Genomic DNA, 112,162 nt, shown 5'->3' on the forward strand with positions numbered 1-112,162 from the left:
CCATTGTGCGTGGAGCGGACCGCGCACGCCGCTCACGCTGGTCGTTGGGAGGAGGGGGTAATGAGCAGCATCTTGAAACAAGGGCACTTGGATGGCTTATGCTTGGTTTATGCCGTGGCTAACGCTTTTAAGGCATTGAAGTATCCAAGGCGCTCGGCGAGTTGGTTCGTTGACCACCAAAGCCATGTCTGGCGCAAGTTGGTCTCCGTTACACCGTCGCTTCATAACTTCGTGTCAGGAGAAGGAAGTGCATTCGAGTTGTCGACTGATTCCGCTGATGTCCTAGTAAAGGAAAGGCTGCTGGAGCTTTATGCGGCAGTGATTGGGGAGAGAAAGCGGGAGGAGTATGAAGCGCGACGCGTTCCCCTAGAAGAGCTGAGCTCAGCGATTGGAGAGTCATCTGCCGGGCTGGTATGCCTGAGGACCTCCGTGGAAACAGGCAGTTGCACCATTGGCGAACACTGGGTTTGCGTTGTCGATGCTGATCAAGAACAGTATTACCTCGCGTGCTCGTACACCGATCATCTTGTCAAGGGGGGCGAACCCGAGCATACCCGGCTAAGTCCACTTCTGAATCGGCCGTTCAACAACACGCTTCCTAAGCGATCAGTCAACAAAACATCCGTCTACGAGAACTCCGTTTATCACTTCAGGGTAGCCTACTAGCTAGGCAGTCCACATGGCCCAACCAAGGCATAGAGCCGACGCGGCTCATGCCTGTCGTTAGTTTTCTAGTAAATATCGTTACTTACCGTCAGGAAAAGAAATGGAAAATATCATCGAATTAATAAAGTCCGATATAGGTGTCACATTGGCTTGGCTGTGTACTGTAGGAAGTACAGTATTTTCTGTGATCACATCAAAGAAAAATAAGAAGCTGAAAGTAAAAATTGGTGAAATAACAAGCAACTCAGAAATGGATAACAGCCAAGACAGCATTATGCAAAACGGTCAGAAAAATGTATATACTAAGAACAATTCTGGCGGCATGAAAATAGACATGTAAAGGAATAAATTTTGACCATAGGAAATGAAGAGGTTGGCTCTCTGTGAACAAGACAGTAAATGTTACGCGTAATGCTGGTAATATTATCATCGGAGATTCTCCCGAGTATGAAATCAGTTCAGCCATAAATGAATTGCTAAAGTCATTAGCTAGCAAGCCGTTTACATTTAATACGAACAGAAGACGTCCGTCTTCTGAAACTGTTGTAAAGATAAATCACAACAATCTTAAATCTAAAAGTCATATCATAAAGCAATATCTGGATCACTCTTCAAAAATAGAGGAAGCGTATTCTGATATTGACTCACTAATAACCTTCGGAAAAGATACAATAATTCAAAATTTAAACGATTTATATTATCTCGCATTAGACTCTGTTGGTATAGATTATTTAAGTTGCGATGTAGATATAGAAAAGGTCAGAGAAAATTCAGAATTCATTTTGGATTTCATCATTCAAAAATTAAAAAATAGTGCATTTGAGTCGAAAAACACACCTGCTTTCAAGGAGCATGTTGAATTAGGGGTGAACGTTGTTGTAGCCCATGCTTTTATTGAGTGCGTAATCATGGAAAATCCAAATTATGATTCCTAGAAGTGGTTGTGACCCTGAGATAAATGTTGTAAGCATTGGGGCAAAGATTTTAAAGAAAATTGCAGAAGAAAATTCATCCTTAGATGTTATACTAAGTGACTGCTCATCAGAACTTAAAGTTTCGATAGATCACATTATATTATCTTTAGACTGGCTATTCTCAATTAAGGCTATTGAATATAACGGAGTAGAGGTATTTATAAATGAAGCTTGATAGCCTTGAAGTTCAGATAAATTACGAAGTAAAGAGGTTCGTTAAATTCGAGCCAGGTCTGAACCTCATTACAAATAAGCCAAATTCAGGTCGAACAGGTAATAGCGTAGGAAAATCAACATTGTCAAGAGTTGTAGATTTTCTTATGCTGGGAAGTATAGACAGTATTTACATTGATGAAGAATTTAAAAAGCCAAACCTTGAGATAGAGGCTCTTTTTAAGAACAATTTTGTGACGGCTACGCTCAGTTTCCTTGACTACTCAAATAGAATAAATCAAGTTTCTCGAAATTTATCTATAGGTGACAGTTCAGAATCTAAATTCTGGATTAATGGTGATGCTGTTGAAGAAAAGAGGTATGAAGAATTTCTTCAAGACAAAATGTTTAATATATCAACCAGAAGGCCATCTGTTAGAGCTTTAGCTCCTAAGTTTATTAGGAATAATAGTCACAGAATGTTGAGTACAACCAAGTTTCTTGATAAACGACAAGGTCCAAAAGATTACAGCGAGCTTTTTCTATACCTTTTTGGCTTCAATAATACGTCTCTGCTTACTGAAAAAAGAGATGCAACAAACTTAGTTAGCAGGCGGAAAAGGAACTCCACATCCATTAATGCTTTAGTGAAAGAACAAAACCCAAAAAGTGAGATTAAAAAATATAAAGCCGATGCTAAGGAACTAGAGAGCAGTCTTTTGACATTTGAATATTCATCAGAGTATTCCAATCCAATAGAGAGGCTTTCAGAGCTGCAAGTTAAAGAAAATAGATATACTGAAGAGCTTCTATCCATACAGAGAAAACTAGATAACATCAACCATACCATCGAACTATTGTCTAAAGACAAAGATGGTTATTTGATCAATGAGCTTAAGGCTATATACAGTTTCTCAGGTGTGGCAATTGATGGAGCTTTACGTGAACTTGAAGATGTTATTTTATTCCATAAAAACCTCGTTGAGAAAAAGAAACGCTTTCTTACAATTGATATACCTAAATTAAACGAAGAATCTGATGGTCTTCAGGCAGAGCTTGTTTCAATAAGAAATGATAAGCTACAGGTTTTTTCCGACATGAGATCTAAGGAAAGCTTAGATAATGTTACTAAAAATTTGAAACGACTTGGTGAGCTTAAGGTTGAGCTTGGGAAGTTGGAAGGGCTAATGGAACAACAGTCCAAAGCAAAATCGGATCTAGCTGAAGCAGAAACTAAATTACAAAAAATTCTTGATGCGGTTTCTAAAGAGGTTGACAACGTTTATTTGTTTGAGAAAATTTTCAATTCGCACTTAAAATCTCTTACAAAAAGTCTTCATGATGAAGAATATAGCATAGATCTATATTTTAATAAGGATAGTGGTGCTTGCTCTATAGAGCTAAATAACTCAGCAACTAATCCTGAGGGAGGGAAAAAGAAAGCCGAAGTTATTGCATTTGATTTCGCTTATATACATGCCGTTGATGAGTTTAAGCTGAAACGCCCAAGGTTTATTTTCCATGACAGCATTGAGGATATCGACAAAAAACAGATCGAAGAAATATTCAAAGAAGCAAGCAAGCTTCCAGGTCAACAGATACTCTCAATGTTATCAGATAAAATATCAGAGGAGGCTTATAAAAAGATATCTAAACATATAATCTTGTCTCTTGATGAGAATGAAAAATTCTTTTGTGTTTAAACAAAAACTAACAAATAAATTCATGTGACACCTGCGGTGAACCAGATTTAGGCGCTAGACTCATTTGACAAACTGACCCCCTCTCGGTTGCTCTGCAACAATATTTCATTTGTAATGTGGTGCCGCCAAGGAACCCACCGGTGTTCATCCCCCAAGACGGGCGCTTGCGGCTGGATCGTGAGCGCTTGAAGCAGCATCGCAAGCGGCTGGGCCTGAGTCAGGAGGCGCTGGCCGAGTACTGTTTTGATCGTCGCTTGTGTGTCTCCATCGCTTCCATCAAGCGGGCCGAGAGTGGCAAGGCGGTGCTGTATCGTACCGCGCGCCATCTGGCCGAGATCTACGAGGTCGAGGTCGAGGAGCTGTCGGCGGAGGTCGAGGAGGCTGCCGTTGTCGCCTCCGATATCGAGGAGATGGAGAGCGCTCGCGTACTGATCCAGCTGCACGCCGTGGCGTCCGATCAGTCGGCGCTGGCGAGCTGGGTTCAGCATTTCGGCGGCAGCCTGGAGGAAGGGGGCACGGCACTGTTCGGGCTGCCCCGGGCTTACCGCAGCGATGCCCAGCGCGGCCTGTTGTGTGCTGCCACCCTGGTGGAGCAGGGGGTGGCCCGCGGCGTTTATCTTCAGGCCGGCCATTGGCCCACGGCTGTGCCGCTTTCCATGTCGGGTGAGCAGAGCGGCGTTTGGGTCGAGCGTGGCGTGGCGGTGCAGTTGGCGGAGCGTTTCGTTTTCGATGACGAAGTCGGCGAGTGGCGGCGCTATCGCCAACCCCGGGACGAGGCGCATGACGCTCGCTTCGAGCTGGTGGGGCGCCGGGTGCAGTTGGGCCAGCTGCAAGCCATCCTGGAGAACACCTAGGCCTATCAGGCCGGCCATCTGATCTATATCCGCGGTGTGGCCGGCATCGGCAAGACGCGCCTCAGCGCCGAGTTTGCCGAAATGGCCGCGGCCCATGCCGATCATCACCAGGCTGAGGTGCTGGACTTCGGTACCCGCGCCGACGAAGGCCCGCTGATGCAGCTCACGCGTTCGTTGCTGCAAACGTCCGCCGAGGCGAAAGCGGAAATTCTGGACGAGGCTCTCCTGCTGGCCCGTCTCTCGGCGCTGCGCCTGCCCAGGGAGCACGCCATGCTGCTGCGTCCGCTGTTGGGCTTGCCTCAGCCGGAGGAGGCGCAGTCGCTCTATGCCGCCATGACCCCCGCGACCCGCAGCCAGCGCCTGGTGCTGGCTCTGCGCGATCTGCTCCTGGCGCGCTCGATTCATCGCCCTCAGCTGGTGGTGGTGGAGGACCTGCACTGGGCCGACGAGGCGCTGCTGGCCACGCTCACCGGGCTGCTGCAGGGCACCCAGGAAGCGCCGGTGATCTGGCTGTTCACCTCGCGCCTGGAGCAGGACCCGCTGGAGAGCCGCCTGCGCCCGCAGTTGCCGGAGCTGCCGCTCACTCTGATCGAGCTGCCGCCGCTGCGCCCGCAGGAGGCCGAGGCCCTGGTGGCCAGCTACGGCACGGTACCCGCCGAGCACGCCGCCCGCTGCGTGACCCAGGCCCAGGGCAACCCGCTGTTCCTGACCCAACTGCTGCTGTTCCATCCTCATCGCAGCCTGCCGGCCAGCCTCGCCAATCTGGTACAGAGCAAGCTGGATCAGCTCACCGATCTGGATCGTCGGGCCATGTGCATCGCCGCGGTGATGGGACAGCGCTTCTCCCTGGCCTCGCTGCAGGAGGTGCTGAGGCAGGCCGATTATCAGCCCGAACTGCCCCAGCGCTACAGCCTGGTGCGCCCGCTGGAAGAGGGCAGCTACCGCTTCGTGCACGACCTGATCCTGCAAGGCATCTACGAGGGGATTCCCAAGATTCAGCGCGACCGCCTGCATCTTCGCCTGGCCGCGCTCTACGGCGAGGCGGAACCTGGCTTGCGGGCGCGCCACCTGCATCGGGCGCGCTCGCTGGAGGCGCCGAATGCCTTCCTGCAAGCGGTGGCGGCGGAAATGGCCCGCTATCGCCATGAGGAGGCCATGGTGCTGCTGCGGGACTGCCGCGCCATCGACTACGCGCCGAAGGATGAGTACCGCCTGATGCTGCTGCAGGGCCAGGTGGCGATGGCTACCGGGCAGATCCAGGCGGCGCGGGAGCACTTCGAGGCGGCTCGCAGCTTCGCCCGGGAGGAGTGTCAGCGCATCACGGCCGATCTGTGGCTGGCCCGGGTGCTGAACATGCTCGATGCACTGGCGGCGGAGGAGGCGATACTCGACGGCCTGCTGCCCCTGGCCGAGGCGCTGGAGGACCCCTTGCCCCTGGCCGAGGCGCTCTATCTCAAGGGCAATCTCTATTTCCCCCGGGGCGACTTTGCCACCAGCCGCGCCTATCACACCCGCGCCCTGGAGCAGGCCCGCCGTGGCGGGGACGTGCGCACCGAGATCCAGGCCCTGAGCGGGCTGGGCGATGCCCACTATGCCGAGGGGCAGATGCTCAGCACCCTCGAGCTGTTCGACCACTGCGTCACGCTGTGCCGAACCCATGGCCACGCCGACTTGGAGGCCTCCAACCTGTTCATGCTGGGTACCGCCCGCATTTACGCCAACCAGACCGACGCGGCGCTGGCCGACTGCTTCGATGCCGCCGAGCTGGGCAAGCGGGTCGGCAACCGGCGTGCCGAGGTGGTGGCGCGGCTCACGGCGGGGTGGATTCTGCTCTCCCAGGGCGAGCCGTATGCGGCGGACGAGCAGATCGAGCAGGCGCTGACGGTGGCGCGTGGCCTGGGCTCCGGTCGCTTCGAGGCGTTTTTGCTGGAGAGCCAGGCCCGGGTTGAGCTGATCACCGGGCGGCTGGCCGAGGCGCGAGCCAGCATCGAGCGTGCCTGGCAGCTGGTCGAGCAGCACGGCCTTAAGGCCTTCATCGGCCCCTGGGTGCTGGGCACCCGTGCGTTGCTGGAAGAGGAGCCCGAGACGCGCCTGGCGACGCTACAAGAGGGCGAAGCGCTGCTGGATGCCGGCTGCGTGGGGCACAACGGCTATCGCTTCCTGGTCACCGCGGCGGAGGTCAGTCTGCTCGACCGACGCCCCGAGGCGGCCCGCCACTATGCCCAGCGCCTGACCCAACTGATGGGGGCGGAGCCCTGTGCCTGGGGCGAGCACCACTGCGCCTTGATCGAGGCCTATGCCGATTGGCTGGAGAACGGCCAAGCGGAGGGCGAGAAGGGCGGCGAGGAGAGCACCCTGAAAGCCCTACGGGCGTGCTGGCACCGTGGCGAAGCCGCTGGCCTGGTGATGACGCTGCCCCGCCTGGCTGCCAGTCGGCACTAGCCGCAGGACTTTCTCATCCCGGCGCTCCGCCGTGCCCAGCAGCAGCTCGACGAGATGCGCCGACTGCTCCAGGCACTGCTCCTGCAGGCCGGCGCCGCGGGTCCAGCCGCCGGCGAACAGCAGCGGGCAACCCTCTTGGCCCTCGGCGCTCCGTCGGGCGGTGGCCTGGTTGTAGCGCTCGATCTCCGCCTGCGCCTCCAGGCAATTGGCATCCAGCACGTTGTGCTTGAACAGGGTCCAGGCCTTGGATTCCAGGGCGCTGTCCAGCGGCGGCAGCCGGTCCCGATAGCCGCCCTCGCCGGGAGCGGCGGTCATCGGTACGGACTCGTCCAGGGGAGGGGACTGCCGCTCGAGCATCTCGCTGCGGGGAATCCGGTTCAGATCATCCACCAGGGAGACGAAGTACTGCGGCAGGCCCGCCTGGTTGTACGCGGGGTTCTCGGCATCGTTCTGGTGGCGATTGGCCACGTAGTCGATGCGGTAGGGGAAGAAGGTGTCCTCGGGATTGCGCACCTCGATGTTGTAGGTGCGCCACAGGTTGCGATCGGGCGGCAGGCGCGCGGCGGCGGTGTGGCAGACGCCGAAGCTGCGGGTGTAGCGCACCTTGCCGAGGATGTGCCGCAGCTCCCGCTGGGTGTCGCTCAGGCCGTCGCCGAAGGTCAGCAGCGGCAGGGCGTCTTCGGCGTGGGTGGCCATGATCAGCAGGTCGGCCTCCCAGCGGCGTTCGCCGGGGGCACGCTCCGTCAGCGTCACGCCCCGGGGCGAGAGGCTGGCTTCCACCTCGATGCCGCGCAGGATCTGAACGCGGGGGCCCGGCGTATTCGGATTGACGATGTGCGCGGCCAGGGCCTCCAGCCAGTGCTGGGCGCCGTGCTCGAAGTAGCGGCGGTCCGGCGGCGAGCCGCCCTCCTGAATGCGGTAGTACTCGAAGGGGGCCTGGAGCGGCATGCCGCCCGGGCCGCGATCGTCGGCGAAGTACATGGCCGAGATGCGGGGGTAGTAGATGGTGCGACGGATGCGCTCCAGCCGGGCCGGCAGCTCGGGGTCGTGCCAGTCGATGGTGACGTGCAGTTGATCCGCCGCGGCGGCCAGCATCTCGGCGGGTGTGGCCACGCAGGTATCGAAGAAGTCGTCCACCGTATAGCGCGGCGTAACGCGGCGATTCTCCACCAGGGCGATGGCACTTTGGTGAACCACGGGGATCAGCAGTGCCAGCCGGCCTCCATCGACCTTGCACAACTCGTGGGCCGGGTCGCTGACGCCACGAAACAGCTCCTTGTCGTCGGTCAGGGCAATGCTTCCGTCACGGCTGAAATAGCTCTCGGTATTCTCCAGCGGCTTCATGCGCTCCAGCTCGCCGATCTCGCCGAGTATCGTGCGCAGGCGGTGGTAGGTCGCCAGGTTGACGTCATTGACGCCCAGGTCGGCCCAGCGGCGATAGGGCGTCTCGGGCTTGCCAGGGTATCGCCGCACGCCCAGGTCGACCCACACCGTCTCGGCGTTGCCGCCCAGGCTGGCCTTGCGCTCGAAGATCGTGACCTCGATCTGCCGGGCCGTCTCGTGCCCCAGCTTCTGGCAGCCGAGTTTTTGCAGATAGTAGGCCAGCGACAGGCCGGAAACCCCGCCGCCGATGATGGCAACCCGTAGCGGTGCATGGTCCATGGTGGCGCCCCCCAGTCGTTGTTTTCATAAGAATCCGCCAGGAGGATGTCGCGTCCAAGAGGCTCAGATGAGGTGATACCGAAGTGATCCGTTGCGCTTGGCAGGGCTGATACCGGCGTTCGTGGTGATACCGAGGTGATGCGGTCAGCCACTTCCAGTCGGGGGCCGTCTCCATCGTCAGCGGTGTCGGTGGGGGCAAGTGGCACTGAGTCGGGAACTTTGAGCTGGTCACATCCGGGGGCGCTACGGCGCCCCTGTTCATTTGAGCGGCTATACTTGCTCCATGCCTGCGTTGGCTTTGCCGTCACCGTTGGTGCTAGTTGCGGTTGGTGAGAGCGCAGAAAATGTGCTTGAGATGCGGTCCATGTCTTCCATGAAAGCATGAAGGCAATCCAATGCATTTATATGAAGAGCAATTTTCAGAGCGCCATGACTATCCGAGAGTAAAAGCTCCCGCCAAGGTGTTGGTCATCGCATCTACGGGAAGAAGCGGCAGCCATATGCTGGGCCATGCCCTACATGCAACCAATCGATTTGGCTTTCCATTGGAATATGCGAATCCTTTAAATTTGCAGGAATGGCAAAGGCGACTGAAAATCGACGATTTTCAAGAGGTGATGGAGGAAATCAAGCAGCGAAGAACATCGCCTAATGGCGTGTTTGGAATAAAGCTTCATTACCCGCACATCAAGCAGTTTGGTGGTTTCGGTAATGTGGTCAAGTGTTTTCCAGATGCCTATTACATTCTATTGTCGAGAAAGGATCTGTTGAAACAGGCCGTGTCACTGTCGATAGCTATCCAGACAGGGGTGTGGATTTCCGGCCAACAGGCAGTAAGCGATGACCCACAGTATGATTTTGGCCATATTGACAAATGCCTTCGTGAAACTATTTTAAATAATTCATCATGGAGATACACTTTGTCGGCTAACGGCTGTAACTACATCGAGATGGACTTTGATCATGTCCGTCACAACCTGGTTCAGTCGATAAATGATATAGCAGGCTTTATGGGCGTTGAGATCGAGTCGGTTGAAATACCCCGCGAGCCAGTCACGAAAAAGCAGAGTGACATTAGAAACGCAGAGTGGGAGAAGAGGTTCATCTCCGACTTCAATGCATCGAGCGAGCTTTTGAGCAATTCGGCGTCTGGCCTCATGAAAAGTATTGAACGAAAAGTCAAGCGAATGCTACATGCATAGCAGAGCGCACCCCCTCCTCATGGCCCCCGAGCCGGATTCCTGGCTCGGGGGTTTTTCGTTTACCCCCCACGACTTCGCCACCAGCGCCATGCCCACCTCCGGCCGGTTCGGTCGTTGAGCAGGTAAGCGACGCCTCTACTGATCGCTTGGCCGAGGTCGCCTTTGCCACCGGTGCAACCACCAAGAGGATAGGCGGATCCGACTTTTTTGTAAGCCTTTTCCTACATGTTTATCGGCGAAGTGCCACAGATACCCGCCGCTTCGATTGGTATGCTCTCTGCGCGAAGAATTGCGATTCCCCTAATTAACCAATAAGAGCGGCATCTTTCGGATGCAGGGAGGCACCATGGCCGATGCAAGCGGATGGCAATTCACCCTGGCCCTGGCCGGGGCCGACGACCTGGCGGTGGTCGAGTTCACTCACAAGGAAGCGCTCTCCCAGCCCTTCGAACTGACGGTGCGCTTCGCCAGCCGCGATGGCAGCCTCTCCGCCACCGATATCCTCGACCGCGAGGCCACCCTGACCATCTGGCAGGAGGGCGAGGCGCTGCGCCACGTGCACGGCATCGTCACGGAATTCGCCCGTGGCGACCGCGGCCACCGCCGCACCTTCTACCGGGTCGAGATTCGCCCCGCGCTGTGGCGCCTTTCGCTGCGCCACAACTCGCGCATCTTCCAGGAGGTCTCGCCGCTCACCGTGCTCAACACCCTGTGCGACGAGCATGGCCTGACCGATCTCGCCTTCGCCGCGACTCTCGAACCCGAGACGCGCGAGTACTGCGTGCAGTACCGCGAGACCGACCTCGCCTTCGTCCAGCGCCTGGCCGCCGAAGAGGGCCTGTTCTACTTCCACGAGTTTTTTGAGGTAGGTTTCGAAACGGGCGGCGAGGCCAGTGGTGGAGAGAGCGCCCGCGCCGCCCACCGCCTGGTCTTCGCCGACGCGCCCCAGGTGCTCACCCACCTGGGCAGCCGCACCTACCACGGCCGCGCCGGCGGCACGCCGCCGCAGCGCCACGTGCGCAAGCTCGAGCAGTTCGCCCGGGTCGCCCCGGCCTCGGCCACGCTCAAGGACTACTCGTTCAAGCGCCCGGCCTACGGTCAGCTGCATGACCACCTCGCCGACGGGCTGGAGGAACACGCCCAGCGCGTCGACTATGAACACTACGACTACCCCGGCCGCTACAAGCGCGACGCCTCCGGCCAGGCCTTCACCCGCATCCGCCTCGAATCCCTGCGCCGCAGCGCCAACACCGCCGACGCCGAAAGCGACCTGCCCGAGCTGGCCCCGGGCGTGCGCTTCACACTCACCGATCACGACCTCGATGAACTCAACCAGGACTGGCAAGTGCTCGGCGTGGTCCACTACGGCAAGCAGCCCCAGGCCCTGGAAGAGGACGGCATCGTTCAAGACCAGGCCGGGGGCAACACTAGCGGCGGCATGACCCGCTACTACAACGACCTCGTGCTCATGCCCGCCGACCAGGCCTGGCGCCCCGAACCCAACCCCAAGCCCCGGGTCGACGGCCCCCAGGTCGCCTTCGTCGTCGGGCCCGAAGGCGAGGAGATCTACTGCGACGAACACAGCCGGGTCAAGGTGCAGTTCCCCTGGGATCGCTACGCCGAACCCAACGAAACCGCCAGTGCCTGGCTCCGGGTCAGCCAGGACTGGGCCGGCGGCGGCTACGGCAGCCTCGCCATCCCGCGGATCGGCCACGAGGTGATCGTCAGCTACCTGGAGGGCGATCCCGACCAGCCGCTGATCACCGGACGGGTCTACAACGCCGTCAACACGCCGCCCTATGCGTTGCCCGAGAACAAGGCCCGCACCGTCATCCGCACCCAGAGCCACCAGGGCGAAGGGTTCAACGAACTGCGCCTGGAAGACCAGGCCGGCCAGGAGCAGATCTGGCTCCACGCCCAGAAGGACCTGGAGCTGCTGACCCTCAACGACCGCACCGAAGAGATCGGCAACGACAGCCACCTCACCGTGCATCATCACCGCATCAGCGAGATTCACGCCGACGACCACCTCACCGTGCGCGGCCAGCGCCACCTCCAGGTCGACGGCGACGACCACCTCATCGTCGGCGCCACCCGCCACGAAAAGACCGCCCGCGCCCAGCTCGTCGAAGCGGGGCAGGAAGTGCACCACAAGGCCGGCAGCAAGACCGTAATCGACGCGGGCGCCGAGATCACCCTCAAGGCTGGCGGCAGCTTCCTCAAGCTCGACCCCAGCGGCATCACCATCGTCGGCGCCCAGGTCAAGATCAACTCCGGCGGCAGCCCCGGCTCGGGGAGCGGGCAGGGGGCGCAGCCCCCGGAACTTCCCCAGCGCGCTGAGCGAGAGGAACACACCCAAGTCGCCTTCTCAGGCCATGGACCCAGCCAGCAGGCACAGCTGGTCGAGGCGGAAGGGCTGGGTGAGCGCGAGTTTCTCGTCGACGTCACCAGCGGTAGCCAGGACGGTCAGCAGGTTCGTCTGCGCAAGGGGCGGGCTCGGACGAATGGAGGACAGAACGGATGAGCGAAGGTGATCTCAAGGAACTGCAAGACGAGGATGTCGACCTGGGCGTGCGGCGCCGTGTCGAATATGAGGACGACGAAGACGGTACTCTGGCGCTGGTCATTCCCAAGCGTGAAGGCGGCGGTGAAATCGAGATACCGCTGCAGGAGCATGCCAGAACCGTTTTCGAGCGCACCGATGGCAGCCTGCAGGACAACACCATGCTGGCCGTTCGCCCCTTGGCGGAAGTCGGGCGCAATCGCCCCGTTCAGCGGAGTGGGGTAACGACCAATACCGGTATCGCCACTGCCATGCTGCGTCCGGGATACCTGTACGTCTTCTTAGACAACCGCCTGTGGCGTGAACTCGAGGTTGGCACCGACGGCAAGCTCAGTGATGTGGACCTGGAACACTATCGTGAGCTGGCCGAAGGGGGCGACACCCCCAATGAGCGGGACAGCGCAGGCGAATGGCTCGATAACATCTTGCTTCCGGCGATGTTACAGGGGCAGGCCACCCTGCATCGGGTGCGCCTCGCCTACAGCGAGATTGCCTGGAGCTGGCCCTACATCACCTGGCTCGAAGCCAATCCTGGCCGGCTCGAAACGCGCACCACCGCCGTCGGTCACGCCCATGCCGTCGTCCTCGATATGGAAGGCTGGCTCTCCATGCAGACCGGCTTTCCTGCCGGGCGCGTGGCTGACCAGCCGGAACTGCGCGAGCGTGATCTCGGTGTCGAACTGATGCTACAGGCGCCGGAGTCCTTCACTCCCGCCTTTACCGCGCCGCCAGGAAGCGAACTGTGCGCCAAGCTCAAGACCTTGTGGGAGCAGGCCGGGGAAACCGATCGCGCTGCCACCCTGGCGCTGGAGTGCGAGGCCGGTGAAGACCTCTTGGCTGCCATACGGAATAACGCTGGTATCGTTGCCGTGGCACTGCCGGACCCCCTGTTTACGCTGCGCCATGCCCTGGCACAGATCCACCTCGCCGAACACTACCTGGATGGCCTCGACAGCCGGCTGGCCGACAATCCCTTGGGGCATTCGGCCAAGCTCATTCGCCAGGCTCTCTTCACTGCGCCGAGCAGTGGCGAGGCGAATCCACTTGCCGAGTTTCGAGGTGCCATCGACCCGACAAAGCTCGATGCCACCTTGGAGCAGGCCGAACGCAACGCCGCGCTTGCGGTAGTGCGCACACAGCTAGAGGCCCTCGAGCGACTGGCCAGCCAGGGCCAGCTCACCGCCATGCTGCGTGATTTCACCAGCCACCATGAACTGGGCATCTGCGAAGGCTACGCCCTGTGTGGTGATCTCTATGGTGTGCTGCAACAGCTTCCCGGTGTGCTCCACGACCAGGGCGATACCCGCCAGGAGGCTCGTACTCGGCAACTGCTCAAGACGCTGCTGACTGACCGGGAGTTGCAAGCGCTTTGGAGTGCCGACGAGAACGAGGCCACCGATGAACCGGCTGATGACGCCACCAATGATGGCAGCGGCAACTTCCGGCCTGCCTTCCTGCGCCGGCTTGCCCAGGATGACCGCGACATCGACGAAGCCCTAGCCGCGAGCCTGGGACTGGAGACCCTGGGGCTAGTCGCTCAAAACCTGGCTGAGCAGGAACAAGCCCAGCAGGCCGGTGTGCTCAGCGTGGCCAACGCCATCAAGGTTGGCGGCTTGGTCAACACGGTAGTGGGGCAATGGAGCCAGGCCGTGCTGCGGGTAGCGGAAAGAGTAGGCGATGACTTGGAAGTGATACAGCTGCATCGCACATTCGCCTCGGTTGGCACCCACGCCAACTTGATCGATGGCAACCTGGGCGGTGAGTTGCAGGTCATGAGGCGTGGAGATGTTGACCTGAGCCGCTATACCATCATCGGCGTCCATGGCGATGGCATTGAATGGGGGCTGACCGACCGCGACCGCACCAGTGGAATCTTCCAAACACAGCGGGACTACCTCTACGCCGAGCAAGTGGATCCCAGGGGCGACGTGCAAGCCTCGACCAGCCCGAAGCGCATGTCCGCGGCCGCAGACGATGCCATCCGCCAAGTGGCGGGATACACCTTGGTGTTCGTATTACCTGCCGGACACCCCGAGGCCGCGAAAGTCGCTCATCTGCGCCTGGCCAAGGTCGCCGGTCAGGTTAAAGTGGTGGTAGATGGCCCTGCGGTGTCGCGATTGTTGGTGGGGTTTGCAATATATAACCTGGGTTCTGAAATTTTAAATGCTAACAAAGCAGAGCGTGAGGGGTATCTCGCTTTACACCGTGTGAAGCTCGGTAGTGCAATTGCTGATTTAGGCGCTGCGACAATGAAATTACATGCGGTACTAAAACCTCACTCTATTTCAATGACAGGGCGGTTTATTCAGCGGCCATGGTTTGATATGAAGAGTTGGCCACTCATCGGGCCTCGGTTAGCCAAGGTAGGCGCTAGTACCATCGTTCGGACATTGGGTTTGGCTAATTTCTTGGCTGGTGCAATAGCCGTGGGTATTAGCAGCTGGGAGTTGCGCAATAGTTTGCAGCAAGGAGATCGTGATGCGGGTATCGGTCACGGTGTGGCGATTGCCGGTGGAGTATTGTTTCTTACTGCCCCCTTGATGGCGGGGCTAGTAATGATTCCAGGTTGGGGCTGGGCGTTGCTGGGCTTGGGGTTGGCCATTGGCGGTAGCAGCTATGCCGCCATGAATCAGGATACCCCCTTTGAGCAGTTGCTCAAGCAGGGCCCCTTGGGTACCCATCCCGATAGCGCCACAACATCGACTGATGATACCGCCTACTACCCCCAGCTATTGACGCAGTTGAGCCCGGCCCAGATCGAGGTGTCGCGCTACGGCAGCCTTGGTGCCGAAGAGCGGCAGGCATTGCTGGAAAGTGTCTGGGAATCCTCGTCAGATACCCCAAGCAGCCGCGACTATGTTGTAACGATCAGCACGCCACTGATCAGCCGCTACAAGATTGGCGAGACTTTGAACCTGGCCGTGCAGGAGCTGGAACAGACCGATACCGGTACCATCACCCCGCTTGGCACCTATGAACAGCTATCTCATATCACTCGGGCGCCGGAGCCGTTCGAGATTGGTAAGCGCCAGTTGCTACCGCAGCAAAGTGCGGTACGCTTTCTGGTCAAGCGCAAGGTGGCTGAGGAGAGCTTCCAGATGGGTGGCACCAGCGTGACCTCCACGGCTCGCCTGCGTGTCGCCCTGCAGGCGAGAATCGAATGGGAGTTGGGCGAGATGGTGCTGCCTACCCCGATGCTCAAGGAGTACGAGCCCTTTATGGAAGGCCAGCATGATGCATTGCCGGCTCGGTCGTACCGTACGGTAAACAACCCGATCGCCGACTTCATCAGCTCCTTGACGGGGCGCTCCCAGGATCCACATTACTGGTACATCAAGGAATTTCAGGTATGAAAGAGGCAAGCTCCTCCCATTATGACGCCGGTGCTTATCGTGCCGGGGCCATTCCTTCCTTGCCTGCGTCGCCTAAGAAGCGGGAGCGTATCGGTGAGGAGCTGCTACCTTTTGGCGACTATGCCGGTGTCGATCCCTACCAGCAGCTCTGTGAGGATGCTGAGTTCGTTCAGCATCAGGATCGTCAGGATAAGGCGTTCTACGAAACGGATGATTGGTGGTGGGATCATCAGCGGATCCGATTTCTTGGTAGTAACTCAGGGGTGTTAGCCAGTTTTGCAGTGATTCCATATCTTGTGGTTTTGGCTCTAGGAGGGCTTTGGCTTTATATAATTATAAGCCTTCCAGGGTTTGAGGGAAGGGTTTTTTTGAAAGGTATTTATACCCTAATTGTCGCTATTTTGGGGTATGTTGGAATTTTTTTAGTAGGGCCTTACCTTACACGGATAGTAATGAGTGGAGTGGCTTGGATTTCAAGTCCCATTCATGGATGGATTGCCGACAAAACCGATAATTACATGGAAATACGATGCAGCGAATTCAACCGCCAAACCGGAATGGTGAGCTTCGCCCAAGGCAAGAAGAAACCGCCGCTGAAGGCGCCTTTCGTGGAGTTCGATGGCTATGTGGAGCGCGTGGTACAGCGGGGCGGTATCTTCTATCGGCTGATGTTCGTTCATCGCTATACCGGCAAGCAGTTCAGCCAGACCTCGCTCAGCGCCATCGTCGATCACAAGCACGAGGTGCACGCCACGTGGGACATGCTGCAGCGCTACATGGACGTGAGCCAGCCCATGCCCGACGTGCCGCGCCTGGAACCCTTCCGCCATCTTGACCCCACCACTGCCGAGCATGATCGGCAATCAGGGCGGAACCCACGCTACTGGCGCGACTTGGATCTGGAAGCGTGGAAAGCGGGAGAGGGTGCGGCTCACCTCAAGGCGCAGATCGACTACCCCTGGTCCCGCCAGCGCTGCCAGCTCACCCCGCAGCTAGGCAAGGTGGAGATGGCTGTTTACCGGGAGCAGCGGGAGGCCGCAGTGGCATGATCGAGGCAGGCGCCTCCCACTATGGCCCCGGTGCCTACCGTGCCGATGGCCAGGCCTGCGCAAGCCAGATGAACTAAAGGATCCCTGCCATCTGCGAGTCTGGCCCAGGCGCGTTCGATTGGGCCGAAGAAGATTCTGTGGAACTCCACCACTTCAGGAACTGAAAACGGATACTGGAAGATGACAGTAACCGGTTTGGTGTTCAGCTCGCTGATGCCCTCACTCAGGCGCTGGCGTACCGTGGCGGGGTCTCCCCAGAGGGCGGGCGATGGCACCCCTTCCGGCGGTGGCGCGTGGCGACCGATGAGCTTGAACATATCGCCGATGAAGGTCTCCGGCATCCAGTTGGCCATGGCGATGGTACCGCCGGGGCGGCATACCCGCACCATTTCAGCGGCCGCACGCTCGGGTCGTGGAGCGAACATGGCCCCATACATGCTCACCACAACGTCGAACGCAGCATCGGGTTGGGCGAGACTCTCGGCATCGTCAACCTCGAAGTGAATGTCCAGGCCTTCGGTGCGCGCTCGAGTACGGGCCTGTTCGATCAGATTGTCTGCGATATCGATTCCCGTGACCGATGCGCCGGCACGGGCCGCTGGAATCGCCAGGTTCCCTGTACCGCAGGCGACATCGAGCAGTCGGATCCCGGGCTTGATGTTCAAATCGGAAATGAAGTCGTCGGCATGGTGCTGGATGAATTTGGCGATTTCACCGAAATCACCGGCCATCCAAGTCTTGCGCATGCGTTCCTTGATGGTCTGGATATCAGGAGCATTGCCGGCCATATGGCCCCCTCGCATGGGTTGCCCATGCATTGTCATTGTGGGTTCGGAATGCTCTAACCAGTGTAGATGCCGCCACAGCAAAACATAGCGTAATAATCCAAAGCCCCTGAGCCAGTCGCCTGACTCAGGGGCTTTCCGTTTCTAACGCTTAATCACTTCGCTGCCAGCGCCACACCTACCTTCGAACGGTTCGGCCGGCCGATGGTTTGGGTGATCCAGGTGCCGGTTTCGGCGAGCTTGTCGAGATCGATGCCGGTTTCGATGCCCAGGCCGTTCAGCAGGTAGACGACGTCCTCGCTGGCGACGTTACCGGAGGCACCCTTGGCGTAGGGGCAGCCGCCGAGGCCGGCGACGGAGCTGTCCACCACGCTGATGCCTTCTTCCAGCACGGCGTAGAGGTTGGCCAGCGCCTGGCCGTAGGTGTCGTGGAAGTGGGCGGCGAGCTTTTCCATGGGGATGTCGCGGCTCACGGCTTCGATCATGCGCTTGGCGGCGAGCGGGGTGCCGACGCCGATGGTGTCGCCGAGCGAGACTTCGTAGCAGCCCATGTCATATAGCGCCTTCGAAACTTCGGCGACTTTGGCCGGGGCGACTTCGCCTTCGTAGGGGCAGCCGAGCACGCAGGAGACGTAGCCGCGCACGCGCACGTTGGCCTCTTTGGCTCGCTCCAGTACCGGGGCGAAGCGTTCCAGGGATTCGGCGACGGAGCAGTTGATGTTCTTCTGCGAGAAGGCCTCGCTGGCCGCGCCGAATACCGCCACTTCCTCCACGCCGCACTCCAATGCCGCTTCCAGCCCCTTGAGGTTGGGGGTGAGGGCGGCGTAGGTCACGCCCTGGCGGCGCTTGAGGCCGGTCATCACTTCGCGATGGTCGGCCATCTGCGGTACCCACTTGGGCGAGACGAAGCTGGCCGCTTCGATGTAGCCGATACCGGCGGCGCCCAGGCGGTCGATCAGTTCCAGCTTGGTGGCCGTGTCGATCGGGTTGGGCTCGTTCTGCAGCCCGTCGCGTGGGCCGACCTCGACCAGGCGCACTCGTTTCGGAAATGCCATTTATCGTTCTCCTATTCCGCCGGCGCGAATTCCAGCAGCACATCCCCCTGGCCTACCGTATCGCCGGCGTTGAAGTGGAAGCTCTCCACGTGGCCGTCGGCGGGGGCGGTCATGGTGTGTTCCATCTTCATGGCTTCCATGACCATCAGTGGCATGCCTTTCTCCACCTTCTGGCCGGCTTCCACCAGCAGCGCGACCACGGTGCCGTGCATCGGCGCGGTGAGGGTCGATTCGGCTTCGTGGTGGCCGTGGTCGATGGCGTCGATGCGGCGCCAGAACAGGCGGGTTTCGCCGCGCGGGTCGACCATCACCACGACGTTGCCGTCGCGGCGTGCCTGCAGGCGGCGGCGGTGGCCGTTGAGGGTGACGGCCACGGCGTCCCCTTCCAGGTGCTGCAGGCGGGCGGTAAGGGTCTCGCCGCCAATGGTCAGGTCCCATGGATCGGCGCCGCTGGCCCGGGTGCCTTCCACGACCACCACGCTCTCTTCGTCCTGCACATGGGCCGGGTCGCAAAGCGAGATGCGGATGGTGTGCGGGGCGTTGAGGCGGAAGCCGTCGTGGCGGTCCCAGGGCGAGTCGCTTTCGCACTCGCGGGCGAGCTGGTTCAGGCCGATCAGCGCGGCGCCGGCGTACTCTTCGGTGGTGTATTGCTTGGGGGCGAAGAGGGTGGCTTCGTTCTTCTCGATGAAGCGGGTATCCAGCTCCGCGTTGCGGAAGGCAGGATGAGTGGCCAGCCGCTGCAGGAAGGCGCGGTTGGTCACCACACCCTGCACGTCCAGCGCGGCGAGTGCGCGGTTGAGGGTGGAGAGTGCTTGGTCGCGGTCATCGCCGTGAACGATCAGCTTGGCCAACATGGGGTCGTAGTGCATGGAGACCACGTCGCCGGTTTCCACGCCGCTGTCCAGGCGCACCTGGCGCGGGTCGAGTCCGGCGCCCTTGAGGTCCATGGCGAAGCGAGTCAGCTTGCCGGTGGCAGGCAGGAAGTCCTGCTCCGGGTCTTCGGCGTAGAGGCGCGCCTCGAAGCTGTGGCCGGTGATGGTCAGCTCCTCCTGCTGGAGCGGCAGCGCTTCGCCCATGGCCACGCGCAGCTGCCACTCGACCAGGTCCTGGCCGGTGATCATCTCGGTGACGGGGTGCTCCACCTGCAGGCGGGTGTTCATCTCCATGAAGTAGAACGAACTATCTTTGTCGAGCAGGAACTCGACGGTGCCGGCGCCCACGTAGCCGATCTCCTTGGCGGCGCGCACGGCGGCTTCGCCCATCTCGCGGCGCAGTTCGGCGGTCATGCCGGGGGCGGGGGCTTCCTCGAGCACCTTCTGGTGGCGGCGCTGCACGGAGCAGTCGCGCTCGAACAGGTAGACACCGTTGCCGTGGCTGTCGCAGAACACCTGCACCTCGACGTGACGCGGCTGGGTCAGGTACTTCTCGATCAGCATGCGGGTGTCGCCGAAGGCGGCCTGGGACTCGCGGCGGCAGCCGTCCAGCGCGGCCTGGAACTGCTCGGGGGCTTCCACCACGCGCATGCCTTTGCCGCCACCGCCGGCGCTGGCCTTGAGCAGCACCGGGTAGCCGATCTTGTCGGCTTCGGACTTGAGCAGTGCGTCGTCCTGGTCGTCGCCGTGGTAGCCCGGCACTAGCGGCACGCCGGCGTTGGCCATGCGCGCCTTGGCGGCGGACTTGTCGCCCATGGCGGCAATCGCCGAGGCGGGCGGGCCGACGAAGGTGATACCGGCGGCATCCAGCGCTTCGACGAAGGCGCCGTTCTCGGAGAGGAAGCCGTAGCCGGGGTGAATGGCGCCGGCTCCGGTGCGCTTGGCGGCTTCCACGACCGCTTCGATTTTCAGGTAGCTTTCGCGGGCGGCGGCCGGGCCCAGGCGTATGGCCTCGTCGGCCTCGCGCACATGACGTGCGTTGGCGTCGGCGTCGGAGTACACCGCCACGGTGCGCAGGCCCATGGCGCGGGCGGTGCGCATCACGCGGCAGGCGATCTCGCCGCGGTTGGCCACCAGCAGGGTGTCGAAGGGTGTGTTGCGGGTATCGTGGGTCTGACTCATGAGCGGCGCTCCGAGGAATTCGTGTTGTCGTCGGCCCAGGCGGGGCGGCGCTTCTCGAAGAAGCTGGTCAGGCCTTCCTGACCTTCGGCGCTCACGCGTAGCTCGCTGATCACGCGGCAGGTGTGCTCGCGGGTGGCCTTGCTGTCGGAGTCGCGCGCCACTTCGGCCAGCAGCGCCTTGGTGGCGCGTTGGGCCTGGGGCGAGCCGGCCAGCAGGGTGGCGATCATCTCCTCGACTGCCTCGTCGATGTGGTCGTGGCCGACGATCTGGTGGGCCAGGCCCAGTTCCAGCGCCTGGTCGGCGTCGATCACCTCGGCGGTGAGCGCGTAGCGGCGCATCTGGCGCGACCCCAGGGCGCGCTGCACGTAGGGGCTGATCACCGCCGGGGAGAGGCCGATCTTGACCTCGGAAAGACAGAACTTGGCCTTCTCGCTGGCGATCACCACGTCGCAGCACGCGGCCAGGCCCACGGCACCGCCGAAGGCGGCGCCCTGCACGCGACATACGGTGGGGCAGGGCAGGGTATCCAGGCCGTGCATCAGCTGCGAGAGCTTGCGCGAGTCGGCCAGGTTGCCCTCGAAGTCATACTCCACCATGCGCTTCATCCAGTTCAGGTCGGCACCGGCGGAGAAGTTCTTGCCCTCGGAGCCCAGCACCACCACGCGCACCTCGCCGTGGCGGGCGGCGTCATGCAGCTTGGTGAGATGCTCGTTGAGCTCGGCGATCAGGCTGTCGTCGAAGGCGTTGTGCACTTCGGGGCGGTTCAGCGTCAGCCGGGCGACGCCACGGTCATCGATGTTCAAGTTCGAATATGTCTGTGTCATAACGGCCTCACATCCGGAATACGCCGAACTTGGTTTCCTGGACCTCCGCGTTCATCGCCGCGGCGAGCGACAGCCCCAGCACGTCGCGGGTCTGGGCCGGGTCGATCACGCCGTCGTCCCACAGTCGGGCGCTGGCGTAGTAGGGGTGGCCCTGGCGCTCGTACTGTTCGCGGGTGGGCTGCTTGAAGGCTTCCTCCTCCTCCTTGCTCCACTCGCGGCCTTCGCGCTCGTACTGCTCGCGCTTGACCTGGGCCAGCACGCCGGCGGCCTGTTCGCCACCCATTACCGAAATACGCGCGTTGGGCCACATGAACAGCAGGTTGGGGTCGTAGGCGCGGCCGCACATGCCGTAGTTGCCGGCGCCGAAGCTGCCGCCGATCAATACGGTGAACTTGGGCACTTTGGCGCAGGCCACGGCGGTGACGAGCTTGGCGCCGTGCTTGGCGATGCCTTCGTGCTCGTACCTGGAGCCGACCATGAAGCCGGTGATGTTCTGCAGGAACACCAGCGGGATCTTGCGCTGGGCGCACAGCTCGATGAAGTGGGCACCCTTCACCGCGGATTCGGAGAACAGCACGCCGTTGTTGGCGACGATGCCCACCGGGTAGCCGTGGATGTGGGCAAAGCCGGTGACCAGGGTGTCGCCGTAGTAGCGCTTGAATTCGTCGAAGTCGGAGTCGTCGACGATGCGGCCGATCACTTCGCGCACGTCGAACGGCTTCTTGAGGTCGGTGCCGACGATGCCGTAGAGCTCGCTGGGGTCGAGGCGCGGGGGCCTCGGCTCCTGCATCTTGAGCTGGCCGCGCTTCTGCCAGTTCAGCCGCGACACGCAGGCGCGGGCGAGCTGCAGGGCGTGGGCATCGTTCTCGGCGTAGTGGTCGGCCACGCCGCTCTTCTTGGCGTGCACGTCGGCACCGCCCAGGTCCTCGGCGCTGATGCTCTCGCCGGTGGCGGCCTTCACCAGCGGCGGGCCGCCGAGGAAGATGGTGCCCTGTTGCTTGACGATGATCGACTCATCGGCCATGGCCGGCACGTAGGCGCCGCCGGCGGTGCACGAGCCCATCACCACGGCGATCTGCGGGATGCCCTCGGCGGAGAGGGTGGCCTGGTTGTAGAAGATGCGCCCGAAGTGGTCGCGGTCGGGGAACACTTCGTCCTGGCGGGGCAGGAAGGCGCCGCCGGAGTCGACCAGGTAGATGCACGGCAGGCGGTGCTTGCGGGCGATCTCCTGGGCGCGGATATGCTTCTTCACCGTCAGCGGGTAGTAGGTGCCGCCCTTGACGGTGGCGTCGTTGGCGACGATCACGCATTCGACGCCGGAAACGCGGCCGATACCGGTGACCACGCCGGCGGCGGGCACCTCGCTCTCGTAGACCTCATGGGCGGCCAGTGCCGAGAACTCGAGAAAGGGCGAGCCCTCGTCGATCAGGTGGTCGATGCGGTCGCGCACGAACAGCTTGCCGCGGCTCTCGTGGCGGGTGCGGGCCTTCTCGCCGCCGCCCTGGCTGATCGCCGCGGTCAGCTCGCGCAGCTTCATCACCTCGTGGCGCATGGCCTTGTCGTTGGCCTGGAAGCCGTCGCTGCGCGGATTGACCTGAGTGTTCAGAATCGCCATCGGGGCTCCCCTTACTTCGATTCAGTAAAAATTTCGCGGCCGATCAGCATGCGGCGAATCTCGCTGGTGCCGGCGCCGATCTCGTAGAGCTTGGCGTCGCGCAGCAGGCGCCCGGTGGGGTACTCGTTGATGTAGCCGTTGCCGCCGAGCAGCTGAATGGCGTCCAGCGCCACCTGGGTGGCCTTTTCGGCGCAGTAGAGGATCACGCCGGCGGCGTCCTTCCGGGAGGTCTGGCCGCGGTCGCAGGCCGCCGCCACGGCGTAGAGGTAGGCGCGGCAGGCGTTGAGCGTGGTGTACATGTCGGCGATCTTGCCCTGCACCAGCTGGAACTCGCCGATCGACTGGTCGAATTGCTTGCGCTCGTGGATGTAGGGCACGACGACGTCCATGGCCGCCTGCATGATGCCGATGGGGCCGGCGGCGAGCACGGTGCGCTCGTAGTCCAGGCCGCTCATCAGTACGCGCACGCCCTTGCCTTCGTCACCCAGCACGTTCTCGACCGGCACTTCGCAGTCCTGGAACACCAGCTCGCAGGTGTTGGAGCCGCGCATGCCCAGCTTGTCGAGCTTCTGGGCGGTGGAGAAACCGGGCATGCCTTTCTCGATGATGAAGGCGGTGATGCCCTTGGAGCCCGCTTCCGGGTCGGTCTTGGCGTAGACCACCAGCACGTCGGCGTCGGGGCCGTTGGTGATCCACATCTTGTTGCCGTTGAGCACGTAGTGGTCGCCTTCGCGCCGTGCGCGCAGTTTCATCGAGACCACGTCGGAGCCGGCGCCCGGCTCGGACATGGCCAGCGCGCCGACGTGCTCGCCGCTGATCAGCTTGGGTAGGTACTTGGCCTTTTGCTCGGCATTGGCGTTGATCTTGAGCTGGTTCACGCACAGGTTGGAGTGGGCGCCGTAGGAGAGGCCTACCGAGGCGCTGGCCCGGGAGATCTCCTCCATGGCGATACAGTGGGCGAGATACCCCATGCCAGTGCCGCCATCCTCCTCCGGCACGGTGATGCCGAGCAGGCCCATGTCGCCGAATTTCCGCCACAGGTCGTTGGGGAACTCGTTCTTCTCGTCGATCTCGGCGGCGCGCGGGGCGATCTCGTCGCGGGCGAAGGCGTTGACCTGATCGCGCAGCATGTTGAGTTCGTCATCGAGGCCGAAGTCGAGGGGCTTGTAGGACGTGAACATGGCGGCGGAACTCCCTAGTGACGGTCGTAGACCAGCTATCGGTTGGTGCGAGCGCACAGCGCAGCCCGCAGTGTAAATCAGGATGCTACAAGACTAGGCGAGGTTGACGTTAACGTAAAGTGCAGCCTTGGGGCGTGCTACGAATGTCGAAGGGTGTCGTGGCGAGATGACGCCACCGAGCCCATCGGCTCGATGGCGTCATGCCGGTTCAGCTTAGCAGCAGGGTGAGCTGATAGTAGAGGGGGATGCCCACGATCACGTTGAGCGGGAAGGTGAAGCCCAGCGAGGCCAGCATGGCCAGGCCGATGTTGGCCTGGGGAATGGCGGTGCGCATGGCGGCCGGTGCGGCGATGTAGGAAGCGCTGGCGGTGAGCGCCGTGAGGATCAGCACCGAGCCGGCCGGCAAGCCCAGCGCCAGGCCGGCCAACATTCCCACCAGCGACAGCAGGGGCGGGGCCACCAGGGCGAAAGTGAGCAGGCGCCAGTGGTACCAGGGGATGGGGCGAAGGGTCTCCGCCGCGGTCAGACCCATCTGCAGCAGGAACAGGGCGAGTACCGCATGGAAGGCACCCATCAGCAGGTCGGTGACGTTGGCGCCGTCCGCCGGGCCATACATCGCGCCGATCACCGCACCGCCGGCCAGCAGGATCACGCCGCGGTTGGTCAGCGTCTCGTGCCAGATCCCCTGCAGCGCCTCGCTGGAAGCCTTGCCGGAATGGCGGCGGTACAGCGCGATGGCGACCATGATCGCCGGCAGCTCCATCATCACCAGGTAGAGGGTGACCTCGGCGCCGATGGGTAGGGCGCGGCTCTCGGCGAAGGCCAGCGCCACGGCGAATGTGCCGGCGCTCACAGAGCCATAGTGGGCCGCGATGCTGGCGCTGTCGGCCGCCGAGAGACGTACCAGGCGGCGCAGAACCGGCATCAGCGCCAGCGGGATCAGGGCGCCAAGCGCCGCCACTGCGAGCAGCTCCGGCACGATCGACCAGCCCAGGTTGCCATAGAGCGCCATCCCGCCCTTGAGGCCGATGGTCAGCATCAGCAGCAGGCTCAGGGTGTCGTAGGCAGCCTTGGGTATGGTCAGGTCGGACTTCACCACACCGGCGAGCAGGCCGAGCAGGAAGAACATCACCACGATATCGGGCATGGGTGGACTCTCTTATCGTGTCGCAACGCACGTGCCATGTTGCGACGCAGTGGCTGGGTGTCGCGGATTGTGAAGAGTACACTATATTGATTCCAATAAATTGTTTCAGGGAATAGCATTGGTGATCATCTATAGCACTATCTTCGGGACCCACGAATGAACGTTCGCCACCTGACGTTTCGGCTTCTGCAGGTGTACACCGCCGTGGTACGGGCGGGCTCGGTCAGTGAAGCGGCACGTCAACTGCATCTGACCCAGCCAACCGTTTCCCAGCAGCTCAAGCGACTGGGCGAGGCGGTGGGCGAGCCACTATTGAACGTGCGCCAGGGTCGGCTGGTGCCCACGGAGGCGGGGCGGGAGCTGTACCGCGCCAGCCGCGAGGTGCTGGGCCGCTTCGATGACTTCCAGGACTACCTCACCGCACTGCGTGGGGGCGAGCGGGGGCGCTTCAGCATCGCCCTGGTCAATACCGCCCAGTACGTGCTGCCGCGCCTGCTCGGCCCCTACAGCCACGCCTTCCCCGATGTCGACGTGACCCTGCATATCGGCAACCGCCGCCAGATGCTGACGCGCTTCGAGCGCCAGGACGACGATCTCTACGTGTTCAGCCACCCACCGTCGTTGACCCATGCCCTGGCCGGGCGTTTCCTGCGCAACCCGCTGGTGGTGGTGGCACCACAGGGGCACCCTATGGCGAAGCACGAGCGCATCGCCATGGGCGAATTGCTGGAGGAGCGCTTCCTGCTGCGCGAACCGGGTTCGGCCACGCGCATGATGTTCGAGAGCTGGCTGCAGGAGCACGGCCTGTCGCTGGGGCCCACGCTGCAGATGGCCAGTAACGAGGCGATTCGCGTCGGCGTCGCGGCCGGCATGGGCCTGGCCGTGCTTTCCGAGCATGTATTGCCGCCGGAGCATCCGGATATCGTCATCCTGCCGGTGGCAGGCTTCCCTATCGAGAGCCACTGGCAGTTCATCGTGCGCCGCGACCGCCGCCTGCCTCACGCCGCGCTGGGCTTCCTGCGCTTCGCCGCGGGGCATCTCGACGAGTGTGTCGAGCCGCGCTTCGTGGCTAACGAGCTGGAGGCGATGCTAGGGCGGTTGGAGGACCCCTTATGAAGGTCTCAGGCAGCTTGATCCTGCGACTGGCGACGATGGCGCAGCGTCTTCCACAGCTGCGAGAGCAGCACCACGGCCAGCAGGGCGACGATGCCCAGCGAGATGGGACGGGTGAACAGCACCGTCCAGTCGTTCTGGGCGATCAGCATGGTCAGGCGAAAGTTCTGCTCCGCCATGGGGCCCAGCAGCACGCCCAGCACCACGGGCGCCAGCGGGAAGCCGAGCCGGTTCAGCAGGTAGCCGGCCAGGCCGAAGGCCAGCATGACATAGAGATCCGTCACGTTGCCGTTCACGGTGTAGACCCCCACCGCCATCAGCACCAGCGTGGTGGGTACCAGCAGCGCGGAAGGCATGCGTAGCACCTGGGCGAACAGGCGCGTGGCGACCATGCCGCCGAGCAGCAACAGCAGCATGGCCGTCAGCAGCATCTGCCACATGAAGCCGAACACCACGTCGGGGGAGCGGGTGAACAGCTGCGGGCCGGGCTGCAGCCCATGGATCATCAGTGCGCCCAGTACCAGTGCCGCCACCAGGTTGCCGGGGATGCCCAAGGTCAGCGAGGGGATCATGGCCGCCGCGTTATCGGCGCTGTTGCCGGACTCCGCCGCGGCGACGCCGACCGGATTGCCGCTGCCGAAGGTCTCGGGGTCCGGCGCCTTGCGCTTGGCCTCGTTGTAGCTGAGCAGGGCGGCCAGGTTGCCGCCGGCGCCCGGCAGGATGCCCACGGCCACACCGATCAGCGAAGAGCGGCTCCAGGTGCGCCAGTGGCGGCGCAGCAGGCCCAGGCTGCCGCCGCTCGGCTTGGCGCGGAAACTGTCGCTGTTGAAGTAGGATTCGTTGCGCTTTTCTGCCATCTCGAGCACTGGCGGCACGGCATACAGCCCGATCAGCACGATGAGTAGCTCGAAGCCGCCTGACAGGTAGAGTGAATCGAAGGTGAAGCGCTCTTCCCCGCTGATGGCATCGATGCCCACCAGGCCGATGATGACGCCGAGCAGAGCGCTGAGCATGCCCTTGCTGACATCCTTGCCCACCAGCACGGCAATGCTGACGAGGCCGAACACGGCCACCCAGAAGTACTCCGCGGGGCCGAACGCCAGGGTCACCTTGGCCAGCATGGGGGCCAGTGTCATCAGGGCCAGGGCGCTGACGATACCGCCGATGGCGGACGACCAGCAGGCCGTCTTCAGGGCCAGCCCGCCTTCGCCCTGGCGCGTCATCGGATAGCCGTCGAAGGTGGTGGCGATGGCGGCGGGCGTGCCCGGGATGTTGAGCAGGATGGCGGGAATGGCACCGCCGTACATGGAGCCGTTGTAGATCCCCGCGACCAGCCCCAGGGCAATGATGGGGTCGAAGCCGTAGGTCAGCGGCAGCATCAGGGCAATGGCCATGACCGGGTTCAAGCCGGGCAGCGCGCCGATCAGGATGCCGATCAGCGTGCCGACGAACAGGCTGATCAGCGAGCCGAGCTGCAGGGCCACCGGCAGCGCATTCAGGAGCGATTCGAACATGAGCGGGACCCTATTCTAGGAGGCGAGGAAGAACTCGACGGGCAAGGGGCGCTTGAGCACCACGGCGAAAAGGGCGTACAGCAGCGTGATGAAGCCCAGGGTGATGCCCGCTATCGGGGCGGGTCGCCGCTCTCCCAGCAGCACCGCCAGCAGCGTGATGAACAGGGCGCTGGTGGTATAGAAGCCGACGATCGGCAGGGCCGTGTAGTACACCAGACAGCAGCCCAGGGTCGTGGTGAAGCGCGCCGGGTGATCGACCAGGGCGGGAGCTGGGTGGGGTGTCGTGTGGCGGCCGGCGGCGGTCGTGGTGCGCGCGGCCAGCACGCTCTTCATGCCTCGCCAGAGCAGGGGCAGGGAGAACGCGCCCATCAGGGTGCCTACCCCGATGGGAACGTAGGCGGCATCGGCAAAGAAGTCCTTCCCCATCCAGACAGTGGTGACGCCCAGGATGAGGAAGGCAATGCCAGAGAAGAGATCTCTGTAGTTCATGGTCTTATCGATGCCTTTGCGGGTCACTGTTGCTTGAGGCCGAGGTTTTCCAGGGTCTCGCCGATGGCCTGGGTCTCCTGCTCCAGGCGCTCGCGCAGGGCTTCGCCACGCACCAGGTTGAGGGTTTCGCCCTGGGCGGCGAGGAATTCCTGGAACTCCGGGTGCTCCACGGCGCGGGCCACGGCATCGGCGACCGCTTCGGCGCGCTCTTCGTCCATGCCTTCGGGGCCCAGCATCATGCGCCAGAGCACGGTCTCGAGCTCGGGATGGCCCAGGGCGGCGAGGCCGGATGCCTGGGGCAGGGCTTCGTTGTCATCGGCGGAGGTCACCAGCAGGCACTTGGCCTGGCCTTCCTCGACATAGGGCAGCACCGGTGTGATGGAGCCGCCGTAGATGTCGACGTGGCCACCGAGGAAGTTCTGCAGGGTCTCGCCGGCACCGCCGAAGGGAATCGGGCGGGCGGTGATGTCGTAGGCTTCGAAGATCCGCTCCGCCGCCAGGCGCATGGTGCCGCCGACGCCATCGTTGCCATAGGTGTACTTGCCGGGGTTGGCTTGCAGTTCGGCAAGGAACTCCTCGCCGCTCTCGGCGGGGAAGTCGGGCGCGACGCAGAGGGTGTAGGCGCTCTGCGAGGTACTGGTGATGGGGGTCAGCGTCTCGTAGGAGTACTGCACGCGCTGCATGTGCGGCACCGTGGTGATGGGGCTGTTCCAGGTGGAAAGCAGGGTATAGCCATCGGGCCGCGCCCGGGAGAACTGGTTGACGCCGATGGCGCCGCCGCCGCCTGCCACGTTGAGCACGGCGACGGGCTGGCCCAGCTCCTCCTCGAGGTACTGGTTGAGCATGCGCGCCACGTTGTCGGTGCCGCCGCCCGCCGGTGCCGGCACGATGAGCTCGATGGGGCGGTCGGGATAGTCGGCCATGGCCGGGGTGAAGGCAAGGGCCGATACGGTAGCGGTGGTGAGGAGCAGCGTGGTTTTCATCTGTCGAACCTGTCGTTGGAGTCGTTGGGACATGGGGGCGGGCATCGAGGCCCGCTTCAGGCGTTTTGTTCGCCGAGGGTGACGCGATAGCGGAAACGCTCGGGTCGGCCATGCACGAGTCGATACTCGATGACGCGGCCCATGGGGTTGCGCGCGATGCGCTCGATGACGGCAACCGGCGAATTGGCAGGCAGCTCCAGGTGCCTGGCGCTTGCCTGGGTGGCGGTGCCGAACGAAAGCTCATCCGTCGCCGACGTGATGAGAATCCCGAATTCCTGAAGGAAGACGGGGTAGAGCAGCGGTCCCATGTCCTTGGGATCGAGCGCCAGCAGCCCTTCGAAATCGGGCAGGCGCAGGTAAACCTCCTCGAACAGCATCGGTTCGCCGGACCACAGGCGAACGCGCTCGAGCTTGATGCAGCGCGTCGCCTCCGGCTCGCCGAAGGCCAGCCGGACCTCGGCAGGCGTTTCAACCTCCTCACGGCTGAGAATGCGGCTCTCCGGAATCATGGAGCCGTCGGGATCGTCGGCATCGTGCACATGGAAGAAGCGGAACAGGTCGGCGCGAAACGCCGGCTGCTTGACGAAGGTGCCGGTGCCGCGGCGCCGCTCCAGCAGGCCTTCGTCCACGAGCTGCTTCAGCGCCATGCGCATGGTGGCCAGCGCCACGCCGTACTCCTCGGCCAGGCGGTTCTCCGAGGGGATCGTGTCGCCCGGCGACCACTCCCCATTGGCGATCCGCGACGCCAACTGGTCGCGCAGCCGGGCATAGAGGGGAAGGCGCCCGTCGGCTTGGGGCATGCGCAGTGCACACATGGCTTCGATCTCCTGGATTCGCTGTCTTGTTGCTGTCACTAAAGACCAGTGTATACTTCTAGTCAACCGATTCTCTAGAGAACTAGACTTAAGTCTAGGTGAGACGCCCTTGAGTATTCGGCCACGGGCCTGGCGGGTGGGAAAGCTGGGGGTGAGGACGTCGGTGAGGAAAGTCGGTGAGAAAAGCGGGTGAGGAAACCAGAGTGAAGCAAGGGTTCGACTGTCACGCCCACGTCTATCCGCAGGTGGATGAGGTCAAGGGCTCCAACTATCGTCCGTCGCGGCCGGCGCCGCTGCATGAGTGGCAGGCACATCTGGAGGCATGCGAGCTTCGCGGTGGCGTGCTGGTGCAGCCGAGCTTTCTCGGCCACGACAACCGTGAGCTGTTGCGGATCCTCGGCGAACTGGGGGGGAACTACCGCGGAGTGGTGCAGCTTCCCAAGGAGGCCAGCCTGACCGAGATGCGCCAGCTCGATGCGGCCGGCATCGTCGGCGTGCGCTGGAACCTGATCGAACGGCGCCACGAACTTCCCGACCTGGAGGATCCGCAATGGATCGATTTCCTCGACCGGCTGAAGGCGCTGGACTGGCACCTGGAGCTGCACCTCGAGGGGGATCGCCTGCCCGAACTCTTCCCCGCGCTGCACGAGCACGGCGTCACCCTGGTGATCGATCACCTGGGGCTGCCCGTCGAGGCCGCCCCCGCCGACGATGCCGGTTTCCGCCTGTTGCTGGAAGCCGGCCGGTACGGCCGCACCTGGGTCAAGCTGTCGGGGCCTTATCGTTCCCCGGTGCGCGACCTGCGACCCCATGTGGGCGAGCTGCTGAACGAGCTGGGGCGCGAGCGGCTGGTGTGGGGCAGCGACTGGCCCTGGACCCGTCATGAAGGCAAGCATAGCTATCGCGATACCGTCGACTGGCTGGCCGACTGGGTCGGCGACGATGACCGGCGCGTGATCCTGAACGATTCCCCGCGAGAGCTGTTTCGCCTCGATTGACGCAAACCCGATGGTCAAGCCCGGCAGGCAGAGGCCCGGACCACTGTCGCAAGCGTCTGGGCCTCTGCGCTTCGTCGAAGTTCAGGCGAAGCTGCCGTGGCGATGGCCGGCCCTGGCCAGCCATCCGGCCAGGTGAAGGCTGAGATCGCGGGCGTCGTCGTCGGCGCCGTGGATGGCGCCCGACTTGCGCCGCCGCATGAAGGGCAGGCCCATGGCGTAGAGGCCCGGCGCCACCACGCCGCCGTCGTGCCGCAGGCGTCCGCGGGCATCGAATACCGGTGCGTCCAGCCAGCTGAAGTCAGGCTTGAAGCCGGTGGCCCACAGCACCGTGCGGATTTCGCCGCCGGCCAGGTCGAGCCCGAGGCAGGGTCGCTGCGGCACGCGGGTGGGCGGCAGGGGTTCCGGGGCGGGCAGGGCATCGTGCCAGTCGTGGGCAATGGCCCAGGCATCCAGGTTCTCGAGCAGCCGCACCAGCTTGAGGTCTGCCGCCGTGGCGTGCATGGCCAGCGAGCCCGAGAACTGCAGCCGGGTGCCGGCCAGGCCCGCCAGACGGCCGACCAGACGAACGCCACGCTCGCTCAGGGCGTTGAGGTCCAGGTCCTGCGGCTCGACGCTGCCCAGCAGCTGCGGTGAGGGCTGGCGCCGGGCGCGGGCCAGGTCGTCCACCTCGTCAAAGCGCTGGTCGAGCATCCCGGCGTGCTCCAGCCACCACTGGATGTCGCGGCCGCGGTAGCACCGTGGCATGCGCAGGTGCTCGCCCACGGCCAGCGTCACGGGTCGCCCGCTGCGCTGGATCTCGTCGGCCAGCTGCACGCCGGTGGCCGAGGCGCCCACCACCAGCACGCCGCCCGGCGGCAACTGCTCCGGGCGACGATACGCATGGGGCGTGAGGCTTTCGACCCAGGGCGGCAGGGCTGCGGCCATGGCGGGCACGGCGGGAAGCTGGCAGGCGCCGGTGGCGATCACCACCGCCCGGCAGCGCCAGTCGCCCCGGTCGGTCACTACCCGGTAGCCGCCGTCCGCCGGCCAGACCGTTTTCACTACGGTGCCGGTATGCAGCGGGGCCGAGAGGCCCCGTGCATAGTCGTCGAGAAAGGCGATCAGCTCCGCCATGCCCATGAAGCCTTCCGGCTCCGGCCCGGCATAGGCCTGGCCGGGCAGCCGGCATTGCCAGTTGGGCGTGAGCAGGCGCAGCGACTCCCAGCGTTCGTTGCGCCAGGCGTTGGCCACCTCGCCGCGCTCCAGGAGAACGTGGTCGATGCCGCGCTGCGCCAGGTGGTGGCTCATGGCAAGCCCCGCGTGTCCCGCGCCGATGACCACGGAGGTCACGACGCGGGCCGGGCGATGCAGCGGGCGTTGATGCCCTGCGCTCATTTCACCGCCACCTTCACGTGGGTCGGGTTGGTGAGCAGGTCGTAGACCGCCGAGCGCTTCTGCGACTGGGCCACCAGCGCCTCGATATCGGCGCGACTGGCATCGGCGTCGATCTCGAACATCACGCGGATGTCGTCGAAGCCGTTGCGCACGTCGGGGTCCATGCCGAGGATGCCCTGGATGTCCATGTCGCCTTCCACCGTGGCCTTGACCGAGCGCAGCTGGATGCCGCGATGCTGGGCCACGGCGGCCACGCCGGCGGTGAGGCAGGCGGCCAGGCCGACCAGCACGTACTCCACCGGGGTGGGGCCGTGATCCTCGGCGGCGAACACCTCGGGGTGATCCGCCTCGAAGGTGGAGCGTGAGCGGTGCCGCTGGGTTTCGCCCAGGCCATGGAAGTCCTCGACGGCGATGCGGCTATGGGTGCCACGGACCCAGTCGCAGTGGGCGCGCCAGGTGAAACGGGCGGCGGCGGGGGCCTGGGACAGCGCCTCGCGGGCGCCCAGCAGGGCGGTGACGTTGACGCCGTTGTCGATCGGTTGGGTGGCGGTGTGCATCTAGACTCTCCTCGTATTGTTTTGTCTCGTCATGGATTGACCGTCAGCGGTCAATGGCGAGATTCGACGCGCTTGGTGTGAGTCAGCGTGGGAGAGGGCGTGGTTTTTCAGGCCGCCGGCGTGGAATCCACCTCGGGTGCGATGCGCCGGAAGGCCCAGATGCGGGTGACCGGCATGCCGGCCTGATGCTGGGCCAGGCGTACCGATTCGGCATCCGGGGCGTGGTAGAGACAGAGCATGCGCTGCCGGTCGAGCGAGAAGAAGGTGCGCAGGAAGCGCACCTGGTGATTGTTCAGGCACGCCGCCCCGGCATCCTCCAGGGCCTGGATCGCCTCGAAGGTCACCGGGGCCGCGAAGTGGCGCTCCACCATCACGCTGGCGGCCGCCAGCGCTGCGGGTCTCAAGGCGGGGGCATCGTACACCCTGCCGGCCCACAGTGAGCTGACGTCGGCGCCGGCCTGGCGCAGGCCGATGCGCGCCGATTCCACGTCGGGCGCCCGGAAGTGACAGACCAGGCGGCGTCCGTCCCGTGCCAGCAGGCTCTCTTCCCAGCGAATCCGATGCAGGTCGAAACAGGGCAGGGCCGCTTCGCTCAGCGAGCGCACGCGCTGCGGTTCGAGGGGGCGGTCGAAGCCGCGCTCGAGGATGACGTCGGTCATGCCTCGTCCTCGGCTTCGGGTTGTGCCAGCAGTGCCAGCCAGCGTCGCCGGGCCCAGCCGGCAACGGGGCCCCGTGCCAGCGTTTCGGCGGCCTGGGCATGCTGTCGCCAGGCCGGTGTGTCGCCAAGGCGTCGGGCACATTCGGCCAGCAGGGCATGGGCCAGCAGTTGCTCGCTGCGCCGCTCCAGCACCCTGGCGTGTTCGAGGGCCTCGCCGGCCCGCTGCCTGGCGCTGTCGGCTCGTCCCCTGATCAGGTCGAGCCGCGCCGCCTGGAGCAGCAGCACGGCCAGGCGATGGCGGGCATCGGCATGACGCAGGGTGACGAGTGCCACGCCGAAGGAGTCGGGATCATCTGCCAGCGCGTAGTGGCACAGGGCCTCGGCGGCGACGGCATAGGGCGCCTCGCTGCCGTCGCGCAGGCGCCCGCCGAGTTCGCGTAGCTGGTGACAGCGCTCCCGGGCCTGTGCGTAGTCGTCCCGCTCGAAATCCATCAGCAGCAGCATCTCCTGGGCCTGGAACTCGCCCAGCCGGTCGCCCATGGCCTTGCACAGGGTGCGGGCCTCCTTGAAGTAGCTCTCTGCCTTGTCGAGACGATCCTCATGCAGGCTGAGCAGGCCCTGGGCCAGGGGAATGGCCGGGTGGCCGATATGCTGCTGGATGGCCAGCTTGCGCGCCTGGGCGAGCAGCTCGCCCGCCTGGTTCAGGTCGCGCTCCAGCATGGCCAGGCAGCGGGCGGTCTCGGCCATGGCGATGACCTGCTCGCGGCCTTCGCCGCAGCGGGTCGCGCGTTCCGCCTGCAGGGTCTGCTCATGGGCGTCGCGCCACTGGCCGTGGGCCCAGCGAATATGGCTGGCCAACTGGAAGCCGAGGCGCGCGTGGGCCAGAGCACCGTGCTCCAGGGCCTGCTCGGCCAGGGCCACGACCTCGCCGGCCCCGGCCTCCCAGTCCGCCATGGGGGCGGCGCTGTAGAGAAGGTCGTGGAGCTCCAGGGCCAGGCAGACGCGTCGGGTGCCGGTCATGTCGTCGGTCAAGACCAGGCCCCGCTGGGCATAATGCTGGGCCTCTTGATTGGCGAAAATGCGCAGACAGTAGCGGCCGGCTTCGATCATGGCCCGGACGGCCAATTCGAGGTCGCCGCTGGCATGGGCGTGGTGCGCCAGGCTAGCGGCCTGGCGCATGTCGTTGAGTGGCCTTTCGGCCAGCCATTCGGCAATGCGCCGATGCATGGCCTGGCGACGTGCCGGCGTGATCGCCTGGTAGAGCTCGCTCGCCAATTCGCCGTGCGTGAAGCGCAGCCCCTGGCTGCCGCTGGTGAGCCAGTGGTGCCGTTCGGCCACTTCCAGCGCCATGCCGACACGGTTGGTGTCGAACCCCGAGACCTGGCCCAGGGTGGCGGGATCGGGTTCCGGGGCGAGCAGCGCGGCCCAGCGCATCACCTCCAGGGTGTCGCCCTTGAGGGCCGAAGAGGGCGTCTGGGCGGCGGGGGGCGTTGCCGCCACGAAAGGGTCGGCGCCTCTCGTCGACGGGGTCGGGGGAAGCCTGGTCTCGCGCCAGGCGCGCAGCAGCTGGCCGTTGAGCGGCAGACCCGCCTCGCGGATGAGCCTCACCCCAAGCTGCAGCTGATGCTCGGCCTCGCGAGGGCGGTGCAGCGCCAGCAGCAGGTGCACCAGCCGTGCGCGAGCCGTTTCGTCGAAGGGGGTGAGGCGCACCCAGGCGTGGGCGTGAGGCAGGGCGCGTTCGGGCGTGTCGGCGAGCCGCTCGACCAGGGTCGTGAGCAAGGCCGTCTGGGCACGCATGGCGGCTTCCCGCTCGGCCAGGCACCAGCCGTGGAAATCGGGGAACCGATCCAGCTCCAGGCCCTCCAGGAACGGGCCGCGGTAGCGAGCCGCAGCGCGTTCGAGCGCGGCGATGTCGGCCTGTGCCAAGCCGGCGCTGCACAGCGCATGCAGGCCAACCGCGTCGATGTCGATGTCGGCGGTGTCCAGGCCCACGCCGAGCCGATCGGCCCTGAGCCGGGTTCGGCCGGGGGAGTCCACCAGGCGGCGCAGCTTCGACAGGCTCCAGCGCAGCGAGCCGCGTGGGTCGTCGGGCAGCTCCCAGAGCAGGTCGCACAGGTGTTCGCGGCTCAGGGAGCGGGTATGAAGCGCCAGGTAGGCGAGCAGGGCTCGGGTCTTGCGGGAGGGCGGCAGCGCCAAGACCTGCCCGTCCCGAAGCACTTCGAGATCGCCGAGCAGGTTGAGGGTCAGCGCGTTCATGTCAGGACCCGGTGGGATAACGCTAGCAGTATAGTCTGCGACCCCGTCGGGCTGGCCGCCCATTTTTCTACGCCCCCGACAGCAAAAAACCACGCTGGCTTCCACGCCCGCTTCCTCGCCGGGAGGCGACCCTTGCGGCATACCCAACCGAGGAGCCACCCATGTCCCGCCATGCCAGTATCCTGGAAACCATTGGCCGCACCCCGCTGGTGCGGCTTGCCCGGCTCGCGCCGCCGGACGTCAACCTGTACGTGAAGGTGGAGGCTTTCAATCCCATGGGCTCGGTGAAGGATCGCATGGCCCTGGCCGTGATCGAGGCGGCCGAGCGCAGCGGTGCCCTGCGACCGGGACAGACGGTGATCGAGGCCACCAGCGGCAATACCGGGATCGGCCTGGCCATGGTGTGCGCGCGCAAGGGCTACCCGCTGGTCGTGACCATGGCCGAGAGCTTCAGCCTGGAGCGCCGGCGTCTGCTGCGCTTCCTCGGCGCCCGTGTCGTGCTCACGCCGGCCTCGGAGAAGGGCAGCGGCATGCTGGCCAAGGCGATCGAGCTGGCCGAGGCCCACGGCTACTTCCTGTGCCGCCAGTTCGAGAACGAGGCCAACGCCGAGGTGCACAGCCGCACCACGGCGCGGGAGATCCTCGATGACATGCAGGGCGAGTCGATTCACGCCTGGGTGACCGGCTTCGGCACCGGCGGCACGCTCAAGGGGGTCTCCCGGGTGCTGAAGGCCGCCGATCCGACGACCCGGGTGGTCGTTGCCGAACCCGACAATGCCCCGCTGCTGGGCAGCGGCGAAGTCCAGCCGCAAGGCGCCAGCCATCCGCGCTTCCGCCCGCACCTGATGCAGGGCTGGAGCCCGGACTTCATCTCGCCGTTGACCCAGCAGGCGGTGGCCGCCGGGATGGTGGACGAGGTGGTGCCGGTGGCGGGAGAGGAGGCGCTGCGCCTGGCTCGCGAGCTGGCGCGCAAGGAGGGCATCTTCGTCGGCATCTCGGCCGGTGCGACCCTGGCCGCGGCGCTGCAGGTGGCGCGGCGGGCACCGGCCGGCAGCCATGTCGTCTGCATGCTGCCCGATACCGGCGAGCGCTATCAGTCCACCCCACTGTTCGAGGGCATCGCGGATGAGATGAACGAGGAGGAGCTGGCGCTGTCGCGCTCCACGCCCGGTTACCGTTTCGACGCGCCCGCGCCCGTCGCCCAGCCGCCTGCCATAGCGCGCCTTGATACCGCCCAGCAGGCAGCGAGCGATGTCGAGGCCGAGCGACGGCTCGACGCCTGCCTGGCCCAGGCGCCGGTGGTGATGTTCTCCCTGGCCTGGTGCGAATTCTGCTGGGCGGCGCGCAAGCTGTTCGAGCGCCTGGGCGTCGACGTACTGAGCGTGGATCTCGACTCACCGGCCTGCCAGGCCGACGACATGGGCGTGCGCCTGCGCCCGGTGCTGGCGCGGCGCACGGGGGCGCCGACCATTCCGCAGATCTTCATCGGCGGCAAGCCGCTCGGCGGCTGTGGCGAACTGTTCGAGGCATGGGCCGACGGTAGCCTCGGCGAACGCCTCGCAGCGTGCGGGGTGGCTTACGATGGTGAGGCGAGAATCGCCCCCGACCTCCTGCTGCCGGCCTGGCTACACCCACGCTCCACCACCGCCTGACGGAGAGACGCACATGAGCTATATCGAGACGATTGACCCGGAGCGGGCCGAAGGCGAGGTCAGGGAGATGTACCAGCGCCAGCAGGCGCATTTCGGCTACCTGCCCAACTATGCCCGGGTGTTCTGCCATCGCCCCGAGGTGATGAACCGCTGGGCGGCGCTGATTGCGGCCATCCGTCGCCCGATGGATGCGCGCCGCTACGAGCTGGCGACCCTCGCCGCCGCCCGCGCGCTGGGCAACACCTACTGCTCGCTGGCGCATGCCAAGGCGCTTTCCGAGCTGCTCGGCATGGACGAGACGCAGGCCATGGTGGCGGGTGGGGCGGGGCCTCTCGACGAGGCCGAGCGCAGCATGATGGCCTTTGCCGCCAAGGTGGCCTGCCGCGCCCAGGAGGTCGGCGCCGAGGATATCGATGCGCTGCGGGCGCACGGTTTCGGCGACGATGAGATCTTCGACATCGTCGCGGTGGTGGCGGGCCGCGCCTTCTTCACGCGCATCCTCGACGGCCTTGGCACCGAGGCCGATGCCGCCTTCCGCGAGCTTCCGCCTGGGCTGGTGGCGCCGCTCAGCGTGGGCAGGCCGATCGCCTCGACCTGACGCCGCCTCGCTATTTCTCGGACAGGTCGGGCATGTTGCGCGTGCGCGCCACGCCCGGCAGGCGCCGGCGCAAGGCGGCCTTGCCCATCATGTGGGCGCTGACCGGGGCGGTGGCGAACAGGAATATCGTCACCAGCGCCTCCTGGACCGAGACGCCATGATGCTGGTGGCTGAAGTAGATCAGCGAGCCGATCAGGATGCAGCCGACCCCCAGGGTACTGGCCTTGGTCGGGCCGTGGAGGCGGGTGTAGAAGTCGGGCAACTTGGCCAGCCCCCAGGAGCCGATCAGTGCCACCAGCGCACCGAACAGCAGAAAGGTGGCGACGACGACCTGCAGGTATCCCGGCATGTCGATGACGATCATTCGATGACATCCCCTCGTAGCAGGTACTTGCTCATGGCCACGGTGCTGACGAAGCCCATCAGTGCGATCAGCAGGGCCAGCTCGAACAGCACGCCGAGCCCCATCCGCATGTCCGCCAGCACGATCAGCGCGATGCTGTTGATCATCAGCGTGTCCAGCGCCAGGATGCGGTCGACGATGTCCGGCCCGACGGCCAGGCGGTAGAGGTTGAGCAGGGCGGCGATGGCGAAGAGGGTCATGGCGATGGTGATGACGGTAATCATCGGAAGATCTCCTCGAGTGGCCGTTCGTAGCGCTCACGAATGGTGGCGATGGCCTCGGCCTCGTCCTCCAGGTGCAGGGCATGCACCAGCAGGGTACGGGCCTTGGCATCGTGATGGATCGAGACGGTGCCGGGCGTCAGCGAGATGGTGCTGGCCAGGATGGTGATGGCGAAGTCGTCATCCAGCGCCAGCGGATAGACGAAGAACCCCGGCTGCAGGTACCGGGTGGGGCGCAGGATGCGCAGCGCCACCACCAGGTTGGAGCGCAGGATGTCCACCAGCAGCACCAGCAGGTAGCGCAGCAGCGGCAGGGGGCGCTTGATTTTCGCCTCCTCGGGCCAGAAGGCGTGGGTGACGAAGGGGATCGCCACGCCCAGGGCCACCCCCAGCAGGGCGTGGGCCACGCTGAAGTCGTTGACCATCAGCAGCCACAGCAGCGCCAGGAACAGCGAGAACAGCGGGTGCGGCAGCCAGAACTGCCAGGAGCGGAACGACGAGGGCGTCATGGTGCCACCTCCCGAGTCGCTGCGCCGGCTTCCGGCAACACGGCGGCGATGTAGGCCTGCGGGTCGAGCAGCTGTAGCGCGGTCAGTTCAAGATAGCCCATCACCGGCTCGCCGAACGCCGCCAGCAAGCCGTTGAGGCCGACCATGCCGGTCACCAGCGCCAGCGGGCCGCGTTCGAGCGGGTATGGCCTGGCCATGTCGCCGGGGCGCCAGAACCAGCTGCTGCCGGTGCGACTGACGGCGATCAGGGTCAGCAGCGCGGCGCCCAGCAGTACCCACCACAGCCACAGTCCGCGGGGCTCCTGTGCACTGGCCTGCAGAATCCATGCCTTGCTGACGAAACCGCCGAACGGCGGCAGGCCGACCATGGCGATACCCGCGATGAAGAACAGGCTCCCCAGCAGCCAGCGATGGCCGATGGGGCCGATCGCCGAGAAGCGGTCGTAGCCCGTTTCACGCTGGCGGCCCAGCAGGTCGGCCAGCAGGAAGAAGACGGCGGTCATGCCGGTACTGTGGATCAGGTAGAAGAGGGCGGCGCCGAGGGTTGCCGGGGTGACGAAGCTGATGGTGGCCAGCAGGGTGCCCACCGACAGGATCACCAGGTACGCCGTCAGCGTGCGCAGGCTGTTCGAACCCAGCACGCCGACGCCGCCGAGTGCCAGGGTCAGCAGCGCCAGCGGCCACAGCCAGCGCCAGGCGGTCGCGTTGACCGGCGCCTCGCCCAGCGCGAAGACCAGCAAGAAGACCCGCAGGATGGCATATACCCCGACCTTGGTCATGATGGCGAAGAGCGCGGCGACCGGCGCGCTGGAAGCCGAGTAGGCACGGGGCAGCCAGAACAGCAGCGGCAGGATGGCGGCCTTGATGCCGAACACCACCAGCAGGATCAGGCTGGCGGCGGCGAGCAGCGGGGCATCCTCCGCCGGCGCCTCGGCCACGCGCAGGGCCAGGTCGGCCATGTTGAGCGTGCCGGTGAGGCCATAGAGCGTGCCCAGGGCGATCAGGAACAGCGCGGAGCCTGCCAGGTTGATGACCACGTAGTGCAGACCCGCGCGGCTGCGGGCGCGGCCGCCGCCGTGGAGCAGCAGGGCGTAGGAGGCGATCAGCAGGATCTCGAAGAACACGAAGAGGTTGAACAGATCGCCGGTCAGGAAGGCACCGTTGAGCCCGGCCAGCTGGAACTGGAAGAGCGCGTGGAAGTGCGGCCCGCGCTTGTCGGTGCCGCTGCTGGCGTAGAGCAGGCAGCAGAACCCCAGCACGGCGGTCAGCGCCAGCATGATGGCCGAGAGCCGGTCGAGGACCAGTACGATGCCGAAGGGCGCGGGCCAGTCGCCGGCGTGGTAGAGGTAGTGCTCCCCGGAACCGGCCATGGCCAGGCCCCACACGCCCAGCATCACCAGGCCCAGGGTGCTGGCGATGCCCACCCGGCGCTGCACGCCGAAGGGCAGCCGGTAGAGCAGCAGCTGGCCCGCCCCGGTGATCAGCGGCAGCAGGATCGGCAGGATCAGGGTGTGGTTCATGCGCGGTCCTCGTCCGGGTTCTCGCCGTCGACGTGGTCGTTGCGCAGCTCCACCGCCGCCTTGAGCGCCAGCACCACCACGAAGGCGGTCATGGCGAAGCCGATGACGATGGCGGTGAGTACCAGGGCCTGGGGCAGCGGATCCGCCGCGCGTTCGCCGAGGCCGACGATGGCCGGCGCGCCGGCGACCAGGCGACCCGAGGCGAACAGGTAGAGGTTGACCGCATGCGAGAGCAGCGTGAGCCCCAGGATGACCGTGAAGGTGCGCGCCCGCAGCAGCAGGTAGACACCGCAGGTGGTCAGCACGCCCAGCGTTATCGCATAGAGCAGTTCCATCAGCCGATTTCCTTGCCGGGGCCGGCCACGGTCATCAGCTTGCCGAGGTTGGCCAGGATCAGCAGGGTCGCCCCGACCACGGTGGCGTAGACCCCAAGGTCGAAGAGCATGGCGGTGGCCAGCTCGACGTCGCCGAGCAGCGGCAGGTGCACGTGGCCATGGGCCGAAGTGAGGAACGGGTAGCCCAGCAGCCAGCTGCCGAGGCCGGTGGTCACGGCGATCAGGATGCCGGCCCCGATCAGCGGGCGGAAGGCGGTCAGCATGCGTTCCTGGGCCCACACCAACCCGCCTGCCATGTACTGCAGCGTCAACGCCACGGCAGTGATCAGCCCGGCGATGAAGCCGCCGCCGGGCAGGTTGTGGCCGCGCAGGAAGATGTAGGCCGAGACCAGCAGGGCGATCGGCAGCACCAGCCTGGCCACGGTGATCAGCATGATCGGGTGCGGTTCGGCGACCCAGTGCGCGGGGTTGGTGTCGACCACCCGCTCCTTGAGCTGCAGGTCGCGGGTGAAGGCGAACACCGCCACCGCCGCGATGCCCAGCACGGTGATCTCGCCCAGGGTATCGAAGCCGCGGAAGTCCACCAGGATCACGTTGACCACGTTGGTGCCGCCGCCCCCCGGCAGGCTGTTGGTGAGGAAGAAGTCGGAGATGCTCTGTTGCGGCCGGGTCAGGATGGCGAAGCTGAAGGCGGCCACGCCGCCGCCCATCAGGCCGGCGATGGCAAGATCCCGCCCCATTCGGAGGCGCGAGGATTCCCGGGGCGACTGCTGGGGCAGGAAGGAGAGCGCCAGCATCATGATCACCACCGCCATCACCTCGACCATCAGTTGGGTCAGGGCCAGATCCGGCGCCGAGAAGCGCGCGAAGGCGACGGTAACCAGCAGCCCGGTCACCCCGAGCAGCAGCAGGGCCGGCAGGCGAAGGTGGTGGAACACCACCACGCCGAGGGCCGCCAGGCAGAGCAGGATGGCGGCCAGCACGGTCAGCGGGTCGAGGGGCGCCAGCGCCACGCCGCCGTGCCAGCGCGCCACGCCGAGCAGCTCCACGCCGACCAGCACGACGACGGTCACCATGATGAAGATCAGGTAGCGCTGCTGCGACCCGTTCTCGAGCTGGAACACGCGCTGCTGCGATAGCGTGATGGTGCGCAGCATGATCCAGTCGAAGATCTCCTTGGCGTCCACCTCGGGCAGCCGCGCATGGAGGCGGAACAGCGGGTCGCGGATGTGGTAGAAGAGCGCGCCGCCCGCCAGCGCCACGAGGCTCATGAACATGGGCAGGGAGCCCCCCAGCGCCGCGAAGTCGTAGGCGGGAAGGTCGGCCTGGCGAGAGGCCTCGAACGCCGGCTGGACCAGTGTCGCGTTGAGCCCTGTCGGCGCCAGGCCCGCGTAGAGCGTGGCCAGGGCCAGCAGGGCAATGGGCGTCAGCGCCGCCGCGCGGGGCTCCCTGGGCGGCCAGACGGGCAGGTCGATGGGTCTGCCGTTGAAGTAGACGTTGTGGAAGATGCGAATCGAGTAGGCCACCGAGAACAGCCCGGCCAGGGTCACCCAGGCGGGGATCGCCACGGTCGCCCAGCCGGGCGTTGCCACCAGCAGGCTCTCGCCGAACAGCATCTTCTTGCTCAGGTAGCCGCTCATCAACGGCAGGCCGGCCATGGCCGCGGCGGGGATCGCCGACAGGGCCATCAGCCACGGCATGAAGCGCCACATGCCGTTGATGTGGCGCATGTCACGGGTGCCGGTGGCGCGGCTAACGTAGCCCGCCATCATGAACAGCGGCGCCTTGAACAACGCGTGGCACACCAGGTGAAAGAGCGCCGCGGCCACCGCCATGGGCGTACCCAGGCCCAGCAGCAGCATGATCATGCCCAGGTGGGAGACCGTGGAGTAGGCCAGCAGCCCCTTCATGTCATGCATGAACATGGCCACGAAGGCACCCACCATCAGCGTCACTATGCCGGTCAGGGTGACCAGGTGGAACCACAGTTCGGATTCCGCCAGGGCGGGATGCAGCCGGGCGAGCAGGAACAGCCCCGCCTTGACCATGGTGGCGCTGTGCAGATAGGCGGAGACCGGCGTCGGCGCCGTCATGGCGTGGGGCAGCCAGAGATGGAAGGGAAACTGTGCCGACTTGGTGAAGGCCCCGAGCAGGATCAGGTTGAGCATCAGCGCATAATGCTCATGGGCACGGATCCGGTCGCCGGATTCGAGCACCACCGACAGTTCGTAGCTACCGGCCGCCTGACCCAGCAGCACGATGCCGCCCAGCAGCAGCAGCCCGCCGCCACCGGTGATCACCAGCGACATACGCGCGCCCAGCCGGGACGCATGGCGCTCGCTGTGAAAGCCGATCAGCAGGAACGACACCAGGCTGGTCAGTTCCCAGAACACCAGCATGAACAGCAGGTTCTCGGACAGCACGATGCCCAGCATGGCCGCCATGAACAGCAGCACCAGGATGTAGAAGCGCGCGGCCGAGGCGCTGCCCTCGAAGTAGTAGCGTGCGTAGAGCAGGATCAAACCGCCGATGCCAGTGATCAGCAGGGCGAACAGCAGGCCTAGGCCGTCGAGACGAAATGCCACGTCGAGCCCCAGCGAGGGCAGCCAGGTCAGGGTATGAACGATCGTTTCGCCGCTCGAGACCCGCGGCAGCCAGCCCAGCAGCAGGGCGAAGCTCGAGACGGCAGGCAAGGCGGCGAGAGTCGCCAGCTGCCGGGACGTGCCGCCCCGGCGAAGAGCGGGAAGCCAGGCGCCCAGCAGGGGTAGCAGGACGACGAGGGCAAGGGCCATGCGGGCGCTTGCGGCTAACGTCGTAAAGCGGGCTGGCGGCTGGGTTCCTCCAGGCGCCGACAGGAAGGCGTTGGTTGACTCGGGAATGGGTGTGGATACGGGTGGATGGATTCTCGCATGACGCCCCCTGAAGCCGTGAAGATCTTCATCGCATCGCCGCGGCGTCGCCAGTGACGTGCCTGGCGTCGCCTGCCGGAAAATTGCCGTCAACGGCCTTCACTATAGTGGGCTTTGCCGGCCCGTTCCTTGGCTCGTGTCAACGCTGGGCGAGGTTTCCGATGTTCGCGGGCGAGCGCTTGGACAGCTTCGTCTCGACACGCTGCCGGCTTCCTGCCCCGGGGTTCAGCTGGCGGGCTGCTGGTTCGGCGGCATGATGCCCAGCCGCTTCATGCGGCGGTAGATGGTCGGGCGCGACAGCCCCAGTTCCCTGGCCACGGCGCTGACGTTCCATTGGTGTCGGCACAGGGCGCGGTAGAGCAGGTCCTGATGGAGCGCTCGCGCGGATGAACCGGTGGCGGTGGACAGGGCCTGGCCCTGGCTGGCACCGGGGTGGGCCAACTGACCATGCACGCACTCCTCGGGCAGGTCGCCGACGACGACCTCGTCCCCATCGCAGGTGGCCAGCGCGTAGTGCAGCGCGTTGTGCAGCTCGCGAATGTTGCCGGGCCAGGGATAGGCGAGCAGGGCGCTCATGGCGTCGCCGCGCAGGCGCACCCGCGAACCGCGCTGCTCGTTCAGCTCGGCGAAGATCTGCCGGATCAGGTAGCCCTTGTCGGCGCGTTCGCGCAGCGGCGGCAGTCGCAGGCTGGCGCCGTTGAGACGATAGAAGAGGTCCTCGCGGAAGCGCCCGGCCTGGATCAGCTCGCGCAGGTCGCGGTGGGTGGCGGCCACTACCCTCAGGTCCACCTTGATCGGCCGGCTGGCGCCGATGGGCAATACCTCCTGCTCGGCCAGCACCCGCAACAGACGGGTCTGCAGCTGCAGCGGCATGTCGCCGATCTCGTCGAGGAACAGCGTGCCGCCGTCGGCCTGCACGATCAGCCCCTTCATTCCCTTGCTGCGCGCCCCGGTGAAGCTGCCCGGTTCGTGGCCGAACAGCTCGCTCTCGATCAGCGACTCCGGCATGGCGGCGCAGTTGATCGCCACGAATGGCTTGTCGCGGCGCCGGCTCGAGTCGTGCAGGGCGCGGGCCATGCGCTCCTTGCCGGTACCGGTCTCGCCCATCACCAGGATGTTGATCGGCTCGTTGCGCAGGCGCGCGGCCCGGGTCAGGGTGTCGCGCATGCTCGGGTCGTCCTCGGCCAGCGCCTCGAGCGGGGCCAGGCTGGAGTCGCGGGGCAGCGAGCGATTGGCGCCGGGGCGCCGGGGCGGCTCGATCAGGGTGGCGAAGTGGATCTCGCGGTGGCGCCGGGTGTGAAAGGCTTGTACCCGGTCATCGCTGTGCTGGGGGATGGCGAGTACCTCGCTGACTTCGCCGTCGAGCAGGTCGCGAATGTTCCAGGCCTGGAAGGGGCGTGCCTCGCCGGCCTCGGGCAGCGGCAGGCCGTGATGGCGCAGCAGCTTGCGCCCCGCCGTGTTGGCGGCCACCAGGGTGCCGTCCTCCTCCATGGCCAGCAGGTAGCGGCGATTGATCTGCACGAACTCCCGCGAGCGATCCAGGCAGACGATATGGCGGTCGCCATAGCGCTGCAGGAAGTAGGCATCCTCGATCATCCTGGCGGTGGTCTTGACCAACTGCAGGGCGAAGGTCTGCGACTCCTTGGCGGAGGGCGAGCGATAGGCGGAGATGTCGAGTACCGCCAGCAGCTGGCCGTGGGGATCGAAGACCGGTGCCGCGGTGCAGGTGAGCTGGATGTGGTGGGCACTGAAGTGGTCGCTGTGATGGCAGGTCAGGGCGGTGCGCTCGTGGATGCAGGTGCCCACGGCGCAGGTCCCGGCATGGGATTCGCTCCAGTCCGATCCCAGGTAGAGGCCGGTGCGCTGATGCTCGCGCTGGTCGCTCTTGGCGCCGAGGAACTGCACCGCGATGCCGCGGGCATCGGTCAGCAGTACCACGTAGCTCAGCGGCGCGACCTGGCGATAGAGCTGCTCGACTCCGGCCCGGGCCACCTGGAGCAGGGCATCGGCCTGGTCCTGGTGTTCGCGCAAGGTGGCGCCGGGCACGTAGCGGGCGGGCGTGGGACGGGCCGGATCGAGGCCATAGCGATCGATGCAGCGACGCCATGAGCGGGCAATGATGCCGGCTTCGTTTTGCGCCGGCGTTCTCGCCTCGGTGTCGGCAACGGTGCGCAATATCGTGTCGATATGCTGGCGCTGGTGGTGTGTCGTGAGCGGTGTCGTGGACATGGCGGAGCCTTGGCGTGGCATGTCGTTGTCGTTATGCCTTCAAGGTAAGGGTCGCCAACCCGGCGCGAGATACGACCTTCGTCGAGCGCTTTACACCTGTAACGCATGCGTACGCCCTCCGTGTAACGCGACTGTCATGCGGCGCGTTCCGGACATGCTCCGCGATTCCTCCGATATTGCTTTTCCTACAACGAGTTACTCGTGTTCTGGGCGGTTCTGGCATGGAAGCTGCCCGGTAGGAGGTGAGCTCGCCGCGTCGGCGTGGCCATTGCCCAACAACAACCGAGGACTCGCACCATGCAATCTGCCACCGGGACGACGCTCAGCCGTCGTCGTTTCCTCACCCTGACCGGCGCCCTGGCCGCCGGCAGCCTGGCGCTCAGCGCCTCGACGCTGTGGCCGCGCTGGGCGCGCGCCGAGCCCGAGCTGGCCACCCGGCTGCTGCGCCTGGGGCGCGACATCTATCCCCACGAAGCGATCGCGGATCGCTACTACCTGGCGCCGCTCACGCCGCTGCTGGAGGAGCAACGTGAGCTGATCGCCGCCGGGCTCGACGACCTGGACCGCCGTGCGCGGGCGGCCCATGGCCGGGATTACGCCGCCGTCGACAGCGCCGCCGAGCGCGAGGCGCTGCTGCGCCAGATCGAGGATGGCGAGTTCTTCCAGGCCGTGCGCAACACCCTGGTAGTGGGGCTCTACGACACGCCCGAGCTGTGGCAAGCCCACTTCGGCTACGAGGGCTCCTCGTGGGAGCAGGGCGGCTATGTCGGCCGCGGCTACAACGATCTGGTGATCGACTGGCTGTGACGCCGGCACGCCGCTCACCACAACAACAAACGCTGCAATGAGGAGACACGCCATGAGTACCCGATTCGAGCATGACGACGACGGGGTGGTGGTGATCATCGGCTCCGGTGCCGGCGGCGGCACCCTGGCCCACGCCCTGGCCCGCAAGGGCATCAAGAGCGTGGTGCTGGAAGCCGGCAAGCGCTACGCCCTGGAGGATATCGAGAACGACGAGTGGGCCATGTTCGAGAAGATCTCCTGGCTCGACGAGCGCATTACCGCCGGCCCGCGCCAGTTGACCGAGACCTTTCCCAACCTGCCGGCCTGGATCGTCAAGGGCGTGGGCGGCAGCACCATCCACTGGGCCGGGGTAGCGCTGCGCTTCCAGCCCCACGAGTTCCGCCTGCACAGCGAGGTGGGCGACATCGCCGGCGCCAACCTGCTGGACTGGCCCATCTCCTATGAGGAGCTCGAACCCTACTACGTCCAGGCCGAGCGGCACATGGGCGTGACCGGCGAGGCCTCGGGCATGCCGCTGCACGACTGGAACAACAACTTCATGGTGCTGGCCGAGGGGGCCAGGCGGGTGGGCTACGAGAAGCTGCGCGCCGGGCCCATGGCGATCAACACCCGGCCCTACGACGACCGCCCCCAGTGCATGCAGGCGGGCTTCTGCATGCAGGGCTGCCGCTTCGGCGCCAAGTGGTCGACGATGTATACCGACATTCCCCGCGCCGAGGCCACCGGCTACTGCGAAGTCCGCCCCAACGCCATGGCGCTCACCATCGAGCACGACGAGCGCGGCCGGGTCAACGCCGTGGTCTATGCCGACGCCGAGGGCAAACTGCAGCGCCAGCGGGCGCGGGCGGTCTGCGTGGCGGGCAACTCCATCGAGTCGCCGCGGCTGCTGCTCAACTCCCACTCCGCGCTGTTCCCGGATGGCCTGGCCAACTCCTCCGGCCAGGTGGGGCGCAACTACATGACCCACGCCACCGCCTGCGTGTTCGCCGAGATGCCCAAGCCGGTGAACATGCACCGCGGCACCACCTTCGCCGGGATCATCTCCGACGAGGCACGGCTCGACCGCTCACGCGGCTTCGTCGGCGGCTACACCCTGGAGGTGATGTCGCTCGGCCTGCCGTTCTTCGCCAAGTTCATGGACCCGGCCAACGGCGGCTGGGGGCGCGACTACGCCGCCATCCTCGAAAAATACGACCACCTTTCGGGGGTGTGGATCTGCGGCGAGGACCTGCCCATGGAGGAGAACGGCATCACCCTCCACGACAGCCGCAAGGATCAGTACGGCCTGCCGGTGCCCATCGTCTACAAGGGCGATCATCCCAACGACGAGGCCCTGCGCCGCCACGGCCAGCAGCAGGCACGGAGCTGCTACGACGCGGTGGGCGCGGTGCGGGTGTTCGATGTGCCCGACTTCCCTACCAGCCACAACGTGGGTACCAACCGCATGAGCGCGCGCCCCGAGGACGGCGTGGTGAACCAGTGGGGGCAGGCCCACGACATCGACAACCTGTTTGTCTCCGACGGCAGCCAGTTCACCTCCAGCGGCGCCGAGAACCCCACCCTGACCATCGTCGCCCTGGCCCTGCGCCAGGCCGACCACATCGCCGAGCGCATGTCGCGCGGCGAACTCTGACAGGAGCCATCCCATGCAACCGACAGCCGACCAGCGGCGCTGGATGTACCGCCACATGGTGCTCAGCCGCTACCTCGAGGAGCGCATCGAGGCGCTCTACATGGAGGGCAAGACCCCGGTCTTCAACATGGCCAAGGGGCCGATTCCCGGCGAGATGCACCTCTCCAACGGCCAGGAGCCCTGCGCCGTGGGGGTGTGTGCCCATCTCTCGGCCGACGACATCGTCACCGCTACCCACCGGCCGCACCACATCGCCGTGGCCAAGGGCGTCGACCTCGACGCCATGGTCGCCGAGATCTTCGGCAAGGCCACCGGGCTCGCCGGCGGGCGCGGCGGCCACATGCACCTGTTCGACGCCGCGGTGAACTTCTCCTGCTCCGGCATCATCGGCGAAGGGCTGGGGCCCGCGGTGGGCGCCGCACTGTCGCGCAAGCTGCAGGGCAAGCCGGGCGTGGCGGTGGCCTTCATGGGCGAGGGGGCGGCCAACCAGGGCGCCTTCCACGAAGCGCTCAACCTCGCCGCGGTATGGCAACTGCCGGTGGTGTTCGTCATCGAGGACAACGCCTGGGGCATCTCCGTGGCTAAGCAAGCTTCTACCGCAGTGCCGCGCAACGACCTGCGCGCCGCCGCCTACGGCATCCCCGGCCACTACGTGGCCGACAACGACGTGGAGGGCGTCTTTGCCGCGGCGGGCGAGGCCATCGCCCGCGCCCGCGAAGGGCAGGGGCCGAGCCTGATCGAGATCGAGACCGCGCGGCTCGCCGGCCACTTCATGGGCGACGGCGAGGACTACCGGCCCAAGGGCGAGAAGGAAGGGCTCCAGGCCCGCGATCCGATCCCGCGCTACCGCCAGGCGCTGCTCGACGCCGGCGTGCTCGACGAAACCGGCGACGTCGCGCTGGTGGCCGAGGCCCACGCGCGGGTCGAAGCGGCCATTCGCTTCGCCCAGCAGAGCGAGTTCCTGCCGCCCGAGGCGGCGCTCGAGCAGGTCTTCGTCGAATCGGGAGAACAGCAATGACTACTGTTACCAAGAGCGCCACCCGCAAGCTGACCATCGCCCGGGCCATGGCCGAGGCCACCGCCCAGGAGATGCGGGCCGATCCGCGGGTCTTCGTCATGGGCGAGGACGTCGGCCCGCTGGGCGGCGTGTTCGGCAACACCCGCGGGCTGTTCGACGAGTTCGGTCCCGAGCGGGTGCGCGACACGCCCATCTCCGAGACCGCCTTCATCGGTGCCGCGGTGGGGGCCGCCTCCGATGGCATGCGCCCCATCGTCGAGCTGATGTTCGTCGACTTCTTCGGCGTGTGCATGGACGCCATCTACAACCTGATGGCCAAGAACACCTACTTCTCCGGCGGCAAGGTCAAGGTGCCGATGGTGTTGATGACCTCTACCGGCGGCGGCTACTCGGACGCCGGCCAGCACTCCCAGTGCCTCTACGGCACCTTCGCTCACCTGCCCGGCATGAAGGTGGTGGTGCCGAGCAACGCCTTCGATGCCAAGGGGCTGATGACCGCCGCCATCCGCGACGACAACCCGGTGGTGTTCATGTACCACAAGGCGCTGCAGGGCATGGGCTGGCTGGGCACCGAGAAGGGCGCCACCGTGCCGGTGCCGGAGGCGCCCTATTCGGTCGAGATCGGCCGGGCCGCCGTGGTGCGCGAGGGCCACGACGTGACCCTGGTCAGCCTCGGGGTGGGGGTGCACCACTGCCTGCGTGCGGCCAAGGCGCTGGAGGAGGAGGGCTTCTCCGCCGAGGTGGTCGACCTGCGTAGCCTGGTGCCGCTGGACCGCGATACCGTGCGGGCGTCCGTCGCCAGAACCGGTCGCCTGATCGTGGTCGACGAGGACTACCACAGCTACGGGGTCAGCGGCGAGATCATCGCCAGCGTCGCCGAGCACGCCGGCTGCCGGCTCAAGGCCGCACCCAAGCGGGTGGCCTATCCCGACATTCCGATTCCCTTCGCGCCGACCATGGAGCAGTGGGCCCTGCCCAACGCCGACAAGGTCGTCGCGGCCTTCCACCAGATGATGCGAGAGAGTTGAGGAGATGAGCATGACGACCGAAATAGCCGTGCCCGAGGACCTGTGGGAAGGCGATACCGAAGGGGTGATCACCTCCTGGCTGGTGAGCGACGGCGCCGAGGTGGCCCAGGGCGACCTGGTCGCCGAGGTGATGGTGGAGAAGGCCCAGTACGAGATCGAGGCACCGCTCTCGGGCAGGCTCGCCATCGTCAAGGAGGAGGACGAAGTGGTGGCAAAGGGCAGCGTGATCGCCACGCTCGAGAGCTGAGGAGAGTGCTGTGAAACTCACCACGACCCGACACGACGAGACCCGCCCCCCGGGGGCGGGCATACCACCTGCCGCGGCGAAGGAGATCCCGCTGAAGGGCATGCGCGGCATGATCGCGACCAGGATGCAGCAAAGCCTGCAGACCACGGCCCAGTTGACCCACCATGCCAGCGCCGGGCTCTGCGCCCTCGAAGCGCTGCGCTCGCGCTGCCGCGAGCGGGGGCAGGTCGTGCCCTCGCTGCAGGACCTGCTGCTGCGCCTGGTGGTGCAGACCCTGTCCGACTTCCCTGCACTCAATGCCACGCTGGAGGAGAATCGCATCGTCCAGCACGGCGCGGTGCACCTGGGGCTGGCCATACCGCTGCCCGACGACCTGCTGGTGGCGCCGGCACTCTTCGATGCCCAGGAACTGAGCTTGGGCCAGTTGCCCGAGGCACGCCGGACGCTCGTCGAACGGGCCCAGGCCGGCAAGCTTGGCGTGCGCGAACTGACCGGCGCCACCTTCACCGTCTCCAATCTCGGCCGCTCGCGGGTGCACCACTTTACGCCGATACTCAACGTGCCCCAGGTGGCGATTCTCGGCATCGGTGGGATGGAACGGCGCGCCGTGCCATCATCGCAAGGGTGGCGAGAGGAGGCGGTCATCGGCCTGTCGCTCACCTTCGACCATCGCGCCGTCAACGGCGCTCCGGCGGCGGCCTTCCTCGATGCCCTGTGCGAGCGCATCGAGGGGTTGCCGCCCGAGGCGTTCGACAGCGAACTGAGCGTCAACGACGACTAGAGGGAGGAAGCCACATGACGGCGCTTTCGCCTGGATTGGACCGCGCGCTCCAGCGGCTCAGCGTCGAGCAGGGGCTGGCCGCCGAGGAGGCCAGGCTCGATGCGGTCTGTCAGGGCGAGAGCCAGTTCGAACTGCTGGCCTGGCAGCCGCTGGATCGCGCCCTGGTGATGCCGCGCCGCCACGAGCGCACCGAGGGCTTTCCTGCGGCACGCCAGGTCCTGCGCGAACGGGGCTGGCCGATCCTGTTTCGCGCCACGGGCGGCACGCCGGTGCCGCAGTGCCCCGAGGTAGTCAACGTGACCCTGGTGCTGCGCTGTCGCGTGGGCAGCTCCGCGGCCCATCTCGAGTGGGGCTACCATCGCCTTGGCGACCCCTGGTGCGAGTGGCTCACCGCGCTCGGTGCCGCCGACGCCGACCTGGGGTCGGCGCCCGGCGCCTACTGCGACGGTCGCTTCAACGTGCGCATCTGTGGCCGCAAGCTGGTGGGTACCGCCCAGCGCTGGCGACGGGTGCGCGGCTGTCGCGACATGGCGCTGCTGGTCCACGGCGCCATGCAGGTCGGTGGTGATCCGGCCGAACTGGTCGACATCGTCAATGCCTTTCAGGAGGCCATCGACGACCCTCAGCGCTTCCTGCCCGAAAGCCATGTCGCACTCTCTCAGGCGCTGCCGGGTCTGGATGTCGAGTCAGTGCTGCCGGAGCTGCTGCAACGGCTGGCCGATCGGGAGGAGGCAACGTGAGCGAGTACACGGATTCGCTGCGTGACGTATTCGAGCTGTTCGGCCCCATCGCCGCACGGCGCATGTTCGGCGGCCACGGCATCTATCATGATGGCCTGATGTTCGCCCTGGTGGCCGACGAGACGCTCTACCTCAAGGTCGATGAGTACAACCTGGGCGACTTCGAGCGCGCGGGGCTCGAACCGTTCGGCTACGACAAGGGTGGCCGGTTCGTCCGGCTCTCCTACTACCAGGCGCCGGAGGAGCTGTTCGAGGACCGCGAGCTGGCCGCGGCCTGGGCGCGTCGCTCCTTCGAAGCGGCCTTGCGTGCCCAGGCGGGCAAGCGCAAGACGAAACCCTGAGGCTCGGCTTGATACGCCACCGGTTGCCGGTTTCTCGATGCATTGGGCTTCAAGCGTCGGGCGGCCCCTTGAGCTCGAGGGTGTTGCCTTCGGGGTCTTCGAGGTAGAGCGAGGGGCCCGTACCCTCGGCGCCGTAGCGCTGCACGAGTTCGCCGGCCTCGATGTCGTGCGCGGCGAGGTGTCGGCGTATCGCCGCCTCGTCGAAGGGTTCCAGGCGCAGGCAGAAGTGATCTAGGTTGCGCCCCTCGCGGCCCGGGGCGGCGCCGCCACGCTGTCCCAGCGGGCCTTCCACGGGTACCAGGTCGATCAGGCTGCGTCCGGCGCGCAGTTGGATCAGGCCGATCTCATCCTGACGTTTTTCCACCGTGCAGCCCAATACGTCGCAATAGAAGGCGAGCATGGCGTCGGTGTCGCGGATGCGTAGCACCAGATGGTCTATCCCTTGGATGGGCAGCATGGCGTTGCCGGCCTCCTGTCGCTCATCGACCCCGTTCATCGACGCTGTCATCGACACTATGGTCCAGGTAACCGGGAGGCTCCAGCGTTGCCTGGTGCGCCGGCGACCCGGCACCATCGTTTGAGGAGCCGTAGGTCCAGGACCACTTAGGCGTTGTGCCAGCGGCGCGGCTAGGCGCCGCTGACATGCCCTCAGTGGCGTGGATCCCACAGCCGGCTGCCGGTGTCGGCTTCGTAGCCCATGCCGTGGGGCGAACTCACCAGCTCCAGTTGCATGCCCCAGGGCGCCATGAAGTAAACCCAGGTCAGCCCCTTCATGGGGCCTTCGGTAAAGGTCTTGGGTTCGCCCAACACCTCCAGTCCTTGCGCCTGGAGATAGGTCACGGCCGTATCCATGTTATCGACGTAGAAGGCGATATGATGTCCGCCGATGTCGCTGTTGCGCGGCTGCTCGGTGCGCTGGTCCGGGGCGGTGTACTCGAAGATCTCCAGATTGGTGCCGTTGCCGCAGCGAACGAGGTGGGCGGCGGGGATGGTGGCTTCGGCATGCACGTCGAGGTTCTGGGTCATCCAGTCGTCGTCGAAGGGGCCGAAGGGGCCGATGGTGAAGAAGGCTTCACAACCCATGACCTCGACGAAGAAATCCACCGCCGCCTGCCGGTCAGGCACGGTGAAGCCGAAGTGCTGGGTGCCGCGCATTCCCGGGAGTTCGGCTTGGACGGTATGACTCGTCAGTAGCGCTGCCAGGGCGGCCCCTACCCATTGTGTCTTGTTCATGGCATGTCTCCTTGTTATTGCCGTTGTTAATGGTGGCGTTGCCACCAGGGTGAAGACGGCAAGGAGCATGCCAAAGCGGAATCCACGAGGTAAGCTACTGTTTTCCATACCCGGGATGACAAAAGTGGGAGGGCAAGGGTGACCATGACGATACAGTGCCGTGACAGCTGTCACGTTACGCATATGCCACCGGCGTGCCATGTACCCGGCAACCTTGCCGAGGTGTGGGCATGAGGCGGGTGCGAAGAGCGGCCGGAGCGTGCCAGTATGGACGGGTCGCACTGCCAGGACGCTCTTCATGACCCGTTTGTTCAGGAAGCACTACCATCCGGCCGGTACGGCGCCGGGCACCCTGCGTGAACTGTCGCTGGAACAGGCTGGCCTGCTCGGCCCTGCCACGTTCCACCTGGCTCGTCGCGAAGCGGGGCGCTGGGGCGCGATGCAGGAGATCGAGGTCGCGGAGATTCCCGAGGCCGCCGCGGAGGGGCCGCTGTGCTGGCTTCACGTGCAGGGGCTGCCCGTGGCCGAGGAGCTGGAGCTGCTCGGCGAGCGGGTGGGCCTGCATCCGTTGGCCCAGGAGGACATCCTCAATGGTGGACAGCGGCCCAAGGTCGAGCGCTTCGACGATGGGCTGGTGGTCATTCTGGGCATTCCCGAACTCGACGAAGAGGGTGACCTGCATCTGTACCAGCTGTCGCTGTTCATGGGGGCCAACATCGTCGTCAGCGTGATGGGCGAAACGCTGGATCCTTTCGTGGTATTCCGGCGACGCCTCAAGGAGAGCGGCGGGCGCGCCCTGGGCGAGCCGGACGACCTGCTCTACGGCATGCTCGATGCCGCCGTCGATCATGCCTTCCCGGTGCTCGACAGCGTGGGTGAGCGAATCGAGGAACTGGAACTCGAGATTCTCAACCAGCCGGACAGCTCGACGCTGGAGCGCCTGCATGGCTTGAAGCGCGAACTGATCATGCTGCGGCGTTACCTCTGGCCCACCCGTGAGGTCATCAACCAGCTGTTGCGCGATCATAACGACCTGTTTACGCCCGATACGCGGCTGTGGATGCGCGACGTCTACGACCATACGGTGCAAGTGATCGACCTGGTGGAGAGCTACCGCGACATGACGGCGAGCCTGCTCGACGTCTATCTCTCCAGCATGAGTCACCGGCTCAACGAGAGCATGCGCAAGCTCACCATCGTTGCCACCGTGTTCATGCCGCTGACCTTCATTGCCGGCGTCTACGGCATGAACTTCGCGCATCCCACCAGTCCCTTCGCCATGCCAGAGCTCGGCTGGTACTGGGGCTATCCTGTCGTATGGGGGGTCATGATCGCCGTCGCCGTCGGCATGGTGGTGTGGTTCAAGCGCAAGCGCTGGTTCTAGGCGCTGCAAGGAAAGGGCCTGCATGGAACTTCTCGCCGAGACACGTCACTACCCCGACCGCGTGCTGACCGACCGCCACGGGTTTCACCAGCTGCTGCTGGGACTCGACGGCGCGCTGGAACTCGAGTCGGCCGGGCGGCTCGTGCACGTGACGCGCGGCGTGCTGGCTCCGGTGGCCAGCGGCGAGGTGCATCACTACCTGGCACCGGGAGCCAACCGCGTGCTGGTGCTCGACCTGCCCGAGGCGTGGTGCGAGGCGTTGGCATTCGAAGGGCTGATGCGGGGGCAGGCGCGGCGTTTGCCGGAGCGGCTGGTGGCGCAAGGGAAGGGGCTTGGCGGCTCGGGCCAGGCACTGGCCGGCTGGCTGCAGCAAGTGCTTGCCGCCGGTGGCCGGCGTTTGGCGCCACCGCGGCTGAAGCTGCTCGAGCTGCTGCCCGCCATGCGCGGCGACCTGGCGCATCCGTGGCGCGTAGGCGAGATGGCCCGGCGTTGTCATCTGGCCGAGGCCGTCTTCGCCCGCCAGTTTCGCGCGTTGACCGGGCAATCGCCCCACGAGTGGCTGGTGCACGAGCGGCTGGCGCTGGCTCGCGAGCTGCTGCGAGTCGACGATGCGTCGCTCACCGAAGTGGCCCAGGCCTGCGGCTTCGCCGACAGCGCCCACTTTTCGAAGACCTTCCGCCGGCATCATGAGGCATCGCCCAGCAAGTGGCGCCGGCTGGCGAGGGTGAGGGGCGCTGCGTCCAGAGGTCAGGATTCGACAAGCGACCGCGTCACCTGAAGGGCATGCTCAGGCCTCGATGTTGTTGACGAGGTCATCGCATGTTCGCGCTCTCCCACCGTCAGGCCACGGCCATCGGGGCCACCACCATTCTCAACTGGGCGCTGCTCGCCACCCTGACCCAGCTCTCCGGGCCGGTGCCGCCGTTCCTGCTCACCGGGCTGGCGTTCGGCATTGCCTTCCTGTGCTTTCTGGCTTGGAGCCTCGCGCGGCACGAGTCGTTCGTCGCGCCGTTGCGCCAGGCCCCTTCGGTGTGGGCGCTGGGTGTCGGCGGGTTGTTCGGCTATCACGCACTCTATTTCGTCGCCCAGCAGAACGCACCGCCGGCCAACGCGGGGCTGATCAGCTATCTCTGGCCGCTGCTGATTGTGCTGTTCGTCGGCCTGCTGCCGGGCGAGCGGTTGTTGGCACGGCACGTGGTGGGCGGGCTGCTGGGCTTCGTCGGGGCGGCGCTGCTGATCGGCGGCGACCTGGGCGCCGGGGGCAGTGCGCTGGGCTATGGCGCCGCCTTCGCCTGTGCCCTGGTGTGGAGTGGCTACTCGGTGCTGTCGCGGGCCAAGAAGGCGGTGCCGACCAGCGCCGTGGGCGGCTTCTGCCTGGTCACGGCGCTGCTGGCCTTCGCCTGCCACGGGCTCTTCGAGGCGACCCGCTGGCCCCAGGGCAACGAGTGGTTGGGCGTCCTCGGCCTGGGCCTGGGGCCGGTGGGCAGTGCCTTCTTCACCTGGGACATCGGCGTCAAGCACGGCGACCTGCACTTGCTGGGGCTGCTGGCCTACGCCACGCCGTTGCTCTCGACGCTGGCGCTGATCATGGCCGGCTATGCGCAGGCCACCCCCCTGCTGGCGCTGGCGGCAGGCGTGATCACCCTGGGCATGCTGATCGGCAGCGGTGCGCTTTCCCGACGCACGCCTGTCCCCGCCTGACCCTCATGCCTCGTCCTCATCGCGCTTCGCTCGGTGGGGGCGGCGATCCTTGGTCGCGACCGGGCGGAAGCCGTCGCCGAACACGGCATCGAGATCGAAGGTGGAGTGCTGGCCGATGGCATCGAAGTGTTGTTCGAGCCACAGCTCGGCCCAGCCGCGGCCCTGGCGATACAGCCGCGAGACGAAATCCCACTGGGCGTTGAACTTGCTGGAGGCGGAGAGCTGTTCCACCTCCTGTTCGGCGTGGATCAGGTGCAGGCGCATGGAGCGGTAGCGCTCCACCTCCAGGCCTTCGGCATCGATCAACTGTTGCAGCAGCTGGATGCTGCGCAGCTCCTTGATCAGGCTGGTGTTGAAGGTGATCTCGTTGATGCGGTTGATGATGTCCCGGGCGCTGTCGGGCAGTTTCTGGCGTACCAGCGGGTTGACCTGCACCACCACCAGGTCCTGGCAATCCATATCGTCCACCAGCGGGAAAAGCGCCGGGTTACCGCTGTAGCCGCCGTCCCAGTAGGCCTCGCCGTCGATTTCCACCGCGGGAAACATGAACGGCAGGCAGGCCGAGGCCATCACCGTATCCACTGAAATTTCCGGTTGACGAAACACCTTGGCCCGGCCGGTCCGGACATTGGTGGCGGTGACGTATATCTTGGCCCGGCGGCAGGCGTTGACACGCTCGAAATCCACCAGCTTGCACACCAGATCCCGTAGCGGATTGATCTTCAGTGGGTTGAGCTTGGCCGGGGCGATGAGCTGGGTCAGGCTCTCGAACATCAGATAGCCCGGCGAATGATCGAGGCTGCCGGTGCCCGTCAGCCAGTCCCATGGCGCCGGCTGAATGGGTGAGAGTCGTGCGGCATCGCTGACCCCACGCCAGAAGCGGCCAAGCGCCTCGCGTGCGCCCTGGCGGCCGCCGCGGTGCAGGCCATCGGCCAGCACCACGGCGTTCATCGCCCCCGCGCTGGTGCCGCTGATGCCATCGATCTCCAGCCGTTCCTCTTCCAGCAGCCGGTCGAGTACGCCCCAGGTCAAGGCGCCGTGGGAGCCTCCGCCCTGTAGTGCGAGGTCGATGTGCTTGCGTTCATCCCTGGGCATGCCATCTCCTGTGTCGTTGATGTTGCGTTGCAGTGTAGGAGGCTCATGGCGGCCATGCCCGTTAGCGTTGTGCAAGCGCGTCAGGATGGCCGTTGACCTGTCGAGGGTTGAACTAAAGTCTAAGAAAAGGGATAATTTGAAAAACCATTCCATAAACGTGCCGGAGGCGGTACCTCAGGGGCCGTAGCGAACCATGACCACACTGCGTTTTTCCACCATCTGGGATCTTCCGCTGGCGGCTCGTCGCGAGGCCGACGAACCCCCGACCGCTCCGACTGCCGAGCGCTTCCTGACCATCTGGGACAGCCCGCGTCTCACCACGTCGACCAAGGGCAAGCGCCCTCCGCGCAAGCTTGCCAAGTTCTACCTCTGACGCCCCGAAGCCACGCCGCAAGCGGCGATGGCAACCATCGACAGCGCCCATGCCGTGCGGCATGGGCGCCTTGGCTTGCGCCGTGGTGGTCGGCGCGGCAGCGTTCATGAGTCGCTTGTGCTATCGGCAGCGTGTAGCTTGGCCAGTGTCGTGACCAGCCGCTGACAAAGAGCGTCCAGGCGTTCGCGCTGGCTTTCGTCCGCCAGCTGGCCATCCTCGCCGAAGGCCTGGGCAGCGCGCGGTACGGCCAGCGGGCTGGGGAGCACGGTCACGCCGAGGTTACTGAGCAGTTGGCGGATCAGCGCCAGGCTGCGCATGCCGCCCAGCGCGCCCGGTGAGGCGGAGACCACTGCCGCCACCTGGTCGGTGAACAGGGCCAGGCCGCTGCGCTCACCGTCCGAGCGCGACATCCAGTCCAGCGTGTTCTTCATCAGCGGCGTGATGAAGCCGTTGTACTCCGGCGAGGCCAGCAGCAGGCCCTGATGATCGGCAAGCAAGCCCTGCAGACTTCTAGCACTGGCCGGCAGGCCCTCGCGGTTTTCCAGATCGCCGTCGTAGAGGGGCAGCGGGTAGTCGCGCAGGTCGATGAAGGTCGCCTGGCCGCCGGCATGCTCGACCCGTTCGGCGGCCAGGCGGGCCAGGCGCTTGTTGAAGGAGTTCTCTCTGGCACTGCCGGCGAAGACCAGGATGCGCGGTGGGGTGGAGGTCGTCATGGGCGAAGCATTCCTTTTTGTAGGTGGTCGGTCAGTGGCTCTCGGGGTGTCATTCCCGCCAGGGCAAGGGCGGTGGCTCCAGGCGCTCGCCGGCGTACTGGGGAATGTGCCCGAAGCGTTCGCTGCCGGCTTCCCAGTCGCGCTGGGCCTCGATGATCTCGGCCTTGCTGTGGCCGACGAAGTTCCACCAGATCAGGATCTCCTCGCCCAGCGGTTCGCCGCCGACCAGGATCGCGCGTCCGCCTGCGGGCAGCTCGAGAGCGAGCTGGCGGCGCCCACGACCCAGATAGGCCAGCTCGTTGGTGGCGAAGTGTTCGCCTTCGATGCCGAGCTCGCCTTCCAGCGGCAGCAGACCGTATTCGAAGTCCTCGCGCAGCGGCAGTGCCAGCGAGCCGCCGGAGGCTGCCGCCAGGTCCAGGCCCACCAGCGGCGAGAAAGCCAGCGTCGGTGCCCGCTGGCCGGCGAACTCGCCGGTGAGCAGGGTCAGCTCGACGTCTCCCTCGTGCCAGCGGGGTAACTGCGGATAGTGGTCGAAGCGCGGCTCGGTGCGGCGGTTGGCTTCGGGCAGGGCGATCCAGAGCTGGGTGGCATGCAGGTGCGACTCGCCGGGTACCGACTCCTCGGTGTGGCTGATCCCGCGGCCGGCCGTCATCAGGTTGACCTGGCCGGGGCGGATCACCTGCTCGTTGCCCAGGCTGTCGCGGTGCAGCACTTCCCCCTCGATCATCCAGGTGAAGGTCTGCAGGCCGATGTGCGGGTGGGGACCGACGCGCAGGCCGCGTGCGTCGCCCTTGAATACCGCCGGGCCGGCATGATCGAGGAAGCACCAGGCACCGATCAGGCGTCGATGGCGAGAGGGCAGCACACGGTTGACGGGGATGCCGCCGACGTCGGCCGTGCGCGGCGCGACGTGCTGCACCTGACGCTTGCCGTCGACGATGGGGCAGTCCAAGGAGGAGGAGAGATCGGCGTCGTTGACGAGGTTGCTCATTGTCGTTTTCCAAGGAAGAACGCAGTGGGAGGGGCAGTCAGGCTGGTTTCAGCATAGGTTCTCGCTTGCGGCACTGCCCGTCGGGGTTGGCCATGGCTAACGAAACAGCCAGGGCGCCACCAGTTTCACCACCCGCGGCATGATGGCGTAGACCACCAGGCCCACGATGGTGGCGGCCACCAGGCCGTGACGGATGCCCCAGGTGTCCAGCGCCGGTAGCAGGCCGAAGAGCGGCAGCCACAGCAGCGGCACGATCATGGTCAGGGGCCAGATCACCGCCGTGGTCACCAGCCACTGTTTCCAGCGCGTCGGCTGCTTGCCGGCGGGCGTGGGCGGGGTGAACCAGTAGTCGATGCCGCTGACGATCTCCACCCGCTCGGCCTGTTGCAGGTCGGGCTGGATGGTCCCCATCAGCTCGCGGCGCTCGGGCGACTCCCGCCAGCGCCGGGCGTCGGCGTCGCTGGCGAAGCGCACGGCGATCTCGTAGTCATGATGACCTTCGGGAGGACGCAGGATGTGCACTCCCTGATGGCCGGGAAAGCGGCCGGCCGCCTCGATGATCTGGCGCAGCCAGGTTTCGTAGCGAGCCCTGGCCTCGGGCCTGACCCGGTGGTGGATCTGGATCGTTGCCCCCTCGCAGTGAGCCGAAGGGGCGGGTTCGGAAACGGACATGGGGAGCCTCCACGGCGGTGGGTAGTCAGTTGAGTAGAGCCCGGCAGAAGCCGGGCCCTGTTACCTCAACGCTTGTGCGCCAGGCTCTGCTGCTCGTAGCTCTGGATCAGGTTGGCGTAGGCGGGCAGGTGGCCGGCCAGCAGGCCACCGAAGCCCTCGATGTCGTTGCGCCAGTCGCGGTGCAGCTCACAGCCGACGCCGAACCAGGTCATCAGCTGGGCACCGGCCTGCGACATGCGATCCCAGGCCGCCTCACGGGTGGTTTGGTTGAAGGTGCCTGAGGCGTCGGTGACCACGAACACCTCGAAACCTTCCTCCAGCGCCGAGAGCACCGGGAAGGCGACGCACACCTCGGTCACCACGCCGGCGATCAGCAGCTGCTTCTTGCCGGTGGCCTTGACCGCTGCGACGAACTCCTCGTTGTCCCAGGCGTTGATCTGACCGGGGCGCGCGAAGTAGGGCGCATCGGGGAAGGCTGCCTTGAGCTCGGGCACCATCGGGCCGTTGGGGCCGTCCTCGAAGCTGGTGGTGAGGATGGTGGGGATCTCGAAGAACTTGGCGATGTCGGCCAGGGCCAGCACGTTGTTCTTGAAGTCGTCGGGGCTGAAGTCGCGCACCAGCGAGAGCAGGCCGGACTGGTGGTCGACCATCAGCAGGGCGACATCGTCCTTGTTCAGGCGGTTGTAGGTAAAGGACATCTCGTTTCTCCTTGGCTTTCTCGAGTGAAGCGCCCGGTCAGGGGGAGCCGGGCGCGGTTGGGGGCGGCAGGCCGCTAACCCTCCAGGCGTCCGAACTTGCCGGCCTGGAAATCGGCAAAGGCCTGGTGAATCTCGGCCTCGCTGTTCATCACGAAGGGGCCGTAGCCCACCACCGGTTCGTCCAGGGGCACCCCGGCGAGCAGCAGCAGCTTGGCGTCGTTGTTGGCCTCCAGGCGTATCTCGTCGCCCCGGCGCTCGAAGCACACCAGGCCGGCGTCACGTACCAAGGCATCGCCGTTGACTTGTACCGTTCCCTCGAGCACTACCAGCAGCGTGGTGTGTCCCTCGGGAACTCTCAGGGTCGTCTCGCCGCCCGGCGCGAGGCGCAGGTCCCACACCTCGATCGGGGTGAAGGTGTGGGCCGGTCCTTCCTGGCCGCCGTACCTGCCGGCGATCACCCGCAGTTCGCCGGCGCGGCCGGGCAGTGCCACGCGGGGAATGTCGGCGTCGAGCAGCGTCTGGTAGGCCGCCGGTGCCGACTTGTGCTCGGCCGGCAGGTTGACCCACAGCTGCACCATTTCCAGGGTGCCGCCTTGCTGCGTGAAGTCGCTGGAGTGGAACTCCTCGTGGACGATGCCGGCCCCGGCGGTCATCCATTGCACGTCACCCTCGCCGATACGTCCGCCGCTGCCGGTGGAGTCGCGATGCTCCAGTTCACCCTGGTAGACCAGGGTCACGGTCTCGAAGCCGCGGTGTGGGTGAGCGCCGACGCCCCGCGGCCGGCTTGCCGGGGCGAAGTCGTGCGGGCCGGCATGGTCGAGCAGTAGAAAGGGGCTCAGGTGGTCGGCGCCGAGGCGGTCATAGGCGAACAGCGAGCGCACGGGGAAGCCGTCGCCGACCCAGTGGCCGCGTGGGGCGCCATAGATACCGTGGATCTTCTTCATGGTTGGGCTCCTGCATGGATTGGGCGTTGACCCGATACAGGAAGCTTATGAGGAGAACGAAGGCGGCAGTAGAGGGTATAATTTACACGCTGCGTTCTATAAACAGGACAATGAGAACGAGATGATATGCAGGATCTGAATGATCTCTATTACTTCGTGCAGGTGGTGGATCATGGCGGTTTCGCCCCGGCCGGACGCGCCCTCGGCATCCCCAAGTCGAAGCTGAGCCGGCGTATCGCCCAGCTGGAGGAACGGCTCGGTGCCCGGCTGATTCATCGTTCGACGCGCCATCTGTCGGTCACCGAGCTGGGCCAGGCCTACTACCGCCACTGCGCGGCGATGCTGGTGGAGGCGGAGGCCGCCGAGGAGTTGGTCCAGCGCAATCTGGCGCTACCGCGTGGCACGGTGCGGCTGAGCTGTCCGCCGAGCCTGCTGCACTACCTGATCACTCCGCTGCTGGTCCGCTTCATGGCCCAGTGTCCCGACGTGGAGGTACAGGTGGAGGCCACCAGCCGCCGGGTCGACGTGATCAGGGAGGGCTTCGACATGGCCATCCGCGTGCGCTTTCCGCCGCTCGAGGACAGCGATCTCTCGATGAAGGTACTGTCGCGCAGCCCCCAGCGCCTGGTGGCCGCACCCGCCCTGTTCGAGGCGTGGCCGATGCCGCGGGCGCCGGGCGACCTGGCCGGTTTGCCGAGCCTCGACTTCGATCAGGTGGGCAGGCAGCATGACTGGGCGCTCGACGGCCCCGAGGGCGCGACGGCTGAGATTCGTCACCACCCCCGTCTGGTCACCGACAATGCCGAGACGCTGCACCAGGCCGCGCTGGCGGGCCTGGGTGTGGTCAAGCTGGCGCTGCTTGTGGCAGGGCAGGACCTGCAGGCGGGGCGTCTCGTCGATGTGCTACCGGGCTGGGAGCCGCGGGGAGGGATCCTGCACGCCGTCTTTCCGTCGCGGCGCGGCGTCCTTCCCGCGGTGCGGGCATTGCTCGACTTCCTGGCCGAGAACATCGACGAGATCGACTTTACCAGCCAGACCGCCCTGGCCGTGGCGATGAAGGAAGATGGGGCATGATGCCGCTAGCTCAGCACAGCCGTGTGCCGAGCAGCAGCAGCGACGCATCGGCGTTCTGCCAGCCCCACCACACCAGGGCCAGGGCGACACCGAGAGCCAGCAGGGCGGCAAGCCTCACCAGTTGAACCCGGCTCATGCCTGGGCCTCCTGAATGGCAGCGCGCTTGATGGGGGCCTCGCTGATGAACCAGTGCAGAAGGGCGGCTGCCACGGAGAGCAGGATGGCGAGCTTCCAGACCACGTCGTAGTCGCCATGCTGGTCGTAGAGCATACCGCCGAGCCATACGCCGGTGAACGAACCGACCTGGTGAAACAGGAAGACGATGCCACCGAGCATGGAGAGGTGGCGCACGCCGAACACCGAGGCCACGATGCCATTCGTCAGCGGCACCGTGGAGAGCCACAGCAGGCCGATGGCGATGCCGAACAGGTAGGCGCTGGCCGGGCTCAGCGGCAGGAACACGAAGGCGGCGATCACCGCGCCGCGGGTCAAGTAGAGCCAGCTGAGCAGGCGGGGCTTGGAAAAGATGCCCCCCAGCCAGCCGGCAGTGTAGGTGCCGAAGATGTTGAACAGCCCGACCAGCGCCAGGGTGGTACTGCCCACCTGTACGGCCAGACCGTTGTCGAACAGGTAGCCGGGCAGGTGCACGCCAATGAACACCACCTGGAAGCCGCATACGAAGAAGCCCAGGCACAGCAACCAGAAGCCGCGGTGTCCGGCGGCCTCGTCCAGCGCAGCGCGCAGCGAGAGATCCGTCGCCTGACGAGCGGAGGGGCGGTCCTTCAGCATGGCGCCGAGCGGCACCATCATGGCGGCCAGGGCGCCCATCGCCAGCAGCGCGGCCGACCAGCCGAGCCAGCCGAGCAGGCCCAGGGTGCCCGGCAGCATGGCGAACTGGCCGAACGAGCCCGCCGCGCTGACGATCCCCATGGCCATGCTGCGTTTCTCGGGTGCCACGGCGCGGCCGACGGCGCCGAGGATCACCGAGAAGGTGGTACCCGAAAGCCCCAGGCCGATCAGCAGCCCGGCAGAGAACGACATGCCCAGCGCCGACTCGGAAAGCCCCATGAACAGCAGGCCGAGGGCATAGAGCATGCCGCCGACGGCGACCACCCGGGCCGCACCGAAGCGGTCGGCCAGCGCGCCGGTGAAGGGCTGGGCGAAGCCCCAGATGAGGTTCTGCAGCGCCAGGGCAAAGGCGAACACTTCGCGCCCCCAGCCCAACTCACTGCTCATCGGCTCAAGAAACAGGCCAAAGCCATGGCGCAGCCCCATGGCCAGCGAAATGACCAGGCTGCCGAGCAGGATCAGCAGCAGCGAGTGGCGGCGAAGGGCGTCCATGACTCGTCCTGTTTGCAGACTAATGAATACGGCACTATCGCGCTTTCGCGACAGGCTGGCAATGTCGTCGAACGGCGACAGGTTTGTAGCCGCCGTGCCACATGTGTAAATGCTGCGTGATTCGCTATCATGAACAGTGTTCGTCAACCTGGAGATACGTCATGTCACGGCGCCTGTTGTTTCCTTTCCTTCTGATCCTGGCTGCCCTGCTGGTGGCGGGCTGCAGCTACCAGCCGGCACGTATCAAATCCGAGCCGCTGGTCATCATCGACGATGGCCATGGCGGGCATCACGGAGGCGGCTTCTGTCCGCCGGGGCAGGCCAAGAAAGGCCGCTGTTGAGCCAACGCCTCCCAAGGCGGGCTAGACTGATCAGTAACAATGACTTCGCACGGAACCGAGGGGCGTCCCAGGCTCTTGACCCCATGAGGTGAATTGGCATGAAAACGTCCCTGCGCTTGCTTACCCTGGCCTGCGTGCCTCTCATGCTGGCCCTGGCCGGCTGCAGTTACTCGCCGGCACGCATCACGCCCGAACCTCTCGTGGTGGTGGACGGCTCCCATCGCCACTATCACGGGGACGGGCACCGTCACCGGCACCACGATCGCTACGTGGAGCGCCATTACTACCACGATGATAGGCGTTATCGCGACGGCCGCCGCTATCGCGATCGTTATCGTCACCGTGGAGGCTTCTGTCCGCCGGGGCATGCCATGAAGGGAAACTGCTGACCGCTTGTCCGCGAGCGGTGCCAACGGTTTCGTCCCGCTTCATGTCGGAGTAGGGTAGGTGTTACCCCTGACTGAACGGACCCCAAGAAACCGTCATGGCTCTTCTCGACCTGCGCACCTCCAATCTGGGGCACGAGCATGTCGCGCATGCCCATTCGCATCACCAACTGATCCTGGCGACCTGCGGCACCACCGAACTCGCGATCGAGGGCGTCGGCGATCGCGTCACCGGCGGCCGCGGCTGCCTGATTCCCTGCGCCCACCATCATGAATACCAGGGCGACGGGCGTAACCGAACGCTGGTGCTCGACGTGTCGCTTGCCGCCCTGGGCGACCGGCGCGACGGCGACAGCTTGCAGCGCTTGTTCGAGCGCCCGCGCTTCTTTCCCGTGTCGCCCCGCCTCAATCATCTTGCTGTCACGCTGATGGCACAGCTCGAGCAGTTCCCGGCGCTGCATAGCGAGATCGCCGCCTTGCTGCTGCGCGCGCTCTATCTTCAGCTCGAGGACGAGCTACCCACCGGCACGACCGCGTCCCTGGCCGGCTGTCGCTCCGGCGAGCGGATCGATCTTCAGCGCCTCAACGCCTGGATCGATCGGCACCTGGCCGACGAAATCCGCGTCGACCAGCTGGCGGCGCTGTGCGCGCTCAGTCCGGGTCATTTCCATGCTCTGTTTCGCGACTTGACCGGCGTCACGCCGGTGGCGTATGTCCAGCAGCGCCGGCTGGATCACGCCCGGGCCCTGGTCCGACACAGCGGCCTGAGCCTGGGGCATGTGGCGTCGCTGGTCGGCTTTCGCGACCAGGGCAGCTTCAGCCGCGCCTACCGGCGCCATTTCCAACTGTCTCCCTCCACCGAGCGTCGCGATCGCTGAGCCTGGGGCAAGAAGAGAGGAGCCGCGGGCAAATGCGGGGGCAGGTCTCCCCCTAGGCTGGAAGGGAGACCCCAAAGCACAATCACAACGAGGTGGATCATGTCCCCGAAGTCGCTGCCCCGCCTGGCCGCGCTCGCCGTGCTGCCGTTGGCCGTCGCCGGCGCCGATGCCCAGGCGCAGTCCCATGAAATGGCCATTGCCACGCTGTTGCCCGAGGACATGGGCAACAATGAGGTCTATCCCGCGCTGGTGCACTTCAAGAACCTGGTCGAGACCCGTACCGACGGTGACGTGGAGGTGGTGATCTTCGGCGGCGGACAGCTCGGCTCCGAGGTGGAGACCGCCTCGGAAGTTCAGGGCGGGCGCACCCTGCAGTCGACGATCATCACTACGGGGGCGATGTCCTCCTTCTATGACGACTACCAGTTGATGACCGCCCCCTTCCTGTTCGACAACTGGCGCCAGGCCTGGGCCTTCTTCGACAGCGAGTGGTTTGCCGACTTCATGTCCGGCACCATCGAGGAAGCCGACATGCGCTACCTGGGCACCTTCGACGACGGCGGCGGCTTCGTGGCGTTCACCAACAATGAGCGGCTGATCGAGACGGTCGAGGACCTGGAAGGGCTCAACATCCGTACCGAGGAGAACCCGGGGCACGTCGCCATCATGAAGGCGCTGGGCGCTTCGGCCACGCCGCTGCCGTGGGGCGAGCTGATCACCGCGCTGGAGACCGGCCTGGCCGACGGTCAGTTCAATGCGCCGGTGCTCAATACCACCTTCAACTTCGACGAGGTGACCGACTACACCACGCTTACCGGCCACGTCTACAACAGCGCCGCCTGGCTTGTCAGCGAGGAGTGGTTCCAGGGGCTGAGCGAGGAGCAGCAGGCCGCCATCGTCACTTCGGCGCGCGAGGCCATCGAGCTCTCCCACGGCATGTCGGGGGCGCTGGCCACCGCCAGCTGGGAAGAGTCCTGCGAGCGCTTCGAGGCGTGTTACATCATGCCGCCCGAGCAGCGCGAGCGAATGGCCGACGTCGCCCGGCCGGCCTGGAAGGCGTGGATCGTGGATGACTTCGGCATCGAGGCCGAGCGGGTGGATGCCTTCCTCGACGAGGTAGCTCGGGTGGGGGAGGAGGTGTCACGGACGGACGTGTCGGTCTACGGCCAGTAACCCACCGCTCTGCCTGCTCAACGTCGCCCCATGGCCAGCAAGCCCGGTCATGGGGCCCTTCGAGGCTTTCCGATGCCATTCCTCCAACCCCTGCGTCGCCTGAGCGACACGGTCAACCAGGCGGCAATCGTGATCTGCGTGGCCTGCGTGCTGATCATGCTGGGCATCTCGTTCACGGCGTTTCTCTACAAGCTGGCCACGGGCAGCTCGCTCAGCTGGACCTATTCGCTGGCGCGTCTGTTCCTGCCCTGGATCGGCTTTCTCTCGATGACCATCTCGCTGCGCTACGGTGAACATGTGGCGATGACGCTGCTGGTGCGCAGCCTGCCGCGGGTACTGCTCAAGCTCGCGGCCGGTCTATGCCTGGCGGTGATCGGCGTGTTCGGTCTGCTGCTGCTGTGGTACGGCAGGGACTATTTCCTCGGTGCCTCCCAGGTCTACATGGTCTCGGATCGCATCCAGATCCCCGGCAAGTTCACTGCCGTCGTGATGCCCGTCAGCGGTGCCATCATTCTGCTCCACCTGGTTCAGGGTTTCGCGCTGCTCGAGCATTTCATCGACGACGAGACGGCCATCAAGGAGCTGATCGAGACCGTTGACACCGAGACCACCGAAACGGAGGAGCACGCATGACGCCTGCGATCCTGACCTTCGCCATCCTGCTCCTGATCGGCGCGCCCGTCGCGGTGGTAATGGCGCTCTCCGGCCTGGCCGGCGGTTATGCCATGGGCGGCGAGCGCATGCTCGGGATCATCGCCGACCGCATGTTCTCCGGTGTGTCCGGCTTCCTGCTGATTGCCGTGCCTTATTTCATCTTCACCGCCGAGCTGATGAACCAGGGCGGGCTGACCCACAAGCTGATCGCCTTCAACAATGCCCTGTTCGGGCGCGTGCGTGGGGCGCTCTCCCACGTCAATGTCTCGGTCTCGGTATTCTTCGCCGGCCTTACCGGGGCGGCGATCACCGATACCGTGGCGATCGGCAAGATCATGATCCCCGAGATGAAGCGCCAGGGCTACGACGCCGAGTATGCGGCAGCGATCACCGCCTGCTCGTCGATCATCGGGCCCATCATCCCGCCCAGCGTGGTGATGGTGGTCTACGCCACGCTGCTGCGCGACATCTCGGTGATCGACCTGTTCGCCGGCGGTATCGTCCCGGGTCTGCTGATGGCGCTGGCACTGCTCGGGGTCAGCTTCTACCTGGCCTGGAAGCGCGGCTATCCCAAGCAGACGCCGACGCCCATCAAGGTGGCGATGCTGTCGTTCCTGGCGGCGCTGCCGGCGATGATCGTGCCGCTGATCATCCTGGGCGGCATACTCTCGGGCCTGACCACCATCACCGAGGCGTCCGGGTTTGCTGCGGTCTATGCCATTGCGATCGGCGTGCTGCTCTACCGCAACCTCGACTGGAGGAAGATCTGGCACGCGCTGGTGGTGACGGTACGCTTCTCCGGCGTGGTGTTCTTTCTGCTCGCCACTTCGGCGGTGCTCGGCTGGTTCGTGACGCGCTCGGGGATCGCCCGCGATGCGGCAGGGCTGATCACCACCTTCAGCGACTCGGCGTTCCTCCAACTGATGCTGGTGTGTGTGCTGCTGATCCTGATCGGTACCGTGATGGACGTGCTGCCGGCGCTGGTCGTGGTGGCGCCGGTGCTGGTGCCGGCGATGATCCAGCTTGGCTTCGATCCGCTACACTTTGCCATCCTGATGATCGTGGTGCTCAATATCTCCAACGTGACGCCGCCGGTGGGGATGACCCTGATGACGGCGGCACGCATCGCCAACGTGCCCTACGAGCGGGCGATCCTCGCGTCTCTGCCGTTCTACGTGGCGTTCCTGGCGGTGATCTTGCTGCTGGCGGCCTTTCCGGCACTCTCTACCTGGATTCCCTCGCTGCTTGACTGAGGAATGCGAATGCAAGGACCGACACGATGAAGCTTTTCTACCATCCCGACCAGGCATCCCACGCGCCCGGCGCCTTCCTGGTGCGTGGCCAGCTCACCGCTTCCCCCGAGGGACCGGTGCGAGCCGAGCTGTTGGCCAAGGGCCTGGAGACAATGGGCCTCGTGCTGCACGAGCCCGAGGATATCGACAGCCCGCGGCTGCGCAGCCGCCTGGCAAGCATTCACACGCCGCGCTACCTGAGTTTCCTCGAGACCATTCATGCCCGCTGGCGCGAGCTGCCGGGGGCCTCCGAACTGGTGATGCCCAATATCCACCCATGCGGCGGCGGCCATCACTACCCGCGTCATCCGGTAGGGCAGGCGGGCTGGCATCTCCACGACATGGCGTGTCCCATCGGTGCCGACAGCTTCCGCGGCATCCTGGCCAGCGCGGCCACGGCCCAGGCGGCGGCCGAGGCGCTGATCGGTGGCCACGGCACCACCTACGCACTGTGTCGCCCTCCGGGGCACCACGCCGGGCCGGACCGGGCGGGTGGCTTCTGCTTCCTCAACAACTCGGCGCTGGCGGCCATCGTGCTGCGCGAGCACTTCTCGCGGGTCGCCATTCTCGATGTCGACCTGCACCACGGTAATGGCACCCAGGACATCTTCTATTATCGGAACGACGTCTGGACCGGCTCGCTGCATGTCGATCCCGCCGATTTCTACCCCTTCTTCTGGGGCGGGGCCAATGAGGAGGGCATGGGCGAGGGGCTGGGTGCCAACGTCAACCTGCCGCTGCCACTGGGCAGCGATGGCGCCGCCTTCCTCGAGGCGCTGGAGGTATTGATCGCGCGCCTGGAAGCGTTTCGTCCCGAGGCGGTGGTGATCGCGCTGGGACTGGACGCCCATCGTGACGACCCGCTGGCCGGCATGACGCTCGAGACCGCGGATTTCGAAGCGGTCGGCCGACGCTTGGCTCAGTTGGCCCGGCCCGTCGTGCTGGTACAGGAGGGCGGCTATCCCACTGAGCACTTGGGCGACAACCTGGCCGCCTTCATGAATGGCTTCAGCAGCGGCTGACGTCAGGCCGCGGACGTGCAAGTATTCGCTGTTCGACCCAATTCACTTCCATCGAGAGAGACGACATGACCATTCAGTACCATCACAGCAATGCCCGCATGAGCCAGATCGCCGTGCACAACGGAACCGTCTACCTGGCCGGCCAGGTACCGAGCGACGCCACGGCCGACATGCGTGGCCAGACCGAGCAGGTGCTGGCGCGCATCGACGAGCTGCTGGCCGAGGCCGGCAGCGCCAAGGAGCACCTGATCTCGGCCCAGGTGTGGGTCACCGACATGGCGGAGTTCGATCAGATGAACGCGGCCTGGGAAGCCTGGGTGGTGCCGGGCCGCCCGCCGGTGCGCGCCGCCCTCGAGGCCAAGCTGGCCAAGCCTGAATGGAAGGTCGAGATCATGGTGGTCGCGGCGCTGCCGGAGGCTTGAGATGCGTATCGTCACCGCCGAGGAAGTCGCTGGCGCGCTGCCCTGGCCGGCGCTGGTCGAGCGCCTGGCATTGACGTTCCGGGAGGGCGTGGAGTCACCGCCGCGCCATCACCATGCCATGCAGCGGCCCGACGGCGAGGCCACCATGCTGTTGATGCCGGCCTGGGAGCGGGCCGGCTATATCGGCGTGAAGATGGTCAATGTCTTTCCGCAGAATGCCGACCATGGCCTGCCGGCCATTGCCGGCGTCTACCTGCTCAGCGAGGGCGCCCATGGGCGCCCGCTTGCCTGCCTCGACGGCAGCGAGTTGACCCGGCGGCGCACCGCGGCGGCCTCGGCCCTGGCCGCTCGCGAGCTGGCTCGGGAGGATGTCGAGACGCTGCTGGTGGTGGGCACCGGCAAGCTGGCGCCCATGGTGATCGAAGCCCATGCCGCGGTGCGTCCGATCAAGCGCGTGCGAGTCTGGGGCCGCAACCCGGAGAAGGCACGACGGTTGGCTGCCGAGTACGCCGACAGGTTCGATTGTGCGGCGGTCGAGAATCTCGAGGCGGCCGCCCGTGACGCCGACCTGATCAGCTGCGTCACGCTCTCCAGCGAACCGCTGATACGCGGCGAGTGGCTCGCGCCCGGCACCCATCTCGACCTGATCGGCGCGTTCCGCCCCAGCATGCGCGAAACCGACGCCGAGTGCCTGCGGCGTGGCGAGGTGTACGTCGATACCTATGCCGGCGCCCGGGGCGAGGCGGGCGACATTCTCCAGGCGATCGACGAGGGGGCGTTCGCTTTCGACGACATTGCCGCCGAGCTGGCGGAGCTGCTGCGTGGCGAGAAGGCCGGGCGCCGCTCGGCCGAGGCGATTACCGTGTTCAAGTCGGTCGGCGCTTCGCTGGAAGATCTGGCGGCGGCCATCGAGGTCTGGGAGCAGTTGGAGAAGCGTGCATGAAGCGTCGAACAGGCTTTTACTGGCATGAGCGCTGCTTCTGGCACGACCCGGGCGCCATCGGCGTGTTCTCGGCGCCCGGCGAGTTCCTGCAGCCCCAGCCTGCCTCGGAGAGCCCCGAGAGCAAGCGCCGGCTGAAGAACCTGCTCGAGGTGTCGGGGCTGATCGACGAGCTCGACGTGCGCAAGGCGTCGCCGGCGAGCCGCGAGGACCTGGCGCGCTTCCATACCGGGCGCTACCTGGACGAACTCGAGGAGGGCGAGCTGACCCGGGGCGGCGACGCCGGCGAATGCGCGCCCTTCACGCCGGGCAGCCTGGCGGCGGCGAAACAGTCGGCGGGCCTGGCAATCGCCGCGGTGGAGGCGGTGGCCACCGGCGAGCTGGCCAACGCCTATGCCCTGTGTCGGCCGCCGGGGCACCATGCCGAAGCCGATCGCGGGCGTGGTTTCTGCCTGCTCGGCAACATTCCGGTCGCGGTGATGCGGGCCCGGGCGCTGGGGCAGGTCAGGCGCGTGGCGATCCTCGACTGGGACGTGCACCACGGCAACGGCCAGCAGGAGGCCTTCTACGACGACCCCGATGTCCTCACCGTGTCGATTCACCAGGCCGGCAATTATCCGCTGGACAGCGGTGACTTCGAGGAATTGGGCGAAGGCGCGGGGTATGGCGCCAATCTCAACCTGCCGATGCCGCCCGGCAGCGGCATCGACGCCTACCGCTACGCCATGCAGGAGCTGGTGCTGCCCGCCATCGGCGGCTTTGCCCCCGACCTGATCGTGGTGGCCTGCGGCTATGACGCCTGCGGCAAGGATCCGCTGGGCAAGATGATGCTCAACAGTTCGGCCTTCGCCGCCATGACCCAGCAGCTCAAGGCCTTGGCGGCGCGCATCAGCGACGGCAAGCTGGTGATGATCCACGAGGGCGGCTACTCCGAAGGCTACGTGCCGCTGTGCGGGCACGCGGTGATCCAGACCCTGTCGGGCAGTCGCATCGAGGTGCCGGACCCGCAGAACGACGAGATCGCCGCCTGGGCCTACCAGTCGCTGCAGCCGCATCAGCGTGCCCTGATCGACGGCTGGTGCGAGGGCTGGCGGCGTGCCGCTCCGCTCTGAAACAACCTATCAGAACCGACGAGGACGATATGACGCCGCTCTATGATCGAGATGGGTGGATATGGCGGGACGGCGAGTGGTTGCCATGGCGAGAGGCGCAGAGCCACCTGCTGACACACACCCTGCATTACGGCATGGGCTGCTTCGAGGGCGTGCGCGCCTATGCCGGGGCGCAGGGAACCCACCTGTTCCGCGTTGCCGAGCATACCCGGCGTCTGCTCGACAGCGCCCACGCGCTGGACATGCCGGTCGCCTTCGACGAGGCGACGCTGATTGAGGCCCAGCGCCAGTGCCTGGTGCGCAACGAGCTGCGCAATGCCTACCTCAAGCCCACCGTGTTCTTCGGCGCGGAAGGTCTGGGGTTGCGTGCCAAGGGGCTCTCGGTGCACGTGATGATCGCCGCCTGGGACCTGGGCGACTACATCTCGGCGGAGGCGGCTTCGCTCGGCCTGCGGGCACTGACCTCCTCCTGGGCGCGGCACCACGTCAACATCAGCCTGTGCCGGGCAAAGACTAACGGCCACTACGTCAACTCGATGCTGGCGCTCAATACCGCCGTCAAGGCGGGCTTCGACGAGACCATCATGCTCGACCCCGAGGGCTACGTGGCCGAGGCCTCCGCGGCCAACGTCTTCCTGCTGCGCGACGGCGTGCTGCACACGCCGGAGGTGACTTCCTGCCTGCAGGGCATCACTCGCGACTGCGTGATTCAGTTGGCGCGCGACGTGCTGGGCATCGAGGTGAGGGAGCGGCGTATCACCCGCGACGAGCTCTACATCGCCGACGAAGCCTTCGTCACCGGCACCGCCGCCGAGATCCTGCCGCTGCGGGAGCTCGACGGGCGCCATGTCGGTGCACGCGCCGGCGCGCCCCTCCCGGGGCAGCCGATCGCCGAGGATTCCGTGACGGCGAAGCTTCAGCAGCTCTATCGTCGAGTCACGCGAGCGGAACTGGCTGGCGATCTGACTGCCTTTCGTGCCTGGTTGACCCCCGCCTGAGCCATTCGTCCGAGGGTGCCCTCCGCTTCGAGACGCGCATCGCCATATATAGACTGCTAATATGGCCGCACTTCGACGACAGTGGGGTGCCATGACTCAGGCAATCGGCTTACTGGTAACGCTGCTAATGGCGATGGGCATGGCGTGGGGAGCCGCCGCGCTGTGGTTTCGCCTGCCCGGATCGCGAAGCCGACGACGGCTGGCCGTGGCCTGCTGGGGCGCGGCGGCCCTGGTCCTGTTGCTGCTGGGAGGACAGGGGCAATGGTGGGCGAACGGGATCCAGGTGCTGTTGCTGTTGCTGCTGCTGATCTGGTGGTTCCGGCTGCGGCCGACTCACGATCGGCCCTGGTCCGATGACGTGGCCTATCTGGCCACCGGCGAGCTGCAGGGCAGCCACTTGATGCTGCATCACGTGCGCGATTTCGACTGGCGAACCCGCGACGAGGCCGAGGTGCACTGGGAGGCGCGCCGCTACGACCTGGAGCGCCTCGATTCGGTCGACATGATCGTCTCCAGCTGGGGGCGACCGGGCGTCGCCCACGTGATGGTCTCGTTCGGCTTCGAAGGGCAGCAGTTCGTGGTCTTCTCGGTGGAGGTAAGACGCCTGAAGGGCGAACGCTTCTCCGAAATCGGCGGCTTCTTTCGCCAGTATGAGCTCGCCATCGTGGCGGCCGACGAGCGCGACGCGGTGGGCCTGCGCAGCAAGGTACGCGGCGAGCGGGTGTCGCTGTTCCGGCTGCGCATGCCGCAGGCTGCCATGCGTTCGCTGCTGCTCGCCTACGTCGAGGAGGCCAATGCGCTCGCCAAGGCGCCGCGCTTCTACAACACCATCACCGCCAACTGCACCACGCTGATCTTCGCCATGGCGCGCGGCATCGGGGCCCGCCTGCCCCTCGACTACCGTCTGCTGGTGACCGACCGGCTGCCGGGCTACGCCTTCAAGGTCGGCGGGCTGTGGCCCGGCTTCACGCTTTCCGAGCTGGAGATGAAAGGGCGTATCGATGACCAGGCGCGCCGAGTGCATCGCGCGACCGATTTCTCCCAGCGCATTCGTCAGGGGGTTCCGGGCTGGGAGTCGCTGGATCGAGCGTCTCTGGCGCAGGATCCGTAGGCGCAACAAAGAGCGCCACGGGCGCGGAGCCTCGTGGCGCATGTCTCCCTGGGCATGTGCAATGCCGCTTCGGTAAAGCTTCCTTGCCCGCATCCGTGTCGCAGCTCGACAGTGTCCCTTGTCTTCCTCCCCCTGGCGGGGGCATGTACCTTTATCCCATCAACTGATGACATGGCCATGACGGCGCGGTGAAAACGGTCGGACAAAGGCATATCGAAGCCTAGTCGTCCTGGGCCGATTCTTCCAGTGAGCGGAGCAGGCCGCGCAGCAGCGAGAGCTCCTTGCGGGTGGGCTGAGCCCGAGCGAACAGCGCCTGCAGCTGGGCTTCGGTGCGGGCATGGGGCTGGGTCAGGAAACCGCTGGCCTGCATCACCCGGCTCAGATGGGCGTGGAAGTGGTCGAGCTGCTCGCGGGTCGGCCGGCGCTCCTCGGCGGGGCGCGGTTGGCAGTGGTCGCTCTCGGGTCGCCGGCGCCAGGCCTTGAACGTCTCATAGGCGAGCACCTGAACCGCCTGGGAGAGATTTAGGATGCCGTAATCGGGATTGGCCGGGATGCTGACCTGATGGCTGCAACAGCGAATCTCGTCGTTGGTCAGCCCGAAGCGCTCGCGACCGAACACCAGCGCCACCGGATCGTCCTCCGCATGGGCGACGAGCTCACGGGCCATTGCCTCGGGTTCATCGAAGTGGGGCAGCGGCAGGCTGCGCAGCCGGGCACTGGCCCCCACCACCTGCACGCAGTCGGCGATGGCTTCCTGAAGAGAGCCGACCACGCGAGCGTTGTCGACCACATCCTCGGCGCCCGCGGCGAGGCGCGAGGCCTCGCTGTCGGGAAAGCAGCGCGGATTGACCAGCACCAGGTCGGTCAGGCCCATGGTCTTCATGGCCCGCGCCGAGGCGCCGATGTTGCCGGGGTGATAGGTCTGGACGAGGACGATACGGATATTGGCGAGCATGTAGGCAAGACGGAAGAGTGAAGAAAGCAGACTGGCGCGTAGCGCCCCCTTGAGGAACATATTCTACCTGGCCTTGAATTCTTGCTCCTACTTTACGCGCAAACAAAAGCCCCGCACGAGGCGGGGCTTTTGTAGGGCTTGGGTCAGGGCCGGCTTACATCATGCCGCCCATGCCACCCATTCCACCCATGCCGCCCATGTCCGGGCCGCCTTCCTTCTCTTCCGGATCGTCGGCGATCATGCACTCGGTGGTGATCATGAGGCCAGCCACGGAACCGGCGGACTGCAGCGCGGTGCGGGTCACCTTGGCGGGGTCCAGCACCCCCATCTCGAACAGGTCGCCGAACTCGCCAGTCTGGGCGTTGTAGCCGAAGTTGCCCTGGCCAGCCTTCACCTCGTTGAGGATCACGGAGGCTTCCTGACCGGCGTTGGTCACGATCTGACGCAGCGGAGACTCCATGGCGCGCAGCGCGATGGCGATACCGTGGGTCTGGTCCTCGTTCTCGCCCTTGAGGTCCTTGATCTTGGTCAGTACGCGCACCAGGGCGGTACCGCCGCCAGGCACCACGCCTTCCTCGACCGCGGCGCGAGTGGAGTGCAGGGCGTCCTCGACGCGAGCCTTCTTCTCCTTCATCTCGACTTCGGTGGCGGCACCGACGCGGATGACGGCAACACCGCCAGCCAGCTTGGCGACGCGCTCCTGCAGCTTCTCGCGGTCGTAGTCGGAAGAGGTCTCTTCGATCTGCGCGCGGATCTGGTTGACGCGGGCCTCGATGTCGCCCTCGTTACCGGCGCCGTCGATGATGGTGGTGTTCTCCTTGGACATGGTGATGCGCTTGGCGCTGCCCAGGTGATCCAGGTTGGCCTGCTCCAGGGTCAGACCCACTTCCTCGGAGATCACGGTGCCGTTGGTCAGGATGGCGATATCCTGCAGCATGGCCTTGCGACGGTCGCCGAAGCCGGGCGCCTTGGCGGCCGCGACCTTGACGATGCCGCGCATGTTGTTGACCACCAGGGTGGCCAGGGCCTCGCCCTCGATGTCCTCGGCGATGATCGCCAGCGGCTTGCCGGACTTGGCGACGGCTTCCAGCACCGGCAGCAGTTCGCGGATGTTGGAGATCTTCTTGTCGACCAGCAGCAGGTAGGGGTCTTCGAGCTCGACCGCCATGGTGTCCTGGTTGGTCACGAAGTAGGGCGACAGATAGCCGCGGTCGAACTGCATGCCCTCGACGACTTCCAGCTCGTCCTCGAAGCCACGGCCTTCATCGACGGTGATGACGCCTTCCTTGCCGACCTTCTCCATCGCTTCGGCGATGATCTCACCGATGCGCTTGTCGCCGTTGGCGGAGATGGTGCCGACCTGGGCAATGGCCTTGGAGTCGGTGCAGGGCACGGCCAGCGCTTCGATTTCCTTGACGGCGGCAATGACGGCTTGGTCGATACCGCGCTTCAGGTCCATCGGGTTCATGCCGGCGGTCACGCCCTTCATGCCCTCGGTCACGATGGACTGGGCCAGCACGGTAGCGGTGGTGGTACCGTCACCGGCGACGTCGGAAGTCTTGGAGGCGACTTCCTTGACCATCTGTGCGCCCATGTTCTCGAACTTGTCTTTCAGTTCGATTTCCTTGGCCACGGAGACGCCATCCTTGGTCACGGTCGGTGCGCCGAAGGACTTCTCCAGAACCACGTTGCGGCCCTTCGGACCCAGGGTGGCCTTGACGGCGTTGGCCAGAACGTCAACGCCACGGGCCATGCGCTTGCGGGCGTCATCGGAGAATTTGACTTGTTTCGCTGCCATTTTTCGTTACTTCCTGTGAGTTCGTGAACGTCTTATGGGAACGGAGTAGGGCGTGACGGCTCAGCCTTCGACCACGGCGAGAATGTCGGTCTCGCTCATGATCAGGACTTCCTCGCCATCGATCTTCTGCTTCTCGACGCCGAAGCCTTCCTTGAAAATCACGGTGTCGCCGACCTTGACGTCCAGCGGACGAACGTCACCGTTGTCGAGAATCCGGCCGTTACCGACGGCGAGCACTTCGCCACGAGTCGGCTTTTCCTGGGCGTTGCCCGGAAGCACGATGCCGCCAGCGGTCTTTTGCTCTTCTTCAACGCGACGGACGACGACGCGATCGTGCAAGGGACGGATGTTCATTGCTCACGTTCTCCTGATGGTCAGTTGTGCCATGCGCAGCATGGCGGTTCATCACTGCCTTCCTGACTGGAAGGTGGAGGCGAGGACGCCTTCCTTGTCAAAGATGCCGAGTTCCACTCGACACCGTAGCCTGGTGCTGACCGTGAAATGGGGCCGGGTGAATACCTTTCAAGCCCCTGCGGTAAAAATTTTTCGTCTCGGGCCAACGCGCTGACGAGACTAGCGGCGTGGCTCGTTGCGACTTATGAAGTCGCCCTCCAGTGGCTGCCCCTGGCCGGCGCTCTGCCGCGTTTCGTCGTCACTGCGCGCGTTGGGGCCATGCTCGGGCCGGTGCCATTCGCCGCCGTGTCCCGTGCCGCCTGGCGAATGGCGATGGACCCCTGCAAGCAGGCGAAGGTTGATCAGCGCCAGCAGGCGGGCCAACAGACGGCGTGCGCCGGGCAAGACACAGAGCAGGCCGAGCGCATCGGACAGGAAGCCGGGGGCGAGCATCAGGGCGCCGCCAAAGATCAACGCTGCGCCGGTGAACAGCTCGCCGGAAGGGAGTTCGCCCTGCGCCAGGCGCTGGCGTGCACGGGCGAGCGTGGCGATACCCTGCCGACGAATCAGATGGAGCCCGATGAAACCGGTGGCCAGCACCAGGGCCAGGGTAGGCAGAAGGCCGATCTGGCTGCCTACGGAGAACAGCACGATGAAGTCGAGCAGGGTGAAAAGCGTGAAGAGAATCAGTAACGGCATGACGTCTCCGAGGGTGGCGTTGTGCTGAACATGGGGGCAGGGAGGGGAAATTCAAGCGGCATCCTATTCGAGTAGAGGTTCGTGATACGCTTGTATTGCGCCGCACAAAAAATCGCCCTGGACCTAAAGTCGATTGAGGTTTGTGCCGAATGTAAGGGGGACGAGGCCAGTGGAAAAGAGGCCAGTGGAAAAGATACGGGGCGTCGCCGGGCCCGAACCTTCCGATTGACACATTAGTGGGGACAGTGAATGAAACTGGACAATAGCGTAATAGCCATTACCGGCGGCGCCAGGGGCCTTGGCTTCGCCATGGCCCGTCGCCTGGGCCGCCAGGGCGCCACGCTGGCACTCATGGATATGGACGCGGAGGCCCTGGACAAGGCCGTCTCCGCTCTGCACGCGGAGGGCATCGAGGCCGGTGCCTTCAGAGTGAACGTGGCGGACGAGGCCTCGGTGAAGCGGGCCTTCGGCGATGTGGCCGCATCGCTCGGGCCGGTGAGCGGCCTGGTCAACAATGCCGGCATCCTGCGCGATGCGCTGCTGGTCAAGGCCAGGGACGGCAAGGTCGAGAAGACCATGTCGCTCGAGCAGTGGCAGTCTGTCATCGACGTCAACCTTACCGGCGTCTTCCTCTGCGGCCGTGAGGCGGCCAGCCAGATGGTCGAGGCCGACCAGGGCGGTGTGATCGTCAATATTTCGAGCATCTCACGCGCCGGTAACATGGGGCAGAGCAACTACGCAGCCGCCAAGGCCGCCGTGGTGGCGCTGACCACCACCTGGGCCAAGGAACTGGCGCGCTATGGGATCCGCGTAGGGGCGGTGGCGCCGGGTTTCATCGAAACCGACATGACCGCCTCGATGCGTGCGGACATGCTCGAGAAGCTGACCGCCGGCGTGCCGCTCAGACGGCTCGGTGATCCCGATCATATCGCCCAGAGCGTGGCGTTCATCATCGAGAACGATTATTTCACCGGTCGGGTGATCGAGTGCGACGGTGGTTTGCGTCTATAGGCAAATAAGAACGAACCCTGCCCAGAACGACAGCGAGGCCGGCGGGTAGCCGGCCTCGCTGCGTTTCGACCAATGCTCGATCCTGAGCTCAGAATTCCACTTGGTCGCGGAAACCGTCCACGGTGGCCGATCCGATGCCGCTCACCCGGGTCAGGTCATCGGCGCTTTCGAAATTGCCGTTGGCCTCGCGATCCTCGATGATCGCCTGGGCGCGGCTCGGGCCGATGCCCGGCAGCTCGGCGAGCAGTTCCGCATCGGCGGTGTTGACGTTGATCGGTGCCACGTCCTGGGCCATGGCCAGTGAGCCGAAGCTCAGTGTCAGCGCCAGCAGGGCTGCCTGTACGACTCCCTTCATCGTTATTTTCCTCGCTTCGTGAAGTTGTCTTCATGTTGGGTTTGAGACGCCAACGGGTCTCGTGCTCCACGCTAAACGAGGCAGGCGGGGAAAAAGAGAGGCATATCGCCCTTTGCTATGTAAGACAAAGACGATAGAAGCTGGGCGACATTGGCCATCGATCTTGTGAGACATCCGACCGAAGGCCGTAGTAGCGGTGCTGGAAACGGCTTCGCCCAATGCCAACGCCAGGGCATCGGGCGAAGCCGTTCGCGTCACTCGCTCGCGGCCGCCTTGTCGGTACGCGCGGCGAGGATGAAGTCATTCTTGTGCAGGCCCTTCATCTCGTGCGACCACCAGGTCACGGTGACCTTGCCCCATTCGGTCAGCAGGGCGGGGTGGTGCCCGGCTTCCTCGGCGATCTCACCGACGCGGTTGGTGAAGGCCAGCGCCTGCTTGAAGTTGCGGAACTTGTACACGCGTTCGAGCTGCTTGATGCCGTCGCGCTCGACCAGGCTCCACTCGGGAATGTCCCGCTTGAGCGTTTCGATCTCGTCATCGCTGACGTGGGGGGCGTCCCAGCTGCACGCTTCGCACTGCTGTTCGGAGAGTTCGGTCATGCTTCTTCCTCGTCGGGGTGTTGTTGGGGAATGTCGCGGTAGCGTTTACGCCTTGGCGGCCTTCTTCGGGGCCGGCTCGAAGCGGGGTTCGTGCAGGCCCAGTTCCATGGCTCGGTGCACCATGCCCATGATGTCCTGCTGGGAAAGCTCGTGCAGCCTCGAGAGATCGTCAAGTACGTAGTAGAGCGGCTGCAGGATGTCGATGCGATAGGGTGTGCGCAGCGCCTCGATGGGGTCGAACGGGAAATGCTCGGGCACGTCCGACAGCGCATGCAGGGTCTCCTTGGGCGAGGAGATGATGCCGCCGCCATAGATGCGCCGTCCGGCCGGGGTGTCCACCAGGCCGAACTCCACGGTCATCCAGTAGAGCCGCGCCAGGTAGACCCGCTCCTTGGGCTCGGCGGCCAGGCCGAGGCGACCGTAGGTGGCGGTGAATTCGGCGAAGGCCGGGTTGGTGAGCATCGGGCAGTGGCCGAAGATCTCGTGGAAGATGTCCGGCTCCTTGAGGTAGTCGAGCTCCTCCGGGGTGCGGATGAAGGTGGCCACCGGGAAGCGCCGGTTGGCCAGCAGTTCGAAGAAGGTGTCGAACGGTATCAGCGCCGGGACCTGGGCGGTCTGCCAGCCGGTGGCGGCATGCAGCACGCGGTCAATATCGGCGAGCTGGGGAATGCGGTCCACGGGCAGGGCGAGGCGCTCCAGGCCGTCGAGGTACTCCTGGCAGACGCGTCCCTCCAGCATGCCGAGCTGGCGCTGCATCAGGGTCTGCCAGGTGGCGTTGTCCTGGTCGGGCCAGTCGATGAAGCCGTTGTCGTCGGGCAGTCGCGCACGATAGCCAGTCTTGCTGGCCACGTCGCTGAGGGTCGGATGGGATGACGTCATGGCTGTCTCCGGTCGGCGAATCTTGTGTTTGTCCTGCGAACCTTTGACCCGAGTCTATGTGCCTTGATGCCCAGGATGATGCGTCCCGAGACGTGTATCAGGCAGCGGGCGATGCGGTAGGCGTAAAGAAAACCTGACGACTTCTCGTGCGTCCTTGCCTGTTCCTGTCGAACCGAGGCCCGCGCGAGTTTGAGTCGAGCGAGGTGTCACGTTATCTTTACAGCCGAGTCACGTCGCCTTGACGTCATTTTCGGCTTGCCCGGCCTGCCGATTCCCCCTCCGGAGGCCCGTCATGAGATTGAGATTTCACTGCCAGAACCGTATCGGCATTCTGCGCGACATCGTTTCGCATTTCGTCGACTACGGCCTCAACGTGGCACGTGGCGAAGTGGGCGGTGAGCACGGCAATGCCATCTATCTGCACATCCCCAATCTGCTCAATGCGCAGCTGGCCACGCTGAAGCCGGAGCTGGAAGCGGTCCCTGGTGTATTCGGCGTGCGCCGGGTCAGCCTGATGCCGAGCGAACGGCGTCACCTGGAACTCGATGCGCTGCTGTCGTCGCTCTCCGACCCGGTGATGTCGATCGACATGGAAGGGCATATCGTCGCCGCCAACCGCGCCGCCGGGCAGCTGCTCGGGGTGCGTATCGACGAGGTGCCGGGGCTGTCGCTCAACCGTTACCTGCCCGACGTGGATCTGCCGGCGCTGATCCGGCGCAACAATGCGCGGGTCAACGGCCTGCGCATCAAATTGCGCGACGCGACCTTCCTCGCCGACATCGCGCCGCTGCACCGCGAGCATCACGACGACGTGGCCTCCCTGGCCGGCGCCGTGGTGACCCTGCACAGCGCCGACCGGATCGGCGAGCGCATCTATCAGGTGCAGCGCCAGGAGCTGCGTGGCTTCGATGCGCTGTTCCAGGCGAGCCCCAGGCTGGCCGCGCTGATTCGCGAGGCGCGGCGCATGGCGCCGCTGGATGCGCCGCTGCTGATCCACGGCGAGACCGGCACCGGCAAGGAGCTGCTGGCCCGGGCCTGCCACTTGGCCAGCGCCCGCGGGCAGGCGCCGTTCATGGCGCTCAACTGCGCCGGCCTGCCGGAGTCGATGGCCGAGACGGAGCTGTTCGGCTACGCGCCGGGTGCCTTCGAAGGGGCTCGCCCCGAGGGCAAGCTCGGGCTGCTGGAGATGACCACGGGCGGCACCATCTTTCTCGACGAGGTGGGCGAGATGAGCCCGCGGCTGCAGGTCAAGCTGCTGCGCTTCCTGCAGGACGGCGGTTTTCGCCGGGTGGGCAGCGACGAGGAGACCTACCTCGACGTGCGGGTGATCTGTGCCACCCAGCAGGATCTGCCCAAGCTTTGTGCCGAAGGCCTCTTCCGTCACGATCTCTACCACCGGCTCAACGTGCTGTCGCTGACGGTGCCACCGCTGCGCGATTGTCTCGACGGTATCGAGGCCATGGCAATGCACTTCATCGATCGTGCCGCCCGCCAGATCGGCTGTCGCATGCCTGGGCTGTCGCCGGCGGCGCTGGCGCGACTCTCCACCTACCACTGGCCGGGCAACGTGCGCCAGCTGGAGAACGTGCTGTTCCAGGCGGTATCGCTGTGCGAGGGCGATGCCATCGAGCCTTCGCACCTGCGCCTGCCGGACGTGGGCGAGGCGCCGGGACTGTCGGGCATCGATATGGACGGCAGCCTGGCCGACATCATGAGTGACGTGGAGCGCCGCGTGCTGGCGGCGCTCTATCCGCAATACCCTTCCAGCCGACAGCTGGCCAAGCGCCTCGGGGTGTCGCACACCACCATTGCCAACAAGCTGCGCAGCTACGGCATCGGTGCCGCCGACGCCTGACCGTCCACCCATGACGAGCGAGCGGCCAGTTCCCTGACCTCCGCGTAGCGGTAGGCTTCCAGCGCGCCGAAGCCCGCCAGGCGTCGCGCCTTGAGCCGGGTGAGCAGGGGGCTGGTCAGGCCGCACAGGAAGCGCGCCAGCAGGTCGGGGCTGGCAGGATGGGGTTCGTCGCTGACGGACAGTTGCTGCACCAGTTCACCCGTGAGCCGCTCGATGGTTTCGCCCTGAAGCGGCTCGAGCGGCTCGGGGGAGGGCAACTGGGCGACGACGCCGCGGCAGGCCGAGCAGTGGCCGCAGCGCTCGGGTGCTCGGGTATCGCCGAACCATTCGGCTAGCCGGCGACTCAGGCACGCCTCGCTCTCGAACAGCGCCAGCATGGCGTGCAGGCGGTCGACCTCGGCCCGCTCCTTGTCATGGAAATAGGCGTGCAGCTCCTCGGTCAGGGCCGCCGGGTCGATGTCGTCGCGCAGCACCTCATAGACCTCGGTCATCTGCTTGCTCTCGAGCACCATCCAGCCCTGGGCGACGAAGTAGTCCAGCGCGGTGAGCACGCGGGCGCGCTCGACGTTGAGGCCGCGCTCCTCGCCCAGCCGCTCGAGGGCCGCGAAGTCGAGGCTGAACCAGGTGCGGGCACGCTGGGAGGCGTCGAGAATCGCCTGCACGAAGGCGCTGCGTTCGCCCTCGAAGCGCGACACCAGCGCCTCGGGCTCGTCGTGCAGGCGGAAGCGGTACTCGGCGAAGTAGCTGTAGCGTGGTGCGATGATGCCGCGCAGTTCGAGCTGGACCAGCAGCGTCTTGAGCGGCAGCGGGCGGATGTTGCTGTGCTGGGAGAGCGAGTTGAGCACCAGCTCCCACTGGCGTGCGGCCCCGGGGGCCTCGATCAGCTCGTCGATCACCTTGCGGATGCCGTGAAGCTCAGGGGTGTCGCCGTAGACGAAGTTCTCCAGCACGTTGACGTGATCGCGCCCGGCCAGCATCAGGCAGTCGGAGGGCTGGCCGTCGCGGCCGGCGCGGCCGATCTCCTGGCTGTAGTTCTCGACCGACTTGGGCAGGTCGAAGTGCACCACGTTGCGAATGTCGGCCTTGTCGATGCCCATGCCGAAGGCGATGGTAGCGACGATGCAGGGCGTATTGCCGGCCATGAAGTCGCGCTGGAGGCGCTCGCGGGTCTCGGCGTCGAGCCCGGCGTGGTAGGCGGTGGCAACGAAACCGGCCTTGCTCAGGTAGGCGGCCAGGCGTTCGGCGGTCTGCTGCAGGGTGACGTAGACGATGGTGGGCTGGGGCGGTTCGCCGCCGAGCCTGGGACGGAGCCACTCGACCAGTCGCCGCGCCCGGGTTTCGGCCGGCACCGGTGCCACTTCCAGGTTGAGGTTGGGACGATAGAAGCCGGTGGCGGTCACGTCGCCCTCGGCAATGTCGAAGCGCTCGCGCATGTCGGCGATCACCCGCGGCGTGGCCGTGGCGGTCAGCAGCAGGACCTGAGGGATGCCGAACTCATGCCGGTAGTGGGGCAGCTTGAGATAGTCCGGGCGAAAGTTGTGACCCCACTCCGAGATGCAGTGGGCCTCGTCCACGACCAGCAGCGAGATCGGCACGCGGCGGATGAAGGCACGGAAGCGCTCGTTCTTGAGCCGCTCCACCGAGACCATGAGGATACGGATCTCGCCGCGCTTGACGCCTTCCATCACCGCCGCCGTTTCCTCGCGGCTCTGGCCCGAGTCGATGCTGGCGGCGGCGATGCCATGGCGCGCGAGAAACGCCAACTGATCCTGCATCAGCGCCAGCAGCGGCGAGATGACCAGGGTCAGGTGGGGCAGGTGCAGGGCCGGCAGCTGATAGCAAAGCGACTTGCCCGAGCCGGTGGGAAAGATCGCCGCCGCCGAACGGCCGGCGGTGATCGCTTCGATGACCGGGCGCTGCCCGGGACGGAAGTCGTCATAGCCGAAGACCTGCTGTAACGTTTGATCGATCACGTGGGCACTCCCTGCGCAGTTGTTTTACGTACCGTTTTTTCGAAAGGCGGAGGCCATGGCGACCACCGGACGCACATTCTCGCATATCGTCGGCTTCGACGATTGTCCGTTCCCGCGCGGCCATCGTGGCGATGTGCCCATCGTCGGTACGGTGTTCTCGGGGCTGCGCCTGGAAGGGGTACTTTCCGGCAAGGTGCGCCGGGATGGCGTCAACAGTACACGGGAGCTCATTCGCCTGGCCGGCAGCTCGCGCTTTGCCGCGCATCTGCAGCTGGTCATGCTGCAGGGGGTTGCCCTGGCCGGTTTCAACGTGATCGACGTGCCGCGCCTGCACGCCGAGCTGGGGCTGCCGGTGCTGGTGGTGGCGCGCCGGGCGCCGCGCCAGGGGGCCATGCGCCGGGCCCTGCTCGAACGCATTCCCGGTGGTGCGCGCAAGTGGGCACTGGTCGAGCGTCTGGGAGAGATGGAGCCGCTGGCGGGCATCTACGTCCAGCGCGTGGGGCTGAGCAGGGAGGAGGCGGCCGCGGCGATACGAGCCACCACGCCCCATGGCAGCGTGCCCGAGCCGCTGCGCGTGGCGCACCTGATTGCCGGCGGGGTGGCCATGGGGGAGAGCCGCGGGCGCGTGTAGTGGGCGCGCGCTCCAGGGCGCCTACACTTGGGGGAGATCGGGCAGTCCCGGAGCCAATGCGACAAGATCAGCAAGTGGAGGTAGCCGTATGACGACCACACCCAGGAGTGTCGTGATCGATGCCGACGGCGTCGCGCTGGAAGGCGATCTGATCCTGCCCGATGGCGCGACCGGCATCGTGGTGTTTGCCCATGGCAGCGGCAGCAGCCGTTTCAGCAGCCGCAATCGCCAGGTGGCGCGGCATCTTGCCGAGAACGGGCTGGCGACGCTGCTCTTCGATCTGCTGACACCGGAAGAGAACGTGATCGACGAGCGCACCCGGCAGCTACGCTTCGACATTCCCCTGATCGGCACGCGCATGACCTCAGCGGTAGGTTGGGTGGCGACAGACGAACTGACGCGGCATCTCTCGATCGGCCTGTTCGGTGCCAGCACCGGGGCGGCGGCTGCACTGATCGCCGCCGCCGAACGTCCGGAGCAGGTGCGTGCGGTGGTTTCCCGCGGCGGGCGCCCCGATCTGGCCGGTGAGCACCTGGCGCAGGTGAAGGCACCTACGCTGTTGCTGGTGGGAGGCTGGGACGAACCGGTGATCGACCTTAACCAGCAGGCCAGGGAGCGAATGACCGCCGCGAGCGAATGTGAACTGGTCGTCGTGCCCGGTGCCACGCATCTGTTCGAGGAGCCCGGCAAGCTCGAGGAGGTCGAGCGCCACGCTACTCGCTTTTTCCTGGGCCATCTATAGCCTTGTTCTTCCGGGCGCTTCCCGTGCCTCTCACGGCAAGCGTGGAGAGCTGGGGACAACCACGTCATGACCCGAGGTGCCGGGCTTGGCATAATGCCCCTTTTTCTTCGCCCGCAGGGAAGACCCCATGACCGCCTGGAGCAAGCTGCTGATCGCCACGACGCGGCTGATCGACCTGCACGACAGCGCCCACGAGCCCGGCTCGCCCTTCGTGCAAGTGAGCCAGGAGCAACGTCGCGGCCTGCGCGACGGCTACTGGCTCGACCTTGGCTGCCTGTTGCTCGACTACCTGCTCGACGAGGACTTCGCTACCAACAGTGCCTTCGTCTCGCAGAGCCGCTGCCTCAATCACCTGCGTGAGAGCTACCCGGGGCTGCCCCATGACGACCTGAGCTTCGTCATCAACCTGCTCTCCACCCCCAGCGAGATCCACTTTCGTCAGCCATCGCCGACCATGGGCGACGACGCGACGGCAGAGGAGCGCAGCCGGCGCAGCACCAAGCGCACCGCGCTGATCGAGAAGCAGGGCCAGACCGGCCAGGTGCGCCTCACCCCGAGCGGTCGCCAGTCGGTGACCCTGGCCAGCCAGGTCGAGGACCTGCTCTACTCCGAGTATGACGCCGCCAAGGTGCTGGCGGCGCTGGCGCGGGGCGATTTCGCCCGCATTCCCGACATCACCAACCAGATCCTGCTGGCGATCCGCGCGCTGACCCAGGAGCTGCGGCGGGTGCGCGAGAATCCCACTCGCGAGGGCAAGCTCTCCGCACTGCTCGACAACGAGCGCCACTACCACAACGCCCTGACCAACATTCAGCAGACGCTGCTCGACGCCCGCGCCCAGCTCGCCACGCCGCGCCTGATGGAGCGTTTCGAGGGCTGGCGTGAGGCGCAGTCCGACGACTGGGACCTGCGCGTGCTCGCAAGCGCCATCGGCCGCGTTCTCACCGCCATCGAGAACCTCTCGCGGCGGCTCTCCGAGCTCTTGGCCGATATCGCCGAGGGGCGCATCCAGGCCATGGGCGTGATCGACTTCCAGGACATGGCGCGCCAGCTGCTCGAGGCGCCGCCCGCAGGCGCGCTGCGCGACGCCGTGGTGGCGCGCATGATGCCGCTGCACGTGCAGGCCACCTTCCCGCGTCTGGCGCCGCTGGTGCCGCTGCTGGAGAGCCGTCGCGCCGACGTCAGCCCGGTGGCGCTGGTGTTCGACGAGGCGCGCGACGCCGCCCCCGAGGACCCGCTGCTGGCGCGTTTCCTCGAGGCGCGGGGCCCGGCGTTGCGCCAGCGCATCCAGCGGGCGCCGCTGTCGCTGCCCGAGGCGCTGTCCGAGGCCTGGCACCGCTTCGAGGAGGGCGATTGCCTGGCGCAGTTGCTCAACACCTTCGTCGATACCGAACTGCTGGCCCCGGGGCTGACGGTGGGGATCGACGCGACGCCGTTCGAGCTCGAACTCGACGACGGTCGCCGCATCGAGGGGGCCGTGACGCCCTCTCTCGGCTTTTTTCAGGCGCCCGCCGCCGCGCCGCATTCCTTACAGGCGCCCGAAGCTGCGCCGCATTCCTTGCAGGCGCCCGCTGCCGCGCCGCATTCCTTGCAGGCGCCCGCTGCCGCGCCTAATGGCATATCGCGCATCGATCAGGACGAGCCAGTATGAACATGACCGAGATGGGCGAAGTGGTCGCCTACCTGCTGCGCTACCGCAGCGCCGAACGCACCCCGGGCGGCGGGCGCAAGCGCCGCGCCGCCCGCGAGGGGCAGCTCTCCGAGCGCGACGTCTGCGCGCTGATCGACGACGCCAGCGAGGCCGAGCGCGAGGCGCTGCGGGATTTCCTGGCCGGCCAGGGCCTGCGGCTCAAGGCCTTCGAATCCGGCGACTATCCCGGCATCGCGCCCGGCTCGCGCTACTACGCGCTGCTGCCCGACCCGGAGCTGGAGCAGCCGCCGCTCTACACCCGCGAGCCGGTGTTCGAGGCGCTCAAGCTGCGCCAGGAGAGCCGCGCCGAGCTGGCCCAGTGGTACCTGCAGCTGTGGCTGCTGATGCACACGCTGCTCTACACCCGCTACAACCGCGCGCTCTCCGACGTCAGCCGCTACCAGGAGGCCACCTTCGCCGGGGCCGAGCTGGTCGAGCTGATGCGCGACCAGCTGGAGACGCTGCGTAGCCTGGGCGAAGAGGCGCCGGAGAGCAGCCGCGTGCTGCTGGAGGAGCGCGGCGAGGACATCAGCCGCCGGGTGCGCGCCTTCATCGACCTGCAGGTGCGCGCCGGGCTGCTCGAAGGCCTGCGCGACGCCGAGGCGAGTGCCGGCACCGAGGAGAGCGTCGGCGAGGTGTGGCAGCAGACCCTGCTCGGCGCGCTGGAGAGCGAGCAGATCGGCATCCATCAGCTCGGCCATCTGCAGGCGCTGGCCCAGGGCCGCGCCCAGGGGCGCTATCGGGACGAAGCGTACGAAGCCGCCATCGACGAGCACGAGGAGACCCAGGCATGAGCGTGATCAACCGCATCGAGGTCGCCAACCTGCTCAACAAGCACGGCGACGTGGCCTCGCCCTGGGACGCCAAGATGCGTCACCTGCTGCTCGACCTGCGCGGCCAGTCGAGCGCCATCAGCATGGAGAACGGCTTCGGCAAGACCACGCTCTCCGAGGCGCTGATCGGCCTGCTGTCGCGGGACCGCACGTTGCTCTCGCGCACCCGGCGCAAATGCTCGCCCTCGGCGGTGGGCGGCAGCGCGCGTAGCTGGAGCCACCTGCGGGTGGAGTTCCGTTCGCGCAGCGGGCTCGAGCGCCAGGACGACATGCTCGCTGCGGCGGGTGAGGAGGTGGCCGGCGAGACCTTCGTGTTCGGCTTCTACGGCTACAGCGACGGCAGCGGGCTCTCGTTCTACCACTATGCCGGGCGCCTCGAAGACGTGCCGGTGCATCACCTGACCCTCGACGGCAAGCTGGCGCTCTACGCCAACCGCGACGTCAAGGCGGCCATGGCCGAGCGCGGCGTGCGCCTGACTCACAACCGCGAGGAGTGGCTCGAGGCGGTGGGGGCTCACGTCTCCCGTCGCGAGCTGTCCCAGCTCGCCGCCTTCCAGAAGGAGGGCGGCGCCGACAAGAGCCAGATCTTCAACGCCATCAAGCCCCGCGCCGGCGAGAAGGCCGACCAGGCGTTCTTCTTCGAGGTGCTGGCCCCCGAGATCCTCTCCGGCGCCACCCGCGGCGAGACCGACGAGAGCGAGGAGTTGATCGAGGAGGTGATCCTCAACTCCGGCACCAACATCACCGAGCTGCGTCATCGCCTGGAAGAGGCCGAGAGCGACCAGCGCCGCGCCAGCGACAAGGTGGTCCGCCTGGCCGAGCTGCGCGAACAGGGCGAGTCGCTGCGCGACGCCCGCACCCGCCTGATGGAGCTCGACCAGGGCCTGGCAGCCAGCGAAGCCTTGCTGGGCGGGCAGGCGCTGCTGGGCCTGCCCGGGCTGCCCCGCGCCGCTGCCGAGGTGGACATCGAGGATGACGCCGAAGCGCGCGGCGCCGCTCCGCTGGATGGCTTCGCCTGGATCGTCGGCGATACCTCGCGGCCGAGGGTCTCCACCTCGCTGCTGGCGACGCTTTCGGGGCTTTCCGAGCGGGCCGTGCGCCAGGCGCTCTCCGAGCGTGGCGCCCGGGTCGACGTGCACCGCCGGCTGATCCACCTGCCCCAGGCTGAGTGGCCGCTCAACCGCGACGTCGGCCACGTCAGCTTCAAGGCCGCCCGCGAGTGGCTGGCCGAAAGCCACGCCCTGGCCGACGATACGGCCCGCGACCGCGCCCTGAGCGCGCTGGACGAAGGCGCCGACGCTTTCGAGGCCGCCGACGGCAACCGCTTCCGCGAGGAGGTGATCGGCGACGGGGTCTATCTCGAGGAGCTGACCCGCGAACTCGCCGAGCTGGACGAGCGCCGCGACGACCTGGAGCACGAGCGCGAGCGGCTGGAGTCCCAGCAGCGCGACTTCGTCGACAACCAGAGTTTCTACACCCAGGCGCTGGCCGAGGGGCTGTTCAGCGAGGCCGAGCTGGAAACCCCCGAAGCCAGCGCCGAGGCGGCCAAGGCCGAGGCTGGCGACGCTCGCCGCGCCCTCAACGCGCACCTGGGCCGCGTCGGCGAGCTCAAGCAGGTCGCCGCCTGGCACGACGCCTACCGCCGCGAGTGCCCGGGCATCGCACCGGCCGAGCGGCTCGAGGAGAAGCTGGAGCGCGAGGCCGAGCTGGCCGAGTCCCTCGACGAGCTGACCCGGCGCCGCGACGAGGCGCTCGGCACCTTCGAGACCGCCCGCGGCGAGCGTGAGCGGCTCAACGGCGAGCGGGAGCGCCTGAGCGGCGAGCAGGGCCTGCTGGTCCGCGGCCAGGCGCCCTGGCGCGCCTTCGTCGAGGGCTGGCCGGGCGAAGAGGTGAGCGGCTTCTGGACGCGACGCAAGACGGCGCTGGCCGAGCTGGAGTCGAACTGTCGCGAGGCCGAGCAGCGCCGCCAGGAGGCCGAGCGCACCCTGGCCCGGCTGGCACCGCTGGCCGAGGGCGCCCGTCGTTACGCTGAGCTGCACGGCGATGACGAGCCGGTGCACCTGCGAGCACGACTGCGCGAGACGGAGCGCGAACTGGGGGACGAGCGCAAGCGGCTGCTCGATGATGAGAACCACCTGCGCACGTTGCACCGGGCGCGGCTCGACTTCGCCGCGCGCAGCGAGCTGAGCCCGGAGAAGTGGCTGGCCGACGCCCGACGTCGCTACCCGCGGCTGCTGCGCGAAGCGGAGACGCTGGAAGCCGACATCGCCGCCCGCGAGCGCTACCTGGAGAGCCTCTCCGGCGATCCGCTGGAGCGGCGCGTGGTGGAGGCAGAGGCCCATCGCCAACTGGATGACGCCGGCATCGCCTGGCAGCCGCTGCATGCGGTGCTCAACGTCGAGACCCATACCCCCGAACAGCGGCGCGAGTGGCTGGTGCAGGCCGCCGGGGTGCTGTTCGCCCCGGTGGTGGCCGGACGCGAGGCGGCCGAGTCCGTCGTCGCCACGCTGATCGAGGCGGGCCTGGCGCTGCCGGTGTTCGAGGCCGAGACGCTGGCCGGCCTGCTGGCCCGGGGCGAGCCGCCCCTGGGTGCGGTGGCCGGCGTCGAGACCCTGGCGGTCAAGGCCGCACTGGATCCCAGCTACCTGGAAGCGCTGCGCGAGGCCACCGAGAAGCGGCTGGCCGCCGACCGTGAGCGGCAGAAGGCGCTGGCCGTGGAATGCGAGCGGCTCGACCCCCACGGCGACACCTTCGCCCTGGCGCTGCGCGCCCGCGAGGCCGACGAGGCCCAGGTCGAGATGGCCCTGGAGGCCGTGGCCGAGCGGCAGGCGGCGCTGGCCGAGCGCGAGGCGGCGCTGGCGCCGCGGCTGACCGACGTCGCGCTCGCCTGTATCGACGACTACCAGCGCTACCTGCAGGAGGGCGGGGAGTTCGCCCAGCAGGAGGCCGCCGAGGCGCGGCTCGAAGCCGAGACGGCGCTGGCCGAACTCGCACCGCGGCGTGAAGCGGCGGCCCGCGAGCTGGAGGCCCATGGCCAGACCTGGCTCGCTGCCGAGCAGTTCAGCGATGCCGGCGGCGTCGAGCGGCTGCAGGCGCTGGAGGCGCGCCTCGCCGAACTCGAACGCCACCTGAGCGAGGCGAGCGTTCGGCTGGAAGCCGCCGAGGAGCAGCGCGAGACGCTCAAGCGCCAGGTGGAAGAGACCGAAGCCCAGCTGCGCGGCATCTTCAGCGACGGTGAGCGCGACCGGCTGCGTGCCCTGGCGCGCTTCGAAGCGGAGGGTGGCGTCGACTTCATGACCACTGCCGCCGAGGTGCAGGAGGAGCTGGAGGCCGCGCAGGCCCGGGCGACCCGCCGCGCCGACTTCGACTTCACCCGTATTCGCGCCTACCTGGAGGTGCGCGACGCCGCCGGCGGCAGCCAGAAGCTCGAGCGCGAGATCGCCCGGGTGCGGCGCGAGCTGGGTGAGCTGCGCGAGACGCGCAAGGCGCGGGGAGAGGAGCGCGACGCCCTGGAGGCACGCCTGGCCGAGCAGCGCCGGGCGCTGGCCTGCATCGATCAACTGGCGGTGGAGTGGCTGCGGGTACTGCGCGACCTGCCCGAGGGCTGGCCGCGGCGCCTGGCAGCGCTGGTCGATCTCGCCGAGGCCAGCCGCTGGCCCGGGGAGGCGGACGAGCATGCGGCGCGCAACGCCGCGCTCGAGGCCTGGCACGACATGGCCGCAAGCGAGGGGCAGGGCGAGTTCGACATCGAAGCGCTGGAGGCCTGTCAGCAGACCCTGGTCGATGCCCTGGGCGAACTCAACCTGGGCGAGCAGGCGCGCAACCGCGAGCGCCAGGCGCGCCAGGTCGACGGCGGCGAGCGTAAGCTGGCCGAGGCCCTGGCCGAAGCGGCCCACAGCCGCATGTTCAGCGACACCGAGCGTGCCCGCCTGGCCGGGCTGACGCATGCCAGCGCCGAGGCGCTGGACGACCTCTCGCGCCTGCACGACCAGCTTGCCGGCCAACTCGACGACCACAAGATACGGGTCGAGCGGCTGCACGCCTCTCGCGAGCAGATCGAAGGCACCCTGGTGGAGCGCCTCAGCTCGATCATCTCGGATGCCGCCGGCAACCTCGACATCCTCAAGCGCGTGGCCAAGAGCAGCGGCGAGGGCGGCGCCTTCTTCGAGGTCAAGGCCTCGCTGATCGGCCCCGACCAGCTGCGCGACCTGATTGCCACGCTGCTGGCCGACATCGACGAGCACCAGGCGGCCATGCGCCGTCGCGCCGAGCGCGACGGCGGCATGGTCGACGGCGAGGCGCGCCGTCGCGACGACGACCTGCTGCGCCAGATCCGTCGGCGCATCTACCGCGGGTTGTTTCACGACGTGGCGATCCGCCTCAAGCACGACGCCATCCGCCCCCATGGCCGGCTGTTCTCGCTCAATGAGGAGATGTCGGAGGGGCAGCGCGAGGCGGTGTCGCTGATGTGGCTGGTCAAGCTATCGGAATTCGCCATCGAGCGCGAGCTGCGCGAACTGCCGGGGCATCACCGCCGCCGCGCGCGTACCAGCCGCGAAAGCGTGATCCTGCTCGACGGCCTGTTCTCCAAGCTCTCGCACCGCCGCCTGATCCAGGATTCGCTGGAGTCGCTGCGCAACACCCGCGGGCGCTTCCAGATGATCGGCCTGATCCACAACCCCAACTACGAGAACGACCCCGACATCTTCCCCACCTACCTGGTGGGCAGCGTGATCGGCGGCGTTCAGGGGCAGGGCGGCCACGTCATGGTGCGCGACGGCCGCATCGCCGCGCCGGAATCGCTGGGCCGCAGCGCCGGCGAGGCCAGCCTGTTCGGTATTCACGTCAGCGAGCCGGAGCCAACCTGAGCTAGCACTCAACGGAGAGGAGGAGCCATGCACGTCATCATCGATCTCTGCGTCGTCCCGCTGGGGGTGGGCGTGTCGGTCTCGCCGCAGATCGCTGCCTGTCAGCGGGTGATCGAGGCCTCGGGCCTTACGCACCACATGCACGCCTACGGCACCAACATCGAGGGGCCGTGGGACGAGGTGATGGCGGTGGTCAAGCGTTGCCACGAGGTGGTGCACGAGCTGGGGGCGCCGCGCATCACTACCACCATCAAGCTGGGCACCCGCACCGACCGCGAGCAGTCCATGGCCGACAAGGTGTCGAGCGTCGAGAACAAGCTGCGCGACACCTGAGCTGGAGTCTCGTATATCCGCTCAAGTCGGCAACGGCGCCAGCCAGGCGTCGCCCAGCCGCAACAGGTGGTCAGTGAGGGCGTCGAGGATCTTGCCGCCCTGGCGCCAATGGTGCCAGTAGAGCGGCACGTCGATCACGTAGCCCGGCGACAGGTCGACCAGGCGGCCGTCGGCCAGGTGCGGGCCGGGGTCGATCTCCTGTAGCCGCCCCTCACTGAGTTCGCGCTCGGCCTGGCGCTCCGGCACCATGCCGTAGCCGAGTCCTGCCAGCGCCAGGCCGACGAAACCCTCCGACGAAGGGCACAGGTGGTGGGGGAAGGGGGGCTCCACGCCGTACATGGCCAGGAAGCGATGCTGCAGCCGGTCGTCGGGGCCGAAGACGATGGCCGGAGCCTGGCGTAGCGCTTCCGGCGTCACGCCATCGGCGAAATAGCGCGCCATGAAGGCGGGGCTGGCCAGGGCGCGATAGCGCATGCTGCCCAGTCCGTGGCTGCGCGCCCCCTGTACCGGCGTGGGTGAATCGCAGATGCAGCCGGCCACGTCACCGTCGCGCATGCGCTTGAGCGCCACCTCCTGATCCTCCACCACCAGCTCGAACAGTACGGAGTGGCGTTCGCAGAAGCGCCCGATCGCCTCCGGCCACCACGTCGCCAGGCTATCGGCGTTGATCGCCAGGCGCAGGCGCTGCTCGCCGCTGCCAAGTGCCGGTACCTCGTCCAGCAGGTCGCTCTCGAGCAGGCGCACCTGCTGGGCGTGGTTGAGCAGCTTGCGCCCCAGCGGCGTGGGCGTAAGACGTGGGCTACGCACCAGCACCGGCTGGCCCAGGCGCGCCTCGAGCAGCTTGATGCGCTGGGATACCGCCGATTGTGTCAGGCCCAGGTGGCGAGCGGCGCGCTCGAAGCCGCCCTGATCGGTGACCGCCACCAGCGCTTCGAGCAGCTTGTAGTCGAGCATTAGCTTGGCTTATCCCCCAGTCGATCAATTCATTTCTCTTATTGTTGCGCCGAGCTTAGCCTTGTCGGCATCGATTCGCCAAGGAGAAGTTCCCATGTGGTTGTCCTGGGTCAATGGGCTGCTGGTTTGCGCCGGTCTGATCGTCGCTATCGGTGCGCAGAACGCCTTCGTGCTGCAGCAGGGGCTGCGGCGTCAGCATGCCTGGCTGGTGGCCGCGGTCTGTGCGCTGTGTGACTGGTTGCTAGTGGGGCTGGGGGTGCTGGGTCTGGGCGCGCTGATCGCCGAGCAAGGGACGCTGATGGAGGTGGCGCGCTGGGCCGGCACTGCCTTTCTCGCCTGGCAAGCGTGGCTGGCGCTGCGCCGGGCATTCACGTGCAATGTACTGGTGGCCGAGGAGCGCGCCCAGGCGTCATGGCGCGGCGCTCTGGCCGCGACCTTGGCCGTGACCCTGTTCAATCCCCAGGTCTATCTGGAAACCGTGGTGCTTCTTGGCGCCATCGGTGCGGTACAGCCAAGCCCCTGGGGCTTCTTCATCGGCGCGGCAATGGCCTCGTTCGGCTGGTTCTTCGGCCTGGTGGCGGCGGCGGGCTGGCTGGCGCCGCGGCTGGAGAGCGAGCGGGTGTGGCGCGCCATCGACCTGGTGATTGCCGCTATTCTGGCCTGGGTGGCGTGGAGGTTGGCCAGTGGCGCAATAATGCCGTAATGGAGACGACAGTCGTAAAGCATTCTTTACGCCGCGTCAGGGTTTTGAGCCACAACACAGGCCGATCTTATGGAGTTCGAAGGGCTGTAAGATTTTTCTTACGATAAGGGAGAGGGCGGAGCTCCGCCGCCCACGCTCCAGGCCGTAAAGGGGCGTTTCGAGGGGGAAGCGTGGGCACTAGGCTGGGGGCACCAGTTCGGCACCCATGACTGCACGAAATAACAACGGCAAATCCCCCTGGAGGTAAGCATGAACGCACCCGCCAAGACCGTGTCTCCGATCAGCCAAGAGAACCCCATCGGAACCAACGGCTTCGAGTTCGTCGAGTACAGCGCACCCACGGCGGAGGGCATCGAAGAGCTGCGCGCGCTATTCAACCGCATGGGCTTCACCGAAACCCGCAAGCATCGCTCCAAGCAGGTGTTCCTGTTCCAGCAGGAGAACGTCAACTTCGTGCTCAATGCCGAGCCGGACAGCCACGCCGCCGAGTTCGCCAAGGTGCACGGCCCCTGCGCCTGCGCCATGGCCTGGAAGGTGGCCGATGCCAAGCAGGCGTTCGAGTACGCGCTGGCCCACGGTGCCGAGGCAGTGGAGAACCCGGTGGGCCCCGGCGAGGTGGGCATTCCCGCAGTGCGCGGCATCGGCGGTTCGCTGCTCTACTTCGTCGACGACAAGGTCGACAGCGAAGGGCGCACCATCTACGACATCGACTTCGAAGCCATTCCCGGCCGTTCGCGCAACGACAACAGCGTGGGGCTCAAGGTGCTCGACCACCTGACCCACAATGTCGACCGTGGCCAGATGGACAAGTGGGCCGATTTCTACACTGAGATCGCCAACTTCCGCGAGAACCGCTACTTCGACATCAAGGGCAAGAAGACCGGCCTGCACTCACGTGCCATGACCGCACCGTGCGGCAAGATGCACATCCCGATCAACGAGTCGGCCGACGATACCTCTCAGATCGCCGAGTTCCTGCGTGAGTACAACGGCGAAGGCATCCAGCACCTGGCCATGGCCACCGACGACATCTACGCCACGGTACGGGGCCTGCGCGCCAATGGCGTGAAGTTCCTGTCCACGCCGGATACCTACTACGAGAAGGTCGACTCGCGCGTGCCCAACCACGAGGAGAACGTCGAGGACCTGCGCGAGCTGAGCCTGTTGATCGACGGCGGCCCGGATGAGGGCGTGCTGCTGCAGATCTTCACCGAGACCGTGATCGGCCCGATCTTCTTCGAGATCATCCAGCGCAAGGGCAACGACGGCTTCGGCGAGGGCAACTTCAAGGCCCTGTTCGAGTCGATTGAGGAGGATCAGATCCGTCGCGGGGTGCTCAAGGCGGATTGATCGACAGGCGGCTCCCATCGCACGGATGGGAGCCGCTTTTTTCATACGCTTCAGGATGAAAACCCTGAGCACTTCAATTAGTACAAGAAAATGTCGTTGCAATCTCGGTGTTGCACCGGGCATATTGCTGCGTCAGTTCATAACAACGACTCCTCTGGTGACGTAATGACGACCGAGCAACAACCTCGAGTCCAGTGGCTCAGCCGCTGGGGCTTCGTGCTGGCGGCGACGGGTTCCGCCGTTGGCCTGGGCAATATCTGGAAGTTCCCCTACATGACCGGCGAGCACGGCGGCGGCGCCTTCGTGCTGGTCTATCTGGTCTGCATCCTGGCGGTGGGCGTGCCGGTCATGATGACCGAGATCGCCTTCGGCCGGCGCGGCCGAGGCAGCCCCATCGACGCGGTGCGTCGGGTGGTGACGGAGTCCGGCAGAAGCTCCGCCTGGTCGCTGCTGGGTTGGATGGCGATGCTATGCGGCTTCATGATCCTGTCGTTCTACGTGGTGGTAGCCGGCTGGTCGTTCTCCTATCTGTGGAAGATGCTGAGCGGCGGCCTCAATGGCTCGGGTGTCGACGACATGGTGGCGATCTTCGTCGCCAACAACGAGAACCCGCTCAACCTCGGCTTCTGGAGTACCCTGGTGACGCTTGCCACCATGCTGATCGTGGGCAAGGGCGTGCAGGCGGGCATCGAGAAGAGCGTCAGCTGGATGATGCCGGGCATGGTGATCATGCTGCTCATTCTGATCGGTTACGGCGTGTTCTCCGGCGGCTTCGGCGAGGCGTGGCGCTTCCTGTTCTCCTTCAACACCGGCAGCCTCTCCAGCGAGGGCATGCTGGCCGCACTGGGCCATGCCTTCTTCACCCTGTCGCTGGCTTCCGGCGCCATTCTCACCTACGGCAGCTACCTGCCGGCGGGCGCTTCCATCGCCCGTACCACCCTCGGCGTGGCGGCGGCCGATACGCTGGTGGCGTTGATGGCCGGCCTGGCGATCTTCCCGGTGATCTTCGCCAACGGCATGAGCCCCGAGGGTGGGCCGGGGCTGTTGTTCATGAGCCTGCCGCTGGCGTTCCAGGCGATGCCGCTGGGCACGCTGTTCGGCGTACTGTTCTTCATCATGCTGTCGATGGCGGCGTTGACGTCGTCGATCTCCATGGTCGAGGCCACCGTCTCGTGGCTGGTCGACAACAAGGGCATCACCCGCCGTACGGCGGCGTGGGGAACGGGCATCGTGCTGTGGCTGGTGAGCACCCTGGCGATGCTGTCGTTCAACCTGGGCGCCGACTGGACCCTGGCGGGCAAGCACTTCTTCGACTGGCTCGATTACCTCACCTCGCGCTGGATGATGCCGCTCGGCGGCCTGGGCATGGTGCTGCTGGCCGGCTTCGTGCTGAAGAGCGAGAGCTTCCGCGAGGAGCTGGGGCTGGCACCGTACTGGCACGCGCTGTGGCTGTTCATGGTGCGCTACGTGAGCCCGCTTGGCATCCTGGTGATCTTCGTCGATGCGCTGGGCATCGCACGGCTCGAATTCGGCCTGCATTGGCCGTGGTTGCTCGGCGTGTTGATTCTGGTCACCCTGATCGGCGAACTGGCCAGCCCGAGGCTGCGGCGCACGCTGGCGGGCTGAACGCTTGCCTGCCGCAGGGCTTGACGCTAATGTCGGGCCGGTCCGATGGGGACGTCCACGTCGAGGTGACAGGATGAGCGTTCGTTCCATTTTCGGTGCCGGTCCGGCTGCCCCCCGCCTGGTGCGGGGCGTGCTGGTCCTGCTATTGCTAACCCTGACTGCCGGCTGTGCCGGACGCGACGGCCGCCAGGTCGAGCGCGCCTCGGTGCCATCCGGCTGGCATGGCGAGCAGGGGCAGGCCTCGTTCTATGCCGACCGCTACCATGGCCGGCGCACCGCCAGTGGCGAAGCCCACGATCGCAACGCGCTGACGGCGGCGCACCGAAGCTTGCCATTCGGCACCCGGGTCCGAGTGACGCGGCTGGACAACGGCCGCGAGACGGTGGTGCGCATCAACGACCGTGGACCCTTCGTGCGCGGCCGTGTCATCGATCTCTCGCGACGCGCGGCCGAAGAACTCGACATGCTCGGGCAGGGCGTGGCGGAGGTGCGTCTGTCGCCTGAGTGAAGTGCCCTTCTCCCAACGCCGTGTCTCCGGTTTCGATGTGTAAACCGGTGGCGGGGCTCGCCATGGCGCTCAGCGCTGCGGCGGCACCTCGCGCTGGAACTCGCGTCGCCAGCGCGCCAGCAGGGCTTCGCGCTTGAGCCGGTCGAGCGTCGCCAACAGACCGGGGCCGATCGCGATCGGGCGCAAGGCGTCGCCGACTTCGTCGCGCAGGGCATCCGCGGTGCCGGTACCGGAGAGGCCGGGATGCATGGCACCCAGGTGGGTCTGCTCGGCGATCACGCGCTGGCCCTCTTCGCTGAGCAGGAATTCCATGAACAGCGCACCCGCTTCGGGGTGTGGCGCCTGGCGCGGAATGAAAGCCAGGCGCTGGGTGACCAGGGCGTAGTCCTCGGGTACCACCATGACCAGGTCCGGCTTGTCGGCCACCGCGTCGCGAACGTAGCTGCCGAGCAGGTTATAGCCCAGCAGGTAGCGTCCCTGCTCGAGCCCGTCGAGCATCTCCCCGGTGGTGTCGACGAGCACCGTGCGTGCGCGCCCCAAGGCCGAGACCAGATCCCAATAGCGCGGCGAGAGTCGCGACTCCTCGATGGCATAGGTGTATCCCGCGCCGCTGCGTACCGGGTCGTAGGTGACGATGCGGCCGGCCAACGCCTCGGTGTGGTTGTCCAGCAGCGCTAACAGGTCGCCGTGGCTGCGAACCTCGCCGAAACGTTCGAGCAATCTGCGATGCACCACCATCACGATGGGTTCGAAGGTGAAGGCGAACAGTTCGCCGCGCCACTGGGCCCACGCCGGCCAGCGGCGCGCCGCGTCGCTGTCGATGGGTTGGGCGTGGCCGTCGTTGGCCAGGTAGTACTGCCAGGGCATGGCGGAAGAGAGCACCACGTCGGCGGTGTCCGGTGCGTCGAGAAAGCGCTGGTGCAGCTCGAGGGTCGTCAGGTTGCGGTAGGTCAGCTCGATGCGCGGGTGGCGGCGATGGAATGCTTCGAGCAGCGGGCGAGCCTGTGGCAGGTCCAGGGCGGCGTGGATGACCAGCGACTGGGGCGCCCCGGCCTCGGGATCGGCAGGGTAGTGCAGGGTCTCCTCGGCCGCGGCGGCCAGGCTCCACAGGCTGAGCAGCAGCCAGGACAGGGGTCGGATCATGGGCCCTCCTCGCTGAAGCGCAGGCGCACGACGAGACCGCTGGCGTGCGCTGCTTGGGCCAGCTCGAGTCGTGCGCCGTGGGCACGGGCAATGCTGTCGACGATGGCCAGGCCGAGCCCGGAGCCTTCGCCTCCCTCTTCGCCGCGATGGAAGGGGCGCAGCACCAGCAGGCGACGGGACTCGGGAATCCCGGGACCGTCGTCCTCGACTTCCAGGCAGGGCGGCTGTGCATGGGTACGCAGGGTGATTCGACGGCCACCGTAGCGGCAGGCGTTGTCGATCAGGTTGTTCATCGCTTCCTGCAGCTGCCAGTCGATCCCGTTGACCCGCACCGGTCGGGCGGCGCACTCCACGCCGAGGTCGATCCCTTGACGATGGCAGCCGGCCCAGTGATCGCGTACCGCCTGGCGGGCGATGTCGTTGAGATCGAGCGGCGTCAGCTCGGGGCGGTACTCGGGGTTGTCGAGCCGGGTCAGTGAGAGCAGCTGCATGGCCAGTCGTGCGGTGCGGGCGCTGGTGGCCTGCATGGCGCCAAGCGCATCGCGCCAGCGGTTGGGATCGTCCTGCCGCAGGGCCAGCTCGGCCCGGGCGGAGAGCCCTGCCAGCGGTGTCCGCAACTGGTGCGAGGCATCGCCGATGAAGCGCTCCTGGTTGGCGCGCACCCGGCGCATACGCGCCAGCAGTTCGTTGAGGGTCTCGCGCAGTTCGGCCAGTTCGCGCGGCAGCGGCAGGTCGAGGGGTTCCAGGGTGCGCGGATCGCGGGCACGAATGGCGCGCCGCAGCCGGGTGAGCGGCGCCAGGGCGGAGCGTATCGCCACCACCAGAACCGCAATGGCGACCAGCGCCATGGCCAGGATATAGGCGAGGTTGGCGCGCAACAGTTCGAGGGTCAACGCATCGCGGCCCTCGCGGCTGTGGGCGACACGAATCTCGAAGCGCTCCCTGAGCCGCCAGTCCTCCAGCCGGGAGCGGCGCACGCCCTGGCGCAGCGCCATGTCGTGCCAGGTAACGTCGCGGAACAGCAGCGTATCGCCGGCTTCGGCGTCGCCTCGCTCGTCGCCGGGAAGCTCGGCGTTGCCGGTAATGAAGCGCCCATCCCGATCCACCAGGCTGTAGAAGACGCGCTCCTCGGCGTCGGTGGCGAGCATGTCCAAAGCCGCCGGGGGAAGATCGAGCCACAGCCGGTCGTCCTGCCACTGCACCTGCTCCGCGATCGCCAGGCTGGCCGCCTCGAGCAGCCGATCGAAGGCGCGGTCGGCGGTGTGGCGCGCATCCACCCAGGCCTGGAACACCATCAGGCCGCCCAGGGCCAGCAGCGGGATCAGCAGCCAGGCCAGCAGCCGGCGGTAGAGGCTGTCGCCGCGCTTCACGTGGCCTCCAGCAGGTAGCCGAGCCCGCGCACCGTGCGCAGGGCGACGTCGCTGCCGCCCAGCCGCTTGCGCAGCCGATGCACGTAGACCTCGATGGCATTGTCGCCCATGGGTTCGCCCTGGAAGGCTTCGTCGGCGAGGCGGGCCTTGTCGACGGGCTGGCCCGCATGGCGCATCAGGCAGGCGAGCAGGCGTTGCTCCCGGGGCGGTAGGGCCAAGGCCTCGCCGGCGAGGGTGAAGCGCTGCGCCAAGCCGTCGAAGTGCAGTACCCCGACGCGCAGCTCCTGCCCCCTCGTGCGCCGCCTGAGCAGCGCACGCACACGGGCTTCGAGCTCTTCGAGCGAGAAGGGCTTGGCCAGGTAGTCGTCGGCGCCCAGGTCGAGCCCGCGCACACGATCCTCTACCGCGCCGCGCGCGGTGAGGATCAGCACCGGCGTGTCGCGATCGTGACGCCGCAGCGTCTCGAGCACCTCGAGACCGCTGGCTCCGGGGAGGTTGAGGTCAAGAAGGATCAGGGTGTGGTCGTGCTGTGGGTCTTCCAGGTGACGGCGTGCGACGCCGCCGTCGGCCAGGTGCATCACGTCGTAGCCCTCGAGCGCCAGGGCGTCCTGGAGGGTCTCGGCCAGCAGGCGATCGTCCTCGACGAGCAGCAGATTCATGTCATGGCTTCCGTTTCAGCTACGGCCGTCAGCTCCGCCAGCGCCGCCTTCAGGGCCGCCTCGCTGCGTGCATCGAGGCGGCTCGACGGACCCGAGAGGGCCAGCCAGCGCGTGGGTTCGCCGGGGGCGCTGGGTAGGGCTTGCAGCAGCATCTTGCCACCCGGCAGCTCGGGGCGGGGATCGTTCCCTGCGGCCAGGGGCCACTGGCTGCCCGGACGCAGCTCATGGCGCAGCGCCGCCTCGGGCAGGGCGACCAGCCGGCACTCGACCTGGGGACCGTGGTTCTCGAGTAGGGCGGCGGTCTCGCCGGTCTCGGCAGCCAGCCGGTCCAGCAGCGGCTGTACGCGAGTGGTCAGCTGTCGGCTGGGGGGGTGGCGCCGGGCTAGGCGAAGCGGCGTGCTACCCAGACTCCAGCGTCCATCATGGCTGCGCTGCACGTAATCGAAACGAGCCAGCGAACCCAGCAGTCGCAGCAGGGTGCTCTTGTAGTAGCCCGTCGCCTGGGCGAGTTCGGCCAGGGTGAAGGCTTCCTGATCGACATCGAACGCTTCCAGTACGGTCAGTGCGCGCTCGACGGCCTCGACGCGATCCTGGGCCATGCAGTGATCTCCTGAGTCTGGAGGCATTGAACTTTGGTCGCAATTGCAACCCGATGCGTTGACGCTGCCTGTCGACGCGCCTAGTTTCTATCCTGAAGAACGTTGTTCTGCCTTACAGAATTGTAAGGTAGCCGATGAAAGACCGCAAGCCAACATTTCACAACACGTCAAGACCGGAGGGACCACAACAATGTCCACGAAAACGCCACTCAAACTCATCGCCATTGCCGCTTTCACCCTGAGCGCCGGCAGCGCCATGGCCTTCGAGCCACAGGGCAAGGTGGAGTGTCTCGCCCCGGCTGACCCCGGCGGCGGCTGGGACTTCACCTGCCGCAGCGTGGGCAACGTGATGGAGGAGCTGGGCATCGTGCCGCGCAGCGTGCAGACCGTGAACATGGCGGGTGCCGGCGGCGGTGTGGCCTTCGCCCATACCGTGTCCAAGCGCGCCGGCGACGAGCAGCTGCTGGTGGCTGCCTCCACGGCCACGACCACCCGCCTGGCCCAAGGCCAGTTCCCGGGCATGACCGCCGACATGGTCAACTGGATCGGGGCGCTCGGCGCCGATTACGGCGTGATCGCCGTGGCCGCCGACTCCGAGTACGACGACCTCCCTGCGCTGATGGAGGCGCTCAAGGAAGACCCGCGCAGCGTCAAGTTTGCCGGCGGCAGCGCCAAGGGTGGCTGGGATCACCTCAAGGTGCTGATCGCCGCAGACGCCGCCGGCGTCGATGAGCTGCCGCGTATTCCCTATCTCTCCTACAACAACGGCGGCGAGGCGATGACCCAGGTCGTGGGCGGCCATGTGGATGCCTTCACCGGCGACATCAGCGAGGCGCAGGGTTTCATGGAGTCCGGTGACCTGCGCGTGCTGGCAGTGCTCTCCGACGAGCGCCTGCCGGGCGACTTCGCCGACATTCCCACCGCCAAGGAGCAGGGTATCGATGCGGTCGGCCCCAACTGGCGCGGCTTCTACATGCCGGCTGACATCTCCGACGAGGCCAAGCAGTACTGGATCGACGCCATGGACACCATCTACGAGAGCCAGGAATGGCAGGACATCATGACCAGCAATGGACTGATGCCGTTCCACATGAGCGCCGGTGAGTTCGAGACCTTCGTCACCGAGCAGATCGACGATATCGAGACCCTCTCCAAGGACATCGGGCTGATCCAGTGATGACCTTCAACGACCGCATCTTCGGTGTGCTGCTGATCGTCCTGGCCGTCGCGTACGGCTGGGGCGCCAGCCAGTTCCCCGAACCGTTCGGTGGTGCCGAGGGGATTGCCCCCGGCACTTTTCCCACCTTGCTGGCCGTCGTGCTGGGGCTCTCCAGCCTCTACCTGATCGTGCGGCCCGACCCGGACAATGCCTGGCCATGGAGCCGCACCGGCGTTGAGCTGATCGTCGCCGTGGTCGTGCTGGTGCTCTACGCCATGCTCCTCGAACCGCTCGGCTTCATCCTCAGCACCACGCTGGCCATCGGCACGCTGTGCTGGCGCATGGGGGCGAAGGTGCTCAATGCCTACCTGGTCGGGGCGGTAGCGGGCGTGGTGGTGTTCCTGCTGTTCAATTTCGCCCTCGACCTCGCGTTGCCGCTGGGCCTGCTCTCGTTCCTGGAGGTGAGCTGATGGAAACCCTCGGCTTTCTGATCGATGGCTTCGGGGTTGCCCTTGCCCCGCACAACCTGATGTTTGCCCTGATGGGGGCCTTCCTCGGCACGCTGATCGGCGCGCTGCCGGGCCTCGGGCCGGCCAACGGCGTGGCCATCCTGATCCCGCTGGCCTTCTCCCTGGGGCTGCGTCCGGAAACCGCGCTGATCATGCTTACCGCGGTCTACGCTGGGGCCATGTACGGCGGGCGCATCTCGTCGATCCTGCTCAACATTCCCGGCGACGAGCCGGCCATGATGACCTGCCTCGACGGCTACCCCATGGCGCAGCAGGGCAAGGCCGCCGAGGCGCTGGCGATTTCCGCCATCGCTTCCTTCATCGGCAGCCTGATCGCCACCGTCGGCCTGATCCTGCTGGCGCCGGTGCTGGCGCGGTTCGCGCTCACCTTCGGTCCGGCCGAGTACTTCGCGCTGTTCCTGCTGGCCTTCGCCACCCTGGGCGGCATCACCGGCAAGAACCCGGTAAAGACCGTGGTGGCGGCCTGCCTGGGCTTGATGGTAGCCACCGTGGGGATCGACTCCACCGGCGTGCAGCGTTACACCTTCGGGACCCTGGAGCTCTACGAGGGTATCGACTTCATCATCGCCATCGTCGGCCTGTTCGCTATCTCGGAGCTGCTGTTCTTCATCGAGGAGCGCGCCGGCGGCGGCAAGGCGAAGATGGCCGTCAACAAGCTCAAGCTGAGCTGGGCCGACATACGCAACATCCTGCCGTCGAGCGTGCGCGGCGGTATCCTCGGCTTCATCGCCGGCGTGCTGCCCGGTGCCGGGGCGTCGCTCGGCAGCTTCATTGGCTATACGCTGGAGAAAAAGGCGGTCGGCAAGAAAGGCTTCTTCGGCCAGGGCGACCCGCGTGGCGTGGCCGGCCCCGAAGCGGGCAACAACGGTGCCTCGAGCGGTGCGCTGGTACCGATGCTGACGCTGGGCGTGCCGGGCAGCGGCACCACCGCGGTGCTGCTGGCGCTGCTGATCTCGCTCAACATCACCCCTGGCCCGCTGATGTTCACCCAGAACGCGGACATCGTGTGGGGCGTGATCGCCGCGCTGCTGATTGGCAACTTTCTGCTGTTGATCCTCAACATCCCGCTGGTGGGCATCTTCGTCAAGCTTCTGTCGGTGCCGCCGATGTACCTGCTGCCGTGTGTGACGATGATCGCCTTCGTCGGGATCTACTCGATCAGCAACACCACCTTCGACCTCTACTTCATGGTGGCCTTCGGCGTCGCCGGCTACGTGCTGCGCAAGCTGGAGATTCCGCTGGTGCCGATCATCCTCGGTTTGCTGCTGGGGCCGGAGATGGAGAAGAACCTGCGCCACGCCATGGATATCTCCGACGGCGACTGGACCATTCTCTGGAACAGCGGCCTGGCCATCGGCCTGTGGGTGTTTGCTGCCGTGGGGTTAATTCTGCCCTACATCGTCGGCCCCATCCTGCGCCGCCGGATGAAGGTGGCAACCGCTGCCACCGCAGGGAATCCGGAAGGCGACTGAGCCCGGCAATGCCTACCACCCCGCAGGGGCGCCGAGCGATCGGCGCCCCTGTCTTCGTTATGACGCACCGGTCTGGTGCGCTGTGGCAGTGCAGGCGATCCTTGCCGGCGCAACCGGCGCCTGCCGAATGCACGGCGGCGGTGCGCCGGCAGGATCGTCAAGGGGCGTAAAGGCGCCGTAATCTTCTGTATGAAAAGAGTTCTTCGAATTTCTTCGCCTGATGGCGCAAGCGTTGCATAGGCAGGAAGCCTAGTGCTGTGCGGCCGGTGTCGGCCGTGCATGACCTTTACAACAAGTCCCTCCCGCAGGAGGGCGCAAGGAGGTTCGCGTGAACGCTTCCCGTCGCAACATGCTTTTCCCCGTTCGCCTCATGTCATCCCCGTCCCGCGCTGTGGCCGCAGCCCTGTTGGCGGCGGCGTCCCTCGGTGGTACTGGCCAGGCGCTGGCCCAGGAAGAGCCCATCAAGGTGGGGATCCTGCACTCGCTGTCCGGCACCATGGCGATCAGCGAATCGGCCCTGAAGGACACCGTCGAGATGCTGATCGCGCAGCAGAACGAGCAGGGCGGCCTGCTGGGTCGCCAGCTCGAGGCGGTGGTGGTCGACCCGGCCTCCAACTGGCCGCTGTTCGCCGAGCGTGCCCGCGAGCTGCTCGAGCAGCACGAGGTGGATGTGGTGTTCGGCAACTGGACCTCGGTCTCGCGCAAGGCCGTGCTGCCGGTGTTCGAGGAGCTCAACGGCCTGCTGTTCTATCCGGTGCAGTACGAGGGCGAAGAGTCCTCGGAGAATGTCTTCTACACCGGGGCGGCGCCCAACCAGCAGGCCATCCCGGCGGTGGAATACCTGCTCAACGAGGTAGGCGTGGAGCGCTTTGCGCTGCTCGGCACCGATTACGTCTACCCGCGCACCACCAATCGTATCCTCGAAGCCTTCCTCAAGGAGGAGCACGGCATTGCCGACGAGGACATCATGATCGACTACACGCCGTTCGGTCACTCCGACTGGCAGAACATCGTCGCCGAGGTGCGCCGCTTCGGCAGCGAGGGCAAGAAGACGGCGGTGGTCTCGACCATCAACGGCGACGCCAACGTCCCGTTCTATCGCGAGCTGGCCAACCAGGGCATCGACGCCGCCGACATTCCGGTCATCGCCTTCTCGGTGGGCGAGCAGGAGCTCTCCGGCATCGATACCGGCCCGCTGGTCGGCCACCTGGCCGCCTGGAACTACTTCATGAGCGTGGACACCGACGCCAACTACGACTTCATCGACGCCTGGATCGACTACACTGGCGACGAGGAGGCGGTGACCAACGACCCCATGGAGGCGCACTACATCGGCTTCAACATGTGGGCCGAGGCGGTGCGCAAGGCCGGCACCACCGACGTCGATGCGGTCAAGGAAGCCATCATCGGCGTGACCGTGCCCAACCTGACCGGCGGCTATGCGGCGATGATGCCCAACCACCACATCACCAAGCCGGTGCTGATCGGCGAGGTACAGGACAACGGCCAGTTCGACATCGTCTGGCAGACGCCGGCGACTGTGGCCGGCGATGCCTGGTCCGATTACCTGCCCGGCTCGCGGGACCTGATCGCCGATTGGCGCCTGCCCATGGAGTGCGGCAACTTCAACGTGGTCAACGGCAGCTGCGGCGGCAGCACCGCGGCCGAAGAAGCGGAAGTGGCGCTCGCCGAGTAACTACAGCATGGCCCCCGCTGCCAGCAGCGGGGGAGCACGCCTTCTTCACCGATTCCGAGGAACGCTCCGATGAGATATCCCCCCGTGCCCTGGCCAGTGGCGGCCGGGGCGAGGGCCGGCAGCGCCGCCGAAGCCAGCGAGCCCATGCACACGGCGACAAGGGGTTCGTGGCTGATGGTTCTCGTCCTTGCCCTCACGCTCGCACTTGGTCTTACGCTGGCCGCTCCCGCATCCGCCCAGGAGGCCGAGAGGTCCGATTCAACGGCACAGGCGCTTCTCGCGGCGCTGGACGTGTCGTCGTTTTCCGCCAAGGGTGAGGCCATCGAGGGCATCGTGCGCAGCGACGATCCTCGCGCCCGGGGCTGGCTCCAGGCCCTGCTCGATGGTCGTTTGCAGCGCACCGACGATGGCCGCTTCGTGGTGGTGCTCGACAACTCGGGCCGCCAGTGGCCGGTCGAGGACGCCCTGACCGGCGAGGCCCTGGGCGAGATGTCGCGCCGCGACCTGGACCGCATCGGCATCAACAACGCGCTGCGCAACCAACTGCGCAGCGCGATCGCCGTGGTCGATCTCTATGCCGCCGATGTTGGCTTGCGCCGCGCTTCTGCAGAGCGGTTGCTGGGCGAGGTCGACGGCGACCTGGCTGGCCCCCTGGCCGAGGTGATCGAGGCGGAGCCGGATGCGCGGGTGCAAGAGCGGCTGATCCAGGCGCTCGCCATTTACCGCCTGGAGCAGGGCGAGGTCGAAGCGGTCGAGGAGCTGCGCGGCAGTCTGCATCCGCGGGTCCGGGTGGCGCTCAATCGTGTACTCAACAGTGACGATTCTGCGTTGGTCGACGCCGCTCGTGAGGCACTCAACGGCATCGAGCAGAAGCTCAAGGTCAACCGTGCGGTCGAGACGCTCTACTTCGGCCTGTCGCTGGGCTCGGTGCTGGTGCTCGCCGCCATCGGCCTGGCCATCACCTTCGGCGTGATGGGCGTGATCAACATGGCCCACGGCGAGTTGATCATGCTCGGTGCCTACACCACCTGGGCCATGCAGCAATTGCTGCCGGGCCAGCCGGGGCTGGCCTTGATCCTGGCGATTCCCGCCGGCTTCCTGGTCGCGGCGTTGGCCGGCATCGCCATCGAGCGCGGCGTCATCCAGTTCCTCAAGGGGCGCCCGCTGGAGACGCTGCTGGCGACCTTCGGTGTCAGCCTGATTCTCCAGCAGTTGGTACGCACTGCGATCTCGCCGCTCAACCGTACCGTGGTCACGCCGGAGTGGATGAGCGGCTCCATTGCCGTCAACGATGCGCTCTCTCTCACGCTCAACCGGATGGTGGTGCTCGGCTTCGCCCTGGTGGTGTTCGCCGCGCTGATGCTGATCATGCGCCGTACCCGGCTCGGCCTGGAGGTGCGGGCGGTGACCCAGAACCGTGCCATGGCACGCTCGATGGGCATTCGCGCCACGCGGGTCGACATCCTGACCTTCGCTCTGGGCTCCGGGGTGGCGGGGCTGGCCGGCGTGGCGCTCAGCCAGCTCACCAACGTGGGCCCCAACCTGGGCCAGAACTACATCATCGACTCCTTCATGGTGGTGGTCTTCGGCGGGGTGGGGAACCTGTGGGGCACACTGGTGGCGGGCCTCTCGCTCGGGGTCATCAATCAGGTGCTGGAACCCTGGGCCGGGGCCGTGATGGCCAAGATCATCGTGCTGGTGTTCATCATCCTGTTCATTCAAAAGCGCCCCCGCGGACTCTTCCCGCAGAAGGGCCGGGCGGCGGAGGGCTGATCCATGCAATCGAGATCGTGGCTGATGAGACCGTTCGGCGAACGCTCGACGCTGATCTTTCTCGGCGTGCTGCTGGCGGCGATGGCCCTGGTGACGCTGCTGCACGTGGCCGTGCCGGCGGGGCATCCACTCCATGTCAGCGCTTATACCGTTAACTTGTTCGGCAAGTACCTGAGCTACGCCCTGCTGGCGGTAGCGGTGGATCTGGTGTGGGGCTATCTCGGTATCCTCAGCCTGGGTCATGGCGCCTTCTTCGCCCTGGGCGGCTATGCCATGGGCATGTACCTGATGCGCCAGATCGGTGACCGTGGCGTCTACGGCCACCCGGTGCTGCCCGACTTCATGGTGTTCCTCAACTGGGACAGCCTGCCGTGGTACTGGCATGGCTTCGACATGGCCGGGTTCGCCTTCCTGATGGTGCTGCTGGTACCGGGAGCGTTGGCGCTGGTGTTCGGCTTCCTGGCGTTTCGCTCACGGGTCACCGGGGTCTATCTGTCGATCATCACCCAGGCGCTCACCTTCGCCCTGATGCTGGCCTTCTTCCGCAACGAGATGGGCTTCGGCGGCAACAACGGGCTGACCGATTTCCGCGAGATCCTCGGCTTCAACCTGCGCAGCCGCGACACCCGGCTGGGCCTCTTCCTGGCGACCGGCGTGGCCCTGGCGCTGGGCTACGTGCTGTGCCGGGCCATCGTGACCAGCAAGCTGGGCCGGGTGTGTGTGGCCACCCGCGACGCCGAGGCGCGTACGCGCTTCCTCGGCTACCGGGTCGAGCGCTTCCAGCTGTTCGTGTTCGTGGTTTCGGCCATGCTGGCGGGGCTCGCCGGGGCGCTCTACGTGCCCCAGGTGGGCATCATCAACCCCAGCGAGTTCTCGCCGTTGTTCTCCATCGAGATCGTGCTGTGGGTGGCGCTGGGCGGCCGGGCGACGCTCTATGGAGCGGCGATCGGGGCGATACTCGTCAACTATGCCAAGACGGTGTTCACCGGCGTGATGCCCGACGCCTGGCTGTTCGCCCTGGGCGGGCTCTTCGTGCTGGTGACGGTCTTCCTGCCCAAGGGGGTAGCCGGCCTGTTGGCACTGAGATACCGAGGTCGTGCCGAGGGCTCGGGTGCGTTCTCCGGCAAGGAGGCATCGGCATGAGCATTTTGAGTTCATTGGCCAATCGTGACCGGGTCTTCGATTTCCTGGTGCCGGCCGAGTCGCCGGTCGACGTGCGGCACGGGCCGATTCTCTACCTCGACGACGTCACGGTCAGCTTCGACGGCTTCAAGGCGATCAACGACCTGAACCTGACCATCGACGACGGCGAGCTGCGCTGCATCATCGGACCCAACGGCGCCGGCAAGACCACCATGATGGACATCATCACCGGCAAGACCCGACCCGATAGCGGCAAGGTGTGGTTCGGCAGTCGCCACGACCTGCTGACCATGAACGAGCCGCAG

At 65.9% G+C, this 112,162-nt stretch carries 105 protein-coding genes (1 of these 105 cut by a window edge); 59 read left to right on the forward strand and 46 right to left on the reverse strand.

Annotated features, from left to right (window positions below; translation table 11 throughout):
* The first annotated feature begins 60 nt into the window (after positions 1-60).
* The 7 genes from I4484_RS09045 (at position 61) to I4484_RS09075 (ending at position 6,792) form a co-directional block, all read left to right on the forward strand.
* Positions 61-666 (forward strand): hypothetical protein, encoded by a 606-nt coding sequence (locus I4484_RS09045; protein ID WP_197450619.1) that lies wholly within the window; start codon positions 61-63, stop codon positions 664-666.
* A 100-nt stretch (positions 667-766) separates the two neighbouring features.
* Complete coding sequence (locus I4484_RS09050) at positions 767-1,006, forward strand: hypothetical protein (RefSeq protein WP_197450620.1); 240 nt, start codon at positions 767-769, stop codon at positions 1,004-1,006.
* Between the two features lie 43 nt (positions 1,007-1,049).
* The gene (locus tag I4484_RS09055; RefSeq protein WP_197450621.1) at positions 1,050-1,601 is read left to right on the forward strand and encodes an ABC-three component system protein; all 552 of its coding nucleotides are present in this window, start codon (positions 1,050-1,052) and stop codon (positions 1,599-1,601) included.
* Positions 1,591-1,815 carry an ABC-three component system middle component 6 gene (locus tag I4484_RS09060; RefSeq protein ID WP_197450622.1) on the forward strand — a complete coding sequence of 75 codons (225 nt, stop codon included), beginning with the start codon at positions 1,591-1,593 and terminating at the stop codon, positions 1,813-1,815. Before I4484_RS09055 ends, I4484_RS09060 begins: the two co-directional genes overlap by 11 nt.
* Positions 1,805-3,496 carry a DUF2326 domain-containing protein gene (locus tag I4484_RS09065; RefSeq protein WP_197450623.1) on the forward strand — a complete coding sequence of 564 codons (1,692 nt, stop codon included), beginning with the start codon at positions 1,805-1,807 and terminating at the stop codon, positions 3,494-3,496. The genes I4484_RS09060 and I4484_RS09065 overlap by 11 nt, the downstream gene beginning before the upstream one ends.
* Before the next feature lie 140 nt (positions 3,497-3,636).
* Positions 3,637-4,350: a helix-turn-helix transcriptional regulator gene (locus I4484_RS09070; RefSeq protein ID WP_197450624.1), complete on the forward strand. Its 714-nt coding sequence runs from the start codon at positions 3,637-3,639 to the stop codon at positions 4,348-4,350.
* Between the two features lie 21 nt (positions 4,351-4,371).
* A complete protein-coding gene (locus I4484_RS09075; protein WP_368408051.1) occupies positions 4,372-6,792 on the forward strand; it encodes an AAA family ATPase in 2,421 nt (806 codons plus the stop codon).
* Here I4484_RS09075 and I4484_RS09080 read toward each other — a convergent pair.
* Positions 6,715-8,454 carry an NAD(P)-binding protein gene (locus I4484_RS09080; protein WP_197450626.1) on the reverse strand — a complete coding sequence of 580 codons (1,740 nt, stop codon included), beginning with the start codon at positions 8,452-8,454 and terminating at the stop codon, positions 6,715-6,717. The two genes, I4484_RS09075 and I4484_RS09080, sit on opposite strands and share 78 nt — an antisense overlap.
* A gap of 395 nt (positions 8,455-8,849) precedes the next feature.
* Between I4484_RS09080 and I4484_RS09085 the strand changes: the two genes are divergently transcribed.
* The 4 genes from I4484_RS09085 (at position 8,850) to I4484_RS09100 (ending at position 16,621) form a co-directional block, all read left to right on the forward strand.
* Positions 8,850-9,656 (forward strand): Stf0 family sulfotransferase, encoded by an 807-nt coding sequence (locus tag I4484_RS09085; RefSeq protein ID WP_197450627.1) that lies wholly within the window; start codon positions 8,850-8,852, stop codon positions 9,654-9,656.
* A 346-nt stretch (positions 9,657-10,002) separates the two neighbouring features.
* Positions 10,003-12,180 carry a type VI secretion system Vgr family protein gene (locus tag I4484_RS09090; protein WP_197450628.1) on the forward strand — a complete coding sequence of 726 codons (2,178 nt, stop codon included), beginning with the start codon at positions 10,003-10,005 and terminating at the stop codon, positions 12,178-12,180.
* Positions 12,177-15,572 carry a toxin VasX gene (locus I4484_RS09095; RefSeq protein ID WP_197450629.1) on the forward strand — a complete coding sequence of 1,132 codons (3,396 nt, stop codon included), beginning with the start codon at positions 12,177-12,179 and terminating at the stop codon, positions 15,570-15,572. Before I4484_RS09090 ends, I4484_RS09095 begins: the two co-directional genes overlap by 4 nt.
* The gene (locus I4484_RS09100; RefSeq protein WP_197450630.1) at positions 15,569-16,621 is read left to right on the forward strand and encodes a hypothetical protein; all 1,053 of its coding nucleotides are present in this window, start codon (positions 15,569-15,571) and stop codon (positions 16,619-16,621) included. The genes I4484_RS09095 and I4484_RS09100 overlap by 4 nt, the downstream gene beginning before the upstream one ends.
* Here the strand turns inward: I4484_RS09100 and I4484_RS09105 are convergent.
* From I4484_RS09105 to I4484_RS09135, 7 genes are all read right to left on the reverse strand, one after another.
* Positions 16,588-17,409 (reverse strand): class I SAM-dependent methyltransferase, encoded by an 822-nt coding sequence (locus I4484_RS09105; protein ID WP_197450631.1) that lies wholly within the window; start codon positions 17,407-17,409, stop codon positions 16,588-16,590. The two genes, I4484_RS09100 and I4484_RS09105, sit on opposite strands and share 34 nt — an antisense overlap.
* 152 nt (positions 17,410-17,561) lie before the next feature.
* Positions 17,562-18,461: a hydroxymethylglutaryl-CoA lyase gene (locus I4484_RS09110; protein WP_197450632.1), complete on the reverse strand. Its 900-nt coding sequence runs from the start codon at positions 18,459-18,461 to the stop codon at positions 17,562-17,564.
* 11 nt (positions 18,462-18,472) lie between these two features.
* Complete coding sequence (locus tag I4484_RS09115) at positions 18,473-20,515, reverse strand: acetyl/propionyl/methylcrotonyl-CoA carboxylase subunit alpha (protein WP_197450633.1); 2,043 nt, start codon at positions 20,513-20,515, stop codon at positions 18,473-18,475.
* Entirely contained in the window at positions 20,512-21,339 is an 828-nt protein-coding gene (locus I4484_RS09120) for an enoyl-CoA hydratase/isomerase family protein (protein ID WP_197450634.1), read from the reverse strand. Before I4484_RS09120 ends, I4484_RS09115 begins: the two co-directional genes overlap by 4 nt.
* Positions 21,340-21,346: 7 nt before the next feature.
* Positions 21,347-22,954 carry a carboxyl transferase domain-containing protein gene (locus I4484_RS09125; RefSeq protein WP_197450635.1) on the reverse strand — a complete coding sequence of 536 codons (1,608 nt, stop codon included), beginning with the start codon at positions 22,952-22,954 and terminating at the stop codon, positions 21,347-21,349.
* Between the two features lie 11 nt (positions 22,955-22,965).
* Positions 22,966-24,135 (reverse strand): isovaleryl-CoA dehydrogenase, encoded by a 1,170-nt coding sequence (locus I4484_RS09130; protein WP_197450636.1) that lies wholly within the window; start codon positions 24,133-24,135, stop codon positions 22,966-22,968.
* A 208-nt stretch (positions 24,136-24,343) separates the two neighbouring features.
* Positions 24,344-25,282 carry a sodium-dependent bicarbonate transport family permease gene (locus I4484_RS09135; protein WP_197450637.1) on the reverse strand — a complete coding sequence of 313 codons (939 nt, stop codon included), beginning with the start codon at positions 25,280-25,282 and terminating at the stop codon, positions 24,344-24,346.
* Positions 25,283-25,438: 156 nt separating this feature from the next.
* On the opposite strand from I4484_RS09135, the gene I4484_RS09140 reads away from it, so the two are divergent.
* Entirely contained in the window at positions 25,439-26,398 is a 960-nt protein-coding gene (locus I4484_RS09140) for a LysR family transcriptional regulator (protein WP_197450638.1), read from the forward strand.
* Between the two features lie 5 nt (positions 26,399-26,403).
* Here I4484_RS09140 and I4484_RS09145 read toward each other — a convergent pair whose 3' ends face one another.
* From I4484_RS09145 to I4484_RS09160, 4 genes are read right to left on the reverse strand one after another with little or no spacing between them, the layout of a single operon-like run.
* Positions 26,404-27,909, reverse strand: coding sequence for a tripartite tricarboxylate transporter permease (locus I4484_RS09145; protein ID WP_197450639.1), 1,506 nt, complete (start codon positions 27,907-27,909; stop codon positions 26,404-26,406).
* 15 nt (positions 27,910-27,924) lie between these two features.
* On the reverse strand, positions 27,925-28,398 hold the full coding sequence (locus I4484_RS09150; protein ID WP_234283505.1) for a tripartite tricarboxylate transporter TctB family protein: 474 nt from the start codon (positions 28,396-28,398) through the stop codon (positions 27,925-27,927).
* A gap of 23 nt (positions 28,399-28,421) precedes the next feature.
* The gene (locus tag I4484_RS09155) at positions 28,422-29,381 is read right to left on the reverse strand and encodes a tripartite tricarboxylate transporter substrate binding protein (protein ID WP_197450641.1); all 960 of its coding nucleotides are present in this window, start codon (positions 29,379-29,381) and stop codon (positions 28,422-28,424) included.
* A gap of 56 nt (positions 29,382-29,437) precedes the next feature.
* Positions 29,438-30,196, reverse strand: coding sequence for a GntR family transcriptional regulator (locus I4484_RS09160; protein WP_197450642.1), 759 nt, complete (start codon positions 30,194-30,196; stop codon positions 29,438-29,440).
* 203 nt (positions 30,197-30,399) lie between these two features.
* Here I4484_RS09160 and I4484_RS09165 point away from each other — a divergent pair, with 203 nt between their 5' ends.
* On the forward strand, positions 30,400-31,194 hold the full coding sequence (locus I4484_RS09165) for an amidohydrolase (RefSeq protein ID WP_197450643.1): 795 nt from the start codon (positions 30,400-30,402) through the stop codon (positions 31,192-31,194).
* An 81-nt stretch (positions 31,195-31,275) separates the two neighbouring features.
* Here I4484_RS09165 and I4484_RS09170 read toward each other — a convergent pair whose 3' ends face one another.
* From I4484_RS09170 to I4484_RS09185, 4 genes are all read right to left on the reverse strand, one after another.
* The gene (locus I4484_RS09170; protein ID WP_197450644.1) at positions 31,276-32,568 is read right to left on the reverse strand and encodes an NAD(P)/FAD-dependent oxidoreductase; all 1,293 of its coding nucleotides are present in this window, start codon (positions 32,566-32,568) and stop codon (positions 31,276-31,278) included.
* Complete coding sequence (locus I4484_RS09175; protein ID WP_197450645.1) at positions 32,565-33,125, reverse strand: OsmC family protein; 561 nt, start codon at positions 33,123-33,125, stop codon at positions 32,565-32,567. Before I4484_RS09175 ends, I4484_RS09170 begins: the two co-directional genes overlap by 4 nt.
* A gap of 107 nt (positions 33,126-33,232) precedes the next feature.
* A complete protein-coding gene (locus I4484_RS09180; protein ID WP_197450646.1) occupies positions 33,233-33,784 on the reverse strand; it encodes a DUF4242 domain-containing protein in 552 nt (183 codons plus the stop codon).
* Entirely contained in the window at positions 33,781-36,039 is a 2,259-nt protein-coding gene (locus I4484_RS09185) for a hypothetical protein (protein ID WP_197450647.1), read from the reverse strand. The genes I4484_RS09180 and I4484_RS09185 overlap by 4 nt, the downstream gene beginning before the upstream one ends.
* Positions 36,040-36,200: 161 nt before the next feature.
* Between I4484_RS09185 and cysK the strand changes: the two genes are divergently transcribed.
* Positions 36,201-37,691 (forward strand): cysteine synthase A, encoded by a 1,491-nt coding sequence (cysK, locus tag I4484_RS09190; RefSeq protein WP_197450648.1) that lies wholly within the window; start codon positions 36,201-36,203, stop codon positions 37,689-37,691.
* Between the two features lie 13 nt (positions 37,692-37,704).
* Positions 37,705-38,289 (forward strand): peroxidase-related enzyme, encoded by a 585-nt coding sequence (locus tag I4484_RS09195; protein ID WP_197450649.1) that lies wholly within the window; start codon positions 37,705-37,707, stop codon positions 38,287-38,289.
* A 10-nt stretch (positions 38,290-38,299) separates the two neighbouring features.
* Here the strand turns inward: I4484_RS09195 and I4484_RS09200 are convergent, their stop codons facing one another.
* From I4484_RS09200 to I4484_RS09230, 7 genes are all read right to left on the reverse strand, one after another.
* Positions 38,300-38,653, reverse strand: coding sequence for a Na+/H+ antiporter subunit G (locus I4484_RS09200; protein WP_234283504.1), 354 nt, complete (start codon positions 38,651-38,653; stop codon positions 38,300-38,302).
* The gene (locus tag I4484_RS09205; RefSeq protein WP_197450650.1) at positions 38,650-38,916 is read right to left on the reverse strand and encodes a K+/H+ antiporter subunit F; all 267 of its coding nucleotides are present in this window, start codon (positions 38,914-38,916) and stop codon (positions 38,650-38,652) included. Before I4484_RS09205 ends, I4484_RS09200 begins: the two co-directional genes overlap by 4 nt.
* Entirely contained in the window at positions 38,913-39,422 is a 510-nt protein-coding gene (locus tag I4484_RS09210) for a Na+/H+ antiporter subunit E (RefSeq protein WP_197450651.1), read from the reverse strand. Before I4484_RS09210 ends, I4484_RS09205 begins: the two co-directional genes overlap by 4 nt.
* Positions 39,419-40,942 carry a monovalent cation/H+ antiporter subunit D gene (locus I4484_RS09215; protein WP_197450652.1) on the reverse strand — a complete coding sequence of 508 codons (1,524 nt, stop codon included), beginning with the start codon at positions 40,940-40,942 and terminating at the stop codon, positions 39,419-39,421. Before I4484_RS09215 ends, I4484_RS09210 begins: the two co-directional genes overlap by 4 nt.
* On the reverse strand, positions 40,939-41,277 hold the full coding sequence (locus I4484_RS09220; RefSeq protein WP_197450653.1) for a Na+/H+ antiporter subunit C: 339 nt from the start codon (positions 41,275-41,277) through the stop codon (positions 40,939-40,941). The genes I4484_RS09215 and I4484_RS09220 overlap by 4 nt, the downstream gene beginning before the upstream one ends.
* The gene (locus I4484_RS09225; RefSeq protein WP_197450654.1) at positions 41,277-44,069 is read right to left on the reverse strand and encodes a monovalent cation/H+ antiporter subunit A; all 2,793 of its coding nucleotides are present in this window, start codon (positions 44,067-44,069) and stop codon (positions 41,277-41,279) included. Before I4484_RS09225 ends, I4484_RS09220 begins: the two co-directional genes overlap by 1 nt.
* Before the next feature lie 342 nt (positions 44,070-44,411).
* A complete protein-coding gene (locus I4484_RS09230) occupies positions 44,412-46,436 on the reverse strand; it encodes a sigma-54-dependent Fis family transcriptional regulator (RefSeq protein ID WP_234283503.1) in 2,025 nt (674 codons plus the stop codon).
* A 276-nt stretch (positions 46,437-46,712) separates the two neighbouring features.
* On the opposite strand from I4484_RS09230, the gene I4484_RS09235 reads away from it, so the two are divergent.
* Genes I4484_RS09235 through I4484_RS09270 form a run of 8 tightly spaced genes read left to right on the forward strand, consistent with a single transcriptional unit; the run spans position 46,713 to position 53,010 of the window.
* On the forward strand, positions 46,713-47,222 hold the full coding sequence (locus tag I4484_RS09235) for a gluconate 2-dehydrogenase subunit 3 family protein (protein ID WP_197450655.1): 510 nt from the start codon (positions 46,713-46,715) through the stop codon (positions 47,220-47,222).
* Positions 47,223-47,274: 52 nt separating this feature from the next.
* Positions 47,275-48,855 carry a GMC family oxidoreductase gene (locus I4484_RS09240; RefSeq protein WP_197450656.1) on the forward strand — a complete coding sequence of 527 codons (1,581 nt, stop codon included), beginning with the start codon at positions 47,275-47,277 and terminating at the stop codon, positions 48,853-48,855.
* A 13-nt stretch (positions 48,856-48,868) separates the two neighbouring features.
* A complete protein-coding gene (locus I4484_RS09245; protein WP_197450657.1) occupies positions 48,869-49,873 on the forward strand; it encodes a thiamine pyrophosphate-dependent dehydrogenase E1 component subunit alpha in 1,005 nt (334 codons plus the stop codon).
* Positions 49,870-50,901, forward strand: a complete 1,032-nt coding sequence (locus tag I4484_RS09250) for an alpha-ketoacid dehydrogenase subunit beta (protein WP_197450658.1) — start codon at positions 49,870-49,872, stop codon at positions 50,899-50,901. The genes I4484_RS09245 and I4484_RS09250 overlap by 4 nt, the downstream gene beginning before the upstream one ends.
* A gap of 10 nt (positions 50,902-50,911) precedes the next feature.
* Positions 50,912-51,148: a lipoyl domain-containing protein gene (locus I4484_RS09255; protein WP_159551539.1), complete on the forward strand. Its 237-nt coding sequence runs from the start codon at positions 50,912-50,914 to the stop codon at positions 51,146-51,148.
* Between the two features lie 10 nt (positions 51,149-51,158).
* Positions 51,159-51,929: a 2-oxo acid dehydrogenase subunit E2 gene (locus I4484_RS09260; RefSeq protein WP_234283502.1), complete on the forward strand. Its 771-nt coding sequence runs from the start codon at positions 51,159-51,161 to the stop codon at positions 51,927-51,929.
* A gap of 14 nt (positions 51,930-51,943) precedes the next feature.
* Positions 51,944-52,669 carry a lipoate--protein ligase family protein gene (locus I4484_RS09265; protein WP_197450659.1) on the forward strand — a complete coding sequence of 242 codons (726 nt, stop codon included), beginning with the start codon at positions 51,944-51,946 and terminating at the stop codon, positions 52,667-52,669.
* Complete coding sequence (locus I4484_RS09270; protein ID WP_197450660.1) at positions 52,666-53,010, forward strand: TfoX/Sxy family protein; 345 nt, start codon at positions 52,666-52,668, stop codon at positions 53,008-53,010. Before I4484_RS09265 ends, I4484_RS09270 begins: the two co-directional genes overlap by 4 nt.
* A 49-nt stretch (positions 53,011-53,059) precedes the next feature.
* On the opposite strand, the gene I4484_RS09275 is transcribed toward I4484_RS09270, so the two are convergent.
* Positions 53,060-53,506, reverse strand: coding sequence for a VOC family protein (locus I4484_RS09275; RefSeq protein ID WP_234283501.1), 447 nt, complete (start codon positions 53,504-53,506; stop codon positions 53,060-53,062).
* A gap of 152 nt (positions 53,507-53,658) precedes the next feature.
* Positions 53,659-54,243 carry a VOC family protein gene (locus I4484_RS09280; RefSeq protein WP_197450661.1) on the reverse strand — a complete coding sequence of 195 codons (585 nt, stop codon included), beginning with the start codon at positions 54,241-54,243 and terminating at the stop codon, positions 53,659-53,661.
* Between the two features lie 298 nt (positions 54,244-54,541).
* Here I4484_RS09280 and corA point away from each other — a divergent pair, with 298 nt between their 5' ends.
* From corA to I4484_RS09295, 3 genes are read left to right on the forward strand one after another with little or no spacing between them, the layout of a single operon-like run.
* Positions 54,542-55,627, forward strand: a complete 1,086-nt coding sequence (gene corA / locus I4484_RS09285) for a magnesium/cobalt transporter CorA (protein WP_197450662.1) — start codon at positions 54,542-54,544, stop codon at positions 55,625-55,627.
* A 22-nt stretch (positions 55,628-55,649) separates the two neighbouring features.
* Positions 55,650-56,405: an AraC family transcriptional regulator gene (locus I4484_RS09290; RefSeq protein ID WP_197450663.1), complete on the forward strand. Its 756-nt coding sequence runs from the start codon at positions 55,650-55,652 to the stop codon at positions 56,403-56,405.
* Between the two features lie 41 nt (positions 56,406-56,446).
* Positions 56,447-57,328 (forward strand): DMT family transporter, encoded by an 882-nt coding sequence (locus I4484_RS09295; protein ID WP_197450664.1) that lies wholly within the window; start codon positions 56,447-56,449, stop codon positions 57,326-57,328.
* Positions 57,329-57,331: 3 nt separating this feature from the next.
* Here the strand turns inward: I4484_RS09295 and I4484_RS09300 are convergent, their stop codons facing one another.
* A complete protein-coding gene (locus I4484_RS09300) occupies positions 57,332-58,423 on the reverse strand; it encodes a patatin-like phospholipase family protein (RefSeq protein ID WP_197450665.1) in 1,092 nt (363 codons plus the stop codon).
* A 193-nt stretch (positions 58,424-58,616) separates the two neighbouring features.
* On the opposite strand from I4484_RS09300, the gene I4484_RS09305 reads away from it, so the two are divergent.
* Complete coding sequence (locus tag I4484_RS09305) at positions 58,617-58,796, forward strand: hypothetical protein (protein WP_197450666.1); 180 nt, start codon at positions 58,617-58,619, stop codon at positions 58,794-58,796.
* 104 nt (positions 58,797-58,900) lie between these two features.
* Here the strand turns inward: I4484_RS09305 and I4484_RS09310 are convergent, their stop codons facing one another.
* From I4484_RS09310 to I4484_RS09330, 5 genes are all read right to left on the reverse strand, one after another.
* The gene (locus I4484_RS09310) at positions 58,901-59,509 is read right to left on the reverse strand and encodes an NADPH-dependent FMN reductase (protein ID WP_197450667.1); all 609 of its coding nucleotides are present in this window, start codon (positions 59,507-59,509) and stop codon (positions 58,901-58,903) included.
* Between the two features lie 49 nt (positions 59,510-59,558).
* Complete coding sequence (locus tag I4484_RS09315; RefSeq protein ID WP_197450668.1) at positions 59,559-60,500, reverse strand: pirin family protein; 942 nt, start codon at positions 60,498-60,500, stop codon at positions 59,559-59,561.
* A gap of 96 nt (positions 60,501-60,596) precedes the next feature.
* Entirely contained in the window at positions 60,597-61,172 is a 576-nt protein-coding gene (locus I4484_RS09320; protein WP_197450669.1) for an antibiotic biosynthesis monooxygenase, read from the reverse strand.
* A gap of 65 nt (positions 61,173-61,237) precedes the next feature.
* On the reverse strand, positions 61,238-61,870 hold the full coding sequence (gene ycaC / locus I4484_RS09325) for an isochorismate family cysteine hydrolase YcaC (protein WP_197450670.1): 633 nt from the start codon (positions 61,868-61,870) through the stop codon (positions 61,238-61,240).
* 74 nt (positions 61,871-61,944) lie between these two features.
* On the reverse strand, positions 61,945-62,814 hold the full coding sequence (locus tag I4484_RS09330) for a pirin family protein (protein ID WP_197450671.1): 870 nt from the start codon (positions 62,812-62,814) through the stop codon (positions 61,945-61,947).
* A 126-nt stretch (positions 62,815-62,940) separates the two neighbouring features.
* Here I4484_RS09330 and I4484_RS09335 point away from each other — a divergent pair, with 126 nt between their 5' ends.
* A complete protein-coding gene (locus I4484_RS09335; RefSeq protein WP_197450672.1) occupies positions 62,941-63,888 on the forward strand; it encodes a LysR substrate-binding domain-containing protein in 948 nt (315 codons plus the stop codon).
* A 10-nt stretch (positions 63,889-63,898) separates the two neighbouring features.
* Here I4484_RS09335 and I4484_RS20975 read toward each other — a convergent pair whose 3' ends face one another.
* Positions 63,899-64,024: a hypothetical protein gene (locus tag I4484_RS20975; RefSeq protein WP_267956287.1), complete on the reverse strand. Its 126-nt coding sequence runs from the start codon at positions 64,022-64,024 to the stop codon at positions 63,899-63,901.
* Positions 64,021-65,229 (reverse strand): MFS transporter, encoded by a 1,209-nt coding sequence (locus tag I4484_RS09340; RefSeq protein ID WP_197450673.1) that lies wholly within the window; start codon positions 65,227-65,229, stop codon positions 64,021-64,023. The genes I4484_RS20975 and I4484_RS09340 overlap by 4 nt, the downstream gene beginning before the upstream one ends.
* A gap of 161 nt (positions 65,230-65,390) precedes the next feature.
* Here I4484_RS09340 and I4484_RS09345 point away from each other — a divergent pair, with 161 nt between their 5' ends.
* From I4484_RS09345 to I4484_RS09400, 12 genes are all read left to right on the forward strand, one after another.
* Positions 65,391-65,570 (forward strand): hypothetical protein, encoded by a 180-nt coding sequence (locus I4484_RS09345; RefSeq protein WP_197450674.1) that lies wholly within the window; start codon positions 65,391-65,393, stop codon positions 65,568-65,570.
* Positions 65,571-65,668: 98 nt separating this feature from the next.
* On the forward strand, positions 65,669-65,959 hold the full coding sequence (locus I4484_RS09350; protein ID WP_197450675.1) for a hypothetical protein: 291 nt from the start codon (positions 65,669-65,671) through the stop codon (positions 65,957-65,959).
* Between the two features lie 95 nt (positions 65,960-66,054).
* Positions 66,055-66,834, forward strand: a complete 780-nt coding sequence (locus I4484_RS09355; RefSeq protein ID WP_197450676.1) for an AraC family transcriptional regulator — start codon at positions 66,055-66,057, stop codon at positions 66,832-66,834.
* A gap of 99 nt (positions 66,835-66,933) precedes the next feature.
* Positions 66,934-68,007, forward strand: a complete 1,074-nt coding sequence (dctP, locus tag I4484_RS09360) for a TRAP transporter substrate-binding protein DctP (protein WP_197450677.1) — start codon at positions 66,934-66,936, stop codon at positions 68,005-68,007.
* Positions 68,008-68,079: 72 nt separating this feature from the next.
* The gene (locus tag I4484_RS09365; protein WP_197450678.1) at positions 68,080-68,640 is read left to right on the forward strand and encodes a TRAP transporter small permease; all 561 of its coding nucleotides are present in this window, start codon (positions 68,080-68,082) and stop codon (positions 68,638-68,640) included.
* Positions 68,637-69,914: a TRAP transporter large permease gene (locus I4484_RS09370; protein WP_197450679.1), complete on the forward strand. Its 1,278-nt coding sequence runs from the start codon at positions 68,637-68,639 to the stop codon at positions 69,912-69,914. The genes I4484_RS09365 and I4484_RS09370 overlap by 4 nt, the downstream gene beginning before the upstream one ends.
* 26 nt (positions 69,915-69,940) lie before the next feature.
* Positions 69,941-70,975 carry a histone deacetylase family protein gene (locus I4484_RS09375; protein ID WP_197450680.1) on the forward strand — a complete coding sequence of 345 codons (1,035 nt, stop codon included), beginning with the start codon at positions 69,941-69,943 and terminating at the stop codon, positions 70,973-70,975.
* Positions 70,976-71,040: 65 nt separating this feature from the next.
* The gene (locus tag I4484_RS09380; protein WP_197450681.1) at positions 71,041-71,397 is read left to right on the forward strand and encodes a RidA family protein; all 357 of its coding nucleotides are present in this window, start codon (positions 71,041-71,043) and stop codon (positions 71,395-71,397) included.
* A gap of 1 nt (position 71,398) precedes the next feature.
* Complete coding sequence (locus I4484_RS09385) at positions 71,399-72,340, forward strand: ornithine cyclodeaminase family protein (RefSeq protein ID WP_197450682.1); 942 nt, start codon at positions 71,399-71,401, stop codon at positions 72,338-72,340.
* Positions 72,337-73,449: a class II histone deacetylase gene (locus I4484_RS09390; protein ID WP_197450683.1), complete on the forward strand. Its 1,113-nt coding sequence runs from the start codon at positions 72,337-72,339 to the stop codon at positions 73,447-73,449. Before I4484_RS09385 ends, I4484_RS09390 begins: the two co-directional genes overlap by 4 nt.
* A 29-nt stretch (positions 73,450-73,478) precedes the next feature.
* On the forward strand, positions 73,479-74,447 hold the full coding sequence (locus I4484_RS09395) for a branched-chain amino acid transaminase (protein ID WP_197450684.1): 969 nt from the start codon (positions 73,479-73,481) through the stop codon (positions 74,445-74,447).
* Positions 74,448-74,538: 91 nt separating this feature from the next.
* A complete protein-coding gene (locus tag I4484_RS09400) occupies positions 74,539-75,558 on the forward strand; it encodes a DUF4105 domain-containing protein (protein WP_197450685.1) in 1,020 nt (339 codons plus the stop codon).
* A gap of 220 nt (positions 75,559-75,778) precedes the next feature.
* On the opposite strand, the gene I4484_RS09405 is transcribed toward I4484_RS09400, so the two are convergent.
* The 4 genes from I4484_RS09405 to I4484_RS09420 all read right to left on the reverse strand — a co-directional run bounded on the left by I4484_RS09405 (position 75,779) and on the right by I4484_RS09420 (position 79,403).
* On the reverse strand, positions 75,779-76,513 hold the full coding sequence (locus I4484_RS09405; RefSeq protein ID WP_197450686.1) for an RNA methyltransferase: 735 nt from the start codon (positions 76,511-76,513) through the stop codon (positions 75,779-75,781).
* A 154-nt stretch (positions 76,514-76,667) separates the two neighbouring features.
* Positions 76,668-78,311 carry a chaperonin GroEL gene (gene groL / locus I4484_RS09410; RefSeq protein ID WP_197450687.1) on the reverse strand — a complete coding sequence of 548 codons (1,644 nt, stop codon included), beginning with the start codon at positions 78,309-78,311 and terminating at the stop codon, positions 76,668-76,670.
* Between the two features lie 60 nt (positions 78,312-78,371).
* Positions 78,372-78,665, reverse strand: a complete 294-nt coding sequence (locus I4484_RS09415; protein ID WP_197450688.1) for a co-chaperone GroES — start codon at positions 78,663-78,665, stop codon at positions 78,372-78,374.
* Between the two features lie 219 nt (positions 78,666-78,884).
* Positions 78,885-79,403, reverse strand: coding sequence for an FxsA family protein (locus I4484_RS09420; protein WP_197450689.1), 519 nt, complete (start codon positions 79,401-79,403; stop codon positions 78,885-78,887).
* Between the two features lie 249 nt (positions 79,404-79,652).
* On the opposite strand from I4484_RS09420, the gene I4484_RS09425 reads away from it, so the two are divergent.
* Positions 79,653-80,414 carry an SDR family oxidoreductase gene (locus tag I4484_RS09425; RefSeq protein ID WP_197450690.1) on the forward strand — a complete coding sequence of 254 codons (762 nt, stop codon included), beginning with the start codon at positions 79,653-79,655 and terminating at the stop codon, positions 80,412-80,414.
* An 88-nt stretch (positions 80,415-80,502) separates the two neighbouring features.
* Here the strand turns inward: I4484_RS09425 and I4484_RS09430 are convergent, their stop codons facing one another.
* The 3 genes from I4484_RS09430 to phhA form a co-directional block, all read right to left on the reverse strand.
* A complete protein-coding gene (locus I4484_RS09430; RefSeq protein ID WP_197450691.1) occupies positions 80,503-80,769 on the reverse strand; it encodes a ComEA family DNA-binding protein in 267 nt (88 codons plus the stop codon).
* A gap of 254 nt (positions 80,770-81,023) precedes the next feature.
* Complete coding sequence (locus tag I4484_RS09435; protein WP_197450692.1) at positions 81,024-81,368, reverse strand: 4a-hydroxytetrahydrobiopterin dehydratase; 345 nt, start codon at positions 81,366-81,368, stop codon at positions 81,024-81,026.
* A 45-nt stretch (positions 81,369-81,413) separates the two neighbouring features.
* Positions 81,414-82,247 (reverse strand): phenylalanine 4-monooxygenase, encoded by an 834-nt coding sequence (gene phhA, locus I4484_RS09440; RefSeq protein WP_197450693.1) that lies wholly within the window; start codon positions 82,245-82,247, stop codon positions 81,414-81,416.
* Positions 82,248-82,539: 292 nt separating this feature from the next.
* Here phhA and I4484_RS09445 point away from each other — a divergent pair, with 292 nt between their 5' ends.
* Complete coding sequence (locus I4484_RS09445; protein ID WP_197450694.1) at positions 82,540-84,102, forward strand: sigma-54-dependent transcriptional regulator; 1,563 nt, start codon at positions 82,540-82,542, stop codon at positions 84,100-84,102.
* Here the strand turns inward: I4484_RS09445 and I4484_RS09450 are convergent.
* Positions 84,075-86,075 carry an ATP-dependent DNA helicase RecQ gene (locus I4484_RS09450; RefSeq protein WP_197450695.1) on the reverse strand — a complete coding sequence of 667 codons (2,001 nt, stop codon included), beginning with the start codon at positions 86,073-86,075 and terminating at the stop codon, positions 84,075-84,077. The genes I4484_RS09445 and I4484_RS09450 overlap by 28 nt on opposite strands.
* A gap of 55 nt (positions 86,076-86,130) precedes the next feature.
* Between I4484_RS09450 and I4484_RS09455 the strand changes: the two genes are divergently transcribed.
* From I4484_RS09455 to I4484_RS09480, 6 genes are all read left to right on the forward strand, one after another.
* Positions 86,131-86,706 (forward strand): DUF99 family protein, encoded by a 576-nt coding sequence (locus I4484_RS09455; RefSeq protein WP_197450696.1) that lies wholly within the window; start codon positions 86,131-86,133, stop codon positions 86,704-86,706.
* 88 nt (positions 86,707-86,794) lie between these two features.
* On the forward strand, positions 86,795-87,448 hold the full coding sequence (locus I4484_RS09460; RefSeq protein WP_197450697.1) for a dienelactone hydrolase family protein: 654 nt from the start codon (positions 86,795-86,797) through the stop codon (positions 87,446-87,448).
* A gap of 127 nt (positions 87,449-87,575) precedes the next feature.
* Positions 87,576-89,099 carry a hypothetical protein gene (locus I4484_RS09465; protein ID WP_234283500.1) on the forward strand — a complete coding sequence of 508 codons (1,524 nt, stop codon included), beginning with the start codon at positions 87,576-87,578 and terminating at the stop codon, positions 89,097-89,099.
* Complete coding sequence (locus tag I4484_RS09470) at positions 89,096-89,932, forward strand: hypothetical protein (RefSeq protein WP_197450698.1); 837 nt, start codon at positions 89,096-89,098, stop codon at positions 89,930-89,932. The genes I4484_RS09465 and I4484_RS09470 overlap by 4 nt, the downstream gene beginning before the upstream one ends.
* On the forward strand, positions 89,929-94,839 hold the full coding sequence (locus I4484_RS09475; RefSeq protein ID WP_197450699.1) for a hypothetical protein: 4,911 nt from the start codon (positions 89,929-89,931) through the stop codon (positions 94,837-94,839). The genes I4484_RS09470 and I4484_RS09475 overlap by 4 nt, the downstream gene beginning before the upstream one ends.
* 27 nt (positions 94,840-94,866) lie before the next feature.
* A complete protein-coding gene (locus tag I4484_RS09480) occupies positions 94,867-95,172 on the forward strand; it encodes an MTH1187 family thiamine-binding protein (protein WP_197450700.1) in 306 nt (101 codons plus the stop codon).
* A 21-nt stretch (positions 95,173-95,193) separates the two neighbouring features.
* On the opposite strand, the gene I4484_RS09485 is transcribed toward I4484_RS09480, so the two are convergent.
* The gene (locus I4484_RS09485; protein ID WP_197450701.1) at positions 95,194-96,126 is read right to left on the reverse strand and encodes a LysR family transcriptional regulator ArgP; all 933 of its coding nucleotides are present in this window, start codon (positions 96,124-96,126) and stop codon (positions 95,194-95,196) included.
* 94 nt (positions 96,127-96,220) lie between these two features.
* Between I4484_RS09485 and I4484_RS09490 the strand changes: the two genes are divergently transcribed.
* From I4484_RS09490 to I4484_RS09505, 4 genes are all read left to right on the forward strand, one after another.
* Positions 96,221-96,829, forward strand: coding sequence for a LysE/ArgO family amino acid transporter (locus I4484_RS09490; RefSeq protein WP_197450702.1), 609 nt, complete (start codon positions 96,221-96,223; stop codon positions 96,827-96,829).
* 249 nt (positions 96,830-97,078) lie between these two features.
* Entirely contained in the window at positions 97,079-98,179 is a 1,101-nt protein-coding gene (hppD, locus tag I4484_RS09495) for a 4-hydroxyphenylpyruvate dioxygenase (protein ID WP_197450703.1), read from the forward strand.
* A gap of 165 nt (positions 98,180-98,344) precedes the next feature.
* Positions 98,345-99,805, forward strand: a complete 1,461-nt coding sequence (locus tag I4484_RS09500) for a sodium-dependent transporter (RefSeq protein WP_197450704.1) — start codon at positions 98,345-98,347, stop codon at positions 99,803-99,805.
* A gap of 73 nt (positions 99,806-99,878) precedes the next feature.
* Entirely contained in the window at positions 99,879-100,313 is a 435-nt protein-coding gene (locus I4484_RS09505) for a septal ring lytic transglycosylase RlpA family protein (protein ID WP_197450705.1), read from the forward strand.
* Positions 100,314-100,382: 69 nt separating this feature from the next.
* On the opposite strand, the gene I4484_RS09510 is transcribed toward I4484_RS09505, so the two are convergent.
* From I4484_RS09510 to I4484_RS09525, 4 genes are read right to left on the reverse strand one after another with little or no spacing between them, the layout of a single operon-like run.
* A complete protein-coding gene (locus I4484_RS09510) occupies positions 100,383-101,456 on the reverse strand; it encodes an ABC transporter substrate-binding protein (RefSeq protein WP_197450706.1) in 1,074 nt (357 codons plus the stop codon).
* Positions 101,453-102,826, reverse strand: a complete 1,374-nt coding sequence (locus I4484_RS09515; protein WP_197450707.1) for a sensor histidine kinase N-terminal domain-containing protein — start codon at positions 102,824-102,826, stop codon at positions 101,453-101,455. The genes I4484_RS09510 and I4484_RS09515 overlap by 4 nt, the downstream gene beginning before the upstream one ends.
* Complete coding sequence (locus I4484_RS09520; RefSeq protein WP_197450708.1) at positions 102,823-103,485, reverse strand: response regulator transcription factor; 663 nt, start codon at positions 103,483-103,485, stop codon at positions 102,823-102,825. Before I4484_RS09520 ends, I4484_RS09515 begins: the two co-directional genes overlap by 4 nt.
* Positions 103,482-104,084, reverse strand: coding sequence for an IclR family transcriptional regulator (locus tag I4484_RS09525; RefSeq protein WP_197450709.1), 603 nt, complete (start codon positions 104,082-104,084; stop codon positions 103,482-103,484). Before I4484_RS09525 ends, I4484_RS09520 begins: the two co-directional genes overlap by 4 nt.
* 190 nt (positions 104,085-104,274) lie before the next feature.
* Between I4484_RS09525 and I4484_RS09530 the strand changes: the two genes are divergently transcribed.
* The 7 genes from I4484_RS09530 to urtD all read left to right on the forward strand — a co-directional run.
* A complete protein-coding gene (locus I4484_RS09530; RefSeq protein WP_197450710.1) occupies positions 104,275-105,261 on the forward strand; it encodes a tripartite tricarboxylate transporter substrate binding protein in 987 nt (328 codons plus the stop codon).
* On the forward strand, positions 105,261-105,713 hold the full coding sequence (locus tag I4484_RS09535) for a tripartite tricarboxylate transporter TctB family protein (protein WP_197450711.1): 453 nt from the start codon (positions 105,261-105,263) through the stop codon (positions 105,711-105,713). The genes I4484_RS09530 and I4484_RS09535 overlap by 1 nt, the downstream gene beginning before the upstream one ends.
* The gene (locus tag I4484_RS09540) at positions 105,713-107,245 is read left to right on the forward strand and encodes a tripartite tricarboxylate transporter permease (RefSeq protein WP_197450712.1); all 1,533 of its coding nucleotides are present in this window, start codon (positions 105,713-105,715) and stop codon (positions 107,243-107,245) included. The genes I4484_RS09535 and I4484_RS09540 overlap by 1 nt, the downstream gene beginning before the upstream one ends.
* 370 nt (positions 107,246-107,615) lie before the next feature.
* Complete coding sequence (gene urtA / locus I4484_RS09545) at positions 107,616-108,941, forward strand: urea ABC transporter substrate-binding protein (RefSeq protein ID WP_197450987.1); 1,326 nt, start codon at positions 107,616-107,618, stop codon at positions 108,939-108,941.
* A 144-nt stretch (positions 108,942-109,085) separates the two neighbouring features.
* On the forward strand, positions 109,086-110,714 hold the full coding sequence (gene urtB, locus I4484_RS09550; RefSeq protein ID WP_197450988.1) for an urea ABC transporter permease subunit UrtB: 1,629 nt from the start codon (positions 109,086-109,088) through the stop codon (positions 110,712-110,714).
* A 3-nt stretch (positions 110,715-110,717) separates the two neighbouring features.
* Complete coding sequence (gene urtC / locus I4484_RS09555; protein WP_197450713.1) at positions 110,718-111,857, forward strand: urea ABC transporter permease subunit UrtC; 1,140 nt, start codon at positions 110,718-110,720, stop codon at positions 111,855-111,857.
* Positions 111,854-112,162, forward strand: partial view of an urea ABC transporter ATP-binding protein UrtD gene (urtD, locus tag I4484_RS09560; RefSeq protein WP_197450714.1) — the start only. 531 nt of this gene lie beyond the right edge of the window; only the first 309 of its 840 coding nucleotides appear in the window; it begins with the start codon at positions 111,854-111,856; the stop codon falls past the right edge of the window. The genes urtC and urtD overlap by 4 nt, the downstream gene beginning before the upstream one ends.

The sequence above is a fragment of the Halomonas sp. SS10-MC5 genome (genome assembly GCF_015992245.1).
Classification (GTDB): Bacteria; Pseudomonadota; Gammaproteobacteria; order Pseudomonadales; family Halomonadaceae; genus Halomonas; species Halomonas sulfidoxydans.

Excerpts from the sequence above, each read along its gene's own strand:
- I4484_RS09105 (WP_197450631.1), bottom strand. The coding sequence starts at position 17,409 with ATGGCCGGCAATGCTCCTGATATCCAGACCATCAAGGAACGCATGCGC.
- I4484_RS09235 (WP_197450655.1), top strand. The coding sequence starts at position 46,713 with ATGCAATCTGCCACCGGGACGACGCTCAGCCGTCGTCGTTTCCTCACC.
- hppD (WP_197450703.1), top strand. The coding sequence starts at position 97,079 with ATGAACGCACCCGCCAAGACCGTGTCTCCGATCAGCCAAGAGAACCCC.
- I4484_RS09250 (WP_197450658.1), top strand. The coding sequence starts at position 49,870 with ATGACTACTGTTACCAAGAGCGCCACCCGCAAGCTGACCATCGCCCGG.
- I4484_RS09120 (WP_197450634.1), bottom strand. The coding sequence starts at position 21,339 with ATGACACAGACATATTCGAACTTGAACATCGATGACCGTGGCGTCGCC.
- I4484_RS09315 (WP_197450668.1), bottom strand. The coding sequence starts at position 60,500 with ATGAGCAACCTCGTCAACGACGCCGATCTCTCCTCCTCCTTGGACTGC.
- I4484_RS09465 (WP_234283500.1), top strand. The coding sequence starts at position 87,576 with ATGACCGCCTGGAGCAAGCTGCTGATCGCCACGACGCGGCTGATCGAC.
- I4484_RS09275 (WP_234283501.1), bottom strand. The coding sequence starts at position 53,506 with ATGAACGGGGTCGATGAGCGACAGGAGGCCGGCAACGCCATGCTGCCC.
- groL (WP_197450687.1), bottom strand. The coding sequence starts at position 78,311 with ATGGCAGCGAAACAAGTCAAATTCTCCGATGACGCCCGCAAGCGCATG.
- I4484_RS09535 (WP_197450711.1), top strand. The coding sequence starts at position 105,261 with ATGACCTTCAACGACCGCATCTTCGGTGTGCTGCTGATCGTCCTGGCC.
- I4484_RS20975 (WP_267956287.1), bottom strand. The coding sequence starts at position 64,024 with ATGAGCCGGGTTCAACTGGTGAGGCTTGCCGCCCTGCTGGCTCTCGGT.
- I4484_RS09290 (WP_197450663.1), top strand. The coding sequence starts at position 55,650 with ATGGAACTTCTCGCCGAGACACGTCACTACCCCGACCGCGTGCTGACC.
- I4484_RS09180 (WP_197450646.1), bottom strand. The coding sequence starts at position 33,784 with ATGACCGACGTCATCCTCGAGCGCGGCTTCGACCGCCCCCTCGAACCG.
- I4484_RS09090 (WP_197450628.1), top strand. The coding sequence starts at position 10,003 with ATGGCCGATGCAAGCGGATGGCAATTCACCCTGGCCCTGGCCGGGGCC.
- I4484_RS09525 (WP_197450709.1), bottom strand. The coding sequence starts at position 104,084 with ATGGCCCAGGATCGCGTCGAGGCCGTCGAGCGCGCACTGACCGTACTG.
- I4484_RS09295 (WP_197450664.1), top strand. The coding sequence starts at position 56,447 with ATGTTCGCGCTCTCCCACCGTCAGGCCACGGCCATCGGGGCCACCACC.
- I4484_RS09435 (WP_197450692.1), bottom strand. The coding sequence starts at position 81,368 with ATGACCGAACTCTCCGAACAGCAGTGCGAAGCGTGCAGCTGGGACGCC.
- I4484_RS09485 (WP_197450701.1), bottom strand. The coding sequence starts at position 96,126 with ATGCTCGACTACAAGCTGCTCGAAGCGCTGGTGGCGGTCACCGATCAG.
- I4484_RS09155 (WP_197450641.1), bottom strand. The coding sequence starts at position 29,381 with ATGAAAACCACGCTGCTCCTCACCACCGCTACCGTATCGGCCCTTGCC.
- dctP (WP_197450677.1), top strand. The coding sequence starts at position 66,934 with ATGTCCCCGAAGTCGCTGCCCCGCCTGGCCGCGCTCGCCGTGCTGCCG.
- I4484_RS09505 (WP_197450705.1), top strand. The coding sequence starts at position 99,879 with ATGAGCGTTCGTTCCATTTTCGGTGCCGGTCCGGCTGCCCCCCGCCTG.
- I4484_RS09415 (WP_197450688.1), bottom strand. The coding sequence starts at position 78,665 with ATGAACATCCGTCCCTTGCACGATCGCGTCGTCGTCCGTCGCGTTGAA.
- I4484_RS09350 (WP_197450675.1), top strand. The coding sequence starts at position 65,669 with ATGAAAACGTCCCTGCGCTTGCTTACCCTGGCCTGCGTGCCTCTCATG.
- I4484_RS09520 (WP_197450708.1), bottom strand. The coding sequence starts at position 103,485 with ATGAATCTGCTGCTCGTCGAGGACGATCGCCTGCTGGCCGAGACCCTC.
- I4484_RS09245 (WP_197450657.1), top strand. The coding sequence starts at position 48,869 with ATGCAACCGACAGCCGACCAGCGGCGCTGGATGTACCGCCACATGGTG.
- I4484_RS09210 (WP_197450651.1), bottom strand. The coding sequence starts at position 39,422 with ATGACGCCCTCGTCGTTCCGCTCCTGGCAGTTCTGGCTGCCGCACCCG.
- I4484_RS09205 (WP_197450650.1), bottom strand. The coding sequence starts at position 38,916 with ATGATTACCGTCATCACCATCGCCATGACCCTCTTCGCCATCGCCGCC.
- I4484_RS09150 (WP_234283505.1), bottom strand. The coding sequence starts at position 28,398 with ATGAACTACAGAGATCTCTTCTCTGGCATTGCCTTCCTCATCCTGGGC.
- I4484_RS09160 (WP_197450642.1), bottom strand. The coding sequence starts at position 30,196 with ATGTGTGCACTGCGCATGCCCCAAGCCGACGGGCGCCTTCCCCTCTAT.
- I4484_RS09110 (WP_197450632.1), bottom strand. The coding sequence starts at position 18,461 with ATGGCATTTCCGAAACGAGTGCGCCTGGTCGAGGTCGGCCCACGCGAC.
- I4484_RS09045 (WP_197450619.1), top strand. The coding sequence starts at position 61 with ATGAGCAGCATCTTGAAACAAGGGCACTTGGATGGCTTATGCTTGGTT.
- urtA (WP_197450987.1), top strand. The coding sequence starts at position 107,616 with ATGTCATCCCCGTCCCGCGCTGTGGCCGCAGCCCTGTTGGCGGCGGCG.
- I4484_RS09200 (WP_234283504.1), bottom strand. The coding sequence starts at position 38,653 with ATGATCGTCATCGACATGCCGGGATACCTGCAGGTCGTCGTCGCCACC.
- I4484_RS09310 (WP_197450667.1), bottom strand. The coding sequence starts at position 59,509 with ATGACGACCTCCACCCCACCGCGCATCCTGGTCTTCGCCGGCAGTGCC.
- urtC (WP_197450713.1), top strand. The coding sequence starts at position 110,718 with ATGCAATCGAGATCGTGGCTGATGAGACCGTTCGGCGAACGCTCGACG.
- I4484_RS09540 (WP_197450712.1), top strand. The coding sequence starts at position 105,713 with ATGGAAACCCTCGGCTTTCTGATCGATGGCTTCGGGGTTGCCCTTGCC.
- I4484_RS09375 (WP_197450680.1), top strand. The coding sequence starts at position 69,941 with ATGAAGCTTTTCTACCATCCCGACCAGGCATCCCACGCGCCCGGCGCC.
- corA (WP_197450662.1), top strand. The coding sequence starts at position 54,542 with ATGACCCGTTTGTTCAGGAAGCACTACCATCCGGCCGGTACGGCGCCG.
- I4484_RS09510 (WP_197450706.1), bottom strand. The coding sequence starts at position 101,456 with ATGATCCGACCCCTGTCCTGGCTGCTGCTCAGCCTGTGGAGCCTGGCC.
- I4484_RS09390 (WP_197450683.1), top strand. The coding sequence starts at position 72,337 with ATGAAGCGTCGAACAGGCTTTTACTGGCATGAGCGCTGCTTCTGGCAC.
- I4484_RS09395 (WP_197450684.1), top strand. The coding sequence starts at position 73,479 with ATGACGCCGCTCTATGATCGAGATGGGTGGATATGGCGGGACGGCGAG.
- I4484_RS09355 (WP_197450676.1), top strand. The coding sequence starts at position 66,055 with ATGGCTCTTCTCGACCTGCGCACCTCCAATCTGGGGCACGAGCATGTC.
- I4484_RS09115 (WP_197450633.1), bottom strand. The coding sequence starts at position 20,515 with ATGAGTCAGACCCACGATACCCGCAACACACCCTTCGACACCCTGCTG.
- I4484_RS09145 (WP_197450639.1), bottom strand. The coding sequence starts at position 27,909 with ATGTTCGAATCGCTCCTGAATGCGCTGCCGGTGGCCCTGCAGCTCGGC.
- I4484_RS09345 (WP_197450674.1), top strand. The coding sequence starts at position 65,391 with ATGTCACGGCGCCTGTTGTTTCCTTTCCTTCTGATCCTGGCTGCCCTG.
- I4484_RS09405 (WP_197450686.1), bottom strand. The coding sequence starts at position 76,513 with ATGCTCGCCAATATCCGTATCGTCCTCGTCCAGACCTATCACCCCGGC.
- I4484_RS09220 (WP_197450653.1), bottom strand. The coding sequence starts at position 41,277 with ATGGAACTGCTCTATGCGATAACGCTGGGCGTGCTGACCACCTGCGGT.
- I4484_RS09430 (WP_197450691.1), bottom strand. The coding sequence starts at position 80,769 with ATGAAGGGAGTCGTACAGGCAGCCCTGCTGGCGCTGACACTGAGCTTC.
- cysK (WP_197450648.1), top strand. The coding sequence starts at position 36,201 with ATGTCCCGCCATGCCAGTATCCTGGAAACCATTGGCCGCACCCCGCTG.
- I4484_RS09085 (WP_197450627.1), top strand. The coding sequence starts at position 8,850 with ATGCATTTATATGAAGAGCAATTTTCAGAGCGCCATGACTATCCGAGA.
- I4484_RS09330 (WP_197450671.1), bottom strand. The coding sequence starts at position 62,814 with ATGAAGAAGATCCACGGTATCTATGGCGCCCCACGCGGCCACTGGGTC.
- I4484_RS09400 (WP_197450685.1), top strand. The coding sequence starts at position 74,539 with ATGACTCAGGCAATCGGCTTACTGGTAACGCTGCTAATGGCGATGGGC.
- I4484_RS09215 (WP_197450652.1), bottom strand. The coding sequence starts at position 40,942 with ATGAACCACACCCTGATCCTGCCGATCCTGCTGCCGCTGATCACCGGG.
- I4484_RS09340 (WP_197450673.1), bottom strand. The coding sequence starts at position 65,229 with ATGGACGCCCTTCGCCGCCACTCGCTGCTGCTGATCCTGCTCGGCAGC.
- I4484_RS09130 (WP_197450636.1), bottom strand. The coding sequence starts at position 24,135 with ATGTTCACGTCCTACAAGCCCCTCGACTTCGGCCTCGATGACGAACTC.
- I4484_RS09420 (WP_197450689.1), bottom strand. The coding sequence starts at position 79,403 with ATGCCGTTACTGATTCTCTTCACGCTTTTCACCCTGCTCGACTTCATC.
- I4484_RS09125 (WP_197450635.1), bottom strand. The coding sequence starts at position 22,954 with ATGGCGATTCTGAACACTCAGGTCAATCCGCGCAGCGACGGCTTCCAG.
- I4484_RS09240 (WP_197450656.1), top strand. The coding sequence starts at position 47,275 with ATGAGTACCCGATTCGAGCATGACGACGACGGGGTGGTGGTGATCATC.
- I4484_RS09455 (WP_197450696.1), top strand. The coding sequence starts at position 86,131 with ATGGCGACCACCGGACGCACATTCTCGCATATCGTCGGCTTCGACGAT.
- I4484_RS09065 (WP_197450623.1), top strand. The coding sequence starts at position 1,805 with ATGAAGCTTGATAGCCTTGAAGTTCAGATAAATTACGAAGTAAAGAGG.
- I4484_RS09460 (WP_197450697.1), top strand. The coding sequence starts at position 86,795 with ATGACGACCACACCCAGGAGTGTCGTGATCGATGCCGACGGCGTCGCG.
- I4484_RS09300 (WP_197450665.1), bottom strand. The coding sequence starts at position 58,423 with ATGCCCAGGGATGAACGCAAGCACATCGACCTCGCACTACAGGGCGGA.
- I4484_RS09225 (WP_197450654.1), bottom strand. The coding sequence starts at position 44,069 with ATGGCCCTTGCCCTCGTCGTCCTGCTACCCCTGCTGGGCGCCTGGCTT.
- I4484_RS09195 (WP_197450649.1), top strand. The coding sequence starts at position 37,705 with ATGAGCTATATCGAGACGATTGACCCGGAGCGGGCCGAAGGCGAGGTC.
- I4484_RS09335 (WP_197450672.1), top strand. The coding sequence starts at position 62,941 with ATGCAGGATCTGAATGATCTCTATTACTTCGTGCAGGTGGTGGATCAT.
- I4484_RS09380 (WP_197450681.1), top strand. The coding sequence starts at position 71,041 with ATGACCATTCAGTACCATCACAGCAATGCCCGCATGAGCCAGATCGCC.
- I4484_RS09475 (WP_197450699.1), top strand. The coding sequence starts at position 89,929 with ATGAGCGTGATCAACCGCATCGAGGTCGCCAACCTGCTCAACAAGCAC.
- ycaC (WP_197450670.1), bottom strand. The coding sequence starts at position 61,870 with ATGTCCTTTACCTACAACCGCCTGAACAAGGACGATGTCGCCCTGCTG.
- I4484_RS09280 (WP_197450661.1), bottom strand. The coding sequence starts at position 54,243 with ATGAACAAGACACAATGGGTAGGGGCCGCCCTGGCAGCGCTACTGACG.
- I4484_RS09265 (WP_197450659.1), top strand. The coding sequence starts at position 51,944 with ATGACGGCGCTTTCGCCTGGATTGGACCGCGCGCTCCAGCGGCTCAGC.
- I4484_RS09530 (WP_197450710.1), top strand. The coding sequence starts at position 104,275 with ATGTCCACGAAAACGCCACTCAAACTCATCGCCATTGCCGCTTTCACC.
- I4484_RS09170 (WP_197450644.1), bottom strand. The coding sequence starts at position 32,568 with ATGAGCGCAGGGCATCAACGCCCGCTGCATCGCCCGGCCCGCGTCGTG.
- phhA (WP_197450693.1), bottom strand. The coding sequence starts at position 82,247 with ATGACGTCATCCCATCCGACCCTCAGCGACGTGGCCAGCAAGACTGGC.
- I4484_RS09500 (WP_197450704.1), top strand. The coding sequence starts at position 98,345 with ATGACGACCGAGCAACAACCTCGAGTCCAGTGGCTCAGCCGCTGGGGC.
- I4484_RS09100 (WP_197450630.1), top strand. The coding sequence starts at position 15,569 with ATGAAAGAGGCAAGCTCCTCCCATTATGACGCCGGTGCTTATCGTGCC.
- I4484_RS09060 (WP_197450622.1), top strand. The coding sequence starts at position 1,591 with ATGATTCCTAGAAGTGGTTGTGACCCTGAGATAAATGTTGTAAGCATT.
- I4484_RS09095 (WP_197450629.1), top strand. The coding sequence starts at position 12,177 with ATGAGCGAAGGTGATCTCAAGGAACTGCAAGACGAGGATGTCGACCTG.
- I4484_RS09490 (WP_197450702.1), top strand. The coding sequence starts at position 96,221 with ATGTGGTTGTCCTGGGTCAATGGGCTGCTGGTTTGCGCCGGTCTGATC.
- urtB (WP_197450988.1), top strand. The coding sequence starts at position 109,086 with ATGCACACGGCGACAAGGGGTTCGTGGCTGATGGTTCTCGTCCTTGCC.
- I4484_RS09305 (WP_197450666.1), top strand. The coding sequence starts at position 58,617 with ATGACCACACTGCGTTTTTCCACCATCTGGGATCTTCCGCTGGCGGCT.
- I4484_RS09230 (WP_234283503.1), bottom strand. The coding sequence starts at position 46,436 with ATGCCACGCCAAGGCTCCGCCATGTCCACGACACCGCTCACGACACAC.
- I4484_RS09135 (WP_197450637.1), bottom strand. The coding sequence starts at position 25,282 with ATGCCCGATATCGTGGTGATGTTCTTCCTGCTCGGCCTGCTCGCCGGT.
- I4484_RS09445 (WP_197450694.1), top strand. The coding sequence starts at position 82,540 with ATGAGATTGAGATTTCACTGCCAGAACCGTATCGGCATTCTGCGCGAC.
- I4484_RS09480 (WP_197450700.1), top strand. The coding sequence starts at position 94,867 with ATGCACGTCATCATCGATCTCTGCGTCGTCCCGCTGGGGGTGGGCGTG.
- I4484_RS09050 (WP_197450620.1), top strand. The coding sequence starts at position 767 with ATGGAAAATATCATCGAATTAATAAAGTCCGATATAGGTGTCACATTG.
- I4484_RS09370 (WP_197450679.1), top strand. The coding sequence starts at position 68,637 with ATGACGCCTGCGATCCTGACCTTCGCCATCCTGCTCCTGATCGGCGCG.
- I4484_RS09080 (WP_197450626.1), bottom strand. The coding sequence starts at position 8,454 with ATGGACCATGCACCGCTACGGGTTGCCATCATCGGCGGCGGGGTTTCC.
- I4484_RS09470 (WP_197450698.1), top strand. The coding sequence starts at position 89,096 with ATGAACATGACCGAGATGGGCGAAGTGGTCGCCTACCTGCTGCGCTAC.
- I4484_RS09365 (WP_197450678.1), top strand. The coding sequence starts at position 68,080 with ATGCCATTCCTCCAACCCCTGCGTCGCCTGAGCGACACGGTCAACCAG.
- I4484_RS09385 (WP_197450682.1), top strand. The coding sequence starts at position 71,399 with ATGCGTATCGTCACCGCCGAGGAAGTCGCTGGCGCGCTGCCCTGGCCG.
- I4484_RS09175 (WP_197450645.1), bottom strand. The coding sequence starts at position 33,125 with ATGCACACCGCCACCCAACCGATCGACAACGGCGTCAACGTCACCGCC.
- I4484_RS09255 (WP_159551539.1), top strand. The coding sequence starts at position 50,912 with ATGACGACCGAAATAGCCGTGCCCGAGGACCTGTGGGAAGGCGATACC.
- I4484_RS09425 (WP_197450690.1), top strand. The coding sequence starts at position 79,653 with ATGAAACTGGACAATAGCGTAATAGCCATTACCGGCGGCGCCAGGGGC.
- I4484_RS09140 (WP_197450638.1), top strand. The coding sequence starts at position 25,439 with ATGAACGTTCGCCACCTGACGTTTCGGCTTCTGCAGGTGTACACCGCC.
- I4484_RS09320 (WP_197450669.1), bottom strand. The coding sequence starts at position 61,172 with ATGTCCGTTTCCGAACCCGCCCCTTCGGCTCACTGCGAGGGGGCAACG.
- I4484_RS09185 (WP_197450647.1), bottom strand. The coding sequence starts at position 36,039 with ATGAACGCGCTGACCCTCAACCTGCTCGGCGATCTCGAAGTGCTTCGG.